General features: G+C 62.9%; 102 protein-coding genes (2 of these 102 only partly in view). 53 read left to right on the forward strand and 49 right to left on the reverse strand.

What is annotated here, in order from left to right; translation table 11 throughout:
* The 5 genes from DJFAAGMI_RS12695 to cysS all read right to left on the reverse strand — a co-directional run.
* Positions 1-88 carry the start of an aspartate kinase gene (locus DJFAAGMI_RS12695; protein WP_003057587.1) on the reverse strand. 1,178 nt of this gene lie to the left of the window's left edge, so 88 of the gene's 1,266 nt are visible here — the first part of the coding sequence; its start codon is at positions 86-88; its stop codon lies off the left edge, out of view.
* A 93-nt stretch (positions 89-181) separates the two neighbouring features.
* Complete coding sequence (gene tilS, locus DJFAAGMI_RS12700) at positions 182-1,192, reverse strand: tRNA lysidine(34) synthetase TilS (protein WP_211457937.1); 1,011 nt, start codon at positions 1,190-1,192, stop codon at positions 182-184.
* 139 nt (positions 1,193-1,331) lie between these two features.
* A complete protein-coding gene (locus tag DJFAAGMI_RS12705) occupies positions 1,332-2,309 on the reverse strand; it encodes an acetyl-CoA carboxylase carboxyltransferase subunit alpha (protein WP_003057594.1) in 978 nt (325 codons plus the stop codon).
* Between the two features lie 60 nt (positions 2,310-2,369).
* Entirely contained in the window at positions 2,370-3,212 is an 843-nt protein-coding gene (locus tag DJFAAGMI_RS12710; protein ID WP_211457433.1) for a DNA-3-methyladenine glycosylase family protein, read from the reverse strand.
* A gap of 50 nt (positions 3,213-3,262) precedes the next feature.
* Entirely contained in the window at positions 3,263-4,648 is a 1,386-nt protein-coding gene (cysS, locus tag DJFAAGMI_RS12715; protein ID WP_211457434.1) for a cysteine--tRNA ligase, read from the reverse strand.
* A 221-nt stretch (positions 4,649-4,869) separates the two neighbouring features.
* Between cysS and DJFAAGMI_RS12720 the strand changes: the two genes are divergently transcribed.
* From DJFAAGMI_RS12720 to DJFAAGMI_RS12735, 4 genes are all read left to right on the forward strand, one after another.
* The gene (locus tag DJFAAGMI_RS12720) at positions 4,870-5,421 is read left to right on the forward strand and encodes a tetratricopeptide repeat protein (protein WP_019043728.1); all 552 of its coding nucleotides are present in this window, start codon (positions 4,870-4,872) and stop codon (positions 5,419-5,421) included.
* A 131-nt stretch (positions 5,422-5,552) separates the two neighbouring features.
* The gene (locus DJFAAGMI_RS12725) at positions 5,553-6,137 is read left to right on the forward strand and encodes a peptidylprolyl isomerase (protein WP_211457435.1); all 585 of its coding nucleotides are present in this window, start codon (positions 5,553-5,555) and stop codon (positions 6,135-6,137) included.
* Between the two features lie 69 nt (positions 6,138-6,206).
* A complete protein-coding gene (locus DJFAAGMI_RS12730; protein WP_003057608.1) occupies positions 6,207-6,734 on the forward strand; it encodes a peptidylprolyl isomerase in 528 nt (175 codons plus the stop codon).
* 119 nt (positions 6,735-6,853) lie between these two features.
* Entirely contained in the window at positions 6,854-7,651 is a 798-nt protein-coding gene (locus DJFAAGMI_RS12735) for a UDP-2,3-diacylglucosamine diphosphatase (RefSeq protein WP_211457436.1), read from the forward strand.
* 190 nt (positions 7,652-7,841) lie between these two features.
* Here the strand turns inward: DJFAAGMI_RS12735 and DJFAAGMI_RS12740 are convergent, their stop codons facing one another.
* Complete coding sequence (locus DJFAAGMI_RS12740; protein WP_211457437.1) at positions 7,842-9,488, reverse strand: acyl-CoA synthetase; 1,647 nt, start codon at positions 9,486-9,488, stop codon at positions 7,842-7,844.
* Between the two features lie 562 nt (positions 9,489-10,050).
* On the opposite strand from DJFAAGMI_RS12740, the gene dnaG reads away from it, so the two are divergent.
* From dnaG to DJFAAGMI_RS12770, 6 genes are all read left to right on the forward strand, one after another.
* Positions 10,051-12,042 (forward strand): DNA primase, encoded by a 1,992-nt coding sequence (dnaG, locus tag DJFAAGMI_RS12745; RefSeq protein ID WP_211457438.1) that lies wholly within the window; start codon positions 10,051-10,053, stop codon positions 12,040-12,042.
* Positions 12,043-12,317: 275 nt separating this feature from the next.
* Positions 12,318-14,765 carry an RNA polymerase sigma factor RpoD gene (gene rpoD / locus DJFAAGMI_RS12750; RefSeq protein ID WP_211457439.1) on the forward strand — a complete coding sequence of 816 codons (2,448 nt, stop codon included), beginning with the start codon at positions 12,318-12,320 and terminating at the stop codon, positions 14,763-14,765.
* Positions 14,766-14,912: 147 nt separating this feature from the next.
* On the forward strand, positions 14,913-15,905 hold the full coding sequence (locus DJFAAGMI_RS12755; RefSeq protein WP_211457440.1) for a tripartite tricarboxylate transporter substrate binding protein: 993 nt from the start codon (positions 14,913-14,915) through the stop codon (positions 15,903-15,905).
* Positions 15,906-15,926: 21 nt separating this feature from the next.
* Complete coding sequence (locus tag DJFAAGMI_RS12760; protein ID WP_211457441.1) at positions 15,927-16,871, forward strand: ketopantoate reductase family protein; 945 nt, start codon at positions 15,927-15,929, stop codon at positions 16,869-16,871.
* 356 nt (positions 16,872-17,227) lie between these two features.
* A complete protein-coding gene (locus DJFAAGMI_RS12765; protein ID WP_003057624.1) occupies positions 17,228-17,533 on the forward strand; it encodes a winged helix-turn-helix transcriptional regulator in 306 nt (101 codons plus the stop codon).
* Between the two features lie 129 nt (positions 17,534-17,662).
* Positions 17,663-18,016, forward strand: a complete 354-nt coding sequence (locus tag DJFAAGMI_RS12770) for an FKBP-type peptidyl-prolyl cis-trans isomerase (protein ID WP_003057626.1) — start codon at positions 17,663-17,665, stop codon at positions 18,014-18,016.
* Between the two features lie 75 nt (positions 18,017-18,091).
* On the opposite strand, the gene DJFAAGMI_RS12775 is transcribed toward DJFAAGMI_RS12770, so the two are convergent.
* The 4 genes from DJFAAGMI_RS12775 to ppsA all read right to left on the reverse strand — a co-directional run bounded on the left by DJFAAGMI_RS12775 (position 18,092) and on the right by ppsA (position 23,631).
* Positions 18,092-18,568, reverse strand: a complete 477-nt coding sequence (locus DJFAAGMI_RS12775; RefSeq protein WP_211457442.1) for a hypothetical protein — start codon at positions 18,566-18,568, stop codon at positions 18,092-18,094.
* Positions 18,569-18,747: 179 nt separating this feature from the next.
* A complete protein-coding gene (locus DJFAAGMI_RS12780) occupies positions 18,748-20,844 on the reverse strand; it encodes a VC_2705 family sodium/solute symporter (protein WP_211457443.1) in 2,097 nt (698 codons plus the stop codon).
* On the reverse strand, positions 20,837-21,205 hold the full coding sequence (locus DJFAAGMI_RS12785; RefSeq protein ID WP_211457444.1) for a DUF4212 domain-containing protein: 369 nt from the start codon (positions 21,203-21,205) through the stop codon (positions 20,837-20,839). The genes DJFAAGMI_RS12780 and DJFAAGMI_RS12785 overlap by 8 nt, the downstream gene beginning before the upstream one ends.
* 35 nt (positions 21,206-21,240) lie before the next feature.
* On the reverse strand, positions 21,241-23,631 hold the full coding sequence (gene ppsA / locus DJFAAGMI_RS12790; protein ID WP_211457445.1) for a phosphoenolpyruvate synthase: 2,391 nt from the start codon (positions 23,629-23,631) through the stop codon (positions 21,241-21,243).
* 250 nt (positions 23,632-23,881) lie between these two features.
* On the opposite strand from ppsA, the gene ppsR reads away from it, so the two are divergent.
* Positions 23,882-24,703: a posphoenolpyruvate synthetase regulatory kinase/phosphorylase PpsR gene (gene ppsR, locus DJFAAGMI_RS12795; RefSeq protein WP_043004345.1), complete on the forward strand. Its 822-nt coding sequence runs from the start codon at positions 23,882-23,884 to the stop codon at positions 24,701-24,703.
* Between the two features lie 139 nt (positions 24,704-24,842).
* Here the strand turns inward: ppsR and DJFAAGMI_RS12800 are convergent, their stop codons facing one another.
* Positions 24,843-25,772, reverse strand: a complete 930-nt coding sequence (locus tag DJFAAGMI_RS12800; protein ID WP_211457446.1) for a LysR family transcriptional regulator — start codon at positions 25,770-25,772, stop codon at positions 24,843-24,845.
* 189 nt (positions 25,773-25,961) lie between these two features.
* Here DJFAAGMI_RS12800 and DJFAAGMI_RS12805 point away from each other — a divergent pair, with 189 nt between their 5' ends.
* Positions 25,962-26,234: a DUF2798 domain-containing protein gene (locus tag DJFAAGMI_RS12805; RefSeq protein ID WP_053282249.1), complete on the forward strand. Its 273-nt coding sequence runs from the start codon at positions 25,962-25,964 to the stop codon at positions 26,232-26,234.
* A gap of 88 nt (positions 26,235-26,322) precedes the next feature.
* Here the strand turns inward: DJFAAGMI_RS12805 and DJFAAGMI_RS12810 are convergent, their stop codons facing one another.
* The 8 genes from DJFAAGMI_RS12810 to ahpC all read right to left on the reverse strand — a co-directional run bounded on the left by DJFAAGMI_RS12810 (position 26,323) and on the right by ahpC (position 35,685).
* Positions 26,323-27,147: a heme ABC transporter ATP-binding protein gene (locus tag DJFAAGMI_RS12810; protein WP_211457447.1), complete on the reverse strand. Its 825-nt coding sequence runs from the start codon at positions 27,145-27,147 to the stop codon at positions 26,323-26,325.
* Positions 27,144-28,247: a FecCD family ABC transporter permease gene (locus DJFAAGMI_RS12815; RefSeq protein ID WP_249334290.1), complete on the reverse strand. Its 1,104-nt coding sequence runs from the start codon at positions 28,245-28,247 to the stop codon at positions 27,144-27,146. Before DJFAAGMI_RS12815 ends, DJFAAGMI_RS12810 begins: the two co-directional genes overlap by 4 nt.
* Before the next feature lie 20 nt (positions 28,248-28,267).
* On the reverse strand, positions 28,268-29,158 hold the full coding sequence (locus DJFAAGMI_RS12820; RefSeq protein WP_211457449.1) for a heme/hemin ABC transporter substrate-binding protein: 891 nt from the start codon (positions 29,156-29,158) through the stop codon (positions 28,268-28,270).
* Positions 29,155-30,267, reverse strand: coding sequence for a hemin-degrading factor (locus tag DJFAAGMI_RS12825; protein ID WP_211457450.1), 1,113 nt, complete (start codon positions 30,265-30,267; stop codon positions 29,155-29,157). Before DJFAAGMI_RS12825 ends, DJFAAGMI_RS12820 begins: the two co-directional genes overlap by 4 nt.
* Positions 30,264-30,659 carry a hypothetical protein gene (locus tag DJFAAGMI_RS12830; protein WP_211457451.1) on the reverse strand — a complete coding sequence of 132 codons (396 nt, stop codon included), beginning with the start codon at positions 30,657-30,659 and terminating at the stop codon, positions 30,264-30,266. Before DJFAAGMI_RS12830 ends, DJFAAGMI_RS12825 begins: the two co-directional genes overlap by 4 nt.
* Positions 30,660-30,730: 71 nt before the next feature.
* On the reverse strand, positions 30,731-32,983 hold the full coding sequence (locus DJFAAGMI_RS12835; protein ID WP_211457452.1) for a TonB-dependent hemoglobin/transferrin/lactoferrin family receptor: 2,253 nt from the start codon (positions 32,981-32,983) through the stop codon (positions 30,731-30,733).
* Between the two features lie 394 nt (positions 32,984-33,377).
* Positions 33,378-34,934, reverse strand: a complete 1,557-nt coding sequence (ahpF, locus tag DJFAAGMI_RS12840; protein WP_211457453.1) for an alkyl hydroperoxide reductase subunit F — start codon at positions 34,932-34,934, stop codon at positions 33,378-33,380.
* A 175-nt stretch (positions 34,935-35,109) separates the two neighbouring features.
* On the reverse strand, positions 35,110-35,685 hold the full coding sequence (gene ahpC, locus DJFAAGMI_RS12845; RefSeq protein WP_003057651.1) for an alkyl hydroperoxide reductase subunit C: 576 nt from the start codon (positions 35,683-35,685) through the stop codon (positions 35,110-35,112).
* Positions 35,686-36,066: 381 nt separating this feature from the next.
* On the opposite strand from ahpC, the gene bfr reads away from it, so the two are divergent.
* On the forward strand, positions 36,067-36,543 hold the full coding sequence (gene bfr / locus DJFAAGMI_RS12850; RefSeq protein WP_167005391.1) for a bacterioferritin: 477 nt from the start codon (positions 36,067-36,069) through the stop codon (positions 36,541-36,543).
* A 65-nt stretch (positions 36,544-36,608) separates the two neighbouring features.
* Here bfr and DJFAAGMI_RS12855 read toward each other — a convergent pair whose 3' ends face one another.
* The 4 genes from DJFAAGMI_RS12855 to DJFAAGMI_RS12870 all read right to left on the reverse strand — a co-directional run bounded on the left by DJFAAGMI_RS12855 (position 36,609) and on the right by DJFAAGMI_RS12870 (position 41,832).
* Positions 36,609-37,565: an alpha-E domain-containing protein gene (locus DJFAAGMI_RS12855; RefSeq protein ID WP_003057653.1), complete on the reverse strand. Its 957-nt coding sequence runs from the start codon at positions 37,563-37,565 to the stop codon at positions 36,609-36,611.
* Positions 37,559-37,705: an alpha-E domain-containing protein gene (locus DJFAAGMI_RS25185; protein WP_211457454.1), complete on the reverse strand. Its 147-nt coding sequence runs from the start codon at positions 37,703-37,705 to the stop codon at positions 37,559-37,561. The genes DJFAAGMI_RS12855 and DJFAAGMI_RS25185 overlap by 7 nt, the downstream gene beginning before the upstream one ends.
* Positions 37,705-39,165: a circularly permuted type 2 ATP-grasp protein gene (locus tag DJFAAGMI_RS12865; protein WP_211457455.1), complete on the reverse strand. Its 1,461-nt coding sequence runs from the start codon at positions 39,163-39,165 to the stop codon at positions 37,705-37,707. Before DJFAAGMI_RS12865 ends, DJFAAGMI_RS25185 begins: the two co-directional genes overlap by 1 nt.
* Positions 39,166-39,327: 162 nt before the next feature.
* Complete coding sequence (locus DJFAAGMI_RS12870; RefSeq protein ID WP_211457456.1) at positions 39,328-41,832, reverse strand: DNA internalization-related competence protein ComEC/Rec2; 2,505 nt, start codon at positions 41,830-41,832, stop codon at positions 39,328-39,330.
* 209 nt (positions 41,833-42,041) lie between these two features.
* Between DJFAAGMI_RS12870 and DJFAAGMI_RS12875 the strand changes: the two genes are divergently transcribed.
* Together DJFAAGMI_RS12875 and pdxY are read left to right on the forward strand one after the other, a co-directional pair.
* Entirely contained in the window at positions 42,042-42,500 is a 459-nt protein-coding gene (locus tag DJFAAGMI_RS12875) for a RidA family protein (RefSeq protein WP_003064600.1), read from the forward strand.
* Positions 42,501-42,663: 163 nt separating this feature from the next.
* Positions 42,664-43,557 carry a pyridoxal kinase PdxY gene (gene pdxY, locus DJFAAGMI_RS12880; RefSeq protein ID WP_211457457.1) on the forward strand — a complete coding sequence of 298 codons (894 nt, stop codon included), beginning with the start codon at positions 42,664-42,666 and terminating at the stop codon, positions 43,555-43,557.
* Between the two features lie 139 nt (positions 43,558-43,696).
* Here the strand turns inward: pdxY and parC are convergent, their stop codons facing one another.
* From parC to DJFAAGMI_RS12895, 3 genes are read right to left on the reverse strand one after another with little or no spacing between them, the layout of a single operon-like run.
* On the reverse strand, positions 43,697-46,087 hold the full coding sequence (parC, locus tag DJFAAGMI_RS12885; RefSeq protein ID WP_211457458.1) for a DNA topoisomerase IV subunit A: 2,391 nt from the start codon (positions 46,085-46,087) through the stop codon (positions 43,697-43,699).
* A gap of 40 nt (positions 46,088-46,127) precedes the next feature.
* Entirely contained in the window at positions 46,128-46,994 is an 867-nt protein-coding gene (locus DJFAAGMI_RS12890) for a lytic transglycosylase domain-containing protein (RefSeq protein WP_211457459.1), read from the reverse strand.
* Positions 46,995-47,047: 53 nt separating this feature from the next.
* Positions 47,048-49,018, reverse strand: a complete 1,971-nt coding sequence (locus DJFAAGMI_RS12895; RefSeq protein ID WP_003064589.1) for a DNA topoisomerase IV subunit B — start codon at positions 49,016-49,018, stop codon at positions 47,048-47,050.
* Positions 49,019-49,435: 417 nt separating this feature from the next.
* Here DJFAAGMI_RS12895 and DJFAAGMI_RS12900 point away from each other — a divergent pair, with 417 nt between their 5' ends.
* The 6 genes from DJFAAGMI_RS12900 to bamC all read left to right on the forward strand — a co-directional run bounded on the left by DJFAAGMI_RS12900 (position 49,436) and on the right by bamC (position 54,724).
* Positions 49,436-50,632, forward strand: coding sequence for an MFS transporter (locus DJFAAGMI_RS12900; protein ID WP_211457938.1), 1,197 nt, complete (start codon positions 49,436-49,438; stop codon positions 50,630-50,632).
* Between the two features lie 16 nt (positions 50,633-50,648).
* Positions 50,649-50,780 carry a hypothetical protein gene (locus tag DJFAAGMI_RS25155; RefSeq protein WP_003057673.1) on the forward strand — a complete coding sequence of 44 codons (132 nt, stop codon included), beginning with the start codon at positions 50,649-50,651 and terminating at the stop codon, positions 50,778-50,780.
* A gap of 42 nt (positions 50,781-50,822) precedes the next feature.
* Positions 50,823-51,635 (forward strand): SDR family oxidoreductase, encoded by an 813-nt coding sequence (locus DJFAAGMI_RS12905; protein ID WP_211457460.1) that lies wholly within the window; start codon positions 50,823-50,825, stop codon positions 51,633-51,635.
* Between the two features lie 33 nt (positions 51,636-51,668).
* Positions 51,669-52,307, forward strand: a complete 639-nt coding sequence (locus tag DJFAAGMI_RS12910) for a class I SAM-dependent methyltransferase (RefSeq protein ID WP_211457461.1) — start codon at positions 51,669-51,671, stop codon at positions 52,305-52,307.
* Between the two features lie 344 nt (positions 52,308-52,651).
* Positions 52,652-53,548 (forward strand): 4-hydroxy-tetrahydrodipicolinate synthase, encoded by an 897-nt coding sequence (gene dapA, locus DJFAAGMI_RS12915; RefSeq protein ID WP_211457462.1) that lies wholly within the window; start codon positions 52,652-52,654, stop codon positions 53,546-53,548.
* A gap of 63 nt (positions 53,549-53,611) precedes the next feature.
* On the forward strand, positions 53,612-54,724 hold the full coding sequence (bamC, locus tag DJFAAGMI_RS12920; protein ID WP_211457463.1) for an outer membrane protein assembly factor BamC: 1,113 nt from the start codon (positions 53,612-53,614) through the stop codon (positions 54,722-54,724).
* A 250-nt stretch (positions 54,725-54,974) separates the two neighbouring features.
* Here the strand turns inward: bamC and DJFAAGMI_RS12925 are convergent, their stop codons facing one another.
* The 3 genes from DJFAAGMI_RS12925 to DJFAAGMI_RS12935 form a co-directional block, all read right to left on the reverse strand.
* Complete coding sequence (locus tag DJFAAGMI_RS12925) at positions 54,975-55,244, reverse strand: hypothetical protein (protein ID WP_211457464.1); 270 nt, start codon at positions 55,242-55,244, stop codon at positions 54,975-54,977.
* Positions 55,245-55,621: 377 nt separating this feature from the next.
* Positions 55,622-56,746, reverse strand: coding sequence for a JmjC domain-containing protein (locus tag DJFAAGMI_RS12930; RefSeq protein ID WP_003057679.1), 1,125 nt, complete (start codon positions 56,744-56,746; stop codon positions 55,622-55,624).
* A 71-nt stretch (positions 56,747-56,817) separates the two neighbouring features.
* Positions 56,818-57,768 (reverse strand): AraC-like ligand-binding domain-containing protein, encoded by a 951-nt coding sequence (locus DJFAAGMI_RS12935; RefSeq protein ID WP_211457465.1) that lies wholly within the window; start codon positions 57,766-57,768, stop codon positions 56,818-56,820.
* Between the two features lie 346 nt (positions 57,769-58,114).
* Between DJFAAGMI_RS12935 and DJFAAGMI_RS12940 the strand changes: the two genes are divergently transcribed.
* The gene (locus DJFAAGMI_RS12940; protein ID WP_211457466.1) at positions 58,115-59,566 is read left to right on the forward strand and encodes an aldehyde dehydrogenase; all 1,452 of its coding nucleotides are present in this window, start codon (positions 58,115-58,117) and stop codon (positions 59,564-59,566) included.
* 194 nt (positions 59,567-59,760) lie between these two features.
* On the opposite strand, the gene DJFAAGMI_RS12945 is transcribed toward DJFAAGMI_RS12940, so the two are convergent.
* Complete coding sequence (locus DJFAAGMI_RS12945; protein ID WP_211457467.1) at positions 59,761-60,741, reverse strand: AraC family transcriptional regulator; 981 nt, start codon at positions 60,739-60,741, stop codon at positions 59,761-59,763.
* 216 nt (positions 60,742-60,957) lie between these two features.
* Between DJFAAGMI_RS12945 and DJFAAGMI_RS12950 the strand changes: the two genes are divergently transcribed.
* The 6 genes from DJFAAGMI_RS12950 (at position 60,958) to DJFAAGMI_RS12975 (ending at position 67,171) form a co-directional block, all read left to right on the forward strand.
* Complete coding sequence (locus DJFAAGMI_RS12950) at positions 60,958-62,181, forward strand: amino acid ABC transporter substrate-binding protein (protein WP_211457468.1); 1,224 nt, start codon at positions 60,958-60,960, stop codon at positions 62,179-62,181.
* Positions 62,182-62,402: 221 nt separating this feature from the next.
* Entirely contained in the window at positions 62,403-63,278 is an 876-nt protein-coding gene (locus DJFAAGMI_RS12955) for a branched-chain amino acid ABC transporter permease (protein WP_043004316.1), read from the forward strand.
* Entirely contained in the window at positions 63,275-64,225 is a 951-nt protein-coding gene (locus DJFAAGMI_RS12960; protein WP_211457469.1) for a branched-chain amino acid ABC transporter permease, read from the forward strand. The genes DJFAAGMI_RS12955 and DJFAAGMI_RS12960 overlap by 4 nt, the downstream gene beginning before the upstream one ends.
* Positions 64,222-64,992 (forward strand): ABC transporter ATP-binding protein, encoded by a 771-nt coding sequence (locus DJFAAGMI_RS12965; RefSeq protein WP_211457470.1) that lies wholly within the window; start codon positions 64,222-64,224, stop codon positions 64,990-64,992. The genes DJFAAGMI_RS12960 and DJFAAGMI_RS12965 overlap by 4 nt, the downstream gene beginning before the upstream one ends.
* Positions 64,985-65,698: an ABC transporter ATP-binding protein gene (locus tag DJFAAGMI_RS12970; protein WP_043004312.1), complete on the forward strand. Its 714-nt coding sequence runs from the start codon at positions 64,985-64,987 to the stop codon at positions 65,696-65,698. Before DJFAAGMI_RS12965 ends, DJFAAGMI_RS12970 begins: the two co-directional genes overlap by 8 nt.
* A gap of 21 nt (positions 65,699-65,719) precedes the next feature.
* A complete protein-coding gene (locus DJFAAGMI_RS12975; protein ID WP_211457471.1) occupies positions 65,720-67,171 on the forward strand; it encodes an aldehyde dehydrogenase in 1,452 nt (483 codons plus the stop codon).
* A 277-nt stretch (positions 67,172-67,448) separates the two neighbouring features.
* On the opposite strand, the gene DJFAAGMI_RS12980 is transcribed toward DJFAAGMI_RS12975, so the two are convergent.
* Positions 67,449-68,225: a DUF2076 domain-containing protein gene (locus DJFAAGMI_RS12980; protein ID WP_211457472.1), complete on the reverse strand. Its 777-nt coding sequence runs from the start codon at positions 68,223-68,225 to the stop codon at positions 67,449-67,451.
* A 235-nt stretch (positions 68,226-68,460) separates the two neighbouring features.
* Between DJFAAGMI_RS12980 and DJFAAGMI_RS12985 the strand changes: the two genes are divergently transcribed.
* Positions 68,461-68,982, forward strand: coding sequence for an FKBP-type peptidyl-prolyl cis-trans isomerase (locus DJFAAGMI_RS12985; protein WP_003076357.1), 522 nt, complete (start codon positions 68,461-68,463; stop codon positions 68,980-68,982).
* A 206-nt stretch (positions 68,983-69,188) separates the two neighbouring features.
* On the opposite strand, the gene DJFAAGMI_RS12990 is transcribed toward DJFAAGMI_RS12985, so the two are convergent.
* Both DJFAAGMI_RS12990 and DJFAAGMI_RS12995 read right to left on the reverse strand, forming a co-directional pair.
* Positions 69,189-69,794 (reverse strand): outer membrane lipoprotein, encoded by a 606-nt coding sequence (locus DJFAAGMI_RS12990; protein ID WP_043004358.1) that lies wholly within the window; start codon positions 69,792-69,794, stop codon positions 69,189-69,191.
* A 276-nt stretch (positions 69,795-70,070) separates the two neighbouring features.
* Entirely contained in the window at positions 70,071-70,451 is a 381-nt protein-coding gene (locus DJFAAGMI_RS12995) for a PepSY domain-containing protein (RefSeq protein WP_043004308.1), read from the reverse strand.
* Between the two features lie 281 nt (positions 70,452-70,732).
* On the opposite strand from DJFAAGMI_RS12995, the gene DJFAAGMI_RS13000 reads away from it, so the two are divergent.
* Genes DJFAAGMI_RS13000 through DJFAAGMI_RS13010 form a run of 3 tightly spaced genes read left to right on the forward strand, consistent with a single transcriptional unit; the run spans position 70,733 to position 73,234 of the window.
* Positions 70,733-71,041, forward strand: a complete 309-nt coding sequence (locus DJFAAGMI_RS13000) for a PepSY domain-containing protein (RefSeq protein ID WP_003057703.1) — start codon at positions 70,733-70,735, stop codon at positions 71,039-71,041.
* A gap of 28 nt (positions 71,042-71,069) precedes the next feature.
* Positions 71,070-71,741 carry a response regulator transcription factor gene (locus DJFAAGMI_RS13005; protein ID WP_211457473.1) on the forward strand — a complete coding sequence of 224 codons (672 nt, stop codon included), beginning with the start codon at positions 71,070-71,072 and terminating at the stop codon, positions 71,739-71,741.
* A 5-nt stretch (positions 71,742-71,746) separates the two neighbouring features.
* On the forward strand, positions 71,747-73,234 hold the full coding sequence (locus DJFAAGMI_RS13010; RefSeq protein WP_211457474.1) for a sensor histidine kinase: 1,488 nt from the start codon (positions 71,747-71,749) through the stop codon (positions 73,232-73,234).
* A 6-nt stretch (positions 73,235-73,240) separates the two neighbouring features.
* Here the strand turns inward: DJFAAGMI_RS13010 and DJFAAGMI_RS13015 are convergent, their stop codons facing one another.
* The 4 genes from DJFAAGMI_RS13015 to coaBC form a co-directional block, all read right to left on the reverse strand.
* A complete protein-coding gene (locus tag DJFAAGMI_RS13015) occupies positions 73,241-74,050 on the reverse strand; it encodes a hypothetical protein (RefSeq protein WP_211457475.1) in 810 nt (269 codons plus the stop codon).
* A 30-nt stretch (positions 74,051-74,080) separates the two neighbouring features.
* Positions 74,081-74,530, reverse strand: a complete 450-nt coding sequence (dut, locus tag DJFAAGMI_RS13020) for a dUTP diphosphatase (protein WP_211457476.1) — start codon at positions 74,528-74,530, stop codon at positions 74,081-74,083.
* 148 nt (positions 74,531-74,678) lie between these two features.
* Positions 74,679-75,197: a hypothetical protein gene (locus DJFAAGMI_RS13025; protein ID WP_211457477.1), complete on the reverse strand. Its 519-nt coding sequence runs from the start codon at positions 75,195-75,197 to the stop codon at positions 74,679-74,681.
* A gap of 23 nt (positions 75,198-75,220) precedes the next feature.
* Entirely contained in the window at positions 75,221-76,447 is a 1,227-nt protein-coding gene (gene coaBC / locus DJFAAGMI_RS13030; RefSeq protein ID WP_211457478.1) for a bifunctional phosphopantothenoylcysteine decarboxylase/phosphopantothenate--cysteine ligase CoaBC, read from the reverse strand.
* Between the two features lie 113 nt (positions 76,448-76,560).
* On the opposite strand from coaBC, the gene DJFAAGMI_RS13035 reads away from it, so the two are divergent.
* The 5 genes from DJFAAGMI_RS13035 to DJFAAGMI_RS13055 all read left to right on the forward strand — a co-directional run bounded on the left by DJFAAGMI_RS13035 (position 76,561) and on the right by DJFAAGMI_RS13055 (position 81,816).
* Entirely contained in the window at positions 76,561-78,222 is a 1,662-nt protein-coding gene (locus DJFAAGMI_RS13035) for a CTP synthase (RefSeq protein ID WP_034378814.1), read from the forward strand.
* A 149-nt stretch (positions 78,223-78,371) separates the two neighbouring features.
* Positions 78,372-79,229: a 3-deoxy-8-phosphooctulonate synthase gene (kdsA, locus tag DJFAAGMI_RS13040; protein ID WP_003057718.1), complete on the forward strand. Its 858-nt coding sequence runs from the start codon at positions 78,372-78,374 to the stop codon at positions 79,227-79,229.
* A gap of 435 nt (positions 79,230-79,664) precedes the next feature.
* Positions 79,665-80,951: a phosphopyruvate hydratase gene (gene eno, locus DJFAAGMI_RS13045; protein ID WP_003057720.1), complete on the forward strand. Its 1,287-nt coding sequence runs from the start codon at positions 79,665-79,667 to the stop codon at positions 80,949-80,951.
* A gap of 75 nt (positions 80,952-81,026) precedes the next feature.
* A complete protein-coding gene (locus tag DJFAAGMI_RS13050) occupies positions 81,027-81,305 on the forward strand; it encodes a septum formation initiator family protein (RefSeq protein WP_034378810.1) in 279 nt (92 codons plus the stop codon).
* Positions 81,274-81,816, forward strand: coding sequence for a hypothetical protein (locus tag DJFAAGMI_RS13055; RefSeq protein ID WP_249334293.1), 543 nt, complete (start codon positions 81,274-81,276; stop codon positions 81,814-81,816). The genes DJFAAGMI_RS13050 and DJFAAGMI_RS13055 overlap by 32 nt, the downstream gene beginning before the upstream one ends.
* Before the next feature lie 102 nt (positions 81,817-81,918).
* Here the strand turns inward: DJFAAGMI_RS13055 and hslO are convergent, their stop codons facing one another.
* On the reverse strand, positions 81,919-82,926 hold the full coding sequence (gene hslO / locus DJFAAGMI_RS13060; RefSeq protein WP_167005475.1) for an Hsp33 family molecular chaperone HslO: 1,008 nt from the start codon (positions 82,924-82,926) through the stop codon (positions 81,919-81,921).
* Positions 82,927-82,956: 30 nt separating this feature from the next.
* Positions 82,957-83,481: a gamma carbonic anhydrase family protein gene (locus DJFAAGMI_RS13065; protein WP_211457479.1), complete on the reverse strand. Its 525-nt coding sequence runs from the start codon at positions 83,479-83,481 to the stop codon at positions 82,957-82,959.
* Between the two features lie 50 nt (positions 83,482-83,531).
* Here DJFAAGMI_RS13065 and DJFAAGMI_RS13070 point away from each other — a divergent pair, with 50 nt between their 5' ends.
* The 3 genes from DJFAAGMI_RS13070 to DJFAAGMI_RS13080 all read left to right on the forward strand — a co-directional run bounded on the left by DJFAAGMI_RS13070 (position 83,532) and on the right by DJFAAGMI_RS13080 (position 87,083).
* Positions 83,532-84,338, forward strand: a complete 807-nt coding sequence (locus DJFAAGMI_RS13070; RefSeq protein ID WP_211457480.1) for a ferritin-like domain-containing protein — start codon at positions 83,532-83,534, stop codon at positions 84,336-84,338.
* Between the two features lie 161 nt (positions 84,339-84,499).
* On the forward strand, positions 84,500-85,759 hold the full coding sequence (locus tag DJFAAGMI_RS13075) for an EAL and HDOD domain-containing protein (RefSeq protein ID WP_043006328.1): 1,260 nt from the start codon (positions 84,500-84,502) through the stop codon (positions 85,757-85,759).
* Between the two features lie 37 nt (positions 85,760-85,796).
* Positions 85,797-87,083, forward strand: coding sequence for an EAL and HDOD domain-containing protein (locus DJFAAGMI_RS13080; RefSeq protein WP_211457481.1), 1,287 nt, complete (start codon positions 85,797-85,799; stop codon positions 87,081-87,083).
* Positions 87,084-87,185: 102 nt separating this feature from the next.
* On the opposite strand, the gene DJFAAGMI_RS13085 is transcribed toward DJFAAGMI_RS13080, so the two are convergent.
* Entirely contained in the window at positions 87,186-88,190 is a 1,005-nt protein-coding gene (locus DJFAAGMI_RS13085; RefSeq protein ID WP_211457482.1) for a Bug family tripartite tricarboxylate transporter substrate binding protein, read from the reverse strand.
* A gap of 220 nt (positions 88,191-88,410) precedes the next feature.
* On the opposite strand from DJFAAGMI_RS13085, the gene DJFAAGMI_RS13090 reads away from it, so the two are divergent.
* Positions 88,411-89,067, forward strand: a complete 657-nt coding sequence (locus tag DJFAAGMI_RS13090; protein ID WP_211457483.1) for a molybdopterin-dependent oxidoreductase — start codon at positions 88,411-88,413, stop codon at positions 89,065-89,067.
* A gap of 6 nt (positions 89,068-89,073) precedes the next feature.
* Here DJFAAGMI_RS13090 and xerD read toward each other — a convergent pair whose 3' ends face one another.
* Both xerD and DJFAAGMI_RS13100 read right to left on the reverse strand, forming a co-directional pair.
* Positions 89,074-90,030, reverse strand: coding sequence for a site-specific tyrosine recombinase XerD (xerD, locus tag DJFAAGMI_RS13095; protein WP_211457484.1), 957 nt, complete (start codon positions 90,028-90,030; stop codon positions 89,074-89,076).
* Between the two features lie 42 nt (positions 90,031-90,072).
* A complete protein-coding gene (locus DJFAAGMI_RS13100; RefSeq protein WP_211457485.1) occupies positions 90,073-90,957 on the reverse strand; it encodes a LysR family transcriptional regulator in 885 nt (294 codons plus the stop codon).
* A 111-nt stretch (positions 90,958-91,068) separates the two neighbouring features.
* Here DJFAAGMI_RS13100 and DJFAAGMI_RS13105 point away from each other — a divergent pair, with 111 nt between their 5' ends.
* A complete protein-coding gene (locus DJFAAGMI_RS13105; RefSeq protein ID WP_211457486.1) occupies positions 91,069-92,109 on the forward strand; it encodes an NAD(P)H-quinone oxidoreductase in 1,041 nt (346 codons plus the stop codon).
* Positions 92,110-92,190: 81 nt separating this feature from the next.
* On the opposite strand, the gene DJFAAGMI_RS13110 is transcribed toward DJFAAGMI_RS13105, so the two are convergent.
* Positions 92,191-93,171: a tripartite tricarboxylate transporter substrate binding protein BugE gene (locus tag DJFAAGMI_RS13110; protein WP_043006323.1), complete on the reverse strand. Its 981-nt coding sequence runs from the start codon at positions 93,169-93,171 to the stop codon at positions 92,191-92,193.
* A gap of 236 nt (positions 93,172-93,407) precedes the next feature.
* Between DJFAAGMI_RS13110 and DJFAAGMI_RS13115 the strand changes: the two genes are divergently transcribed.
* Positions 93,408-94,316: an AEC family transporter gene (locus tag DJFAAGMI_RS13115; RefSeq protein ID WP_211457487.1), complete on the forward strand. Its 909-nt coding sequence runs from the start codon at positions 93,408-93,410 to the stop codon at positions 94,314-94,316.
* A 56-nt stretch (positions 94,317-94,372) separates the two neighbouring features.
* Here DJFAAGMI_RS13115 and queG read toward each other — a convergent pair whose 3' ends face one another.
* On the reverse strand, positions 94,373-95,413 hold the full coding sequence (gene queG / locus DJFAAGMI_RS13120; RefSeq protein WP_211457488.1) for a tRNA epoxyqueuosine(34) reductase QueG: 1,041 nt from the start codon (positions 95,411-95,413) through the stop codon (positions 94,373-94,375).
* A 12-nt stretch (positions 95,414-95,425) separates the two neighbouring features.
* Between queG and tsaE the strand changes: the two genes are divergently transcribed.
* The 5 genes from tsaE to DJFAAGMI_RS13145 all read left to right on the forward strand — a co-directional run bounded on the left by tsaE (position 95,426) and on the right by DJFAAGMI_RS13145 (position 100,613).
* Positions 95,426-95,947, forward strand: coding sequence for a tRNA (adenosine(37)-N6)-threonylcarbamoyltransferase complex ATPase subunit type 1 TsaE (gene tsaE / locus DJFAAGMI_RS13125; RefSeq protein WP_211457489.1), 522 nt, complete (start codon positions 95,426-95,428; stop codon positions 95,945-95,947).
* On the forward strand, positions 95,944-97,434 hold the full coding sequence (locus DJFAAGMI_RS13130; protein WP_211457490.1) for an N-acetylmuramoyl-L-alanine amidase: 1,491 nt from the start codon (positions 95,944-95,946) through the stop codon (positions 97,432-97,434). Before tsaE ends, DJFAAGMI_RS13130 begins: the two co-directional genes overlap by 4 nt.
* A gap of 184 nt (positions 97,435-97,618) precedes the next feature.
* Positions 97,619-97,834 carry a glycine zipper 2TM domain-containing protein gene (locus tag DJFAAGMI_RS13135; protein ID WP_003064466.1) on the forward strand — a complete coding sequence of 72 codons (216 nt, stop codon included), beginning with the start codon at positions 97,619-97,621 and terminating at the stop codon, positions 97,832-97,834.
* Positions 97,835-98,519: 685 nt separating this feature from the next.
* Entirely contained in the window at positions 98,520-100,352 is a 1,833-nt protein-coding gene (locus tag DJFAAGMI_RS13140) for a DAHL domain-containing protein (protein ID WP_211457491.1), read from the forward strand.
* Positions 100,353-100,454: 102 nt separating this feature from the next.
* Positions 100,455-100,613 (forward strand): response regulator, encoded by a 159-nt coding sequence (locus tag DJFAAGMI_RS13145; RefSeq protein ID WP_211457492.1) that lies wholly within the window; start codon positions 100,455-100,457, stop codon positions 100,611-100,613.
* A gap of 113 nt (positions 100,614-100,726) precedes the next feature.
* Here the strand turns inward: DJFAAGMI_RS13145 and DJFAAGMI_RS13150 are convergent, their stop codons facing one another.
* Positions 100,727-101,383 (reverse strand): DedA family protein, encoded by a 657-nt coding sequence (locus tag DJFAAGMI_RS13150; protein ID WP_211457493.1) that lies wholly within the window; start codon positions 101,381-101,383, stop codon positions 100,727-100,729.
* A gap of 368 nt (positions 101,384-101,751) precedes the next feature.
* On the opposite strand from DJFAAGMI_RS13150, the gene DJFAAGMI_RS13155 reads away from it, so the two are divergent.
* The 3 genes from DJFAAGMI_RS13155 (at position 101,752) to DJFAAGMI_RS13165 (ending at position 105,303) form a co-directional block, all read left to right on the forward strand.
* On the forward strand, positions 101,752-101,997 hold the full coding sequence (locus DJFAAGMI_RS13155; RefSeq protein ID WP_211457494.1) for a hypothetical protein: 246 nt from the start codon (positions 101,752-101,754) through the stop codon (positions 101,995-101,997).
* Positions 101,998-102,111: 114 nt separating this feature from the next.
* Positions 102,112-104,340 carry a DNA mismatch repair endonuclease MutL gene (gene mutL, locus DJFAAGMI_RS13160; RefSeq protein WP_211457495.1) on the forward strand — a complete coding sequence of 743 codons (2,229 nt, stop codon included), beginning with the start codon at positions 102,112-102,114 and terminating at the stop codon, positions 104,338-104,340.
* A 99-nt stretch (positions 104,341-104,439) separates the two neighbouring features.
* A complete protein-coding gene (locus tag DJFAAGMI_RS13165) occupies positions 104,440-105,303 on the forward strand; it encodes a MurR/RpiR family transcriptional regulator (protein WP_003057758.1) in 864 nt (287 codons plus the stop codon).
* A 119-nt stretch (positions 105,304-105,422) separates the two neighbouring features.
* Here the strand turns inward: DJFAAGMI_RS13165 and DJFAAGMI_RS13170 are convergent, their stop codons facing one another.
* On the reverse strand, positions 105,423-106,127 hold the full coding sequence (locus DJFAAGMI_RS13170; protein ID WP_211457496.1) for an aspartate/glutamate racemase family protein: 705 nt from the start codon (positions 106,125-106,127) through the stop codon (positions 105,423-105,425).
* Complete coding sequence (locus DJFAAGMI_RS13175) at positions 106,124-107,620, reverse strand: MFS transporter (protein ID WP_211457497.1); 1,497 nt, start codon at positions 107,618-107,620, stop codon at positions 106,124-106,126. Before DJFAAGMI_RS13175 ends, DJFAAGMI_RS13170 begins: the two co-directional genes overlap by 4 nt.
* A 523-nt stretch (positions 107,621-108,143) precedes the next feature.
* Between DJFAAGMI_RS13175 and gdhA the strand changes: the two genes are divergently transcribed.
* Entirely contained in the window at positions 108,144-109,490 is a 1,347-nt protein-coding gene (gene gdhA / locus DJFAAGMI_RS13180; RefSeq protein ID WP_211457498.1) for an NADP-specific glutamate dehydrogenase, read from the forward strand.
* Positions 109,491-109,594: 104 nt separating this feature from the next.
* On the opposite strand, the gene DJFAAGMI_RS13185 is transcribed toward gdhA, so the two are convergent.
* Both DJFAAGMI_RS13185 and DJFAAGMI_RS13190 read right to left on the reverse strand, forming a co-directional pair.
* Positions 109,595-112,300 (reverse strand): HAD-IC family P-type ATPase, encoded by a 2,706-nt coding sequence (locus DJFAAGMI_RS13185; RefSeq protein ID WP_211457499.1) that lies wholly within the window; start codon positions 112,298-112,300, stop codon positions 109,595-109,597.
* Positions 112,301-112,318: 18 nt separating this feature from the next.
* Complete coding sequence (locus tag DJFAAGMI_RS13190) at positions 112,319-112,630, reverse strand: hypothetical protein (protein ID WP_211457500.1); 312 nt, start codon at positions 112,628-112,630, stop codon at positions 112,319-112,321.
* A 102-nt stretch (positions 112,631-112,732) separates the two neighbouring features.
* Here DJFAAGMI_RS13190 and DJFAAGMI_RS13195 point away from each other — a divergent pair, with 102 nt between their 5' ends.
* Positions 112,733-113,039, forward strand: the 5' end (the start) of a protein-coding gene (locus DJFAAGMI_RS13195) for a Bug family tripartite tricarboxylate transporter substrate binding protein (RefSeq protein ID WP_249334297.1). It continues 686 nt past the right edge of the window; the window shows 307 of its 993 coding nt (coding positions 1-307); the start codon lies at positions 112,733-112,735; its stop codon lies off the right edge, out of view.

Below are 113,039 nucleotides of genomic sequence, written 5' to 3' on the forward strand. Positions count from 1 at the left end.
CCCATTTGGCCACACGCTTGGCGACGTTGCGGATGCGCTCTGTCGAGCCCATCGAGGTGCCGCCGTATTTATGAACGATCAGTGCCATTGGATACTAAAGGGTGACGAAACAGCAGCCACGGCGCAGATCACAAAGGTTTTGGCGCGCCGGCGGTTTTCGTACAGGTAAAAAAACCAAAACCTAGGAATTGTACCAACCGAGACTTGTCCCCTGGCGCTCCACAAAACCCCGCCCCACCTTGATGTGGATGCGGTGCCCTCGCGTAGTGCAAACGCCGACCTGCGCCATGAGTTGCGCAAGCTGCGCCGCCGTCGGCGTGGTGTCATGCGCGACACGCAGCCAATAGCGCAGAACATTGCCCAGGCGTGCCTCACTCAAACGCTGCAGCGCCTTGATAGCTGGCGGCAGTCCCACCATCTGCAGGTCTGCCGCAGCCTGCTCGTCCAGCAGTTCGGACGCCTGGGCGCAATGGGCGCTGCTGCGTGCGAACGTGCTGCGGAACTGCGGAAAGACCTGCTCCAGCACCGGCAGCAGCTGAGCCCGGATGCGGTTGCGCGTGTAACCCTGATCGGTATTCGTCGGATCCTCGACCCAGCTCAAACCCCTGAGCCGCAACCAGTCTCGCAGCGCCTGCCCGGGCACTGCCAGCAAGGGTCTGAACCACTCCAGCCCCGCTCTTTGCCAATGCCCGGGCATGGCCGCCAGACCGGCCACACCTGCACCACGGGAGAGCGCCAGCAGCAAGGTCTCGACCTGGTCGTCGGCATGCTGGGCCAGCGCCATGGAGCGCACCGCATCCAGCGCATGACCGTTTGCAGCCAGCCAAGGCTGGCCGGCCGCCTGAATCAAGGCTGCATAGCGCCCCTGACGCGCCGCGTCTTCGGGGCTTTGCCCCTGCATATTGCGCGCATCGATGGCGCAGACCTTGAGGGCAATGCCGTGCCGGGCGCACAGTTGCTCGCAGTGCTGCTGAAAACCATCGGCTGCAGACTGCAAACCATGGTGCACATGGATCGCCCTCACCTGCCCCGGCCAGCGCGCATGGCAGGCCAGCAGCAGAGCCGACGAATCGGCTCCGCCACTGAAGGCCACAACCAGCGGCAGCGCTGGATTGAATGCAGCCACCGCGGCATCCACCCGACCGGCCGAAGCCGCCAACAAGTCAGCATCTGACTGGGCTTGCATGAACAACAAACTCCCTCTTTCCAATTCAATAGCAGCTAACGCTTACTCAGCAAGGGTTTAAGGCGCATTTCGCGCATAAGCTCTCGACAAAAACAAATGGCTCCCGAAGGAGCCATTGTGCGCAAGCGGCATCAAGCCAGCCTGATCAGCGGTTGTCGGCCTTGGTGTCGGCAAACTTGCCGTAGCTCTGAATGCGATCGTAGCGACGATCCTGCAGCTCCTTGGGCTTGAGATCGGTCAGCTGGCGATAGGCATCGCCCAGTGCACGCTTGAGGAAGGCACCCATTTGCTTGTGATCGCGGTGAGCACCACCCACAGGCTCATTGACGATCTTGTCCACCAGACCCAGCGCCTTGAGGCGGTGGGCGGTAATGCCCATGGCATCCGCTGCTTCCTGGGCCTTTTCACCCGTCTTCCACAGAATGGAAGCGCAGCCTTCGGGGCTGATCACCGAGTACACGGAATATTGCAGCATCAGCACCTGGTCGGCCACGGCAATCGCCAGCGCACCGCCCGAGCCACCTTCACCGATGATGGTGGTGATGATGGGGGTCTGCAGCTGCGCCATTTCGTAGATGTTGCGACCGATGGCCTCGGACTGACCACGCTCCTCGGCATCGATACCGGGGAAGGCGCCGGGCGTGTCCACGAAAGTGAACACGGGCAGCTTGAACTTCTCGGCCGTCTTCATCAGACGCAAGGCCTTGCGATAACCCTCGGGACGCGTCATGCCAAAGTTACGCAGCGTGCGCTCCTTGGTATCGCGGCCCTTTTGATGACCGATCACCATGCAGGGCTGGCCATTGAAGCGTGCCAGGCCGCCGATGATGGACTGGTCATCCGCAAAGTGGCGGTCGCCATGCATTTCGACAAAGTCGGTAAAGCACTCGCGCACATAGTCGAGCGTATAGGGGCGCTCGGTATGGCGGGCAATCTTGGTGATCTGCCAGGGGGTCAGGTCGCTGTAGATGTCCTTGGTCAGCTGCAGGCTTTTCTTGCTGAGCTGATCGATCTCTTCCGAGATATCTACTGCGCTTTCAGTCTGCACATAGCGCAGTTCTTCGATTTTGGATTCGAGTTCTGCAATGGGCTGCTCAAAATCCAGAAAGTTCTTTTTCGCCAACGTATTTCTCCTTGTGCCAGCCTGTTGCAATCCTTGCAATCGGCCAGTGGACAGATGTCATCAAGCCACAGGCTGCGCCTCGAGCGAGCGCCAAATATACCAAGTTGCAACCGTACACCACGGTTTCCAAGCCTCGGCAACTTCACGGGCATCGCTGCGACTGACAGGATCGCCCGAAAAATGATTGAGAGAGATGCCCTGTATCAAACCGGCATCGTCCAGAGGCAGCACATTGGGCCGCCCCAGGCAGTAAATCAGAAAATTCTCGGCCGTCCAGCGACTGAGACCGCGTATGGACATCAGCTCGGCGATGATGACCTCATCGCTCATCTGAGCCCATTCATCCATGTGCAGGCGATGTTCGGTGAAGTGCAGAGCCAGATCGACCAGATAGTCGACCTTGCGGGCCGACAGTCCAGCGCCACGCATATCGTCCACCTTGAGCCTGAGCACCTGCTCGGGCTGCATGGCAGCAGGCAGCTTGGCGAACTTGTTCCACAAGGTCTTGGCCGACTTTGCCGAGATCTGCTGCCCGATGATGGAGCGGGCCAAAGTGGCAAAGGCCTGCTCCTGCCCGCAGGGCAGCAGCGCCTGGCTGCCGAGCTGCGGAATCAATCGCTTGAGCACGCGATCGCGGCGCATGAGCTGGCGGCAAGCCTCGGCCCAGTAGGCAGGCACGCCATCAGGCAGATCCAGATGGATCTTGGGTGCAGCCACCTTGGGCGCTGCAGCCAGCTTGGCTGGCGCCAGGTCCTTGCCGGCCGGCCCCGCAGGCTGAACCATGGCCGCAGCCCCCAAAGGAGCGACAGGCAAAGGCGCAGCCGGCCCCATGGGCACGGGCAGATCGGCAACCAGCGGCAGCTGCTCGAACTCCATGGTGTCCAGATGCTTGACCGCGCTCATGCACGCCCCTTCGCACTGTTCACACAGTTGATGGAATATTGCATGCAGTCTCAGCCCTTGGCGGCCGATTCCCAGGTCGTACCTGCGGCAGAGTCCTTGAGGACGATGCCCTGCTCAAGCAGTTCCTTGCGGATGCGGTCGGCCTCGGCCCAGTTCCTGGCGGCCTTGGCTTCTGCGCGCGCGGCAATCAGGGCCTCGATCGCGGCAGCATCCACACCTTCGGCACCGGCCTGCAAGAACTTCTGTGGCTCGGCCTGCAGCAGACCCAGGCATGCGCCCAATGCCTTGAGCAAGCCCGCCACCTCGGGCGACTTGCTGCGATTGACTTCAGCGGCCAGCTCGAACAGCACAGCCACTGCCTCGGGCGTGCCGAAGTCTTCATCCATCGCCGCTTTGAAGCGGGCGGCATAGGGATTGCTCCAGTCGACCTGCATCTCTGCGGGCGCCACCAGATCCAGAGCGGTATAGAGGCGCTTGAGCGCTCCACGCGCATCATCGAGATGCACGTTGGAATAGTTCAGCGGGCTGCGGTAGTGGCTGCGCACGACGAAGAACCGGATGGTCTCGGCGTCGTATTCCTTGAGCACGTCGCGGATGGTGAAGAAGTTGCCCAGCGACTTGGACATCTTCTCGTTGTCGACGTTGATGAAACCGTTGTGCATCCAGGTCCGCGCAAACGGCTTGCCGGTCGCACCTTCGCTCTGGGCAATCTCGTTCTCATGGTGAGGGAACTGCAGGTCTGCTCCGCCGCCATGGATGTCAAAGCTCTCGCCCAGCAGCTCGCAACCCATGGCCGAGCATTCGATATGCCAGCCGGGGCGGCCTTCGCCAAACGGACTCTGCCATTTCACATCGGCCGGCTCGTCCGCCTTGGCCGACTTCCACAGCACAAAGTCCAGCGGGTCAAGCTTGCCGTCGGCCACGGCCACGCGCTCGCCGGCGTTGAGCTCGTCCAGCGACTTGCCCGAGAGCTTGCCGTAGCCCGCAAACTTGCGCACGGCATAGTTCATATCGCCATTGCCGGCCTGATAGGCCAGGCCCTTGTCCTGCAGCTTGGCGATCATGCCCAGCATCTGCGGCACGTATTCGGTGGCGCGCGGCTCCAGCGTGGGGCGCTCGATGCCCAGCGCATCCGCGTCCTGGTGCAGAGCATCGATCATGCGATCGGTCAGACTGCGTATGGTCTCGCCGTTTTCCACCGCACGTCGGATGATCTTGTCATCGATGTCGGTGATGTTGCGCACATAGGTCACCTTGTAGCCGCTGGCGCGCAGCCAGCGCTGCACCACGTCGAAAGCCACCATGGAGCGTGCATGGCCCAGGTGGCAGAGGTCATAGACCGTCATGCCACAGACGTACATACGCACATGGCCCGGCTCAAGCGGCGAAAACGATTCCAGTGCACGCGACAGCGTGTTGTAGATACGCAAACTCATGAATCTTGAAATAGGGAGAGAGGGTGGCGAGCAGCAGCACTGGTCATGCCTGCGATGCATAAACCGTGCCTGCCATTCCCTGAGGCTGAAAAATGCGCACTAGCATCCAGACACATCCCGGTCCGGCCACACGCCTAAGCGCCGCACACCCCTCAGCTACAATTCCCCGCAGTATAAGCTCCCGCCGCAGCGCAGTTTTGCGGCGCAATGAAAGCACCTACATGCCTGTACGCAACTTGTTCAGTACCGCAGCGCGTGCGGCAGCCCTGGCTGCCTTGCTCGCTGCAGGTAGCGCCCACGCCGACGATTACACGGATGTTGCCCAGTTGCTCAAAAGCGGCAAAACCCAGCAGGCACTGCAAAAAGCGGACACCTATCTGGCCAAGAATTCACGCGACCCGCAAATGCGTTTTCTGCGCGGTATCGCGCTGAGCAATGACGGCAAGACCGAAGACGCGATCACGGCTTTTCGCCAGCTGACCGAGGACTATCCCGAGCTGCCCGAGCCCTATAACAATCTGGCCGTGATCTATGCACGCCAGGGCGATCTGGATCGCGCCCGCTCCGCACTCGAAGCCGCCGTGCGCAACAATCCGAACTATGCCGTGGCGCACGAGAACCTGGGCGATATCTATGCCCGCCTGGCCTATCAGTCCTATGCGCAGTCCCTGGCCAAGGGCGGCCGCCCCGCAGCCCTGAACCCCAAGCTCAAGCAGCTCAAGGACTTGCTGCAACCCGCAGCCTCTCTTGCAACACCTGCCCCGGCCCGCTGAATCCGCTTTTTGTCATCCCGCCCTCCTCCCTCTTGTGAAGCCGGCCGGCGCCCTCAGCTGCCTCAAACCGGTTTTTTTGCAGCCGCTGTCCAGCGACCCTGCCCAAGACTCACTTACCCAGGAATATGACCATGCTGAATTTCCGTCGAAACAGCCTCAAGGCCCTGTCCGCGATTGCGCTGACAGCCACTGTTTTCGCAATCCCCGGCCTGGCCCAGGCGCAGTCCAAGGTGCAGCTCAAGACCAGCATGGGCGATATCGTGGTCGAGCTCAACGATGCCAAGGCCCCCAAGAGCGCGGCCAATTTCCTGCAATATGTGCGCGACAAGCACTATGACGGCACGGTGTTCCACCGCGTCATCGACGGCTTCATGATCCAGGGCGGCGGCATGGACGCCAATCTGAGCGAGAAGCCCACACGCGCGCCGATTCCGCTGGAAGCCAGCAACGGCCTCAAGAACGACCGCGGCACGATTGCCATGGCGCGCACCGGCAATCCCAACTCCGCCACCTCGCAGTTCTTCATCAATGTGGTGAACAACGACATGCTCAACGCACCCAAGCCTGATGGCTATGGCTATACCGTCTTCGGCAAGGTCATCAAGGGCATGGATGTGGTGGACAAAATCCGCGCCGTGGCTACGGGCAACCGTGGCATGCACCAGAATGTGCCCACCACGCCGGTAACAATCCTCTCCGCCACCGAAATCAAGTAAACAACCGGGCAGCGCTGCCCAAGCCGGGCCGCGCCAGCCTCCTTACTCCATCCTCTAGAAAGCACAGACATGAGCAATCCCCAAGTCGAACTGCACGTGACCATCAACGTGGCCGATACCGCCACCCAGGGCGTGATCACCCTGGAACTGGACGCCGTGAACGCGCCCAAGTCCACCGAGAACTTCCTGAACTACGTGAACCAGGGCTTCTACAACGGCACCATCTTCCACCGCGTGATCAAGAACTTCATGATCCAGGGCGGCGGTTTCGCGGCCGACATGAAGCAAAAGGACACCGCGGCTCCCATCGAGAACGAAGCCAAGAACGGCCTGAAGAACGACAAGTACACGATTGCCATGGCTCGCACCAGCGATCCCCACAGCGCAACTGCACAGTTCTTCATCAACACCGTGGACAACGGCTTCCTGAACCATACCGCCCCCACCGGCCAGGGCTGGGGCTACGCCGTGTTCGGCAAGGTGGTCAAGGGTGAAGAAGTCGTGGACGCCATCAAGAAGGTGCGCACCACTCGCAAGGGCTTCCACGACGACGTGCCTTTCGACGCCGTGGTGATCGACAAGGCGATCGCGATCTAACCCCCTGAGGCGCTGCGCGCCTTCCCCCAAGGGGGACGACGGCCTCGCTGCGAGGCGGCTCTTGCTTGCCGCCTCTCGCTCGGGGCCGTTATTGTTTTCAGGCTGCCCACCATCATCACATGACTGAATCTTCAGATCCCCGCACGACGGCTCCTCAGGTGGCGCAGCTGCAAGGCGCACCCGGCTGGCGAGCCATCGACTTTATTTCCGATCTGCATCTGCAGCCTTCGGAGCCGCAGACGGTCGAAGCCTGGCGCAGCTATCTGACGCGCAGCACGGCCGATGCCATCTTTATCCTCGGCGATCTGTTTGAAGTCTGGGTCGGTGACGATGCACTCGATGAACCCGGCAGCTTCGAGGCCGAATGCGCCGCCGTGCTGCGCGAGGCGGCGCAGCAGCGCCCGCTGTTCTTCATGGTCGGCAACCGCGACTTTCTGGCCGGCGACGAGTTTCTGCGCCGCAGCGGCATGAGCGGGCTTTCCGACCCCACGGTATTGCTGTGGGCAGGCCCCAGCATCCTGATCAGCCATGGCGATGCGCTATGCCTGGACGATGTGGAGTACCAGCAATTCCGCGCTGTTTCGCGCTCCGCCGCCTGGCAACAGCAGTTGCTGGCCCAGCCGCTGGCCGTGCGCCGCGCGATCGGCAGATCGGCACGCAGCGAAAGCGAGCAGCGCAAGCAAAGCGGCGCACCCTACGCGGATGCCGACGCGCAGATGAGCAGCACCTGGATGCAGACCGCGCAAGCGCCCTGGATGATTCACGGCCATACCCATCAGCCCGCCGACCACGCGCTGGGCAATGACCAATGGCGCATCGTGCTCAGCGACTGGCATATCGATGCCGATACACAGCGCAGCGAGGTGCTGCGCGTGACGCCCGAAGGCTGGCAGCGCATACCTCCCGAACTGGCGTGACGCACCATCCAGCTGCCGCTATCTCATTCAGAGCTTATTGCGCAGGCTATTCATAGATTTCAGATTGAAAACTATCCAAGTTCTATGAATAACAAGCGCTAGCAGCTATCAAATTTGCTGATCTGACAGACATAAAGAGCCCGCTGCCCACCTAGCTGAGGCATCGGACCTTGGGGTCGGCGGCGGGATCTCAGACCGAGATGGCGGAAGCCGAGCCTGCCTGCTTGCGCAGCTCGAACTTCTGGATCTTGCCCGTGCTGGTCTTGGGCAGCTCGCCGAACACCACCGCGCGCGGCACCTTGTAGCCGGCCAGGTGCTTTTTGCAGTGGGCAATGATGTCTTCGGCCGTAGTCTCGGCTCCGGCTTTGAGCTCGATGAAGGCACAGGGCGTCTCGCCCCATTTGGGGTCGGGCTTGGCCACCACGGCCGCCGCCAGCACGGCGGGGTGGCGGTAGAGCACATCCTCCACTTCGATGGACGAGATGTTCTCGCCTCCCGAGATGATGATGTCCTTGCTGCGATCCTTGATCTGGATATAGCCGTCGGGATGCTGCACGGCAAGGTCGCCGCTGTGGAACCAGCCGCCGCGGAAGGCTTCCTGCGTCGCTTGCGGATTCTTGAGATAGCCCTTCATGGCGATATTGCCCTGGAACATGATCTCGCCCATGGTCTGGCCGTCACGCGGCACGGGCTGCATGGTTTCAGGGTCCAGCACGGCCGCAGAGCGCTGCAGGTGGTAGCGCACGCCCTGGCGCGAGTTCAGGCGGGCGCGCTCGCCGATATCGAGCACATTCCAGCTCTCATGCTTGGCGCAAACCGTGGCCGGGCCATAGGTTTCGGTCAGGCCGTAGACATGGGTGATGTCAAAGCCCATGGCCTCCATGCCCTCGATCATCGATGCGGGCGGCGCTGCCCCTGCCACCATGGCCTTGACGCCGGCGGGCACGCCCTGCTTCATGGCAGCCGGCGCATTCACCAGCAGGCTGTGCACAATGGGCGCGCCGCAGTAATGGCTCACGCCGTGGTTGCGGATGGCATCAAAAATCGCCTGCGCATCCACTCGTCGCAGACAGACATTGACCGCCGCGCGTGCGGCCACCGTCCAGGGGAAGCACCAGCCGTTGCAGTGGAACATGGGCAGCGTCCACAGATAGACAGCGTGCTTGGGCATGTCCCACTCCAGCACATTGCTGATGGCATTGTTGTGCGCGCCGCGATGGTGATAGACCACGCCCTTGGGATTGCCCGTGGTTCCGCTGGTGTAGTTCAGCGCAATCGCATCCCATTCGTCGCCGGGCCATTGCCAGTCGAAACCGGCATCGCCCTGGGCCAAAAAGCTCTCGTAGTCGGTGGCACCGATCTGCTCGGCCGCCTCGCCGTAAACCGGGTCTTCGACCTGGATCACATAGATGGGCGCGGTGCTCTGGCGCAGCTTGAGCGCCCTGGCCATCAGAGGCGCGAACTCGGGGTCCACGATCAGGGCCCTGGCTTCGCCATGGTCGAGCATGAAGGCCAGAGTCTCGGCATCCAGCCGGGTGTTGAGCGTGTTGAGTACGGCACCGGCCATGGGCACGCCAAAGTGGGCCTCCACCATGGGCGGTGTATTGGGCAGCATCACGGCCACGGTGTCGTTCTTGCCGATGCCGATTTTCTGCAGGCTGCTGGCCAGCTGGCGGCAACGTGCATAGGTCTGCGCCCAGTTCTGGCGCAGGTCGCCATGAACGATGGCCAGGCGCTCGGGGTAGACCTCGGCCGTGCGGGCAATAAATCCCAGCGGCGTCAGCGCGGCATGGTTGGCGGTATTCGGGGTGAGGTTCAGATCGAAAGAACTTGTCATGTTTGTCTCCTGAGCGTTTTGTACTCCAGCATCCGTCACGCCAGGCTTACAACCGAGCGCCATGCAAGTCTGTTGTGATCCAGGTCAAGCCGGATTCCGCCTGGCTCTCGCACACAGAAACCAGAGCAGCGCAAAAGGTCATTGATCAAACCAATACTTTCAACAGCTTCTGAAATTCAATAAATTAATTGAAAATCAAATACTTATGAAAACAATCAGAAACCCCATCATTCCTCAAGCAGTGGCATCTCATGCAAGTCATCTATAAGACATCATTTATCTGACAGAGCAACCACCCAGACCTTGAATCGCTTTTAGAATGCGCACATGTTTTTGAGGATCTGACTGCCCACGCTGGCAGGCCAGGCCGGCATCTCTCCCGCACGGAGCCGGTCGCATGCCTCAAAACTGTGTGGCGGAGGAGACGTTTTAGAGGAGAGCCTGGCAATGATCCAGGCATCAGGAGACCTGAGCCTGCACCCATCGGTGCAGGCTTTTTTTTGCCCGCCCTCCTCATTCCTGCCGCGCCATCGGCCATTGCCGAAAAAGGCAAAATACGCGGGTGGCCATTCCCCAATCATTCATCCAAGAGTTGCTCTCCCGCGTCGACGTGGTCGACATCGTGGGCCGCTATGTGCAGCTCAAAAAGGGCGGCGCCAACTTCATGGGCCTATGCCCATTCCATGGCGAAAAATCGCCCTCTTTCACGGTCAGCCCCAGCAAGCAGTTTTTTCACTGCTTTGGCTGCGGCAAGAACGGCAATGCCATCGGCTTTCTGATGGAGCATGCCGGCATGGGCTTTGTCGAGGCCGTGCAGGAGCTTGCCAATCAATGCGGCCTGCAAGTGCCGCAGGACGACATCAGTCCGGCCGAGCGCCAGCGCCAGGCCCAGCAAAAGCAGAAAGCCGAGACCCTGAGCGACCTGCTTGAAAAAGCCGGCGAGTCCTATCGCAAACAGCTCAAGGCCGCACCCAAGGCCATCGAGTATCTGAAAAAGCGCGGCGTCTCGGGCGAGGTCTCCAAGCGCTTCGGCCTGGGCTATGCGCCTGCAGGCTGGCATGGCCTGGCCAGCGTATTCGCCGAGTACGACAACCCGCAGCTTGAAGAATGCGGGCTGGTCATCGTGGGCGAGGACGACAGCCGCCGCTACGACCGTTTCCGCGACCGGCTGATGTTCCCGATTCGCAATGTCAAAGGCGAATGCATAGGCTTTGGCGGCCGGGTGTTTGGCGATGAGAAACCCAAATACCTGAATTCCCCCGAAACTCCGGTCTTCCACAAGGGCCGAGAACTCTACGGCCTTTACGAGGCCCGCCAGGCCCTGCGCGACATGGGCTACGCCCTGGTCACCGAAGGCTATATGGACGTGGTGGCGCTGGCCCAGCTCGGCTTTGCCAATGCCGTGGCCACGCTTGGAACGGCCTGCACGCCGGAGCATGTTCAAAAGCTGTTTCGCTTCACCGATGCCGTGGTCTTCAGCTTCGACGGCGATAACGCGGGCCGGCGCGCCGCGCGCAAGGCGCTGGATGCGGCCCTGCCGCTGGCGACCGACACGCGCTCCATCAAATTCCTGTTCCTGCCTTCGGAGCACGACCCCGACAGCTTCATCCGCGAATTCGGCCCCGAGGCCTTCTCGCGCTATGTGGGCGATGCCACGCCGCTGAGCCGCTTTCTCATCGAATCGGCCAGCGAGGGCTGCGATCTGGGCCAGACCGAAGGCCGTGCCCATATGGCCAGCAACGCACGGCCGCTGTGGTCGCTGTTGCCCGACGGAGCCCTCAAGCGCCAGCTGCTCTCCGAAATCGCAGCCCTGGCCCAGCTGGACTCGCGCGACCTCACCGATATCTGGGCGCAGGAAACCGCACGCACAGCCCCCATTGCCCGCCGCGCACCTGCCCCAGCACCCTCCGGCCCTCAGGCACCGGAATGGGATGCGCCACCGGCCAGCTGGGAAAGCGCCCCCGACTGGGCCGATGCTGCGGCACCAGCCCCCTCCTACCCGAGCCAGGGCGGCGGCGGCAACTGGTCGGGCCGCAAGGAATTCGGCCGCCAGCGCAAGCCCTGGGGCAAGAAGGGCGAGGACTGGAACCCGCCGCAGCTGGGCCCGCGCCCCACGCCGGTCAGCCGCGAAGACCAGGCCGCTCGCCTGCTGATGTGTCACATGGAGTTCATGGAAGAGATGACCCATGAGGATTTCGATGCCCTGGCGCGCTGCAACCAAAGCCATGCCCCCTTGTTCCGCTGGCTTGAAGCCCAGTTCACCGAGTCCGGACCCCGTTCTTGGGCGGTGCTGCGCGAGCAATTGCAAGGCTCGCCCTGCGAACCGCTGGCCAGCAAGCTGATGAGCGGCGCCCATGCCAACCCCGAGGGAGAAGTCGACGAGTTGCGCAAGGAATTGCGCGGCACGCTGAATCTGATCCTGGTGGATCACCTCAAGCGCGAGGAAGCCCAGGCACTCAAGGAGATCGCCACCGACCCCACGGCGGCAAGGCGTTACATAGAGTTTCAACAGCGGCGAAAAAATTTATCTGTAATTATTAGCTCCACCTCTTGACATCTTTAAAAAAGGTATAATTTAGAGGTTACAGGCAAGAGCGACAGCAACACCTCCGACCCGGGCCCCGTGAAGAAATCACGTGATGGCAGCAACTGCATGGCCCATTTCTCGCAAGGATTGCATACCAAATGATCGCCCCAACATCTTGCCATGGAGTCTTTGTGCTCCACCGGACAGGCTAGGCCTGTTCTTGCGCCAGCTTTGATGGCGTTTGTTTGCATTTTCCGTTTTCCTTTGTGTGTTTGTGTGTGTTCGTACCGTGAGAGGTGTTCATGCCCGTTTCAAAGTCCGTGAAGTCCAAGCAGGCCCCAGAAGCTTCAGCAAAGCCCAAGACCTCTAAAACTTCCACTTCCGCAGCAGAGTCCGCGAAAAAGGCCAGTGCCAGCAAGCCTGCTGTGAAGAAGAGTGCTGCATCTGCAGCCGAAGCCAAGAAAGACACCACCGTGGTTACCAAGTCACAAGCCGAACTCAAAGCCATGGCCGATGCGCTGCTGGCGCAGGCAACTCCCAAGCGCGGCCGCAAGAAGGCCGAAGAAGACGACGACACAGCTGCCGCTCCTGCCGCCAAGAAGACCGTCGCCAAAAAGGCTGCTCCCGCCAAGAAGGCTGCCGCCGTCAAAGCCCCCGCTGCCAGCGCCGATGCCGACAAGACTCCTGCCAAGCGCGGTCGCAAGCCCAAGGCCAAGGAAGCCGACGAGGACATGGATGACGCCGACCTGTCGGATATCGACAGCGATCTGGAAGGCGAAATCGAAGAGGAGACAGTCACCGAAGCGTCTGCTGCTCCTGCCGAAAAGGCCAAGCCTCTGCGCATGAAGATCAGCAAGGCGAAGGAACGCGCCTTGATGAAGGAATTCGGCCTGGACGAGACCGTTCTGACCGAAGAGGAAATGAACACCCGCCGTCAGCGTCTGAAGATGCTGATCAAGCTGGGCAAGACCCGCGGCTACCTGACCCACGCCGAAATCAACGACCACCTGCCCGACAAGCTGGTCGATGCCGAAACGCTGGAAGTCGTGATCTCCATGTTGAACGACATGGGCGTAGCCGTGTACGAGCAGACTCCCGATGCGGAAACCCTGCTGCTGAACAACACCGGCCAGTCAGCCACCACCGAAGAGGAAGCGGAAGAGGAAGCCGAAGCGGCTCTGTCCACCGTGGACTCCGAATTCGGCCGCACCACCGACCCCGTGCGCATGTACATGCGTGAAATGGGTACCGTCGAACTGCTGACACGCGAAGGCGAAATCGAGATCGCCAAGCGCATCGAAGGCGGCCTGATGGACATGATGGAAGCCATCTCGGCTTCCCCCGCGACCATCGCCGAGATCCTCAACATGGCCGAGGAGATCCGCGAAGGCAAGGTTGTCATCTCCACCGTGGTGGACGGCTTCGTCAATGCCAACGAGAACGATGACTATGTGGCCGAAGAAGACTTCGACGAATACGACGAAGAAGACGACGATGACGGCAAGGGCGGCTCCAAAGCCCTGACCAAGAAGCTCGAAGAGCTGAAGAACGAAGCCCTGGGTCGCTTTGACTCCATGCGCGAGCTTTTCGACAAAATGCACAAGGTGTATGACAAGGAAGGCTACGGCACCGAGGCATACATGAAGGTGCAGAAGGCCATCACCGAAGAGCTGATGACCATTCGCTTCACGGCCAAGACGATTGAAAAGCTCTGCGATCTGGTGCGCGCCCAGGTGGATGACGTGCGCAAGAAGGAACGCGAGCTGCGCAAGATCATCGTGGACAAGTGCGGCATGCCGCAGGAGCAGTTCATCAAGGACTTCCCGCCCAACCTGCTGAACCTGGACTGGGTCCTCAAGCAAGTGGCGGCAGGCAAGAACTACAGCGCCGTGCTGGAACGCAACATTCCGCCCGTGCAGGAGCTGCAGCAGAACCTGATCGACCTGCAGGCCCGTGTGGTCGTGCCTCTGGAAGAGCTCAAGCACATCAACAAGCGCATGAACAGCGGCGAGCGCGCCAGCCGTGACGCCAAGAAGGAAATGATCGAGGCCAACCTGCGTCTCGTGATCTCCATCGCCAAGAAGTACACCAACCGCGGTCTGCAATTCCTGGATCTGATCCAGGAAGGCAATATCGGCCTGATGAAGGCCGTGGACAAGTTCGAATACCGTCGCGGCTACAAGTTCTCGACCTATGCGACCTGGTGGATTCGTCAGGCCATCACGCGCTCCATCGCCGACCAGGCCCGTACGATCCGCATCCCCGTGCACATGATCGAGACCATCAACAAAATGAACCGCATCTCGCGCCAGCACTTGCAAGAGTTTGGTTTCGAGCCCGATGCGTCCATCCTGGCAGCCAAGATGGAGATCCCCGAGGACAAGATCCGCAAGATCATGAAGATCGCCAAGGAGCCGATCTCGATGGAAACCCCCATCGGCGACGACGACGACTCCCACCTGGGCGATTTCATCGAGGACGGCAACAACACGGCGCCCATCGATGCCGCCATGCAGGCCGGTCTGCGCGATGTGGTCAAGGACATCCTCGACGGCCTGACGCCTCGCGAAGCCAAGGTGCTGCGCATGCGCTTCGGTATCGAAATGTCCACCGACCACACGCTGGAAGAAGTCGGCAAGCAGTTTGACGTGACGCGCGAGCGTATCCGTCAGATCGAAGCCAAGGCGCTGCGCAAGCTCAAGCACCCTTCGCGCTCCGACAAGCTGCGCAGCTTCATCGACTCGCTGTAAAGCCAGCCCGAGGAACCGGCACGCCGGCTCCCTGCGACTCCAAGCCCCGATCTGTTTCAGGTCGGGGCTTTTTCGCATGTACCCCAGGTCAGCAAGCCTTTGCTTGCGGCCAAACACGCCAAAAGACACATAACAACGGAGACAGACATGAACACCATCCAAGCACACAGCCTTCCGACACGGCGCCAGTGGCTGGGCTATTCCGCAGCCTTGCTGGCCACGCCTTTGGCAGCCATGGCCAACCCGCCCCAGCGCCTGGGGACGCAGTTGCGCATCGTGATCCCCGCCAATCCCGGCGGCGGCTGGGACCAGACCGGTCGCGCCCTGGGTGCAGCGCTGATCGGCAGCGGCATGGTGGACAAGGTCATTTATGAAAACATCGGCGGCAAGGGCGGCACCATAGGCTTGGCCGAATACACCAAGCGCTACGGCAACGACCCCAACAGCCTGCTGATCGGCGGCATGGTCATGGTCGGCGCTCTGGCGCTGAACAAGAAGTCGGCCGAGTTGCATCAGGTGCAAGCCCTGGCGCGCCTGACCAGTGACTACCTGGTGGTGGCCGTGCCTTTCGACTCACCGATCGCCAACCCCAAGGCACTGACCAAGGCCATGCGCGAAAACCTGCCCGCACTGGCGATTGCCGGAGGCTCCGCCGGCGGCGTGGACCATATGTATGCGGGCATGCTGGCCCGCCTGTCCAAGGCCAATGCGGAGCAACTGCAGTACAAGGCCTTCCCCGGCGGCAACGAGGTGCTGCAGGCCCTGCTGCAAAAACAGGTACAGGTGGGAATCTCGGGCTACAGCGAGCTCAGGGATGCCTTGCAGGCTGGCAAGCTGCGTGCTCTCGGTGTTTCCTCGCGGCGCGCCATGTTCGGCATCGCCTCCATGCGCGACCAGGGCATGGACGCCGAAATGTCCAACTGGCGCGCCGTCTTTACAGGCAGAAACCTGCCTGCAGAGCGCATCCAGCAACTGCTGGCTGCTATCGACCATGCGAGCAATCAGGAGCAATGGAAACAAGCCCTGGTCAGCAATAATTGGAGCTCCTCTTGGCAAACCGGCAAGGCGCTGCAGGAATTTCTGGAGGTCGAGACCTCCACCGCCCAGCTGATGACCTATCTGCTCAAGCTCAAGAGCTAAGCCACTTTGCAGGATAGCCCCATGAACCTGGCCGACCACACCACTGCCCCCTCCCGCCTTTCCGTTGCCGTCATGGGCGCGGGCTCGGTGGGCTGTTACTTTGGAGCTCTGCTGGCACGCGCCGGCCACCCGGTCACGCTGATCGGTAGAGCATCGCATATGCAGGCGGTCAGCCAACATGGGCTGCGACTGCAGACGGCAACAGAAGATCTGCACCTCCCCGTCGCCACCAGCACCGAGCCCGGTGCCGTGGCGGGCGCCGATGTCGTGCTGTTCTGCGTGAAATCCACCGACACCGAAGCAGCGGCCGCACAGATCAAACCCCATCTGGCTGCCCATACCCAGATACTGAGCTTGCAGAATGGCGTGGACAACGACCAGCGCCTGCGCCAGGTGCTGGGTCGACAGCCGGTGGCAGCTGCCGTGGTCTATGTGGCCACCGCCATGGCCGGCCCGGGCCATGTGCGTCACTTTGGCCGGGGCGAGCTGGTCATCGCTCCCTGCCCCCAGGGCGATGCGATCGCGGGCCAGTTCAGCACCGCCGGCATTCCCACACAAGTCTCGGATGGCGTGCTGGCTGCACTCTGGCAAAAGCTCATCATCAACTGCGTCTACAACGCACTCTCCGCCCTCACTCAGCAGCCCTATGGCTGGCTGGTCGCGCAGCAGGGCATACCCGCCGTGATGCAGGACATTGCCGCCGAATGCAAGACTGTGGCCATGGCCGACGGCGTGATCCTTCCCTCTACCGTGGACGAGGCGGTCGCGGCCATCGCACGCACCATGCCCGGCCAGCTCTCTTCCACGGCCCAGGATCTGGCGCGCGGCAAGCCCACGGAAATCGACCATCTCAACGGCTATGTGGTGCGACGCGCCCAGGCCCTGGGCATTGCCGCGCCGGCCAATCGCCTGTTGCAAGTGCTGGTGCAACTCAAGCAAATACAGGCGTCAAAACAGGAACTATGATTTTCATAGCTGCCTGCGCCGACAGGTCAATGGCTTGACTCTATTTTTACACCTGGAAACACCTAAGCCAGCACTAACACAGCCGGCAAACCACGCCAGCCTGTCGCGCAGGCTGCTCCAGCACTCTCATCACTGCTACAAACCCTGAAGCACGCGCGTCTTCGCCCGGATTCGTGGCTGACCCGCAACACTTGCGTGCTGTTTGTCGCGTTTATCACCTCAAGGCGTTGCAGTTGAAGATTTGAAGCTACTAAACTTGTAGCAAAATAAATTAACCGCTATAGTCCATCGGACATGGCACTGAAAGCGCCCAGTGCGCCCAGCTCGACAACATCATTGCGCAAGGAGAAGCGTCCATGAGCTCCAAGGAAAACGCCGCCATCAACCAGCTGTTCGAGAAGCTCGAATGCCGCTATGCGCTGCGCGTGCTGTGGGCTTTGCGGGATGGTCATCCCCAGACCTTCCGACTGCTGCAAGACAGCGTGGGCGGCATCACTCCCAACACGCTGAACACGCGCATCAAGGAACTGCGTGAATGTGGCCTGCTCGAACATGGCAGCGACGGCTACACCGTGACCTTGACCGGACAAGACCTGCTCAAGCGCCTGTCCGACGTGCAGGCCTTTGCCAACCGCTGGGTTGCGGCGCGCGCCAAGAAGTAAACCTTGCCGCTGTTGCGGCCGGGGGACTGGCGGCAAGCGGACACCACTATCATCCAAGGGCCCCAAGCGAGCTTGGCCGGCCCTTTTTTCCATCGCCTTTTTCTGCTTTGTGCTGAAAGGAAATCCATCATGGCATTCAACACTACTGCCTCCGGCCTGCAATATGAAGACACCGTCGTTGGCGAAGGCACCGAAGCCAAGGCCGGTCAGAACGTGACCGTGCACTACACCGGCTGGCTCTACAACAATGGCGTGCAAGGCGCCAAGTTCGACTCCAGCAAGGACCGCAACGATCCTTTCGTCTTCCCCCTGGGCGCCGGCATGGTCATCAAGGGCTGGGACGAAGGCGTGCAAGGCATGAAGGTCGGCGGTCAGCGCACGCTGCTGATCCCGGCAGCCCTGGGCTATGGCGCGCGCGGCGCCGGCGGCGTGATCCCCCCCAACGCCACGCTGAAGTTCGATGTGGAATTGCTGGCGGTCTGAGCCCCAGGCTCCGTCCACTAAAAAAGCGGCCCTGCGAGGCCGCTTTTTCTTTGGGAAATGCCCTGCATCGGCAGCCTACGCATCGGCCTCGAACAGCGCTCTGTGCAGCGGCATATAGGCTTTGTCACCCGCCGCATCGCGTATGCGCGGCGCCAGCTCCACCAGTTGCTCATAGCCCATGGCGGCCTCCACGGCCAGATTCAGTCTGAAGCCCTTGAGCCCCAATGCACCCGTGATGGACACGGCCATGGGGTAGGCCTTCTGGTAGCGCTTCTGACCGACGCCTGACCCGAGCTCGGCCGGGGCCAGGGAGGGGGAGCCGCTCTCCGAAGCTGACGCTGCGGCGGAAGACTCCCTCGTGGCCAGCCAGCCTCTGTCGACCAGGGCCAGAATATCGTCCTTGACCACTCCCAGCGCCGAGGTCGCCTCCAGCACCTGCATCAGACTGCGTTGACCGTCAAACAGCAAAAAGGCCGAGCGCAGCCGCTGGCTCAGATCGGCATGGCGCTCCTTGAAGGCCTGCTGGCCCTCGGGTGTTTTGACTAAATACATCGCCCCCGCCCCTCTATGCATTGAATTGCTTTTAGACATGCAGAGTGGCAGCTGTGACGGTGCCTGAAAAGCGGGTTTTCCTGCAAGCTAGCTCCGGACTGAGCCAGATCAGACTCTGCGAAAAAACCACATGAAAGCCATCTCAATCCCTTTATTGAAGAGCGCTGGCAGCTATCGAATCAAGAGTTCTGCCGAACGCTTGCCCGCCGCTGCTCCCACCAGCTGACCAGCAATATGGTGAGCAAGCCTGCCGGCACGCCAAACACACCGGCCGAGATGGGCTGAATGCCCCACCAGAGTGCCTCGCCGCGCAGTGCCGGAGGCAGCACCCCCTGCAGACCCGGCACATGAGAGACCATGTAGTACACCGTCACGGCCAGGCCCAGCAACATGCCGGCCACCGCACCACGGCGCGTGGTGCCGCGCCAGAAGATGCCCAGCACCATGGCCGGCACAAAAGCCGAGCCGGCCAGCGAGAACGAGGCCGAGACCATTGGAAGAATGTCCGAAGAGCGCCGCGCAGCCACAAATGCCGCCGACAGCGCCACCAGCAGCAATGCGAACTTGGAGAGAATCACACGCTGCTCGGGCGAGACACGCCGCTTGCGCGTATCCAGGCGCTGACGCTCCTGGAAGTAGAGGTCCCGCACCAGGGCATTGCTGATCGTCAGCAGCAGACCGTCGGCCGTCGATAATGCCGCTGCCAACCCACCCGCCGCCACCAAACCGGAGAGCACATAAGGCATGCCGCCCAGCTCCGGCGTAGCCAGCATGATGAGGTCAGCCCCCATGCGAATCTCGCCGAACTGCAAGATGCCGTCGCCATTGATGTCCTCGACGGCCAGCAACGAGCTGTCGACCCTGGACCACTGTGCTATCCAGTTGGGCAAGGCATCGAAATGCGTGCCCACAAGATTGCTCATGACCTCGAACTTGACCAGCACGGCCAAGGCCGGTGCGCCGAGATACAGCAAACCGATAAAGAACAGCGACCAGGCCACCGAGGTACGCGCCGCCGACACCGAGGGAACCGTGAAGTAGCGTGTCAGCAGATGCGGCAGCCCGGCCGTGCCGACCATCAGGCAGAACATCAGCGCCAGAAAATTGCGTCGACTTTCCTCGTAGGCCTTGCGCTCGGCCGGCGAACCATCCGGATCCCCGGCAAAAGGCTGACTTTGCAGCGGCATGCCGCCCAGCGGCTTGGCCCGCTCATAGGCCTCGTGCAGCTCGCGGCTCCAGAGTTCGCGTGCCGCCACCTCATCCTTGGGCATGGCGGCCAGCTCCCGGCTGGCGGTCATGATGGCGCCGATATTGCCGCTGCTGGTGCGCAGCTCGCGGATATGCTCGCTCAGGGCCTGGCGCTCGGCGGCCAGCACATTGGGCACATCGCGCAGCTTGGCCTGCAGCACCTGGGCGCGGGTGCGGTAGGCCTCCAGCACCGACTGCTCGGCCTCTGAGGACAGCAGCTGCTGCTCCATGGCGCCAATCTTGCCCAGTTGCTGGCTGTAGGCCAGCTGCGCCCAGGGGTTGCCCAGCTGCTTGTAGGCCAGCCAGGAAACCGGCAGCATGAAGGCCAGCAAGATGACCACGTATTGCGCCACCTGGGTCCAGGTGATCGCCCGCATGCCGCCCAGGAACGAGCACAGCAGCACGCCGCCCAGACCCAGCATGATGCCGATCTCGAACTGCACGCCGGTCAGGCGTGCGGCAATCAGCCCCACGCCATAGATCTGCGCCACCACATAGGTGAACGAACAGGTAATGGCGGCCAGTGCGGCAATGATGCGCGGCCAGCGCCCGCCATAGCGCGCCTGGAAGAAATCCGGCACGGTATAGAGATTCATGGCCCGCAGATAGGGGGCAATCAGCATGCCGACCAGGCAGAACCCGCCCGTCCATCCCAGCACATAGGCCAGCCCACCAGGCTGTGTGCCGGTCCCCGAAAAACCTTGCAGATAAAGCGCGCCGGAGAGACTGATGAACGAGGCTGCGCTCATCCAGTCGGCAGCAGCAGCCATGCCGTTGTAGAAAGGCGGAATGCGCCGGCCGGCGACGAAATACTCCTCGGCATCACTGGTGCGCGAGTACACACCGATGGCCGCGTAAACCATCACCGTGGAAAACAGAAAGATAGGCCCGATCCAGTGCCGCGACAGCCCACGCTCCTCGGCCCAGAGCATGGTCAGCAAAAAGGCCGCCGTTCCCAGCACATAGAGAAACAGAATGCGATGCAGCCGCCAGTGGTAGGCGCGGCTCAGAACGGGCCGCTCAGGCATGAGGGTCGGTTGCGGGGAGAGAGGCTTGGTGAGCCGCAGGCCGCTTGCGCGCTTCGTCACGCGCCTGTTGGCGTTCGAAATAATCCATGGCCACACAATAGACCACGATGATCAACAGGAACATCAGGACCGCCCCTTGGGCCGCCATCCAGTAGGCCACGGGCCAGTCCGGCATCAGCGCCTGGATATCGCGCGCAAAGTAGCAGGTGCCAAATGAAGACACCACCCAGACGCTCAGCAGCAAGGCCTTGAGTCTCAGGTGGTGCGTATCGTGCAGATCCGGCGGGAAGGTCACCTCCACCGGATTGCCGAAAGCATCGAATGCCTGTCGCGGGGCATCCGACGCGGCATCGTCATGCATAGGCGCGTGATGCGTCCGCACGGCGATGCGAAGGCTTATTCAGCCAGCTTCTGCCAGGTGGAGACCACGCTGTCAGGATTCAGGGAGATGGAGGAGATGCCCTCATCGGCCAGCCACTTGGCGAAGTCGGGGTGGTCCGAAGGGCCCTGGCCGCAGATGCCCACATACTTGTTCTGATCGCGGCAGGCCTTGATGGCGCGAGCCAGCAGCTTCTTGACGGCGGGGTCGCGCTCGTCGAAGTCGGCAGCCAGCAGCTCCAGGCCGGAGTCGCGATCCAGGCCCAGGGTCAGCTGGGTCAGGTCATTGGAGCCCACGGAGAAGCCGTCGAAGTATTCGAGGAACTCCTCGGCCAGCACGGCGTTGGAAGGCACTTCGCACATCATGATCAGCTGCAGGCCGTTTTTGCCACGCTGGAGGCCGTTTTCGGCCAGCAGCTCGGTCACGCGCTTGGCCTGGCCCAGGGTGCGCACGAAGGGGATCATGATCTTGACGTTGGTCAGACCCATGTCCTCACGCACGCGAAGCAGGGCTTCGCATTCCATCTTGAATGCTTCACCGAACTCGGCCGAGATGTAACGCGCTGCACCGCGGAAGCCCAGCATGGGGTTCTCTTCCTCGGGCTCGTAACGGCTGCCGCCGATCAGTTTGCGGTATTCGTTGGACTTGAAGTCGGACATGCGCACGATCACGGGCTTGGGCCAGAAAGCGGCAGCAATCGTTGCCACGCCTTCGGTCACCTTGTCCACGTAGAACGCACGGGGAGATGCATGGCCGCGGGCCACGGACTCGACGGCCTTCTTCAGGTCGGCGTCAACAGCTGGATAGTCCAGGATGGCCTTGGGGTGGACACCGATATTGTTGTTGATGATGAATTCCAGGCGGGCCAGACCCACGCCTTCATTGGGCAGCTGGGCAAAGTCGAAAGCCAGCTGGGGATTGCCCACGTTCATCATGATCTTGGTGGGGATGCTGGGCATCTCGCCACGCTTGACCTCGGTCACTTCGGTTTCCAGCAGACCGTCATAGATCTTGCCGGTATCGCCTTCCGCGCAGGACACGGTAACCAGTGTTTCGGCCTTGAGCAGATCGGTTGCATTGCCGCAGCCCACAACGGCAGGGATGCCCAGCTCGCGTGCAATGATGGCGGCGTGGCAGGTACGGCCACCGCGGTTGGTGACGATGGCCGAAGCCTTCTTCATGACGGGCTCCCAGTTGGGGTCGGTCATGTCGGTCACCAGCACGTCGCCGGCCTGCACCTGATCCATCTGCGAGATGTCGGACACCAGGCGCACGGGGCCGGTACCGATCTTCTGACCGATGGCGCGGCCTTCGGCCAGCACGGTGCCCGTGCCCTTGAGCTTGTAGCGCAGCTCGGCCTGGCCCTTGGACTGGCTCTTCACGGTTTCAGGGCGCGCCTGCAGGATGTAAAGCTGGCCGTCGGTGCCGTCCTTGCCCCATTCGATATCCATGGGACGGCCGTAGTGCTGCTCGATCACCAGCGCGTAATGCGCCAGTTGCTGCACTTCCTCGTCGGTCAGCGAATAGCGGTTGCGCAGCTCGTGGGCCACATCGGTGGTCTTGACCAGCTTGCCGTCGGCAGCCTTTTCCTCGGGTGTGGCAAAGATCATCTGGATCAGCTTGGAGCCCAGATTGCGGCGGATCAGCGCCTTGTTGCCAGCCTTGAGCATGGGCTTGTGCACATAGAACTCGTCGGGGTTCACGGCGCCCTGCACCACGGTCTCGCCCAGGCCGTAGCTGGAGGTGATGAAGACCACTTCCTCGAAACCGGATTCGGTGTCGATGGTGAACATCACGCCGGCAGCGCCCTTGTCGGAACGCACCATGCGCTGCACGCCGGCGGACAGGGCCACCACATCATGCTCGAAGCCCTTGTGCACGCGGTAGGAGATGGCGCGGTCGTTGTAAAGCGACGCGAACACTTCCTTCATCTTGTGCAGCACGTCTTCGATGCCCACCACGTTCAGGAAGGTTTCCTGCTGGCCGGCAAACGATGCATCGGGCAGGTCTTCTGCAGTGGCGGAAGAGCGCACGGCAAACGATGCCTCGGCATTGCCGCCTTGCAGACGGACAAATTCTTCACGGATGGCCTGTTCCAGATCGGCGGGGAAAGGCTGGCTTTCCACCATCGCGCGGATTTCAGCGCCCACAGCGGCCAGAGCGCGGACATCGTCCACGTCCAGTGCGGCCAGCTTGGCAGAGATCTTGCCAGCCAGGCCTTCAAAGGCCAGGAACTCGCGGAAGGCATGGGCCGTGGTGGCAAAGCCGGTAGGCACGCGCACGCCCTGAGGCAGTTGCGAGATCATTTCGCCGAGCGAGGCGTTCTTGCCGCCTACGGACTCGACATCAGACATTCTCAGTTTTTCAAACGGAACGACCAGCGCGGTCGCTTCGAACAGTTGAGACATGGGGAGCTCCAAAGTTAAAAACCGGTACGCAGGCGGCGCTGGGCTGAATGGCCAGGGCACGCGAACCCATGCTGCTTGAATGCAGTGCTTTGCTGTTCTGGATATCGACCGTCAACGAGCATGGGCTTGAATTTGGGAATAATGGGCGCCATTGTAGGCTGAGCCAGCAAGCCTCGCGTGGCTCAAACCAGATTCAGAGTCCGGGACATGGCATTGCCTGCACAGGTCCCACCTAATAACAGCGCGCACCATGCATACCCATACAATTTTTGTCATTTCTGACGGCACAGGCATCACGGCAGAGACTTTCGGCACGGCCATCATGGCCCAGTTCGAGAGCAAGCCACGCATCATTCGCGTGCCCTTTGTGGACTCCATGGACAAGGTGCACCAGGCCGTGCGCCAGATCAACCATGTGGCCGAGGTGGAGAAGCGCAAGCCCATCATCTTCACCACGCTGGTGAGCCAGGAAATGCTGGAATTCCTTGAAGCCAACTGCAAGGGCAAGCTGTTCGACATGTTCGGCACCTTTGTCCGGCCGCTGGAAGTGGAGCTGGGCCAGAAGTCGCTGCACCGCGTGGGCCGCTTTGCCGATATCAGCGAGAGCAAGGAATATCTGGAGCGCATGGAGGCCATCAACTACACGCTGGCCCATGATGACGGTCAGACCAATACCGATCTGACGGGTGCCGACGTGATCCTGGTGGGCGTGAGCCGCTCGGGCAAGACGCCCACCAGCCTGTATCTGGCCATGCAGTTCGGTCTCAAGGTCGCCAACTATCCGCTGATCCCCGAAGACTTCGACCGCAAGCAACTGCCGCCCGCCCTGGTTCCGTTCCGCGCCAAGCTGTTCGGTCTGACGATCGATCCGAACCGCCTCTCAGCCATCCGCAGCGAGCGCCGCCCGGACTCCAAATACGCCAGCCTGCAGAACTGCCGCTACGAGGTGGCCGAGGCCGAGGCCATGATGCGCAGAAGCGGCATCGAGTGGCTGTCCAGCACCACCAAGTCGATCGAAGAGATTGCCACCACCATCTTGCAGGAGGTGCTGCCGCAGCACCTGGGACATTAAGCCTCCCCCTGAGCGGCTTCGCCGCTTCCCCAAGGGGACGCAGCCCTCGCTGCGAGGCGGCTCTTGCTCGGCCGCCCTTACTTAGCCCGCGCCTGCGTCAAGAACTACGGGTAATGCAAGCGCCACGCAGTGTCCTCGCTCAACGCAGGACGGGCTGCTGCGGCAGTACCTGCAGCAGATAGTCCACCAGCGCGCGGACCTTGGTGGGCACATATTGGCGATCCTTGAAGCAGGCGAAGAAGTCCAGCGGAACATCCTCGAACTGCAGCTGGCCCTTGCGCGCCGGCTTGAGTGCCAGCGGTACCAGCCGCCCTCTGCGCAGCTCCTCATGGACGATGAAGCTGCCGGCCCAGGCGATGCCGCCACCGGCAGCGGCGAACTCCACCAGGGCATCGATATCGCTGCCGATGGCCGCAATCTTCTGCTGCGGATCGGTGCGCTGGCCATCGCGCAGAAAGGGCCAGCGCATGATCCTGCCATCGCGCTCGCGCCGGTACAGCAAGCAGGCGTGCTCGAGCAGATCCTGCGCCGTCTGCGGTCTGCCGTGCTGCTGCAGATACCGGGGCGAGGCACACAGAATGCGCGGCGCCGAGGCCAGCAGCCGCACCGACATGCCGGGCTCCAGCACATCGCGGTAGCGCACGCTGATGTCCACGTCTTCCTTGAGCACGTCCACATGCCGGTCCGTGATCAGGAGCTCCAGTTCCAGCCGCGGATGCAACGCGGTAAACGCCGGCAGCAGCGGCGCCAGCATATGGCGACCGAAGGCGGACATGCAGGCAATACGCAAGCGGCCTTGCAGCTCCCCATGAATCAGCGAGAGATCGGACTGGGCTTTTTCGAGCTCGTCGAGCACCGGCGCGACGCGCGCCAGATAGCGCTCGCCGGCCTCGGTCAAGGCCATGGACCGGGTGGTGCGGGTGATCAGGCGCGTGCCCAGTTCGCGCTCCAGCCGCGCGATGTTCTGGCTGGCTGCGGCGGGCGAAATACCCAGCTGGCGCGCGGCCGAGGCGATGGAGCCACCCTCCAGCGCTTTGACAAAGGTTTCTATGGCTCGCAGATTCGGCATGACTGCGAATGTATCCCCAATTGGATTCGAAAGATCTGCTTATGAGTGCAACAAGTCCCGGGCCTCTACCGCAGACCGCCTGTGGTACTTACAGTTCAGCCCTGTTTTCCATCCATGCATTCGGCCCTAACCGCTGACAGCCCCTGCTCCCGCCGCGACAACGCGGAATGCATTTCCGACATCATTTTCATGAATTCCTCTACCAGCTCTTCCCCATCCAGACTTTCGACGCTCAAGCTGCACCGACGCTACACGCCGTTTGTCTTTGCATTTTTCATGGCCGGCATCATGGCCTTCCTGATGTGCTGCACCATCGTGGCGGCCAATACCGGCTTTGACAGCGGCTATGTGCGGCGCGTGTTCAGCGCCTACGCGCTGGCCATGCCGGTGGCGTTCTTCTGCGTGATGATGGTGCGGCCGCTGGTGCTCAAACTGGTTGCGCTGACGGTGCATACGCATTGACAGACAGTGACAGCGAGGTCGTTAGCTATTGAATCTGAAGCAGCCTGCGCATGACTGGCTTCAAAATTCAATGCAATCTTCTGAAATTTCAAGCAGGTAAAGCGGTATCAGCTACAAAAATATATTGCAGCGCGCCGTCGCTGCTGCGCACCGGATCGCACTGCATGCCCCAGACCTGGCGCACCAGCGCAGGCTGGAGCACATCCAGCACCGCACCGTGATGCACTCCGGCATCACCGCCCATTACCAGCACATCGTCGGCATAGCGCAAGGCCAGGTTCAGATCGTGAATCACCGCCACCACGCCTGCGCCCTGCTGCCCCGCCCACTGGCGCAGCAGGCGCATGGCATGGTGCTGATGGGCAAGGTCGAGAGCAGCGGTGGGCTCGTCCAGCAGCAGCCAGCGCGCCGCGCCGTCGGCGGGCGGCTGCCAGATCTGTGCCAGCGCCCTGGCCAGATGGGTGCGCGCCCTCTCACCGCCCGATAGCGTGTTGATGCTGCGCTGCGCCAGATGATCGACCCCGGTCAACTCCATGGCCTGCGCCGGAATCTGCGCCTCCCCGGTGCCGGGCTGATGACGATGCGGATAACGTCCCAGCTCCACCACCTCCTGGGCCGTGAAGTCAAAGGCCACGCTGCAATCCTGGGGCATGACGGAGCGACGACGTGCCAGTCCCTCCATCGCATGCGCGGACAGCGCCTGCCCGTCGAGCAGGACCTGCCCCGACTGCGGCGCGCGCTCGCCCACCAGCATGGACATCAGCGTGGACTTGCCGGCGCCGTTGGGGCCGAGGATGGCGGTAAAGCGCCCGGCCGGAATCCGCACATCCACCGTCGCCAGGCGCGGCCCCTTGGCTACGCCGACGCCCAGATTGCGGCATTCGAGGCTGGACAACCCTTGGTGCGCACTCATACCTTGCTCCTGAACTGGCGCAGCATGGCCAGAAACAGCGGCACACCGATAAACGCGGTGAGCACGCCCAGCGGCAGCTCGGCCGGCTTGACGATGGTGCGCGCCACAGCATCGGCGCTGACCACCAGCGCAGCCCCCAGCAGGGCCGATCCCGGCAGCACCACGCGATGATCGGGACCGGCAATCAGCCGCACCCAGTGCGGCGCGACCAGACCGATGAAGCCGATGATGCCGGTGGTCGCGGTCACGGCGCCCACGGCCAGCGCAGCAACCATCACGGCGCGGCGCTTGGTTTTCTCGACGGCCACGCCCAGCAGATTGGCCTGGGCTTCACCCAGGGCAATCGCATTCAGCGGCCTGGCCAGCGCCAGCGCCGCCGCCGCGCTGACCGCCACAGCCGCCGACACCAGGGCTACCGCACTCCAGCGCGAGGCGCCCAGGCTACCCAGCAGCCACATCTGCAGATTGCGCAGTTGCTCGTCCGTGGACACAAAACTCAGAAAGCCCAGTCCGGCACCGGCCAGCGCATTGATGGCAATGCCGGCCAGCAGCATCAGGCCGATGCGGGTCGTGCCCTGGACCTGACCCAGCACATAGACCACGGCGGTCACGGCCAGACCACCGCCAAAAGCCATGGCCACCAGGGCCCAGCTGCCCAGATGACGCGGCAGCCAGGGCAGATACATGCCGCCCAGCACGATGGTGATGCCGGCGGCCAGGGCCGCGCCGCTGCTCACGCCGATCAGCCCGGGGTCGGCCAGCGGATTGCGAAACAACCCCTGCATCAACGCGCCGGCCAGCCCCAGTCCGGCGCCGGCCGCCACGCCCATGAGCAGGCGCGGCAGGCGGATATTGAGAAAGACCAGATGTTCGGGCCCGGTTTGCACATCGCCACCCCAAAGGCTGCGAATTCCGTCCCAGGCAATGCCGGGCAACTGCGCAGGCGCAATCGCATAGGCACCGCTGGCCGCGCCCCAGACCATGGCCAGCAGCACCAGCGCCAGGCCCAGCAGCAGCGTGGCACCGCGGCTGAGCCGCCCGGCCGGCGTGCGCCAGCGCGATGGAGTCGCGGACGCACCCGGTACCGGCTTGGCACCCATGACACCAGTCAGCCCGCCCATCAGGCCACCCACTGCAGTGCGCGCATATGCAAAGCCTGCACGGCACTGGGCAGGCGCGGGCCAAAGCCCAGCAGGTGGCTAGCCTCCAGCGTCACCAACGCCTTCTTGGCAAAGGCTGGCGTCAGGGCCAGCTCGGGCCGCTTCCAGAAGGCGGCCTCGCCGCCCAGAGCCTCGATACCCTGCGTGGTGTTGATGATGACTTCGGGCGCGGCGCTGGCCATGGCTTCGGCAGTCAGGGGCTTGTAGCCGTCGAACTGGTCGATGGCATTGACGCAGCCCGCGTACTGGATCAGCGCATTGGCTGCCGTGCCCTTGCCCGCCACTTGCGGACTGCCGCTATGCGAGAGCACAAACAGCACGCGCGGCTTGCGCTGGGCCTTGGCCACCTGGGCCTGCACGCTGCTCCACTGCGCTTCGAGCTGGGCCAGCAGTTGGTCGGCCTCGGCCATGCGGCCGGTTTCGCGGCCCACGACCTTGACCTTTTCCTGCACTTCGGCCCAGTTGTGCTTGGCCGCAACCAGCGATACACGCACGCCCGCCTGGCGGATCTGATCGAGCACCACGGGCGGACCGGCCTCGCTGGTTGCGATCACCGCATCGGGCTTGAGCGAGAGCAGACCTTCGGCCGAGAGCTGGCGCACATAGCCGACCTTGGCGGTTTTTTGCGCCGCTTCGGGAAACAGGCTGGTGGTGTCGGTGCCCACCAGCAGGTTCTGGGCATTGAGCAGATAGACCACCTCGGTCAGTGCTCCGCTGAGCGACACCAGTCGCTTGGCTCCGGGTGCGGCAGCTGCAGAGGCGGCCTGCGCCAGCCCCGGCAAGGCCGTGCCCGCAACGCTCGCACCCAGCCACTGCAGACCCTGGCGCCGGGAAATGCGGGCCGTGCTCATGCAGCCTCCGCCACTGCCGCCTTGCGCGGCAGACCGGCCACCAGATCGCGCCAGCCTTGCAGCTCGGGCTGACCGGGCTTGCGCTCGCCGAAGAACATGGCCATGTTGTTGCCTTCGGCATCAAAGGCCTCGACCGAGGTCACCACGCCATCGCTGGTGGGTTTCTGCACCACCCAGACATTGGCGATCAGGTCGGTGCGCAGATGCAGGTTGAAGCCCTTGTCCAGCACATTGATCCAGCGCACACCATCCTTGCCGTCCATGGGCTGGATATTGCTCACGGGGCCGGTGTGGATCTGGATGCAGCCGCTGCTGCCCACAAACACCATGATGGAGACGCCATCCACCGCCGCATCGCCCAGCAGCTGTGCCACCGCGTCGGTGCTCAGGCGCTCGCAGTACTGGGGCACCAGACGGAAGGCCTGCTGGCGCTCGGCACCGAACCTGCGCAGCATCTCGAAGAACTCATGCGTGTCCTTCATATCGGTCCAGGCCTGGGTCAGCGCGGGCACGTCGATCTCGGCGTCGGCCTTGATCGCGGGCTTGGCCGCAGGCTCGCGGAACACATAGCCTGCGGAGGGCTCGGCAAAGCGCTCGACCAGTGCATTCCAGGCCGCCATGTCCGTGGCCTCGCGTGCAAACACCTTGTGCACGGCACGACCGGCCGCGTCATAGAACTGCAGGCTGCGCATGGCAGGGCGGCCGCCATTGGCGGACTCCTCGGTCACGGCAAAGCCGGCATGCCAGTGCATGAAGAACAGGCGCAGATCGATTTCCCGGCTCAGCGCCAGACCGACCGGCCCCTGGGCCGAGAGGTTCTGGTAGATGCCGTCTTTTTCATGCACGGTGGATTCGTTGCGCGTCAGCGCCATCACCGGGCCGCAGGCCTCCAGGGCCTTGAGGATGTCCAGCCATTCGGCGCGCAGCGGCAGCGCCTGCAGCGCGCGTTCATGCTCACCACCATGTGCGGCAATCACCGCGCCTTCACTCAGCTGCAGGGCTTCGGCGGCATCCTTGGCGCGCAGGCCTTGCAGGCGTTTCTGGGCAAATTGCTCACGAATCTGCACTGCGGTCATGGTCTGGATTTCGGGGAATGTGATGGCGTTCATTGCAGGGTCTCCGGGCTGTGATGCCAGTGTGGTTGTGGGTTGGAAAACTCGTCGTCGGAACGGGGAGCCGAAGCCTGGGCTTCGACTTCGGAATCAGGCTCGGACTGGGCCAGCACCTGGGCCACGGTGGCCCAGCGCTGCCCCAGCCGCTGCAGAAAGTGACGCATGTCGTCAGAGCGCTCGCTGCCGTCCAGGCCTTCGGTCATGCGCACCAACTGGTCCGCCACGCGCTGGGCCATGGGTGCACGGTGCACCGCACAGCAGCCCTGGCTGAAACCGGTCATCAACGCCAGCACCGTGGCCAGCTGGGCTTCGCCCTCGGTCAGCAGATATTCCTCATCGCGACTGCCAGAGGCACTCTGGGCATTGGCGGTGTTCTCATAAACAGACATGGCACACTCCCGCAGTTTTTGAGTCAAACAGATCTCAAGCGCTTACCAAACAAGCGCTTTCAGCTACAAAATCAGAAGTCCTGAACCAGGGACACACGCACATAGCGGCCGGCCTGGCTATAGGCGTCGGCAATCTGCGTGGTGTTGGTCAGGCTGCGCACATCGGACCAGCGCCAGTACTTCTTGTCGGTCAGGTTGTAGACGCCCACGTTCAGGCGGGTGCCGGGACGGATGCGCCATTGAGCGCTCAGATCCAGCACCGTGGCGCTGGGGCTGAGCCAGGCATTGGCTGCGGCATCCCCGGCCTTTTTGCCGGCCCAGTGCGAGGCGCTGAACTGCACGCCCACATTCGAGCGGTCGTAGCGCACGCCCAGCACCAGTTGCTGCGGCGAGATGGTGTCCACGGGCAGGTCGGTGCTCTTGTCCGTGCCCTTGGTGTAGCCATAGGCGGCATTGGTGCGCCAGTCGCCACCGGCAAACTTGCCCCAGTCGTAGTCGGCCTTGAGCTCGAAGCCGCTGATATGCACGCGATTCAGATTGACGGACTGGAAGGTGGCCGGATTGTTGCGGTCACCATAGTTGCCGGAAACCAGCACCTGATCCTGGATGAAGTCCTTGTAGCGGCCCGTGAAGACTGCGGCATCAAGTCGCAGCGCATTCATGCGGCCACGCAGGCCCAGCTCAAAGGTATTGCTTTTTTCCGCCTTGAGATCGGGGTTGGGAATGCTGCGATAGAAGGCCAGCGGGTTCTCGAAGAAGGCATTCACCTGGCCTGCATTGGGCGCGCGGAAACCGGCGGCATAGTTGCCGTAGACCGACCAGGCATCGTTCATCTGGAACATGGCGCCCAGCTTGGGGGAGACGGCAGAGTCCGAATTGCTGACCACCGTGCCGCCAAAGCCCTGCTGCTTGGGCTTGATGCTGTAGTGCTCGGCCCGCAATCCGGGCGTCAGGCTGAAAGCACCGTAGTGCAGCTCGGCCTGGGCGAACAGCGCGCTCGAAGTTTCCGTGGTGTCGGGAAAGCGCTTGAGCGGAAAGCTCTCGCCTGCCGGTGGCGTGATGCCGTTCTGCTCGTTGACCACCTTGCCACGCAGATAGTCGACGCCATAGCTGAACTTGCCGCTGAGGCCATTGCTCCAGCGCAGCGTCTTGCCAGCCTGGGCGTGCAGTTGCAGCGCGTCCTCGTCATAGGTCACATCACGCTCGCGATAGGCCAAAGGCGGGGTGCGGGTTTCGGTCACGAACTCACGCGAACTCGTGCTTTGATAGCTGGCCATCAGCTTGAGCTCGTCGGCCAGTGCCGTATCCAACTGCTGCCACTGCCCCTGCCAGGTAGCGCGCCAGCGCTTCATCGAGGTATTCGACTTGGAATCCGTCACCGTGGCGCTGCGTGCCGACAGCAGGTCGTAGTCGGCTCGCTTGTCCACGCCCTCCAGGACGAACACATGTTTTTGCACGGCCGATGGTGTGTAGACCAGCTTGCCCAGCAAAGAATGGCTCTTGTCCGTTTCGGGGTTGGGCGTGGTGCGCAGAGCACCCTCGCTGTTGTTACTGCCCATGTTTTCCAGCGCGCTGGAGCGGCCTATGCCGGCCGACAGCAGCCAGCTCCATTCCTGGCTGGCACGGCCCGCCAGCGTCGCCCCCACGCGCTTGCCGTTGTCAGAGCCGTCATAGCTGGCCGAGACGCGACCGCCAATGGTCTTGCCGTCCTTGAGCAGATCGTCGGGCTGCACGGTGATGAAATTGACCAGGCCGCCCATGCCGTCCGAGCCATAGAGCGCAGGCACGGCACCGCGCAGGATTTCCACACGCTGTATCAGACCCAGATCCATGTAGTCACGGCCAAAGGCATTGGCGCTGAAGGTGTAGCTGCGCGGCAGACGCACACCATCGACCAGCATCAGCACGCGGTTGCCTTCGAGGCCACGGATATTGAAGCCGCTGTTCTGGTCGCGCCCGGTCGGGGCGCCGGCCAACGTGAAACGCGCCGGACTGCGCGGCACGGTCACATTGGGCAGCTTGCTCGCCAGCTCGCGGATATCGTTGATCTGCTCCTCTTCCATCTGCTTGGCATCGATGACGTCCACCGTCATGGGCAGGCTGTCGGCGTCCTGTTCGTCGCGCGATGCACTGATGACCACATCGCGCAGCACGGGCGTGCTGCGGTCGGCGCGGGCCGCCGCGACCTGGACGGATTCGGCAGACTGCTGCTGCGCCTGGGCCGTAATGGCGGCGCAGGCCAGTGCGCAGGCCAGCGCCAGTGGACGGAGATTGGAGCTAGGCGCCAGCGAGGCGCGGGCGTGCAAAGCGGTGGCGGAAGCCATACCAGAAACCCTCTTTATTCATAGAAATTGAAAAGAGCTGGCTTCTGATAGGTACGTCAATGGCCACAGGTCGAAACGTCAGAGGCTTCGCGGCCTGTAGCTGGCACGGCATTGGCTGGCTGAATGGCGCTCAGTATATGCGAATAATTCTCAACTACAAATAACTTCGTTACAAAACGGGAATTGCGTCTGGGCGCATGGCTGCTGCTTGCACCTCTGTCTGTTGTCACGAGCCGCCGGTGTCGGCAAACCCGATGTCATGAGCGCCAGAGCCCCTGACGATTCCGGCGGCAATGTCATTCTCTCAGCACCCGTTCAAAAGCAAAAAAGGACTGCCTAGGCAGTCCTTTTTTTGATAGCCATCATCGCTTTCCCTGCAAGCGATGAAGACCGTTTAGTTGCGAATCAGATGATCAAAGGCCGAAAGGGCTGCGGTGGCACCGGCACCAGCGGCAATGACGATCTGCTTGTAAGGCACCGTGGTGCAATCGCCGGCGGCAAACACCCCGGGCAGATTGGTCTGCCCCTTGGCATCCACAATGATTTCGCCGAACTTGCTCAGCTCCACCGAGCCCTTGAGCCATTCGGTGTTCGGCACCAGGCCGATCTGCACAAACACGCCTTCCAGCTCCACATGGTGCTCGGTGCCCGTTGCCCTGTCCTTGTAGCTCAGGCCGTTGACCTTGCCGTTGGCACCGGTGATCTCGGTGGTCTGGGCATTGGTGATCACCGTCACATTGGGCAGGCTGTGCAGCTTCTTGACCAGCACGGCATCGGCCTTGAGCTGATCGGCGAACTCCACCACCGTCACATGAGCCACCAGACCCGCCAGGTCAATCGCAGCTTCGATGCCGGAGTTGCCGCCGCCGATCACCGACACGCGCTTGCCCTTGAACAGTGGACCGTCGCAGTGCGGGCAGTAGGCCACGCCCTTGTTCTTGTACTCGGCTTCTCCGGGCACATTCACATTGCGCCAGCGCGCACCGGTGGACAGGATCACGGTCTTGGCCTTGAGCGAGCCGCCATTGGCCAGTTGCACTTCCACCAGACCGCCGGGCTGCGCAGCGGGAATCAGCTTCTCGGCGCGCTGCAGGTTCATGATGTCCACGTCATAGGCCCGGGTGTGGGCTTCCAGGGCCGCAGCGAACTTGGGGCCGTCGGTCTCCAGCACGGAGATGTAGTTCTCGATCGCCAGCGTGTCGTTGACCTGACCGCCGAAGCGCTCGGCCGCCACGCCGGTACGAATGCCCTTGCGAGCGGCGTACACGGCGGCTGCCGCGCCAGCAGGGCCGCCGCCGATGATCAGCACGTCGAAGGCTTCCTTGGCCGACAGCTTGGCGGCGTCACGCGAGGCGGCACCGGTGTCCAGCTTGGCCACGATTTCCTCGATGCTCATGCGGCCGGAGCCGAACACGCTGCCGTTCATGAACACCATGGGCACGGCCATGATTTCGCGCTCGGTCACTTCCTTCTGGAAGACACCGCCCTCGATCACCGTGGTCTTGACCTTGGGGTTGAGAATCGCCATCAGCGACAGTGCCTGAACCACATCGGGGCAGTTGTGGCAGCTCAGGCTCATGTAGACCTCGAAGTTGAAGTCGCCATCGAGCGCCTTGATCTGGTCGATCACGTCCTGCTCCACCTTGGGAGGATGGCCGCCCGTCCACAGCAGGGCCAGCACCAGCGAGGTGAATTCATGGCCCAGAGGCAGACCAGCAAAGCGCAGCTGGGTGGCCGTGCCCTGACGCTGCAGCGTGAACGAAGGCTTGCGGGCGTCGCTGCCGTCAGTGCGCAGGGAAATCTTGTCGCTACGCAGCGACTGGATGGTTTTCAGCAGATCGTGCATCTGTGCACTGGTCTCGCTGTCATCCAGAGAAGCCACCAGCTCAAACGGCTGCTGCACGCGTTCCAGGTAGGCGGCGAGTTGGGCTTTGAGTTGATCGTCGAGCATGGTGGATTCCTTTGAATTTAGAGTTGTTGATGCAATGCAGCAAAGTGCTTTTGAGGCCTTTGCCCGCCCATGAAAGCAAAAACTGGGCGAAAAAAAGCCGGACGGACGGGCAGCACGCGCCTGAACGTCGTCCGGCTTTCAGAGCGCTTGCACGCTCAGCCGATAGGTATCAGGCTTAGATCTTGCCGACCAGATCCAGCGAAGGAGTGATCGTGCTGGCGCCTTCCTTCCACTTGGCGGGGCACACCTGGCCGGGGTTGGCGGCGGTGAACTGGGCAGCCTTCAGCTTGCGCAGGGTTTCGGACACGTCACGAGCGATTTCGTTGGAATGCACTTCCATGGTCTTGATCACGCCTTCGGGGTTGATCACGAAGGTACCGCGCAGAGCCAGGCCTTCTTCGGGGATGTGCACGCCGAAAGCGTTGGTCAGCTGGTGTGTGGGGTCGCCAACCAGGGGGAACTTGGCCTTGCCCACAGCGTCGGAAGTTTCGTGCCACACCTTGTGCGAGAAGTGGGTGTCGGTGGTCACGATGTAGACCTCGGCACCGGCCTTCTGGAACTCGGCGTAGTTGTTGGCGGCGTCTTCGATTTCGGTGGGGCAGTTGAAGGTGAAGGCGGCGGGCATGAAGATCACCACAGACCACTTGCCCTTCAGGCTCTCTTCAGTCACGGTGATGAATTCACCCTTGCCGTTGCGGTTCACATAGGCTTCGGTCTTGAAAGGTTGAACTTGAGTGTTGATCAGAGACATTTGCTGTTTCCTTGTGGTTAGTGTTTGAAGACAGGATGAAGTTTAGAGCGACCCACTTAATAAAACCAATCGATTGATTTCATTAAATCGATTTTCAAAAGCTATTAAACAAGATTCCCGGCTTCTGAAGTCAAGCTGCACCGCTGTGCAGCCCAGCTTTCTATTGTGGGCTGAAACCAGGTGGTTCAAGCCAATAGTCCTTCAATCACGCTCATAGCTTTTGTTGTCATCACTGCGTCAAAGCCGGGCAGCACCTCCCCAAAACTAAACGAGAACGCGCATCAGATGCAGCCAATTCGCGCGGACATGGGCTTTGTTTGATTTGCCTCATAAAGCATGGACAATCGACGCGAACAACAACTGCCCGAGAAGGAGTCCCCCATGAAAGGTGATGCACAAGTCATTTCCTGGCTGCAAGCCCAGCTCAAGAACGAACTGACCGCCATCAACCAGTACTTTCTGCATTACCGCATGTACAAGCACTGGGGCTTCGACAAGCTGGCCAAGAAGGAATACGAGGAATCCATCGGCGAGATGAAGCATGCCGACTGGCTGATGGACCGTATCTTCATGCTCGACGGCCTGCCCAATCTGCAGGATCTGGGCAAGCTGCAGATCGGCGAGGACGTGCCGGAAGCCCTGGCCTGCGACCTGCGCCTGGAGCAAGCCGCGCAGCAAACCATCAAGGACGGCATCGCGCACTGCGAATCCGTGCGTGACTATGTTTCGCGCGATCTGCTGCAGAAGATCCTGGACGACACCGAAGAGCACATCGACTTCCTCGAAACCCAGCTCGACCTGATCGACAAGGTCGGCACGCAGAACTATCTGCAGTCGCTGATGGGCGAGATCGAGTAAGTTCGGCTTCGCGTTGAAAGATAAAAGCGGCCTCTGGGCCGCTTTTGTTTTGAGCGCCGTCTGTCTCAGGTCGGCATCAGGAAGTCCCTGCTGATGCCCGAGCCCAGATCGTTGACGCGGTCGAGGAACTGCGTCAGATAGGCGTGCAAGCCGGTGGTCAGTATCTCGTCGATGCGGCCGTACTGCAGATCGGCCAGCAGGCGCCCGGCCTTGCGCGTGGTTTCCTGCGAATGGTCGTTGGCCACCCGCTCCAGGTTCTTGACCACCTCATGCATGCTGGCCAGCAGCGAGCGCGGCATGTCGGCGCGCAGCATCAGCAGTTCGGCCACGCGTTCGGGCGTGATCACATCGCGGTAGACCTTGCGGTAGACCTCGAAGGCCGAGACGCTGCGCAACAGCGCGCTCCAGTGATAGAAGTCGAAGTTCATCAGGGCGCGACCGCGCGGCATGCCATGGTAGTCGCGCTCTATGGAGTGGAACTTCACATCCAGCAAGCGCGCCGTGTTGTCGGCCCGCTCGACAAAAGTGCCCAGGCGCACAAAGTGAAGCGCCTCGTCCTTCAGCATGGTGCCCAGCGACACACCGCGCCACAGGTGCGAGCGGTATTTGACCCATTCGAAGAACTGTGCCGGATCTTTCTTCCAGGCATCCTTGCCGAAGTGGCGCTGCAGTGCCAGCCAGGTCTGATTCTGCGTTTCCCAGGACTCCGTGGTCAGCGCCCCGCGCACGGCTCGCGCGTTCTCGCGCGCAGCCTTCAGACAGGCAAAGATGGAGGAAGGATTGGCTTCGTCCGAAACCATGAACTGCAGTACCGACTCGCGGTCCACCACCGGAAACTGCGCCTTGAAGGCTGGGATCAGCTCGCTGATGGACAGCACGCTCTGCCAGCCACGATGCGCATCATGGATGGCCTGCGGCAGCATGGCGGTTTCATAGGCCACGCTGAGCATGCGCGCGGTGTTCTCTGCCCGCTCGGTGTAGCGGGACATCCAGTAAAGATGATCGGCGGTACGGCTCAGCATAGGCCCTCCTTGGGCAGAGAACCCCGCACGCGCTGAACGCGCGCGCCATACTCTGTTGAAAAAATGCTTGCAGCCTTTTTTTCTGCCCGCTCGGTGCAGCGGGACGTCCAGTAAAGGTGATCGACGGTACGTGACAACATCAATGGCCTCCCTCTTGATCTTCCAGCACCCAGGTGTCCTTGGTTCCACCGCCCTGGGATGAATTCACCACCAGCGAGCCCTGCTTGAGCGCCACGCGCGTCAGTCCACCGGACACCATATTGACTTCGGTGCCCGTGAGCACAAAGGGCCGCAGGTCGATGTGACGCGGAGCTATGCCTTTTTCCACCATGGTCGGGCAGGTCGACAGGGAGAGCGTGGGCTGCGCGATATAGCCGGACGGGTTGCCGACCAGCATCCGGCGGAAGGCTTCGATCTCGGCCTTGGTGGCTGCCGGGCCGATCAGCATGCCGTAGCCGCCGGCGCCATGCACCTCCTTGACCACCAGCTCATGCAGATGGTCGAGCACGTATTTGAGGTCGTCCTCCTTGCGGCACAGCCAGGTCGGGACGTTCTGCAAAATGGGCTCCTCTCCCAGATAGAAGCGGATCATCTCCGGCACATAGGGATACACCGATTTGTCATCGGCCAGGCCCGTGCCCACGGCATTGCAGATATTGACGTTGCCTGCGCGGTAGGCGCGCATCAAGCCCTTGCAACCGAGCGTCGATGTGGGCCTGAAGACTTCCGGGTCGAGAAAATCGTCGTCCACGCGACGATAGATCACGTCCACACGCTGCAGACCCTGGGTGGTGCGCATATAGACCACGTCTTTCTCGACCACCAGATCCTGGCCTTCGACCAGCTCCACCCCCATCTGCTGGGCCAGGAAGGCATGCTCGAAATAGGCGCTGTTGTACATCCCAGGCGTCAGCACCACCACCGTCGGCTCCAGCACGCCAGAGGGCGCACTGGCGCGCAGGGTGTCGAGCAGCATGTCGGGATAGTGGGCCACGGGCGCCACGGCGTGCTTGCCGAACAGCTCGGGGAACAGGCGCATGGTCATGCGGCGGTTCTCCAGCATGTAGGAAACGCCAGATGGCACGCGCAGATTGTCTTCGAGCACGTAGTAGATGCCTTTGCCCTGCTCATCGGGGGCGCGCACGATGTCGATGCCGGCAATATTGGCATAGACATCGTTGGGCACCTGTATGCCTTCCATCTCGGGCCGGTACTGGCTGTTGCCGCGCACCAGTTCCGTCGGAATCAAGCCGGCGCGCACCATGTCCTGGCCGTGGTAGGCATCGCGGATGAAGCAGTTGAGCGCCTTCACGCGCTGGGCCAGACCGGCCTGCATGCTGGTCCACTCATGGGCCGGAATGATGCGCGGGATCAGATCGAACGGAATCAGGCGCTCCGTACCGGCACCGCTCTCGTCCTTGTCGCCATAGACGGCAAAGGTGATGCCCACGCGGCGAAACACGATTTCCGCCTCGGCACTGCGGGCACGCAGATAGTCCTGCGATTGCTTGCCCAGCCACTGCGCATAGTCCCGATAGTGGTCTCGCACCGCTGCACCTTCGGCGGGCGAGTTCAGATACATCTCATCGAATGTGCGCATCCTGTCCTCCCTATTTCTGCCGCGACTCACGCATGCAAGCCGCGGGTTTCAGTTTAGCGACGCGGCGCCAGGCAAGCAGCCTGACAACGCGCGAGCAACCCTGCATGTCTGCCTTCCGCCTGAAAGGCGGTACAGCATCAATGCAAGCCCCATGCCAGTTTCTCAGGGCGAGCCCTTGGAGACGGCATGAACATCCCAATAATGCGCCCGAATCAGTCGCTCGCATTCCAATTTTTCCGGCAGGGCTGAGCTCCAATAGGCAGCGCCGCAGCGATCCTGTGCCACCAGTTGGCTGCCCACCGCCCGATAGCGCTGCACCACGACTGCCACCGGGTGTCCGAAGCGATTCAGATAGCCCGCCTGCGCCACTGCCCAGCGCGGGCGCAGCGTGCCGACCCAGGGCTCGGTCGATGAAGTCTTGCTGCCATGGTGCGGCACCAGCAGCCAGTCGACGGGCTCGTCCAGGCTGGTTTGCAGCAGTTGCCGCTCCTGCGCAGCCTCGATATCGCCGGCCAGCAGGGCCACCCGGCCACTGGCCGAGCGCAGGCGCAGCACGCAACTGCCGAAATTGGGCTTGGCCTTGCGGCCATCGAGCCAGGCATCTCCTGCAGGCGGGTGCAGCACTTCGAACGTCACGCCATCCCATTGCCAGTGCTGCCCCTGGGTACAGCGCTGCACCGGAGCCAGGCCTGCCAGCTGCGGGTCCTGAATCACCGAGTCCGAGCCCCAGACTCTGGCTGCTGGCTGAGCCGCCTTCACGGCCAGGGCGCCGCCGGTGTGATCCTTATCGCTGTGGCTGAGCATCATGGCATCCAGCTGCATGCCCTGCGCGGCCAGCAGGGGCAAGAGCACACGCTCGCCGGCATCGCTGTGGCGGCCGTACTGCGGCCCTGCGTCATAAAGCAGACGATGGCTGGCGGTACTGACGATGACGGCATTGCCCTGGCCGATATCTACCGCCAGCAGCTCGAACTCGCCGACACGCGGCCGTGCCTGAGGCCAGAACAAGGCAGGCAGCGCGAACAGCGCGGCCACCAGCCGCAACCGCCCCGGCAAAGGCGCGATCACCAACAGTCCGGCAGCTATCGCCAGCACACTGGCCCACCAGGCAGGCTGCGGCAGAACCCACACCGCCCCGGGCAGCTGGGCCAGCCACTGCAACAGCTGCATCAAGGGCAGCATGGCGACAGCGGCAGCGCTTGCCGCCATCGGCAGCACGGCAGCCAGCAAGGCCAGCGGGGTGACCACCAGGGTCACCCAGGGAATGGCCAGCAGATTGGCCAGCAGGCCCACGACGGACACCTGACCGAACAGCAGCAGCCCCAGCGGTGCCAGGGCCAGGGAGATCAGCCATTGCTCACGCCACAGGGCATGCAGCTTTGCCACCCATCGGCCCGCAGCGCTTTTGCCCTTCGCGCCGACAGCGCCCGAGCCCGAAGCCAGCAATACGCCGACCGCGACAAAACTGAGCCAGAACCCGGCCTGCCACAGTGCCCACGGGTCGGCCACGACAATCACTGCCAGCGCCAGCAGCCAGACACAGGCCCAGGGCCAGCGCACGCCCTGCCACTGCAGCAGCGCCACCACGGCCAGCATGCAGATCGTGCGCTGAGCGGGCAGGCCCCAGCCGCTGAACAAGGCATAGGCGGCCGCCAGCACCACGCCCACGGCCAGGGCCGCGCGCGGGGCCGGTACCCAGCGGCATGCGCTGGCACTGAGCCTCCACAAGCGGCCCACCAGCAAGGCGGCCAGCCAGGCAAACATGGTGATGTGCAGGCCCGAAATGCTCATAAGATGCGCCACGCCCGTCTGGCGAAACAGCGTCCAGTCCTTGCGCTCGATCGCCTGCTGATCGCCCACGGCCAGCGCTGCCACCACGCCCAATGCGGCCTGGGCACGCGCCGCATCGCCGCCGGGCAGCTCGCCGCCTGGCAGCCAGCGCTGCAGTCGCCCCATCTCGTCCTGGATGCGATCGCGCAGCCACTGCCGCCAGCGCTGCAAGGGATGCCGGGTCGTCACGGCCAGCAGCTCGGGCGCGGGCCGTTCGCGCACATAGCCCGTGGCCTGCACGCCCTGCTCCCAGGCCAGCAGCTCATAGTCAAAGCCATGCGGATTGCGCGCGCCGTGCGGGCGCTTGATGCGCACCGTCAGGCGCCAGCGCTGACCGGGGCTCAGCGCCACGCCCTGGGCCCAGACAGGAACCAGAGGCTGGCCGGCATCCGCCAGTTGCCCGAACGGGCCGTACCAGGACAGCTCCAGCACCTGCGGAACGCCGGCATCCGCGCGCTCCACCACAAAGCGCCAGCGCTGGCCGTTGGCCTGGTTCTGCAGCATCGAGGCAATACGGCCCTCTACCTGCAAATCCACGGCCTCCAGCGCCGGGGGCAGGGTCTGCTGCAGATAGGCATGGGCGCGCCAGCCCGTCAGCCCCGCCACACAGCAAGCCGCGCCCGCCAGCAGCAGCCACCAACCCAGCCTCGGTCGGCCGCGCCATCTGCAAGCCAGCAGCAGCATCAGCAACCCCAAGGCCAGCAGGAGCTGGTAGAGCGCCAGATGCCAGAGTCCGGCCTGAGTCACCTGCCAGGCAGCGCCCAGCACGCAGCCCCACAGCGGCGCCAGCCAGGACAGGCGGCGACGCAAAGAGGCGGAAGTCTGCTGGTGCGGCATGCTGCCATGCTAGGAGCGAGGGCCTGCCACCAGCATTGCGACTATCCCTGCCCTGCTTGCGGGCCCAAAACCGCAGCGGATGCCGACTCTCGTTGCGCGAGCAGCTATCAATTCAAACGCCATGGCAACCGTGCCAGGACAATGACTGCCCGGTCGCGCTGCTGTGTCAAACTTGTCCCCCTTTAGCCCTCGCACTTTTGGAGCCCGTCATGAGCGTCTATGAAAAACTCAAAGCCCTGAACATCACCCTGCCCGAAGTGGCCATGCCTGCGGCCGCCTACCTGCCCTATATGCAGACCGGCAATCTGGTGTTCCTCAGCGGCCATATCGCCAAGCAGAACGGCCAGCCCTGGGTTGGCAAGTTGGGCGAGAACATGACGACCGAAGAAGGCAAGCAGGCGGCCCGCGCCGTGGCCGTGGATCTGATGGGCACGCTGCAGCATGCCTGCGGCGGCGATCTGAATCGCGTCAAGCGCATCGTCAAGGTCATGAGCCTGGTCAACTCCAGCACCAGCTACACCGAGCAGCATCTGGTCACCAATGGCTGCAGCGAACTGCTGGGCGAAGTCTTCGGCGAAGCCGGCAAGCACGCCCGCAGCGCCTTCGGCGTGGCCCAGATCCCCCTGGGTTGCTGCGTGGAAATCGAGCTGATGGCCGAGCTGGGCTAAGACTCCTGCTCACTCACATAAAGTGAGCTAATACCGCTTGTCATTCATAGATTTCAGATACAAAACAGTCTGAATTGATTGACTGGCAAGCGCAAGCAGCTCACTTTATCTTTGCAACGCGATGCTTGCCGCAAGCATCTCGATCACTCACGAAAGAGCCCCCATGCCCAGCACGCAGGCACCCCCACTGGTTCTCAGCATTCAATCCCATGTCGCCTACGGCCATGTGGGCAACGACGCCGCCATGCTGCCGCTGCAGCTGCTGGGCATAGAACCCGTGGCCGTGCATACGGTGCAGTTCTCCAACCACACCGGCTATGGCGAGTTCAAGGGCCAGGTCTTCACGCCCGCCCATGTACAGGATGTGCTGGACGGCCTGCGCGCCCGCGGCGTGCTGGCGCGATGCACGGCCGTGCTCTCGGGCTATCTGGGCGATGCCGGCGTGGGAGAAGCCATTCTGGCCGCCGTGCAGGAAGTGCGCGCCGCCCAGCCCGGGGCCCACTACCTGTGCGACCCGGTCATGGGCGATGTGGGGCGCGGCGTGTTCGTGCGCCCCGGCATCCCGGACTTTCTGCGCAAGCGTGCGCTGTCCCAGGCCAGCGTCATCACGCCCAACCACTACGAGTTCGAGCTGCTGTGCGGCGGCCAGCCCCTGAGCAGCGTGGAGGCGGCCACCCAGGCGGCCCGCTCCATGCTCACGCAGCTGCATCACAGCCCGTCGGCCCTGATCGTCATCACCAGCCTGCGCACCGACGATCTGCCATCCGACCAGCTGGCCACACTGGCCGTGACGGCCGACAAGTCCTGGCTGGTACAGACGCCCTATATCGACCTGCACCCCCTGCCCAACGGCATGGGCGATGTGTTCTCGGCCGTGCTGCTGGGCCATCTGATTCAAGGGCGCGCCGTGCCCGATGCCGTGTCCAGGGCCGTGAGCACCCTGTATGCCCTGGTCGCTCGCACCGAATCGGGGCAGCGCGACCTGCCCCTGGTCGCCAGCCGCGAGCAGATCAATCAGCCCTCTCAGATGTTCGAAGCCAGGCTGATGACTGCATAAACAGCATCAGGCCACGCACCAGATTGATCCTTTGCCATCGAACTGGCACTGACGAGGTGCATACGAGGTGCATGGCAGCATCCGTTACCTCAAAGAAAAAGCCGTGCAGTGCACGGCTTTTGGACTGGCGCTCTGAATCTTATTCCACGCGCGTCACCGCCTGGGGCTTGAAGCCCAGGTCTGCGGCCTTGCCCTTGCGACCGCGGTTGCCGCGGGCATTGTTGAGGCTGCGGATCTCCAGCGTCTCGGTACGTGCCTTGCCGCCGCGCCCCACGCCATCCAGGCGGATGCTGCGCGTATAGGCGGCAGCGCCGGCCAGCTGGTCCTTGTCTTCCAGGCTGATCAGCATCAGGCCGCGCCCGCCCTTGGGCATGGCCTTGAGCTCGGCGATCTCGAAGGTCAGAATGCGGCCGCCCACCGAGGCGCAGATCACATGGCTGGCGGGGTTGAGCAAACCGGCCCCCTGCTCGCCGCCTTCCACATATTCGGCACGCGCATTCATGGGCACGCCATGCACCACCGACGGTGCGCAAAGGGTCTCGCCCTCGCCGAGCGTGACAAAGGCCTTGCCGGCCTTCTGGCGCGAGACCATATCGCCCACATTCGCCGTGAAGCCATAGGCGCCCGAGCCCGACAGCAGCAGCTGTGTGCTTTCGCTGCCGGCAAAGTAGTACAGCAGCTGGGTACCGGCTTCGAGTTCGATCATCGTCGTCACGGGCTGGCCGTCGCCGCGTCCGCCCGGCAGGGCCGACACCGGCACCGAGTAGACCCGGCCGTTGCTGCCAAAGGCCAGCAACTGATCGACCGTGCGGCACTCGAACGTGCCGTAGAGGCTGTCGCCGGCCTTGAAGCTCAGCGTGGCAGCGTCGACACCATGACCTTGACGCGTGCGCACCCAGCCCTTTTCGGAAATGATCACGGTCGTGGGTTCATCCACCACCTTGACCTCGGCCACCACCTTTTTCTCCTCGTGGATCAGCGTGCGACGGGCATCGCCGAAGGTCTTGGCATCGGCCTCGATTTCCTTGCAGATCAGGCGGCGCATGGTCGCTTCGCTGCCCAGGATGTCCTCAAGCTTGCCCTGCTCGCTGCGCAGCTCCTTGAGCTCCTGCTCGATCTTGATGGCCTCCAGGCGCGCCAATTGGCGCAGACGAATTTCAAGAATGTCCTCGGCCTGACGCTCGGAGAGATTGAAGGCGTCGATCAGGGCCTGCTTGGGTTCATCGCTGGCGCGGATGATGGCAATGACCTTGTCGATATTGAGCAGCACGGCCTGGCGGCCTTCGAGGATGTGGATGCGATCGAGCACCTTCTCCAGCCGATGCCGGCTGCGTCGCGTCACGGTCTGGAAGCGGAAGGCAATCCACTCCTCCAGCATCTGGCGCAGCGACTTCTGCACCGGGCGGCCATCGAGGCCGATGCTGGTGAGGTTGATCGAGCTCGAAGACTCCAGGCTGGTGTGGGCCAGCAGCGCCGTGATCAGCTCCGACTGGGGAATCTTGCCGGTCTTGGGTTCGAACACGATGCGCACCGGCGCATCCTTGCTCGACTCGTCGCGCACGCAGTCCAGCACGGCCAGCATGCTGGCCTTGAGCTGGGTCTGCTCCTGGCTCAGCGCCTTCTTGCCGGTCTTGACCTTGGGATTGGTGATGTCCTCGATCTCTTCGAGCACCTTCTGGGCCGACACGCCTGGCGGCAGCTCGGTCACCACCAGCTGCCACTGGCCGCGTGCCAGCTCTTCGATCTTCCAGCGCGCGCGCACCTTGAGACTGCCGCGGCCCGTACGGTAGGCATCGGCGATATCGCTGCTGGACGAAATGATCTGGCCGCCACCCGGATAGTCGGGGCCAGGAATCAGCGCCAGCAGTTCCTCCTCGGGCAGCTGCGGCTTCTTGATCAGGGCCACGCAGGCCGCTGCCACTTCGGGCAGATTGTGGCTGGGGATTTCCGTTGCCAAGCCCACGGCAATGCCGCTGGCGCCATTGAGCAGCGAGAACGGCAGACGGGCCGGAAGCTGCTTGGGCTCCTGGGTGCTGCCGTCGTAGTTGGGCACGAAGTCCACCGTGCCCATATCGATTTCGTCGAGCAGCAGGCCGGTGATCTTGGACAGGCGCGCCTCGGTATAGCGCATGGCCGCAGCGCCGTCGCCGTCGCGGCTGCCGAAGTTACCCTGGCCGTCGACCAGCGGGTAGCGCTGATTGAAGTCCTGCGCCATGCGCACCAGTGCGTCATAGGCCGACTGGTCGCCGTGCGGGTGAAAGCGGCCCAGCACGTCGCCTACGACACGGGCGCTCTTGACCGGCTTGGCCGCCGTATTGCCGTTCGGGCCGCTGTAGCTCAGGCCCATGCGCTCCATGGCATAGAGAATGCGGCGCTGCACGGGCTTGAGGCCATCGCTGACATCCGGCAGGGCACGGCCCTTGACCACCGATAAAGCGTATTCGAGATAGGCGCGCTGTGCGTATTGACCCAGGTCCAGTGCATCGCCAGCGGCTTGTTGAGACAAATCCAGTGTGGTTTGATCGCTCATGAATTCTTTGTGATTTTCCAAATTGCGCCGATCCGGCGACTCAAGGTATTTGCGCGTCCGCGGCCGCAGGGGCCGCGCCCGGCAGAGTCATGCGTATGCGGGAGCCGCCGCGGCCAGCCGAGCCGGCCGCAGCCAGCCGGCCGCTCAGGGGCCTGGCTGCCTGCAGTTGCTCGTAGATGCCCGTGACGGCCTTGACGTAATTCATTGTTTCTTTATAGGGCGGAATCGCCTTGCCAAACTTCTGCACCGCACCTTCGCCCGCGTTATAGGCGGCGAGCACCAGATCGAGCCGGCCCGGGAACAAGTCCATCAGATAGCTCAGATAGCGCGCGCCGGCAGGCACGTTCACGGCCGGGTCGACCAGTTGCTGCTGCATGCTGCGCTTTTTGCTGGCCGCCACGCCAAAGCGCTCGGCCGTAGCCGGCATCAGCTGCATCAGACCGACAGCGCCCTTGGGAGAGACGGCCTGGGCGTCAAAGCCGGACTCCACGGCGATCACGGCCTTGATCAGGTCATAGTCCACGCCGGTTCTCTCGGCCGCCTTCTGCAGATGCGGCCTCACGCTCTTGTAGCGCGGCGAGACCTCGAAAAAGCTCTGCATGCGCGTGCGGGCGTTGAGCCCCTCGGCCGCCGAATCCGGCTTGAGCTGCAGACCCGGCTGGCTGCTGTCGTAGAGCTCGCCCTTGAAGAACAGCTTGTAGCGTTCGTCCAGCGCCTCGGCTGCAAAGTGCGTGACGCCGAATTCGTCGACATAGGCCCAGAGATCGGCATGCGCCGCCGGCGCCAGGGCCAGCCAGCCCGAGCCCGCCAGCAGGGCAGCAGCCACCGCACGTCGCAAACGCACAGACGCGAGCCCGCCGCGCGCAGGCGGATGGCTGGGTGAGGCATCGAACATGGGCTTGTGCATGGCTGGCTCCATCGACCGCTAGTGAGCGCTAGTGCAGGCGTTGCAACGCCCGCCTAGATATCGACCTCCACGGCATCGCCATGCAGCTCCATCAGCTCGCGGCGGGCGGCGGCTTCGCCCTTGCCCATGAGCTTGGTGACCACGGCCTCCGACTGTGCAAAGTCCAGATTCATGAACTGCACCGGCAGCAGACGACGCGTATCGGGGTTCAGCGTGGTTTCCCACAGCTGTTCGGCATTCATCTCGCCCAGGCCCTTGAAACGGCTGACCTGGCATTTCTCGCGCGGCACGCCGTCCTTGGCGCATTTTTCGATGATGGCATCGAGCTCGCCCGCATCGAGCGCATAGACCTTGATGGCGGGCTTCTTGCCGCGCGCAGGCACGTCCACACGGAACAGCGGCGGCAGCGCCACATGGATGTGACCAGCCTCGATGAGCTTGGGGAAATGCTTGAAGAACAGCGTCAGCAGCAGCACCTGGATGTGCGATCCGTCCACGTCCGCATCCGAGAGAATGCAGATCTTGCCGTAGCGCAGGCCGGACAGGTCGGGCTCGTCATTGGGGCCATGCGGGTCCACGCCGATCGCCACCGAGATATCGTGGATTTCGTTGTTGGCGAACAGCCGGTCGCGGTCCACCTCCCAGGTGTTGAGCACCTTGCCGCGCAGCGGCAGGATCGCCTGGGTTTCCTTGTCGCGGCCCATCTTGGCGCTGCCGCCGGCAGAGTCGCCCTCGACCAGGAACACCTCGTTGACGGCTATGTCCTTGCTCTCGCAATCGGTCAGCTTGCCGGGCAACACGGCCACGCCGCTGCCCTTGCGCTTTTCCACCTTCTGGCCGGCCTTCTGGCGGGTCTGGGCGGCCTTGATGGCGATCTCGGCCAGCTTCTTGCCCCAGTCCACATGCTCGTTGAGCCACAGCTCCAGAGCCGGGCGCACAAAGCCCGAGACCAGACGCACGGCGTCGCGCGAGTTCAGGCGCTCCTTGATCTGGCCCTGAAACTGCGGGTCCAGCACCTTGGCATTGAGCACATAGCTGGCGCGCGCAAACACGTCGTCGGGCATGAGCTTGACGCCCTTGGGCAGCAGCGAGTGCATGTCGATGAAGGCCTTGACGGCCTGGAACAGGCCGTCGCGCAGGCCGCTGTCATGCGTGCCGCCCGCCGTGGTGGGAATCAGGTTGACATAGCTTTCGCGCAGCGGCGCGCCGTCTTCGGTGAAGGCCACGCACCAGGCCGCGCCCTCGCCTTCGGCAAAGCTGTCGTTGTTCTTGTCGGCAAAGCCCTCGCCCTCGAACAGGGGGATGACAGGCTCGCCATGCAGGCTCTGCGCCAGATAGTCGCGCAGACCGCCCTTGAACTGCCAGCTCTGGGTGTCACGCGACTTTTCGTTGATCAGCGAGACGGCCACGCCGGGCATGAGCACTGCCTTGCTGCGCAGCAGATGCACCAGCTCGCCCATGGGCAGGGCCGAGGATTCGAAGTATTTGGCATCGGGCCAGGCACGTACCGTCGTGCCCTGCTTGCGCTCGCCGGCCTGCAGAGGGCGCACCTTGAGCGGCTCGATCACATCGCCGCCCGAGAACACCAGCGTGGCCACCTGGCCGTCGCGGTGCACCTGCACCTCCAGACGCGTGGCCAGCGCATTCGTCACCGAAACGCCCACGCCGTGCAGACCGCCCGAGAAGCTGTAGGCGCCGCCATTGCCCTTGTCGAACTTGCCGCCCGCGTGCAAGCGCGTGAAGACCAGTTCCACCACGGGCGCCTTCTCCTCGGGGTGCAGACCGAAGGGAATGCCGCGCCCGTCGTCCTCCACGCTGTAGGAGCCGTCGGCGTGCATGGTGAACTTGATTTTCTTGCCGTAGCCGGCAAGCGCCTCGTCGGCCGCGTTGTCGATCACCTCCTGCAGGATGTGCAGGGGGTTGTCGGTGCGCGTATACATGCCGGGACGCTGTTTGACAGGCTCCAGACCCTTGAGAACGCGGATCGAGCCTTCGGAATATTCGTTGGACGGTTTGACTGCCATGGGGGCGGATTGTAGTGGCCTCTCCGGATGAGAGCTGGATAAATTCACAGTTGTTTACTCCCAATACTCTTGCACAAAGCCCGAACATCTGTCTTGGCAACGTGTTTTCAGCACATCTTGCCCGCTGCAACGACTCTTAAAAAGATAGCTTTTACCGCATACTATTCAACAGTTTCAGATAGATTTACATCATTTTTTATTGCAGTCCGTGCGCAAGGCGCTCACTTTTTATGGATCGCGACTTGCTGCAGGCGAGCAGGGCCCGGCGCCGCTCCCGCATTCTGGCAGCACAGGCTGGCGCACATGTGACGAGCTGTGCCGGCGCGAAGCAGCGGCTTTGGTTACAGTGGTGTGCTGACCGCACCCCAGGCCTTTTTTCGCACGCACGGCATGACAACAAAGACAACTCCAGCCCCCATGTCCATGGCGCAGATTCTTCTGTGCGGTGGCGCCATCGTCACGCTCTCCATGGGCATACGCCACGGCTTCGGGCTCTGGCTGCAGCCCATCACCCAGGACATGGGCTGGACACGCGAGAACTTCTCCCTGGCCATTGCCGTGCAGAACCTGTCCTGGGGCATCCTGGGCATCTTCGTCGGCATGCTGGCCGACCGCATCGGTGCCTTCAAGGTGCTGATCGGCGGCTCCGTCCTCTATGCCCTGGGTCTGGTCGGCATGGCGCTGTCCCCCAGTTCCACGGTGTTCCTGCTGACCGCCGGCGTGCTGATCGGCGCGGCCCAGGCCGGCACCACCTATGCCGTGATCTACGGCGTGCTGGGCCGGCAGATTCCCGTGGCGCGGCGCAGCTGGGCCATGGGCGTGGCCGCGGCGGCAGGCTCGTTCGGCCAGTTCTTCATGGTGCCCGTGGAAGGCAAGCTGATCGCCCAGTTCGGCTGGTCCAATGCCTTGCTGATACTGGCGCTGTTCGCACTGCTGATCGCCGCCCTGGCCTTCGGCCTGCGCGAGCCGGGCTTTGGCGGCAGCACGCCCATCAAGCGCGAGCAGACCGTTGGTCAGGCGCTCAGGGAAGCCTGGACCTACCCCAGCTTTCTGCTGCTGATGGCGGGCTACTTCGTCTGCGGCTTCCAGGTCATGTTCATCGGCGTGCACATGCCCAGCTATCTGAAGGACTTCGGCATGGAGCCCCATGTGGCCAGCTATTCGCTGGCCCTGGTCGGTCTGTTCAATATCTTCGGCACCTATCTGGCCGGCAATCTGGGCCAGAAGCTGCCCAAGCGCTATCTGCTGTCGGGCATCTACGGTCTGCGTTCGGTGGCCACCGTGGCCTTTTTGCTGGCCCCGCTCTCGCCCTGGTCGGTCTATGCCTTCTGCGCCGCCATGGGCTTTCTGTGGCTGTCCACCGTGCCGCTGACCAATGCCACCATCGCCCAGATCTTCGGCGTGCAGCATCTGTCCATGCTAGGCGGCTTTGTCTTTTTCAGCCACCAGATCGGCAGCTTCCTGGGTGTATGGCTGGGCGGCTATCTCTACGATATCAACGGCAACTACGACATGGTCTGGTACATCTCGATTGCCCTGGGCATTTTTGCCGCCGTCGTCAATCTGCCCGTGCGCGAGGCAGCCATCGTGCGCCGCACGCCCAGCGCCGCCTGATACCGGAGACACCACCATGCAGCTCAAACTCTGGCAACGCATCTCCATCTGGTGTGCCGTGCTCGTGCTGCTGCTGGCGGTGTTTGCCCTGTATCTGCAACCGGAATTCATGCTCACACTGGCAGACCAGGTCTGGGCCTGCTTCTGAGCTCTTGGGCAAGCCGCCCGGGCGGCATGGCCGGGAGAGAGCATGGCCCGCATCATCATCACCGGAGCCTCGGACGGCATAGGCGCCGAAATGGCCCGCCAGTTGGCGCAAACCCATCAGAGCCGGCTGCAGCTGACGCTGGCCGCGCGCAATGTCGGCAACCTGCAAGCCGTGGCAGAACAATGCCGGACCCTGGGGGCGCAGGTGCTGGAAGTTCCCACCGATGTGAGCGAAGAGGCCCAGTGCCGCGCGCTGATCGACGCCGCCGTGCAGCAGTTCGGCGGGCTGGACGCCCTGATCAACAACGCCGGGGTCTCGGCCCATGCGCTGTTCGAACAGGTCAGCGCACAAGACCTGGGCTGGTATGAAAGGCTGATGCGCATCAACCTCTGGGGCAGCGTCTGGTGCACCCACGCGGCGCTGCCGCACCTCAAGACCAGCCAGGGCTCCATCGTCGCCGTGTCTTCGCTGGCAGGACTGATAGGCGTGCCGGGCCGCACGGCCTATAGCGCCAGCAAGTTCGCCATGGCCGGCTTCTTTGAAGCCCTGCGCATCGAGCTCAAACCCGCCGGCGTGAGCGTGACCACCGCCTACCCCGGCGTGGTGGATACGCGCATCCGCTACCACGGCTACAACGCCAGAGGCGAAGCCGCAGGCGTCAGCGGCCTCAAGGAAGACGGCGCGATGACGGTGGCCGAATGCGCGCGCCTCATCCTCGACGGCCTGAAGCGCCGTCAGCGCGAGGTGGTGATGACAGGCAAGGGCAAGCTGGGCCGCTTCATCAAGCTGATCGCCCCGGGCATGGTGGAAGACATGGCCCTGGCCGCGCTCAAGGACGATGTGAAGCCGCACTGAGCCGGCGCGAGGCTGTTGAGGTGGAGGCAGGCCATGCAGAAACAGGCATGCGGGCACTGCTATAGTTTTCGCAAGATGACCAGCCACACCCTGCCTCCCACAGCCGCCGCCATTCCTGCGATTGCCCCCAGCCACTGCGCGCCGGCGCCCTCCGCCTGGATTGCCCGCTTTGCCCATCTGGTACGCCCGCAGGGCTCGGTGCTGGATCTGGCCTGCGGCATGGGCCGCCATACCCGTTTCTTCTCGGCCCTGGATCACAAGCTGACCAGCGTGGACAAGGCGCCGGAGGCGACCCGGTCCGTGGCGGATATCGCCGAGACGATTACCGCCGACATCGAGAACAACGCCTGGCCGCTGACGGGCCGCAGCTTTGATGGCTTGGTCGTCACCAACTATCTGTGGCGTCCGCTGTGGCCGCTGATTCTGGACAGCGTCAAGCCCGGCGGCGTGCTGCTCTACGAAACCTTTGCCCAGGGCAACGAGGCCTATGGCAAGCCCTCGCGCCCGGACTTTCTGCTCGCTCCCGGCGAGCTGCTGCAGGTCTGCGCCGGCTGGAATATCGTTGCCTACGAGCATGGCCTGCTCGAGCAGCCCGCGCGCGTGGTGCAGCGCATCGCCGCCATCCGGCCCGATGGCGCAGCGCTCACGCCTGCCCCATTGCTGCCAGCCTGATGCCCTTTTGCACCGCAATCTGACCGGCGCTCCAGGCCCGGGCATTTGCGAAGCGGCTGGCGCAGGCCGCTGTCCACAGCCACTGCAGCAAGCGCCCAAGAGATGCCGGCGCGGCCGCATCGGTCAGGACTTGCAACACGACCGGATTGCCGTCATGGCGTCTGAAACAGACCGGCAATCAACAAACAATATGACGCACAAAAATTAAATATTTCGTCATTTCGTCATTTATCAACAACACTTCGACAAAAACAGAGTTTTGCTAGACACTGTTGACAGCAAACCACTGCTTGCACCCTGTCCCTGTTTGTAGAATTCATTTTTACCGTTTTCTGATTGCGGATATGACATCACCCTCCGTTGCTCTCACTGGCAGCATTGTTGCCCTCATTACGCCCATGCTCGAAGACGGTAGCGTCGACTACCCGTCGCTGCGCAAACTCATCGACTGGCATGTGGCCGAAGGCACCAACTGCATCGGTGTGGTCGGCACCACCGGTGAGTCGCCCACCGTGAATGTCGAAGAGCATTGCGAAATCATTCGCGTCGCCGTGGAGCAGGCCGCCGGCCGTGTCTCCATCATGGCCGGCTGCGGTGCCAACAGCACGCACGAAGCCATCGAGCTGGCCAGGTACGCAAAGAAGGTGGGAGCAGACAGCCAGCTGCAGGTCGTTCCCTACTACAACAAGCCCACGCAGGAAGGCCAGTACCAGCACTTCAAGGCCATCGCCGAAGCCACTGGCGACCTGCCCGTGGTTCTGTACAACGTGCCCGGTCGCTCGGTCGCCGACATGCAGCATGACACCGTGCTGCGTCTGGCCCAGATCCCCAGCATCATCGGCATCAAGGAAGCCACCGGCAACATCGAGCGTGCCCAATGGCTGATTCGCGATGTGCCCGCCGGCTTCGGCGTCTACTCCGGTGACGACCCCACCGCCGTGGCACTGATGCTGTGCGGCGGCCACGGCAATATCAGCGTGACGGCCAACGTCGCCCCCCGTCTGATGAGCGAGCTGTGCAAGGCCGCCATGGCCGGCGATACCAAGCGCGCCATGGAAATCCAGTTCAAGCTCATGCCCCTGCACAAGAGCCTGTTTGTGGAAGCCAATCCCATTCCCGTGAAATGGGCAGCAGCCCGCATGGGTTTGTGCGGCCCCGCCATGCGCCTGCCCATGACGCAGCTGAGCGAGCAATGCGAAGCAGTTGTTGAGGATGCTCTGCGTAAAGTTGGCGTACTCTGATCGAGTTGCGCTAAGCTAGCGGTTTTTCGCACATAGCTTGAACGCTACCCAAGGACAATCCGCGTGAAACAACAAACAGCACGTTTGAGCCTGCTCAGCATCGCGCTGGGCCTGTCTGCCTGCACGACCACGTTCCAAGAGACCAAGATCGACTACAAGAGCGCGGGCAAGAATCAAGCTCCCTCTCTCGAAGTTCCTCCGGATCTGACGCAGCTGTCGCAAGACTCGCGCTATACCGTCCCTGGTGGCGTGGTATCCGCTGCTGCCATGCAGGCCAACGCCCAGGCAGCCAAGCCGACCGACAACAACACCGCGGCCAACAAGATTGGCGACGTCCGCATCGAGCGTGACGGCGCCGAGCACTGGCTGGTGGTGGATCGCGGAGCCGACAAGCTCTGGGAGCCGACTCGTGATTTCTGGCTGGAAAACGGCTTCATCTACGCGATGGAAGACCGCCAGTTGGGCATTCTCGAAACCGACTGGGCCGAAAACCGCGCCAAGCTGCCTCAGGACATCATCCGCAGAAGCCTGGGCAAGGTGTTCGACTCGCTCTACTCCACCAGCGAGCGCGACAAGTTCCGCACCCGCCTGGAGCGCGAACCCGATGGCAAGACCCGCATCTATGTCACCCACCGTGGCATGCAGGAGGTCTATACCAGCGAGCGCAAGGACAACACCATCTGGCAACCGCGTCCTCGCGACCCCGAGCTGGAGACCGAATTCCTGCGCCGCATCATGGTCAAGCTGGGTGTGAGCGAAGAGCAGGCCTCTGCCGTTGCCAAGGCCGACAGGTCTGCGGCCACCACCTCGACCAGCGCACGCATGGACACCGTCAACGGCGTACCCACACTGCAGCTGGAAGAAGGCTTTGAGCGCGCATGGCGCCGCGTTGGCGTGGCACTGGACCGCACCGGCTTCACCGTGGAAGACCGCGACCGCAGCCGTGGCCTTTACTATGTGCGCTACGTGGACCCCAATGCCAAGCCGGAGTCCAAGGGCTTCTTCAGCAAGATCTTCAGCCAGGGCAAGGAAGCCGCTGCGCCTCAGAAGTACCAGATCCAGGTCAAGGGCGATGGCAACAAGTCCCAGGTCAGCGTGCTCAATGAGCAGGGCCAGCCCGACAGCAGCGCCAACGGCCAGCGCATCGTGCGCATCATCACCGATGATCTGAAATAAAGAGCACTGCTCCCCTACAAAAGCCACCAGGCTCGGCCCTGGTGGCTTTTTTCATGTCCGAACGAATCGAACTCCGTGCTCATGGCACGCTCCTGCCCGCCAGAATCGGCTCAGGCAGGTGCAGACCTTGTATGGCGACATGTATCCGCAACTCAAGAACCCGCTGCAAACTCCAGACGTAAAAAAACCGCACCTGGGTGCGGTTTTTTTACGCTCGAGGCCTGGACCTCAAGCTGGCTGATGCAGCGAATTACTTGGCAGCAGGAGCTTCAGCGGCGGGAGCAGCAGGAGCGTCAGCGGCAGGAGCAGCAGGAGCGTCAGCGGCGGGGGCAGCAGGAGCGTCAGCAGCAGGAGCAGCAGCGTCAGCGGCAGGAGCAGCAGGAGCTTCAGCAGCAGGAGCGGGAGCAGCAGGAGCTTCCACAGCAGGAGCGGGAGCAGCAGGAGCTTCTTCCTTCTTGCCGCAAGCAGCCAGAGCAGCAGCAGCAGCGATCACGGTAGCCAGAATCAGAGAGTTCTTCATGACGATTTCCTAAATGGTAGGTTCAGCAGACGGTATGCAGATTGCCATTACGGTCAGCCTTTTGCAGCTATTGATCGCTATGGCAGATCAGGTCAAACGATAAATTCGACTCAGACCGCATTATAGGTAGTTTTGCCCATTGCTGACTGATACTGACAGCAACTAAACAATTCTGCACAAATCGGTGCGTTCTCATTTACCGGGCAAGCCCACGCTTGCCTTGAGTCACACTGTGGAGCATAAATTTCTTCCTGTCAAATCCCTGACAGAGCTTTGACGAAGATTTACATAATCTACACAAAGCCCGCCAAATCGACAGAAGCCACAGAGGACAAACCCGTAAGTTAGCACGATCGCTGTTACAAGTCCACCCTGTTTCAGTCGCCCGAGCGAACCCAGCCCGCATCGAACCACGATGACAGCAACTCCAGCGCATCATCGCTGGCGGTTGCCAGATCCTTGCGCGACAGCGCCCGGGTGTCAGCCAGCTTGCGCATCAGCGTGGCATCACGGCCGCCCGCCAGATAGCTTTCGCCATTGATGAAGATGTGCTTGGCGTCATACATCATGCGCGTTCGGCGATCCAGCACCACGCTTTCGAACATGCCGTTTTCATCGCCATGCTCGAACCAGACATTGGGCTTGGGGTCGCTCAGATACTCGCCCAGCGCGCGCTCCAGCGCCAGCGGCTCGGCCATGGCCTTCTTCAGTGCCTCGCGGGCAAAGTCATACATGGCTTCAGGAATCAGCGCCGGGTTGCTCACGGCCTCCTGCTTGGGGTCGCGATAGATGACCGGCGTTTCGGGCTCGTCGGGCTCATCCGACATGCGCAGCAGCAGCTCGCGGCCCAGCTCGCTGCGATCGGGCGAGCGAAAACCGATCGAATAGGTCATGCACTCGCCTTCGGCCACACCGTCATGCGCCCATTTGGGCGGCAGATACAGCATGTCGCCCGGCTCCAGCACGAACTCCTCTTCGGGCTCGAAATGGGAGAGAACTTTCAATGGCTTGCCCGGTTGCAGGGACAGGTCTTTCTGACGACCGATGCGCCAGCGGCGCTTGCCATGGGCCTGCAGCAGGAAGACGTCATAGCTGTCGAAGTGGGGCCCCACGCCGCCTTGATCGGTGGCAAAGCTGATCATCAGATCATCGAGACGTGCCTCGGGCACAAAGCGAAATTGCTGCAGCAGCTCGTGCGCCTTGGCGTCATGCATGTCCACGCCCTGCACCAGCACCGTCCAGCCCGGCTTGGTCAATGCGGGCAGGCTGCGCCGGGACAGCGGGCCGTGACTGAGCTTCCAGTTATCGCCTTCCAGCTGCTGGATCAGGCGCGACTCCACGCCCTCTTCGCCCGCCATGGCCAGCAGGCGAGCACGCGGAATCGGGGCCTTGAAGCCGGGAATGGCCTGGCGCACCAGCAAAGGCTTTTTATGCCAGTGCTTGCGCATGAATTGAGAAGCGGTAAGTCCACCCAGCAGGGTGAGCGGCGTATTGATGTCCATGAATCCAGTCCTGCTTTCTAAGCAACGGACTGCATTGTCCTACAGGCCTCGATATCGCTGGTCGGCACAGATCAATGACCGAGCGCTCTGAACTCGGACGGCGACATGCCGGTGTAGGCCTTGAAGGCCCGACTGAAGTGAGCGCTGTTGCCAAAACCGCAGCCCATGGCGATCTCGGTGATGGTGCGATGCGCAAGCGCCGCGGAATGCAGCTCCCGCATGCAAAGCTCCAGCCGGCTTTGCTGGATGAAAGCGCCCAGCGACTGTTCACGCCCCGCAAAGGCATTGTGCAGATGACGGCGGCTGCAGTTGAGCGCCTGGGCCACCTGGTCGACCGACAGCCCAGGGTCGCGCACATGGCTGGCCACATGGTCGCAGATGCGCTCGTACAAGGCCTGCTTCTGCGTCACCGCCGTGGCCTGCCCGCCAAGTGCCTGCAAGGACAGGTGCACCATGTCCACCAGCAGCTCCCCGGCGCGGCGCGCCAGCGGCGCCGTCATATTATCGAGCTCCTGATAGGTGCTGCGCATGGTCTGCAGCGCAATGCGGGCCATGCCGGTGCTGCCTCCTACGGATATCCCCATGAGGTTTTCCAGGCGCAGGCCTCGCTCGGCAATGCTCTGCTTGGGCACCATCATGATCAGATGCTCCGTGTGCAGAGGGTTGTCCACCACATAAGGCTGCGAGGTGTCATAGATGGCCCAGCTGCCGTTGCTCACCAGGGTCCGGCTGCCACCTTGCTCCACCTCGGCGTGACCGCTCCAGGGCGCGACAATCTTGAGGTAGGCGGCTTCGCTGTCGCGCTGGCGGTGGCTGCCGCGTATGACGCGATGACGTCCGGCCTCAAGCTTGGTGAGCATGACATCGCCTGCGTACGCCACGCTCAGATGCCCGTCAAAACAGGTGTCGCCATAGAGATCCGTGTCCAGCCCCGAAAACAGCTGCGCCATCCAGCCCTGCCAGGCAGCTGCAGTTTCCTTCTCGGGAAGACCATCGGTACTCAGTACCACGGGCGCGGTCATGGGCCTTGACTCCTCGTTGTATCGATCCCTGCCTGTGCCGGCAAAGTATGGCAATTATCGGCAAGTGCGCGCCCTGGTGCTCTCGGCACGGGGAATCTCCCGCCAGCACCTCGATCTAGTGCAAACCCTAGGTCAGGTGCACGATTCGTCAAACGGTTTGTGCACATTGCGCACAGCATCCCGCCCGGGCTTTTTCTACGATCACTTCCACGCCATTGACCGGCGGCATATCAGGACAGAGGGGGACCAGCCCGGTGACGCAAGCCTTGCGCGACGCCCCCGCTTTTCAAACAGCATCCACCAGCAGTGACTGTGCTCACACGCCCTGGTGGTGAAGGAAGCGAAGATGATTGAACAAAGCATGCTCATCGGCGGCCAGACCGCCCAGGCCAGCAACGGCGCCACTTTCGAGCGCAAGAACCCTCTGGACGGCTCGGTCGCCACGCGCGCTCCGGCCGCCACCACGGCCGATGCCGTGCGTGCCGTGCAAGCCGCCGAGGCAGCCTTTCCCGCCTGGGCAGCCCTGGGCCCCACCGAGCGCCGACTGATGCTGATGAAGGCCTCCCAGGCCCTGGAAGCCAAGGCCGAGGCCTTTGCCGCTGCCATGGCGGCCGAAACCGGTGCCTCCGGCATCTGGGCCGGCTTCAACGTGCATCTGGCCGCCAATATGTTTCTCGAAGCCGCATCGCTGACCACCCAGATCAACGGCCAGCTGATTCCTTCAGACATTCCCGGCAGCCTGGCCATGGCCGTGCGCCAGCCCGCCGGCGTGGTGCTGGGCATCGCCCCCTGGAATGCCCCCATCATCCTGGCCGTGCGTGCCATCGCCACGCCCCTGGCCTGCGGCAATACCGTGGTTCTCAAGGGCTCGGAACTGTGCCCCGCCACCCATGGCCTGATCATCGAAGCCCTGCAGGAAGGCGGCCTGCCGCCTGGTGTGGTGAATTTCGTGACCAATGCGCCCGAAGACGCCGGTGCCGTGGTCGAAGCCATGGTGGCCCACCCCGCCGTGCGCCGTGTGAATTTCACCGGCTCCACGCGCGTGGGCCGCATCATCGGCCAGACCTGCGCCAAATACCTCAAGCCCGTCATTCTGGAACTGGGCGGCAAGGCCCCGTTCCTGGTGCTGGACGATGCCGACATCGATGCCGCCGTGGCCGGCTGCACTTTCGGCGCCTTTGCCAACTCGGGCCAGATCTGCATGTCCACCGAACGCATCATCGTGGACGAGGCCGTGGCCGAGGAATTCATCGCCAAGCTGGTGGGCCGCGCCCAGACCCTGCCTCTGGGCGACCCTCGCCAGGGCCCCGTGGTGCTGGGCTCGGTCGTGGACATGAACACCGTGCACCGCGTCAACGAACTCATCGACGATGCCGTGAGCAAGGGCGCCAGGATTCTGTGCGGCGGCAAGGCAAGCGACACCCTGATGGCCGCCACGCTGATCGATGGCGTGACCCCCGAGATGCGCATCTTCCGCGAAGAGACCTTTGCCCCGGTGAAGGCCATCGTGCGCGTGCATGGCGAAGAGCAGGCCATCGCCATGGCCAACGACAACGAGTTCGGTCTGTCCTCCGCCGTCTACACCAGGGACACGGCCCGCGGCTGGCGCGTGGCCGCTCGCATCGAGGCGGGCATCTGCCATGTCAACGGCCCCACGGTGCACGACGAAGCACAAATGCCTTTCGGCGGCGTGAAGAACTCGGGCTATGGCCACTTCGGCGGCCAGGCCGGCATCGATGCCTTCACCGATACCCGCTGGATCACCATGCAGACCAGCCCACGTCACTACCCCTTCTGAAGCGCGATGAGGCGGCAGGCACAGCCCGGCAGCCGTGCCTGTGTCTCTGTGCCCGAAACCTCGATAGCCGAGCTTGCACCTTGCGTCAGCCATGAAAACCGCCTGGCAGGAAAGCGCCGGGCGGCTTTGCGGCTTGCTGTTTCATCAATAGCAGTCAGCGCCGTGGCTGATTGAGCCCGAGGCCAGTTCGGTGCTCAATTCAGCAGGCTCGAAGACTGCACGCCGGCCCTGAACTGCGCAGGCGTCTGCCCCGTGTGCTGCTTGAACAGGCGGCTCAGATGCGCGCCGCTGGCAAAGCCGCTGGCCAGCGCCAGCTCCGTCAAGGTGCAGTGGCGATTGGCAGGACTGAGCAGTTCGCGCTGGAACAGGGCCACGCGCTCGGCCCAGATATGCTGGCTGATGGACAGCCGCTCATCGACAAAGGCGTTGTAGAGATGTCGCTTGCTGCAGTTGAGCGCTGCGGCCACGGCATCGACGCTCAGGGCCGGATCGCGCAGGTGCTGGCGCACATAGGCCTTGATGCGGCCCAGCAGCAGCTCGCTGGCGCTCAGCGAGGCCGCACGGCCGCAGGCGTCAAGCAGGGACAGCTGGATCAGCTGCAGCAGCGAATCCGTCACATGCTGGGCCAGGCCCTGGCCCATGGCCCGGCATTCGGCAAAAGTGCCGCGCATCATGTCCAGCGCAATGCGGGACACGCCTTCGCTACCGCCCACATAGCGCCCCATGAGGGCATCGATGGCGCGGCCATGGTCTTCAAAGCGGCTTTTGGGCAGGGTGATGATCAGATGCTCGCACCACTCGGGGTTGAGCACCTCGTACTCCTGCGTGGTGTCATAGATCAGCCACTGGCCGCTGCGCGCCACGGCTTCGCGCCCGTTCTGGCAGACGCGGGCCTCGCCATGCCAGGGGGCCACGATCTTGAGAAAGTCGGTGCTGTGGCGTGCCATGCTGGCCGATGTGCGTCGAACGCGATGGCGGCTGGCCTCGATCCGGGTCATGCCCACCGGCCCCAGCTCGAAGGTGCCCAGTCGCGCCGAGAAATGCTGGTCGCCATAGACATCGCTCTCCAGTCCATAGAGCGTGGACATCCAGTGCTGCCAGGCGCCCACGGCTTGAGCACCTTGCATCTCGGTCATCTTCTCGATCACTTGGTTGGCAGGAATGTCTGGCCGCATCTGGGCTCCTGAAGAAGTAACAGGATGCTTCATTATCCATAGCGACCCGGACCCGGGTCCGGGCAAAACCGGCGCCTCGCAAGGAAATCAGTGTTTACCCACAGACACTTGCATGCTCAGACAAGACGCAATGCACGCCCAGACAAACACCTGTCGCCGCACTTTCCTACGATGGCCGAAGAACCCGGACACCCGTCCATCAAAAAGGAGACAAGCATGACATTCGCCGACAAGCGTTTTGTTCTCAAGAGCCTGGTCGCGGCCACCGCACTGGCGGGCCTGTGCGGCACGGCACTGGCCCAGGAAGCGCCCAAGTCCATCCGCATCGGCTGGGCAATTGCCAAGACGGGCGTCAACGCGGGCGGAACCTCCGTGACCACGGCGCCCAACTACAAGCTCTGGGTCAAGGAGATCAACGACGCCGGCGGCATCATGCTCAAGGCCTACAACAAGCGCGTGCCCATCGAGGTCATCGAATACGACGACCGCTCCAGCACAGAGGAGGCCGTGCGCGCCACCGAGCGCCTGATCACCCAGGACAAAGTCGACTTCGTGCTGCCGCCCTGGGGCACGGGCTCCAATCTGGCTGTGGGGCCGACCTACGAAAAGCACAAATACCCGCTGCTGGCCGCCACCTCGGTGACCGACAAGGCCCCCGATCTGGCCAAGCGCTGGAAGCATGCCTTCTTCTTCCTGGGCACGGGCGGCGAATATGCCGAGGGCCTGGTCGCCATGCTGGAAAAGGCCAAGAAGGACGGCAAGATCAACAACAAGATCGCCATGATCAACATCGCCGACGGCTTTGGCGTCGAGCTGGCCAATGCCACGCGCAAGGCCGCCAAGCAGCATGGCTTCGAGCTGGTCTACGACAAGAGCTATCCGATCGGCACGCAGGACATGACGCCCATCATCAACGAGGCCAAGGGCAAAGGTGCCGACACCTTCGTGGCCTACTCCTACCCGCCCGACACCATGCTGATCAACGAGCAGGCCAGAACGCTGGGCCTGGCTCCCAAGGTGCTGTTCACCGGCGTGGGCACGCAATTCCCCATGTTCAAGGGCAAGTTCGGCACAGCGGCCGAAGGCGTGATGGCGCCGGGCGGCATCGATGCCGGCAACCCGCAGATGCAGGCCTATCTGAAGCGTTTCAAGGAGGTGACCGGCCAGGAATCGGACCGCTTTGCCAGCCCCATCGTCTACACCTCGCTGCAGATGCTGCAGCAGGCCATCGAGCGCGTGGGCAAGATCGATCGCGCTGCCGTGACGCAGGAGCTCAAGAGCGGCAGCTTCGAGACCGTGCTCGGCCCCGTCAAGCTTGAAGGCCAGATGCTGACCAAGCTCTGGCATGTGGGCCAGTGGCAGAACGGCGAGTTCAATGCGATTGCGCCGACCAACCGGGCGGGGGTCAAGCCCGCGGTGATTCCTAGAAGCACCCCCTGAGGCGCTGCGCGCCTTCCCCCTCTCTCTACGCGCTTCGCGCTATGGGAGGGGGACGATGCCATCGCCGCGAGGCGGCTCTTGCTCGGCATCTCTGATACCCCATGGTCACTAGTGTGCCCAGCTCCGCAAAAACTATCAAAACAAGAGCTGGTTGCGCATGTCTTGCCTTCACTTTGCATTGATTTCATAACAAGAACAATGAATCACCAGCGGTATACGCTATGAATTTAATAGACATCCTTCTCGCTGGCGCCATGCTGGGCGGGCTCTACGGCCTGGTGGCCATGGGGCTGACGCTGCAGTACGGCGTGGCGCGCATCATGAATCTCTCGTATGGGGAGTTTCTGATTGCGCCGGCCTTTCTGGCCTTTTTTGCGGTGAGCAGCTGGGGTATTTCACCGCTGCTTCTGGTGCTGCTGGTGGTGCCGCTGGGCTTTGCCATCCAGTGGCTGATCTATCAGCTGCTGCTGACCCCGCTGGTGCGCCGCGCCAAGGGCGGGCCGGCGCTGGAGGTGGATTCAATTTTGGCCACCTTCGGCATGCTGTTCGTCGTGCAGGGCGTCATGCTGGTGATGTTCGGCGGCGACTATCACAGCTACAGCTATCTGTCCGAACCCGTGGAGATCCTGGGCAGCAAGGTCGCGGCCAACCGTCTGCTGGTGCTGGGCTTTGCGATCGTGCTGGGCGGCGGCCTGTACCTGCTGCTGACGCGCACCCGCGCCGGCGCCGTGGTGCGCGCGGTGTCCGTGGCACCGCAGTTCGCACATCTGGTCGGCATCAATGTGCGCAGCACGGCGGCACTGGCCTACGGTCTGGGCGGTGCGCTGGTGGCGGTCTGCGGCGTGCTGGTCAGCATGTTTCTGCCCTTCTCGGCCGGCATGGGCACCATGTTTGCCATGAAGGCGCTGATCGTCGTCATCATGGGCGGAGTGGGTAATCTCATGGGTTGCCTGGTCGCCGGCATGCTGCTGGGCTTTGCCGAGACGCTGGTGGCCTCCTTTGTCGACCCCGGCCTGACGCTGGCCGTCAATTACGCGGTGTTCCTGCTGGTGCTGCTGTTCAAGCCAACAGGTTTGTTCGGGAGGGCCGCACGATGAATCCGAACCATCGCAAGGAAATCCTGATCTGGGCCGTCAGCGCCGCCGCCCTGCTGGGCCTGGCACTGCTGCCGCGCTGGCTGACGGACGAGTACTACCTCTCGCTCATGATCAGCATCCTGATGTACTGCGTGCTGGCCACCGCCTGGGCGCTGTTCTCGGGACCGACGCGCTATATCTCGCTGGCCACCGTCGCCTTCTTCGGCATGGGCGCCTATGTCACCGCCGTGTTCGGCGAGTCCCTGCCCTGGGCCGCCGTGCTCGGCATTGCGGCCGGCGTCGGCCTGATCATGGCCTTGATCGTGGGGCTGTCCACGCTGCGGCTGTCGGGCGTGTACTTTGTGATCTTCAGCTTCGGCCTGGCCGAGCTGGTCAAGCAGCTCGTCACCTGGTGGGAAGTCAACATCACCAAGGACCTGGGCCGCTATGTATTCGTGGAGATCACCCAGCTCGATATCTACTGGCAGCTGCTGGCCATGCTGGCCCTGGTGCTGGCGCTGCGCGCCCTCATCAACCGCTCGCGCCTGGGTCTGGCGCTGCGCGTGATCGGCGAGGACGAGACCGTGGCCACCCATGTGGGCATCAACACCACCACGGCCAAGCTGCTGCTGTTCGCCGTCAGCGCCGTGTTCATCACCGTCACGGGCGCCATCATGGCTCCGCGCTGGACCTATATCGACCCCAGCATTGCCTTTGCTCCCGCCGTCTCGTTCCAGACGCTGATCATGGCCTTGCTCGGCGGTGCCGGCGCGCTGTTCGGCCCGATTCTGGGGGCCGTGCCGCTGGTGCTGCTGTTCGAGTACCTGGGTGCCAACTTCCCCAACCATTTCTCGATTCTGCTGGGCCTGGTGTTCATCGTGATCGTCTACTTCATTCCCCAGGGCCTGTCTGGCGTGCTGGCCAGGCTGCTGGGCAGGAATGCGGCCAGCAAGGGAGACCAGCCATGAAGACCGCCACCCTGCTTTCCGTGCGCGGCGCCACCAAGCGCTTTGGCGGCCTGGTGGCCGTCAACGAACTGAGCTTTGACGTCTACCCGGGCGAGGTCGTGGGCCTGCTCGGCCCCAATGGATCGGGCAAGACCACGGCCATGAATCTGATCTCGGGCGCCCTGCCCGTCAACGGCGGCGAGATCGTATTCAACGGCAGGCCCATCCACCAGCTCAAAAGCCACCAGATCGCCCGCCTGGGCGTGGCGCGCACCTTCCAGCTGGTCAAGGTGCTGGGCTCCATGAGCTGCACCGACAACGTCATTGCCGGCATGGCCTTCAAGCCCCGACCACTATTTGGCAAACCTGCTGCCGCGCGTGCCCTGCAACTGCTCAATCAGGTGGGTCTGGCCGAATTTGCGAATACTCCTGCAGGCGACCTCACCTATATCAACCAGAAGCGCCTGGAGCTGGCCCGCGCGCTGGCGCTGGAGCCGCAGATCCTGCTGCTCGATGAATGGCTGGCCGGACTCAACCCCACGGAGCTGCAGCAGGGCATTGCACTGATCCGGCAGCTGCAGGCCACGGGGCTGACGATTCTCATGGTCGAACATGTGATGGACGCCGTACACGCGCTGTGCAGCCGCTGCGTGGTGATGAACGCGGGCACAAAAATAGCCGACGGCCCCACGGCCCAGGTGCTCAAGGAGCCCGAGGTGGTGCGTGCCTACCTGGGGGAAGAAGTGAGTGCAGATGAAGACCGGTCAACGGAGGCCAGCCATGCTTGAAGTGCGCAATATCTCGGTGAGCTACGGCAAGCATGAGGCGCTGCACCAGGTCAGCCTCCAGGTCAGGCCCGGCGAGCTGGTCGTCATGCTGGGCGCCAACGGAGCGGGCAAGTCCAGCCTGCTCAAGGCGCTGGGCGGCATGGTCACGCCGCAGGCCGGGGCCAGCGCGCAACTGGCCGGTCAGGAGCTGATGCAGCTGCCGCCACATGCCATCGTGCAGTCGGGCCTGGCCCTGGTGCCCGAGGGGCGCGGCGTGTTCGGCGATCTCAGCGTCAAGGAAAACCTGCTGCTGGGAGCCCAGCCCCGGCGCGCACGCGCCAATGAGGCCCGGAATCTGGAGCAGGTCTTCGCCCTCTTTCCCAAGCTGCGTGATCGTCTGGCCCAGGCCGTGCGCACCATGAGCGGCGGCGAGCAGCAGATGGTGGCCGTGGGCCGCGCGTTGATGAGCCAGCCCGATATCCTGCTGCTGGACGAGCCTTCGCTGGGCCTGTCGCCGCTGATGTGCAAGGAGCTGTTCGCAGCCCTGGCGCGCATCAAGACACTGGGCATGGGCGTACTGCTGGTGGAACAGAACGCGCGCCAGAGCCTGGCTATTGCCGACCGTGGTTACTTGCTGGAAACCGGGCGCATCGTGGGCGAAGGCTCGGCCGCAGAACTCAGCAGCAGCCCCGCCGTGCGCCGCGCTTATTTAGGCGGTGAACACTGAACACTGAAAGGAGACCCAAAAATGATCGAACAAAAAATGCTGATAGCCGGCCAGGAATGCGCAGCCGGCAATGGCGCGACTTTTGAACGCAGGAACCCGCTGGATGGCAGCGTGGCCACACGCGCTCCGGCAGCCACGACCGAGGATGCGATCCGCGCCTGCGATGCAGCGGCAGCAGCCTTCCCCGCTTGGTCGCAACTGGGGCCGAACGCCCGCCGCGCCATGCTGATGAAGGCCTCGCAGGCGCTGGAAGCCAAGGGCGAAGCGATTGCCGCGGCCATGGCTGCCGAGACCGGCGCCTCGGGCATCTGGGCCGGCTTCAACGTGCATCTGGCCGCCAGCATGCTGCTGGAAGCGGCTTCGCTGACCACGCAGATCAATGGCGAGATCATTCCCTCCGACGTGCCCGGCAGCGTGGCCATGGCCGTGCGCCAGCCCGCCGGCGTGGTGCTCGGTATCGCGCCCTGGAATGCCCCCGTGATTCTGGCCGTGCGCAGCATCTCCACGGCCCTGGCCTGCGGCAATACCGTGATTCTCAAGGGCTCGGAACTCTGCCCCGCCACCCACGGCCTGATCATTGAGGCGCTGCAGGACGCAGGCCTGCCTGCCGGCGTGGTGAACTTTGTGACCAATGCGCCCGCCGATGCGGGCAGTGTGGTCGAAGCCATCGTTGCCCATCCCGCCGTGCGCCGCGTGAGCTTTACCGGCTCCACACGTGTGGGCCGCATCATCGGCCAGACCTGCGCCAGACATCTCAAGCCCGCGCTGCTGGAGCTCGGCGGCAAGGCCCCCTTCCTGGTGCTGGACGATGCCGATATCGATGCGGCCGTGAACGCCGCCACCTTTGGCGCGTTTGCCAACTCGGGCCAGATCTGCATGTCCACCGAGCGCTTCGTGGTGGATAACAAGGTGGCCGACGAGTTCATCGCCAAGTTTGCCGCCAAGGCCAGCAGCCTGCCGCTGGGTGACCCGCGCAAGGGCCCCGTGGTGCTGGGCTCGGTGGTCGATCTGGCCACGGTGGAGCGCTGCAATGCCATGATCGATGACGCGCTGGCCAAGGGCGCAAAAATCGTCTGTGGCGGCAAGGCCGAGAACACGCTGATGCCCGCCACGCTGATCGACCATGTGACGCCCGCGATGCGCATCTTCCACGAGGAGACCTTCGGCCCGGTCAAGGGCATCGTGCGCGTGAACGGCGAGGAAGAAGCGATTGCCACGGCCAATGACAACGAGTTCGGTCTGTCCTCCGCAGTCTTCACCCGGGACACGGCCCGCGGCTGGCGTGTGGCTGCGCGCATCGAGGCCGGCATCTGCCATATCAACGGCCCCACGGTGCATGACGAAGCCCAGATGCCGTTTGGCGGCGTCAAGGCATCGGGCTATGGCCATTTCGGCGGCCAGCAGGGCATCAATGCCTTTACCGAAACCCGCTGGGTGACCATGCAGACCGCAGAACGCCACTATCCGTTCTAAAGACCCCCCTGAGCGGCTTTGCCTGGGCGGCCCCGCCGCTTCCCCCTCTCTGCTTCGCGGAGGGGGACGACAGCTTTGCTGCGCGGCGGCGCTTGCTTGCTGTCCCACACTTAGGTCGCGCCCTAGTTAAAGCTGGCGCCCATCGCTACTGAAATAAAAAAAGCCACCTGATTTGAGAACGCCAGGTGGCTTTCTTTTTTCCTTCTCACTATCTAATCCATAGCTGCTAGCGTTTGATGGGAAAGGGCTTGATCCTCAAAAATCTCAAAGCCTGTAATCAGGCAAAGTCATCGTCAAAGAAGCCGCCGCCATCGTCCCAACTGCCGCTGTCAAAGCTGGCTGAATTGTCTATGCTGCCCAGGCCCGCATCGTTGGCCAGGCTCGAGGTATTGCCGCTGTCGCCATGCAGCCCCTGGCTGCTGTCCTGCGCCAGCGACTTGCTTTCGCTGCCGCCGCTCTGGCTGCCCGAGCCGGCGTGATGGCCGCCCATCAGATTCTCCAGTCCGTTGAACAGAAACATGCCGCCCGCCACACCGGCTGCGGCCGCTGCGGCATTGCCCAGGAAGCTGCTGCCGGCAGAGGTTGCTGGCTGGCCGTAGGCCTGCGGCGCTGCAGCACGGGGCGCAGAGCCGCCGCCAAAGAAACGGTCGCGCCAGCTGGAAGGCTGAGGCGCCGCTTGCTGCTGGTTCTGTGGCTGATACTGGGGTTGATAGGGAGGCTGGGCATTGGCAGCGTAGCCACCATCCTCGGCATGGCGCTCGGGAGCGCGGCCGAAGTGCGTGCCCAGGCCACCCGAGAGAAAGCTGCCTGCGCCCTGGCTCTGGCTTTGCTGAGCCTGTTTCACCTGCTGCTCCAGTTCGCCGATCTGCTGCTGGGCCTGCTGAATGGCTTGCTCCAGCATCAAGGTGCGCTGGGCCAGCCAGTAGACCGCATCGGGCGCGGTGCTCAATCCACGGCGCAGCTCGGCATCGGCCTGCGCGTCCTTGGGCTGGCCCTGGGTCAGCGTCAGCCTGGCGCACAGGTCTTGCAGCAGTTGTTGTTCCTGAGGGGTCATGGTGCCTTCCTTTAAGCCCGCAAATTACTTGCAGCAGAGATGGGGTCAGTATGCAGGCCTGCAAGAGCGCCAATGTGAAGGCCGTGCAAGTGCTTTTTGCAGGGTGTAACAAAAGGCCTGTGCTGCAGTTGCGGGCAGCGCATGGGACAATGCCTGCCATTGCGCCACGGCCGTGGCGGCGTTTCAATTTCGGCTGCGGGACTGGCCCGCGGCCCACCAACTGCATACACACACCATGGAAGTTACCCAACAATGCGTGGTCGCTCTGACCTGGACACTGAAAGACACCCTGGGCGAGGAGCTGGACGTGCTGGACGAGCCCGTGGAATTTCTCGTCGGCGGCGATGACCTGTTCAAGCGCATCGAAGAGGCTCTGCAAGGCCACGGCGTAGGCACCACACTGGACCTGCACCTGGAGCCCGAAGAGGCATTCGGCGACTATGACGAGAGCCTGATCTTCCTGGAAAAGCGCGAGCTGTTCCCCGAAGAGATCGAGGAAGGCATGAGCTTCGAGAGCAGCGCCATGCCCAAGGGCACCAACCCCGTGCCGGCCGATCTGCTCTACACGGTCACCGAGATCTATCCCGAGCATGTGGTGCTGGACGGCAACCACCCGCTGGCCGGAATCGCCATCCGCCTGCACCTCAAGATCGAAGCCGTGCGCGAGGCCACCGAGGAAGAAATCGGCCGCGGCACGGCCGGTACGGGCTTTTTCCGTATCGAGCCCATGGCCCCGGGCAATGAAACCCTTCACTGACACCCCCTGAGGCGCTTTGCGCCTTCTCCCTCAGGGGGACGACAGCTTCACTGCGAGGCGGCGGGGCCGCCTGGGCTCTTGCTTGCTGTCACCGAGTTGCGCTGCGCCACCGGTTCAAGCATCACTCGTCGCTTCAGGCAAAGAAATCAGGCAAAGAAATAAAAAAGGGACTCTTCGGAGTCCCTTTGTCATGCGCGCCTGAGTGCTCAGCGGCGGAAGATCTGGTTGCCTTCCACGCGCACGTATTCGCCGATGCTCAGTTGCGGAGGCTGCTGGTAGTCCAGAGCGCGCACGCTGCCGTCCTGCAGCTGCACGGTGACGCGGTAGATATCGCGCACGCTGCCGCCGCCCACACTGTTCTGCACGGCGTTGCCGGCCAATGCGCCGCCCACCACACCGGCAATCGTGGCCAGCGTGCGGCCCGAGCCCTTGCCCACCTGATTGCCCAGCACGCCGCCGATCACGCCGCCGGCAATCGCGCCGCCCGCACCCACACCGCTGCCGTCCTGCACACGCACGGTCTCGATATTCATCACACGGCCCTGCTGGGCGTATTGCTGAGGCTGCTGCGAATAGCAGTTGGGATTGTTGTAGCCGCAGTTATTGGCGGGATAGGTCTGGGCCTGGTTGTTGCCCACGGGATAGGCCTGGGTGCTGCCGGGGTAGCCCGAGCCAGAATAGGCACCTTGGGAGTAGCCGCCCTGGTAGCCGCTGTTCTGATAGCCGCCTTGAGGATAGGCCGCGCAGGCCGACAGAGCCGCAACGATTGCGCTCACCATGGCCAACCGGCCCCAGCGTTGATTGATTTGCATGGAAATCTCCTGATTGGCGCATGCACATTCCATGCGCCGCAGTCCCTGTTATGAGTTGCTCTGCAAACCTTGCACGGTCTGCCTTTCCATTGCAACGCAGCACCGGCTCGCCAGGACGACAGGTTTCACATTTGCTCACAATACTTTGAGTAAAGCGCAGCCGTTTACAACTCTTCAAACCATAGCGCCTTGCCCTTTGCAGCACTCATTTTCGATGCAAATATCATTTGAAACCGCTATTGCAAAGCGCTAAAAGCTGTCAAACAGATAGCAAGATCAGCCTTTGCTGCGTACGCGCAGCACTTCACCGCTGCGCCCATCCACATAGAGCTTCACAAAGCGCCCGTCGCTGGCCGTGGCCTTGACCTTGTAGAGGCCGTCGTCCCACTCCACCTCCTGGAATTCGCGATAGCCGGCCTTCTCCAGCCGGTCGCAGACATCGCGGATGGACAGGGTCGGCCCGAGCGCCATGCCGCGCACGGCGGCCACCGACGCCGAGGCACGATCCGCCAGGGAGTTTTCTGCGGCCAGGCAGGTGCCTGCGGACAGCAGCGCAGCGCCCCCCAGCAAGGCGATGCCGCTGCGGCGCTGCATGGACCGGTATAGCGACAAGACGCGAGCGGACATGGCAAAGACGGGGGCTTGAAGACGAGACATGAAAACTCCTGCAGTAATTTGGTGAACGATGGGGACAAAAAGACGACCCGCCGGGCCAGAGCTGCGCTGTTGCGGGTTGTGGCCGATTGTTCGCATTCCCTCCTGAACCGTTTCTGAAGCCGCCATTCAGCTTTCGTTCATCGATGCAGGCCTATAACCTTGGCTGCAGAACGCAACCAGACCTCATCACCACCCACTCCAGCCCGCTCGCCATGTCTTTTTCCAATGCCTCCAATGACCCGCAATCTGCGCACCGCCCACGTCGTCGCGCCCTTCATGCCATGCTGGCCATGCTGCTGGCAACGGCAGGCTTTGCCGCGCTGAGCCTTTGGCCCGCCACCTCGGATGCCGGTGACAACGACCACGAGCTTGCCCGTCAGGCCCTGCGCCAGGGTCAGGTGCTGCCGCTGCGCACCGTTCTGGATCAGGTCGAGCAGCAATACCAGGGCCAGGTCATCAAGGTGGAGTTCGACCGTGAGGACGGCCGCTTTGTCTACGAGATCCGGCTGCTGCAAAGCGATGGCAAGGTGGTCAAGCTGGAGATCGATGCCAGCAACGGCAGCCTCATCAGCATGAAGCGCAAGAAGTGAACCCCGGCACTCAGGAAGGCTGCAGAGCATGCGAATTTTGCTGATTGAAGACGAACCCACGCTGCGCGAGCAGCTGCATCAGGCCCTGCTGCAGGCCGGCCACACCGTGGAGACGGCCGCCGATGGCGAGACGGCGCAATACCTGGGCGAGGTGGAGAGCTTCGACGCTGCGGTGCTGGACCTGGGCCTGCCGGTGCGCGACGGGCTGAGCGTGCTGCGCGCCTGGCGCGCTCAGGGCCGCTCCATGCCGGTGCTGATCCTCACCGCCAGATCCGCCTGGCATGAAAAAGTCGCAGGCATGGATGCCGGAGCCGATGACTATCTGGCCAAACCCTTCCACATGGAAGAGCTGCTGGCGCGTCTGCGGGCGTTGCTGCGGCGCCTGAGCCCGCATGCCAGCGCGCTGTGGCAATGCGGGTCCATCACCCTGGATTCGCGCCAGGCCCGTGTCACCGTCGAAGGTCAGGCACTGACGCTGACCAGCCATGAATTCAAGGTGCTGGCCCTGCTGATGCAGCGCATGGGCGCCGTGGTCTCGCGCACCGAGCTGTCCGAGCATATCTACCCGCAGGACAGCGACCGCGACTCCAACACCATCGAGGTCTTTGTCGGGCGCCTGAGAAAAAAGCTGCCCGCTGGCTCGATCGAAACCGTGCGCGGCCTGGGCTATCGCCTGGTCGCGCCATCCAACCAAGAATAAAGCCTATGTCCGAGCACACCCTGAACTCCCCCATGACCCAACAGCCGCCACCGCTGAGCGCGGGCTCCTGGAAGAACTCGCTGCGCCTGCGACTGCTGGCGGGTGCCCTGATCTGGGTGCTGGCGGCACTGCTGCTCACGGGCTGGGGTCTGCGCACGCTGTTTGCCGAGCATCTGACCCAGCAACTGCGCAGCCAGCTGGTGGCCAAGCTCGACCGGCTCAGCGGCGCCGTCAACTACCAACCCGACCAGGCCGTCCCGGTCACGGTCTCGCCCTTCTCCGGCGACCCCTTGCTGCAGCAGCCACTGTCGGGCATGTACTGGCAGGTGGACCTGCTCGATGCGACCGGCAAACAGACGGTTCAGGCCGGCATCCAGCGTTCGCGCTCGCTCTGGGACCAGACCCTGGACTGGCCCTTCTTCCAGGCCGACAAGGTCTGGGAGCCCACCCTGCCCCTGCATGCACCGGCAAGCTATGGCCATATGTCGGACGGCAATGGCAACACCCTGGTGATCGTGACGCGTACCGTACAGCTGCCCGAGGCCGATGCCCCGCCGCTGCGCCTGATGATTGCCGCCGACTCGGCCATGCTGGCCACGCCGCTGCAGCGCTTCACCAAGATGCTGGTGGCCGCGCTGTGCATGCTGGCAGCGGGACTGATCGCCGCCGTGGTCGTGCAGCTGCAGCTGGCGCTGGCTCCGCTGGCCGCTTTGCGCCGTCAGCTGGCCGCCGTGAGCCAGGGGGAAGCCCCGGAAATCAGGGGCGAGCACCCTGCCGAGATCATGCCCCTGGTTCAGGAGTTCAACCATGTGCTGCGCATGAATGCCGAGATGGTGGAGCGAGCGCGCACCCAGGCGGGCAATCTGGCCCATGCGGTCAACACCCCGCTGAGCATCATGGGCAACGCGGCGGCGCAGCAGGACAGCCCGCTGGCGACCCTGGTGCGTGAGCAGGTCGCCAGTGCCAGCCGCCAGGTCGAATATCACCTGGCCCGTGCCCGCGCCGCCGCCGCTGCGGCGCAGCAGGGCCATGGCCTGCGCACCGCGCTGGCCGGCCCGCTGCACTCCCTGGTGCACACCATGGACAAGCTGCATGCGGCGCGCGGCATACGCTTCGAGCTGCAGGGGAATGCCACCCAATGGGACTTCAAGGGCGACTCTCAGGACCTGATGGAGATGCTGGGCAATCTGCTGGACAACGCCGGCAAATGGGCGCGCTGGCAGGTGGTGTTGAAGATTGAGCCGGCCAGCGAGGACAGCCAGCAACTGACACTGTGCATAGACGACGACGGCCCGGGCATTGCTCCCGAGTTGCGCGAGCGCATCTTTGCCCGCGGAGAACGGCTTGACGAACAGCGCCCCGGCGCCGGTCTGGGCCTGGACATCGTGCGCGATCTGGTTCAGACCTATGGCGGCAGCATCCAGGCGCTGCCATCGCCGCTGGGCGGGCTGCGCATGAAGCTGCAACTGCCTGGCGCCAGGCACCAGGACTGAGGCCGATCAAAGACTGCGCAGCACCTGTGCCAGGGTATCGGCCTGTGGAAACAGCCAGTCGGCGAGCAGCCCCAGCGCCACGGCCGCGACCAGGGCGCCCAGCACGGGCTTCCAGCTGATGCGCAGCGCGGCCAGCAGCCAGCCTTCGCGCTCCACCACATAGAGGGTTCGGGTCATCAGCAGCGCAAACGCCACCTCTACCGCCACGCTCAGGAACAGATCAGCACCGAACACCAGCCACACCAGCGAGCCCATGCCCGTGACCGCCACCAGCAGGGCGGCAAAAACCAGCAGCACCGGCACGAGCACCACGGCGCCTTCATCGAGCGCGTCCAGCCCCGGCACATCGACATCGGGCAGCTCCAGGCCCGGGGACGCAGGCGCGATCTCAGGCACGGCCGCGCCATCGCCCCAGTGGCCGCCGGCACCGCCGCCGCCGTAGGAGCCTCCCTGCCCGCTTTCAAAGCCCGCAGCGTCGGCACTGCCTGATTTACCGCCGGAGCCGGAAACATCGGCTCCTGCATCACCTGCATCCCAGTCGCGGCGCAGCATGCAGCCCGCCCACAGGCGCACCAGCAGCAGATAAAGCAGATAGCCACAGGCCAGCGCCAGCCCATAGCGCAGCCCCATGCTGTGCACACCGGCATGCAGCAGGCACAGACTGATCAGGGACATGGCAGCCAGACTCAGGCCGCCGGTCAGAGCGGCATGCAGACGCAGCCAGTGGCGTTTTTGCAGGCGCCGCCGCATATGCAGGTCGCGGCCCAGCTGCACCTTGGTCCAGGAGGCAGTACGACGGCGGGTCTGGCGGCTCATGTCACGCGAGGTGCGGGCCTTTTGGCAGGCTTACTGCTTGCCGGTGGAGCCGTAGCCGCCTTCGCCGCGCTCGCTGGCGTCGGCAAAGTCATCCACCAGGTTGAACTGTGCCTGCACCACGGGCACGATGACCAGCTGGGCCAGACGGTCCATGGGCTGCAGCGTGAAGGCGGTCTGCGAACGGTTCCAGGCGCTGACCATGAGCTGGCCCTGGTAGTCGGAGTCGATCAGACCAACCAGATTGCCCAGCACGATTCCGTGCTTGTGACCCATGCCCGAGCGCGGCAGGATCAGCGCCGCGTAATGGGGATCCTTGAGATGCATGGCCATGCCGGTGGGGATCAGCTGCCCCTGGCCGGGCTCCAGCGTCACCGGCGCATCGATGCAGGCACGCAGGTCCAAGCCGGCGCTGCCGGGAGTCGCGTAGGCGGGCAGGTTGTCGCGCAGGCGCGCATCGAGAATCTTTACATCAACATTCATAAGGATCTGGCTAGTCTTGTCTGTCTTGAAACAAGGCCCGTGAGCCGGGCCTTGCATCCATTGCGGCAGCTGCCATGCAGCCGCCAGCGGTTTTCCTGGAGGGCGCCATTGTGCCCTCTGCCGGGCAGGCGCCAGCGCCTGGCGCCTGTCAGCGGCCTTGCAGGCGCCTGAGCACGCCGCCCACCGCCGACATCAGGCCCATGAGGGCGAGCAGCACGCCAAAGCCCTGAATGAACTGGGAGAGGATCACCCCGCCCACGATCAACGCCAGCGAGCCCGGAGACACCCAGGGCTTGCGGCCGGTCTGGGCCTTCTGTCCCTCGATCTGGCGCTCCATGGCCTTGAAGCGCTGCTGCGCCTCCTGCTTGGTCACGGCCGTATTGGGCCGCCGTGCACCTGCGGTGCGCTGGACCGGTTGACCGGCCGCCGTGGTTCGCGCTCCCGGCACCTGCTGCGCCTGCTCCGCCATGTCGCGCGCCTTCTGCAAGGTGCTGCGCAGCTGGGACATGGGCGAGGCGGCCTGGGAGCCGGGCGTGACGACCGCGGTCTGAATCGCTCCGTCGATGCTGCGCAGCGTGCGGCGGTACTCGGGACTGGCTCGCATCAGCTGATCCACATAAGCCACATAGTCGCCATTGCGCGGGCCTTCATAGCTGGAGAGATTCATGTTCGGACTCCTGGGGTCACGGGTCAGGGACGCTTGGCGCTCAGGCGCTGCGCAATTTCATCGACCAGCTGGCGTGCCAGCACGTCCTTGCTGGCATGGGGCAGCTCCTTGGAGCCCTGATCGTCGATCAGCAGCAGGGCATTGTCGTCCTTGCCAAAGGTGGCGGGGCCGATATTGCCCACCAGCAGCGGCACGCTCTTGCGCAGGCGCTTGGCGCTGGCGTGCCTGAGCAGATCATGGCTTTCGGCCGCAAAGCCCACGCAGTACAGCCTGCCCGAGCGGGCCTGGTCGGACTGGGCCACGCCGGCAAGAATGTCGGGATTCTCGACAAAGTCCATGGCCGGCACATCGCCCGAGCCATCCTTCTTGATCTTCTGGTCGGAAAACTCGGCCGGGCGCCAGTCGGCAACGGCGGCCGTGGCAATGAAGATCGAGGCCCCTGCCACCAGGGACTGCACGGCGGTCTGCATCTGGCGCGCCGACTGCACGTCGATGCGCGTCACTCCGCGCGGCGTGGGCAGATGCACCGGGCCGGCCACCAGCGTGACCTGGGCACCGGCCTCGCGTGCTGCTCGGGCAATCGCAAAGCCCATCTTGCCGCTCGAAAGATTGGTGATGCCGCGCACCGGATCGATCGCCTCGAAGGTCGGGCCTGCCGTCACCAGCAGATGCTGGCCCTGCAGGCTCTTGGCCGTGAAGTGCGCCGCCAGCTCTTCCATGATTTCCTCAGGCTCCAGCATGCGGCCGTCGCCGGTCTCGCCGCAGGCCTGGCTGCCGTTGCCCACGCCCAGCACCTGGGCACCGTCGGCTTGCACCTGAGCCAGATTGCGCTGGGTCGCGGGGTGAGCCCACATCTCGCGGTTCATGGCCGGGGCCAGCAACAGGGGCACGCTCTCCATGGGGCGGGCCAGGCACATCAGGCTGAGCAGCTCGTCCGAGCGGCCCTGCACCAGGCGCGCAATGAAGTCCGCGCTGCAGGGCGCGATGAGAATGGCATCGGCTTCCCGGCTCAGATTGATGTGGGGCATGTTGTTGGGCTCGCGCACATCCCACTGGGAGGTGTAGACTGCGCGCCCAGAAAGCGCCTGCATGGTGACGGCCGTCATGAACTGCTCGGCCGCCTCCGTCATGACCACTTGTACCGTGGCACCGGCCTGGACCAGCAAGCGGCACAGCATGGCCGATTTGTAACAAGCCACGCCTCCGGAGAGACCCAGCACCAGATGTTTGCCTGCGAACACGTCATTCATGCTGCGCAATTTATCAGACCTGAGCGGCTTTGCCGCCGCACAAGCATCCCTGTACGCCACGCCGAAATTCGTGGCGAACCTATAATCCTGTTTTACCACCACCAAAAAAAGACATGACCAAGTTCGTCTTCGTCACCGGCGGTGTGGTGTCTTCCCTCGGTAAGGGAATCGCCTCAGCCTCCCTTGCAGCGATCCTCGAGTCGCGCGGTCTCAAAGTCACCCTCATCAAGCTCGATCCCTACATCAACGTGGACCCGGGCACCATGTCGCCCTTCCAGCACGGCGAAGTGTTTGTGACCGATGACGGAGCCGAGACCGATCTGGACCTGGGCCACTATGAGCGTTTCATCGAAACGCGCATGCGTCAGAGCAACAACTTCACCACGGGCCGCATCTATCAGTCCGTGCTGGAAAAAGAACGCCGTGGCGACTATCTGGGCAAGACCGTGCAGGTCATCCCCCATGTCACCAACGAGATTCAGGAATACATCAAGCGCGGCGCGGGCCTGGGCACCGACCACGAAGTGGATGTGGCCATCTGCGAAGTCGGCGGCACCGTGGGCGACATCGAGTCCCTGCCCTTCCTGGAAGCTGCGCGCCAGCTGGCCCTGAAGCTCGGTCCCAACAACTCCGCCTTTGTGCACCTGACCTACCTGCCGTTCATCGAGACGGCCGGCGAGCTCAAGACCAAGCCCACCCAGCACACCGTGCAGAAGCTGCGCGAAATCGGCATCCAGCCCGATGCGCTGCTGTGCCGCGCCAAGCACCAGGTGCCCGAAGAGGAAAAGAGCAAGATCTCCCTCTTCACCAATGTGCCCGAGTGGGGCGTGATCTCCATGTGGGACGTGGACACCATCTACAAGGTGCCGCGCATGCTGCACGAGCAGGGTCTGGACGGCCTGATCTGCGACAAGCTGCGCCTGAACACGCCTCCCACCAATCTCAAGCGCTGGGACGATCTGGTCTATGAGACCGAGCATCCCCAGGGCGAAGTCAAGATTGCCATGGTGGGCAAGTACGTGGAGCTGTCCGACGCCTACAAGTCGGTCAACGAAGCGCTCAAGCACGCCGGCATGCGCAACCATGTGCGCGTGAAGATCACGCATGTGGACTCGGAGACCATCCACGACGCGGATGCCACCAAGCTACTCAAGGATTACGACGGCATTCTGGTGCCCGGCGGCTTCGGCTCGCGCGGCGTGGAAGGCAAGATCTCGACGGCCAAGTTCGCCCGCGAAAACAAGGTGCCCTACCTGGGCATCTGCCTGGGCATGCAGGTCGCCACCATCGAGTACGCCCGCCATGTGGCCGGCCTCGCTGGCGCCAACTCCACCGAGTTCGACTCTGCCACCCCCAACCCCGTGATCGCACTGATCACCGAGTGGAAGGACGCGGACGGCACGATCAAGACCCGTGACGAGAACTCCGACCTGGGCGGCACCATGCGTCTGGGCGCACAGTCTTCCGACGTGCAAAAGGGCACGCTGGCGCACAGCATCTACGGCGACGTGGTGACCGAGCGTCACCGCCACCGCTATGAAGCCAACACCCAGTATCTGGACCAGCTGCGCGACGCCGGTCTGGTGATCTCGGCCCTGACCCAGCGCGAACAGCTGACCGAAATCGTCGAGCTGCCCGCCAAGGTTCACCCCTGGTACATCGGCGTGCAGTTCCACCCCGAGTTCAAGTCCACTCCCTGGGATGGTCACCCGCTGTTCAACGCCTTCATCAAGGCGGCCATGGACAACAAGGCCCAGTCGGGCAAGAAGGCCTGATTCCCTTCCTCCGGAATCAATCCTGAAATAGGAGCTGCCAGCGCTTGAAAATCAATGAATTCAGCATCAAATGATGTTGAAGTCATTCAACATAGAGCGCTGGCAGCTTCAGTTTTTGAAGCATGCACGGCGTGCAAAAAGGAACCCCCATGAAACTCTGCGGCTTTGATATTGGTCTGGACAAGCGCTTCTTTCTGATCGCCGGCCCTTGCGTGGTCGAATCCGAACAGCTGCAGATGGATGTGGCCGGGCAACTCAAGGAAATCACGTCCTCGCTGGGCATCCACTTCATCTTCAAGAGCAGCTTCGACAAGGCCAACCGTTCCTCGGGTACCAGCTTTCGCGGCCCCGGCATGGAAAAAGGCCTGGAAATCCTCGCCAAGGTGAAGAAGGAATTGAACGTGCCCATCCTCACCGATGTGCACACCGAAGCCGAAGTGCCTTATGTGGCGTCTGTGGTCGACATGCTGCAGACCCCCGCCTTCCTGTGCCGCCAGACGGACTTCATCCGCGCCGTGGCCCAGTCGGGCAAGCCCGTGAACATCAAGAAGGGTCAGTTCCTGGCCCCGCATGACATGAAGAATGTCATCGACAAGGCCCGTGCTGCAGCGGTGGAAGCGGGCCTGCCCGCAGACAGCTTCACGGCCTGCGAACGCGGCGCCAGCTTTGGCTACAACAATCTGGTCAGCGACATGCGCTCGCTGGCCATCATGCGCGAGACAGGCGCCCCTGTCGTGTTCGACGCCACCCACAGCGTGCAGCTGCCCGGCGGCAACGGCACATCCAGCGGCGGCATGCGCGAGATGGTGCCCGTGCTCTCGCGTGCGGCCGTGGCCGTGGGCGTGGCAGGCCTGTTCATGGAAACCCATCCCGATCCCTGCAATGCCCTGTCGGACGGCCCCAATGCCGTGCCGCTCAAGCACATGAAGGCCCTGCTCGAAACCCTGGTGGCGCTGGACGATGTGACCAAGCGCAACGGCTTCCTGGAAGACCACTTCCAGGCCTGAGCATGCATACACAAGGCATCAGCACCGGCATGAAGGCCTCGCTGCAGGCACTCAGACCCCTACGCCCGGGCCGCCCCAAGGCGGCCCCCGGAGTCTGAACAGATGATGCACCCCGGCATGACCGACACGATGAAGCGTGGCGTCATGCCTTTTTTGTATCCGCTTTTGTGTCCGAATGCTTGCACAGAAACGTCTTGCGCAAGAAATTCGACGGCTGCAACACGTCAAGGCAAAAGCGGCCCACCAAATTTGTGCACAATAGCCGCCGCAGCCTCTTCCATACTCGTCGCGTGCATGGCGCGCGCGCAGCATGTGGAGAAGAGTCGGCTTCACAATTTTGATAGCAGCTTGCGCTTCATGCACAAGCGCTTGGGCGTGATTTCATGAAAGAAGTCAGCCTGCACGTACCGATTTCAGAAACCCAAAGGAAATGCAATGAGTGCCATTGTTGACATCGTAGGCCGCGAAGTGCTGGACAGCCGCGGCAACCCCACCGTTGAGTGCGACGTGCTGCTGGAATCCGGCGTGATGGGCCGTGCCGCCGTGCCCTCGGGCGCATCCACCGGCTCGCGCGAAGCCATTGAACTGCGTGATGGCGACAAGAGCCGTTACCTGGGCAAGGGTGTCCTGAAGGCTGTTGAGCACATCAACACCGAAATCTCCGAAGCCGTGCTGGGCCTGGACGCTTCCGAGCAGGCTTTCCTGGACAAGACCCTGATCGACCTGGATGGCACCGACAACAAGAGCCGCCTGGGCGCCAACGCCATGCTGGCAGTCTCCATGGCCGTGGCCCGCGCCGCAGCCGAAGAAGCCGGCCTGCCCCTGTACCGCTACTTCGGCGGCATGGGCGGTGTGCAGTTGCCCGTGCCCATGATGAACGTGATCAACGGCGGCGCCCACGCGAACAATTCGCTGGACCTGCAAGAGTTCATGATCATCCCCGTGGGTGCCCCCACCTTCCGTGAAGCCGTGCGCTGGGGCGCCGAAGTCTTCCACGCGCTGAAGGCCATCATCCACCACAATGGCATGTCCACCGCCGTGGGCGACGAAGGCGGTTTCGCACCTTCCGTGGAAAACCACGAAGCCGCGATCCAGCTGATCATCGAAGCCATCGAAAAGGCCGGCTACAAGCCCGGCGAGCAGATCGCCCTGGGCCTGGACTGCGCTGCATCCGAGTTCTACAAGGACGGCATGTACGTGCTGGCCGGCGAAGGCAATATGACACTGACTTCGACCCAGTGGACCGACATGCTGGCCGGCTGGTGCGACAAGTACCCCATCATCTCCATCGAAGACGGCATGCACGAAGGCGACTGGGATGGCTGGAAGATCCTGACCGAGCGCCTGGGCGCCAAGGTTCAGCTGGTGGGTGACGACCTGTTCGTGACCAACACCAAGATCCTCAAGGAAGGCATCGAAAAGCGCATCGCCAACTCGATCCTGATCAAGATCAACCAGATCGGCACCCTGACCGAGACCTTCGCCGCCATCGAAATGGCCAAGCGCGCCGGCTACACCGCCGTGATCTCGCACCGTTCGGGCGAAACCGAAGACAGCACCATTGCCGACATCGCCGTGGGCCTGAATGCTGGTCAAATCAAGACTGGCTCCATGAGCCGCTCCGACCGTATCGCCAAGTACAACCAGCTGCTGCGCATCGAGGAAGACCTGGGCGATGTCGCCGAGTACCCCGGCCGCGCTGCCTTCTACAACCTGCGCTAAAGTGCGCAGCTGAAGTAAGTGCCCGGCAACCGCTTTGCGGCCAGGGCACTTACCCTTGATTCCACAGGTTTTAGTATGGTCAACCGCGTCGTCTGTGTCACTTTGCTGGTCTTGCTGACCGCCATTCATGCCCAGCTCTGGCTGGGCAATGGCAGCATGGCCTATGTGCACGAGCTGCAGCAGCAGATCAACGATCAGTACGCGGCCAACGCCCTCGAAAAATCGGAAAACGACAGATTGCAGTCCGAGGTCAACGACCTCAAGGACGGCCTGTCCACCGTGGAAGAAAAGGCCCGCTACGAGCTGGGCATGGTCAAACCCAATGAAATCTATATTCAGGTTTCCAGGCGCTGATCCGGCGCCCGCTCCTTCCCGAAGCCAGCCCCGCGCTGGCTTTGCTGTTCCTGCACCCACGGTGGTGCTGCTGGGCGCTCCCCATGCCCTGGCGCGCAGCATGGCGCATGGCTTGCTGCAGGCCCGTCTGGATGCGGGCCTGGTCGGCCCCTGGCAATGCACGGCCCCTGCGGCCGGTGATGAATGGCCGGCCGATGCCCTGGTCTATGTGCTGGGACAGGATTGGCGCGATACCGACCCGGAGCCGGCCATCGCGCAGCAGATCAGCCGGTGGCGTGAACTGCTGCACGCACGTGCACAGAGCTATGTGATGCTCTACGGCAGGCCGTCTGCCCAATGGCAGCAACTGTCCGCATCTCTCAAGTTCACGGCCCCGACCGCAGACTGGGACTGGATCTCAAGCCAGAACCCCTGGAACTCCAGCCAGAAAATACGCCGCAAGGCCTGTGAGCAATGCGGCGATCCCGAGTGCGAACTGGCGCTGTTCGAAGCCCTGAAGAACGCCTCCTGAGGCGCATCCCGGCGCCGAGACTGGCGGGTCTTGCGCCATGCCCGCATGCTGCCCCCCCCGGTTCCAAGGCCTGCTGCGACAGCAGGCACCAGGCAGCGGGCCTTACTGCACTGCGCTGGAGCTGGGAGGCTGTTTTTGCACGTCGGTGAACAGGCGCGCCGCATCGATGGCATCGAACTGGTATTGCTGGCCGCAGAAGTCGCAACCCACTTCGATCTTGCCGCGCTCGGCCACGATGGAATCCACCTCTTCCTCGCCCAGCGAGGTCAGCATGGCAGCCACCCGGTCACGACTGCAGGTGCAGGCGAAGCGCGGAGCCTGCTCGTCGGCCTGAGGAGCGAAGCGCAGCAGCTTCTCCTCCCAGAACAGGCGCCGCAAAATGGTTTCCACGTCCAGCGTCAACAGCTCCTGCTGCGTCAGGCTGGAGGCCAGCGTGGCAATGCGGTTGTATTCCTCGTTCAGGCCCTGGGCATCGTGCTCGGCATCACCGCTTTCGGTAGCTGCGGCCAGATTCGCCTCGCCCTTCACAGGCATGCGCTGCAGCATCAGGCCGGCAGCGATCTGGTCATTGGCGGCCAGCACCATCACGGTGTCGAGCTGCTCGGACTGCATCATGTAGAACTGCAGCGCATCCGACAGGCGCTCGAAACGGCCACCGGCAGCATCGTTGAGCGGCACCACGCCCTGATAAGGGTTCTGACCGGGCTGACGGTCCTTGGGGTCCAGCGTGACGGCACAGCGGCCCGCGCCATGGGCATTGACCAGCTCTGCCAGCGGAGCCAACTGGCCGCGCAGGGGCAGATTGGCCTCACCCACCAGCGATGCCGTGGCGCGCATGCTCAGATCCGACTGCACTTCGGCCACGGCCAGCTTGACCGGACCGTCACCCATGACCTGAAACACCAGCGCGCCATTGAACTTGATGTTGGACTGCATGAGCACACCGGCTGCCGTCATCTCGCCAAGCAAGGTGCTGACGGCCTCGGGGTAGGCACCGGTGTCCTTGTTGCCGGCACGGCGCCGCAAGATCTCCTGCCAGGAGTCAGTCAGGCGGACGATGGCACCACGCACGGGCAGGCCGTCAAAAATGAATTTATGCAGTTCAGACACGCTAATCGATTCCGGTAAAAAGCCGGGCCCTCAGCCCAGCTTGCGCAAGCCGCGCTTGAAGCGGCGAGCATTTTCAACATAGTTTCTGGCGCTCTGGCCCAGACCTTCGATCTGCTCGGGCGAGAGCTCGCGCACGACCTTGGCAGGACTGCCGAGGATCATGGAGCCGTCGGGGAACTCCTTGCCCTCGGTCACCAGCGAGCCAGCGCCCACCAGGCAGTTCCTGCCGATCCTGGCGCCGTTGAGCACCACTGCACCGATACCGATGAGCGAGCCATCGCCAATCGTGCAGCCATGCAGCATTACTTGGTGGCCAACCGTCACATTGCAACCCACCGTCAGCGGTTTGCCGAAATCGGCATGCAGCACGCTGGCATCCTGGATGTTGGAGCCCGCACCGATGCTGATGTTTTCGGTATCCCCACGAATGACGGTTCCGAACCAGACGCTGGCGTCCCGGTCCAGCTTGACGCGGCCCATGACCTCGGCGCTGTCGGCCACCCAGGCGGTCTCGTCGACCTGCGGCGCAACGCCGTCGAGTTCGTAAATTGCCATGTGCTTGTCTCCCAGTGGGTTGCTTCTTTATAGAACCTAGAATTGTAGGGATGGAGTTACGTCATCGCGCGCTAGAGGTCTTGTGTCTTGCAGACCCAGAGCAGAAAGCGGCTGCAGCCATTGAGCTGCATGCGCAAAAAGCTCTCTATTCAATAGCAGAAACAGCCCCGGTACCGGTTGTTGCCGAATCCGAGCTGCCCGGCCGTCCGGCCCGACCCGAGCTCAGGCACCACACGGCCGTGGCGCGCCGCTCGCCGGCCACCCTCGAAGGCCGGGCCGTGCTCATTCACGCCATAGCGCACATCGAGTTCAATGCCATCAACCTCGCACTGGATGCCGTCTGGCGCTTCGACGGCATGCCCGAGCAGTACTACCACGACTGGCTGCAGGTGGCCGCTGAGGAAGCAAAGCATTTCCGCCTGCTGCGCGACCACCTGCGCCAGCACCACGGACAGGACTATGGCGACCACCCGGCCCACCAGGGCATGTGGACCATGTGCGAGAAAACCGCGGGCGACATTGTGGCCCGCATGGCCCTGGTTCCCAGAACCCTGGAAGCGCGCGGCCTGGACGCCACGCCGCAGATCCAGAACAAGCTGCGCAACACCCATGCGCCCGATGCGCTGGCGGCCTGCGACATCCTGGACATCATCCTGCGCGAGGAAGTCGGCCATGTCGCCATAGGCAACCACTGGTATCGCTGGCTGTGCGAGAAAAACGGCCTCGACCCCGAGTCCTGGTATCTGGAGCTGACGGCCCGCTATGAAGCGCCGCGCCTGCGACCGCCCTTCAACGAGAAGGCGCGCCGCGCCGCAGGCTTCACCGCGACCGAAATCGCCTGGCTGCAACAGATCTAGGCTGTTTTCTTGACTCGAATCAAAAATCGACAGTGAGTTCAGGGCCACTTGCCGAAGTTGTTTGCGCAAACTGCCTGAACGGATGAAGCTGACACTATGATCGGCTCATTCTTACAATAACCGGCACCGCCAACCATTTCTCACACAGATGTCATGCAGCAATGAGTGAACAAACCATAGAGGACCAGGCATTCGCCTCGCCGCGCAACCTGTCCAAAGGCATGATTGCACGTCAGCCCATCGTCAACGGGCTGCAGCAAATCATTGGCTACGAGCTGTTCAACCGCTCGCGCTCGCCCTATGGTCACACCATGGCCTCAGACGCGACGCTGATCTTTGCGGCCCTCACGCATGCGGGCGAGGAAGATCTGGTCGGCACCAAGCTCATGTTCGTGAACTGCACTCACGAAGGTCTGACCGGCGAGCACCTGGAGCTGCTGCCGGCCGACAAGGTGGTGCTGGAGATCCCTCCTCTGGGCCATGCCGCCGTGCATGAGGTCGCGGCCCGCCTGCCCACGCTGCTGGCACTCAAGGACCAGGGCTTTCATCTGGCCTTCAACCACACGGTGCTGGAGTCGGTGTATGCGGCCTGGCTGCCGCTGGCCGACTACATCAAGCTCGATCTTTCCACGCTGGCGCCGGACCAGCTCACGGTGCTGGTCAAGTTTGCCAACCGCCACACCCGCGCCGAACTGATTGCCGAAAAAGTCGAAAGCGCCCACCAGCATGAGCTGGGCCAGCGCCTGGGCATCGAGCTTTTCCAGGGTTTCTGGTTTGCCCGCCCAACGGTGATGCAGACCCGCCTGTTGACCCCCACGCAGCAAAGCATCATCCAGTTGCTGACACTGGTGCGCGAGCAGGCCAGCACCGATGCGATCGAGGAAGTTCTCAAGAAGGACGCAGCCCTGGCCTTCAACCTGCTGCGCCTCATCAACTCGGCCAGCTTTGGGGCCCATCGCCAGATCACCTCATTCAAGCAGGCCGTGATGATGCTCGGCCTGAACAAGCTGTTCCGCTGGGCCGCCATGCTGCTGACAGCCGCCCGCGATGGCGGCCCGCCACCGGCCGTGGGCCAGACCGCCGTGATTCGCGGCCGCCTGATGGAGCTGCTGGCCAAGCACTCGCTGACCGAAACCGACGCCGATCTGGCCTTCATCTGCGGCATGTTCTCCATGCTGGACCGCATGCTGGGCATGCCCTTGCCTGCGGCACTGGCACTGATTCCGGTATCCGAATCGGTATCTGCCGCCCTGCTGCATCACGAAGGCATTCTGGGCGAGCTGCTGATGCTCACCAAGGCTTGCGAGAGTCATGACCAGGAGCAGTTCGACCGCAGCGCCTGCAGCCTGGAGCTGGAGCACCGGGACATCAATCACGCACATCTGCAGGCGCTGAGCTGGACGGAGTGTCTGTCCGAGTGACAGCGCTCCCCCACCCCACACCCAAGCGATAACCGACATGGATACCTCTGACACAAACGCCTCTTCACCGGCTGCCAGCCCTGTTACAGACAGGGACGAGGCCAATATGGCCAGCATTGCGCGCCAGGCCATCGTCGATGAAAAACGGGATGTCTATGGCTACGAGCTGTTTGACCGTTCGGTGGCACATAACGCGCACACCGCGGCATCCGATGCGGCACTGCTGTTCAACGCCCTGTCCTATGCCGGCGCCGAAGCCCTGGTGGGCAAGAAGACGGTTTTCATCAACTGCACCCATGACAGTCTGAGCGGCGGCCACCTGGAGCTGATTCACCCCGACCGCGTGGTACTGGAGGTGCCGGCCCTGCCCGCCGAGGCCACGCAGGAAAACATCGAAGCCTGCCTGCCCACGTTCGCGGCCCTGCGCCAGCGCGGCTTTCGCCTGGCCTTTGACCAGAACCTGCTGCGCCGCAACTATGCGTCCTGGCTGCCCATGGCCTCCTTCGTCAAGCTGGACATGCAGAGCTTCGCGATCGAGCATGCCGAAAAGCTGGTGAAGTTTGCCCAGACCTATACGCGTGCCCAGATCGTGGCCGAGAAGGTCGAGACGTCCGAGCAGTTCGAGCATATGCTGGGCCTGGGCGTGAAGCTGTTCCAGGGCTACTGGTTCGCCCAGCCCCAGCTCGTGCAGGCGCGCACCATCCGCCCCACGCAGACCACCATCATCCAGCTCATCAACCTGGTGCGCCAGCAGGCCAGCACGGAAGAAATCGAAGAGCTTCTCAAGAAGGACCCCACGCTGTCCTTCAACCTGCTGCGCTTCATCAACAGCTCGGGCTTCGGCCTGTCCTGCGAGATCACCTCCTTCCGCCACGCGGTGATGATTCTGGGACTCAAGAAGCTGTTCCGCTGGGCAGCCCTGCTGCTGACCACCTCACGCGCCGGCGGCACACCGCCAGCCGTGGGCCAGACCGCCGTGGTGCGCGGCCGGCTCATGGAACTGCTGACCGCCGAGCTGCTGCCACCCGAGGAATGCGACCACGCGTTCGTCGTGGGCGTTTTCTCGCTGCTCGATGTGATGCTGAGCCAGCCCATGGCCAAGGCCCTTGAATCCGTGGCCCTGCCCCAGTCCGTGGTCGATGCACTGGTACACAACCAGGGTGTTTTTGCGCCCTTCCTGGATCTGACGCGCGCCTGCGAGTCGGGCGACGAAGCGGCTTTTGCCCGCGCGGCCAATGCACTGCAGCTGTCCAACCATCAGGTCAACTGGGCCCATCTGCAGGCACTGAGCTGGGCCGACAACCTGGCCAGCGAAGTGATCTGAGCCAGTCCGCCTGGCGACACTTCAGTGCGCTTGATGCGCACAATGACAAAGGGCTTGCGGCCGATGTGACCGCAAGCCCTTTGTCATTGCAGAGTGTCCCGATCAGTTGGTCTGGATGCCTGCAGCCTTGATGATCTGGGCGTTGGACCTGGACTCGGCCTCGATCTGCTTGGCAAAGTCCGCAGCCTTGCCGCCGGTAGGCACATTGTCCGTGGCCTCCAGACGCTGACGAATCTCGGGCAGCGCCAGCGCCTTGTTCACCTCGGCATTCAGTCGAGCCAGCACGGCAGCGGGCACACCCGCAGGAGCGAAGATGCCGAAGACCGATGTGGTGTTGGCGTTCTTGTAGCCCAGCTCGGCCAGCGTGGGCACCTGGGGCAGCGAGTCCAGACGCGCCGGAGCGCCCACGGCCAGGGCCTTGAACTTGCCGGCCTTGATATGCTGCATCACGGCCGGGCCGGCATTCGTGGACAACACCTCGAACTGTGCGCTCAGCCCGTCATTGAGCTGCTGGCCGCCGCCCTTGTAAGGCACATGGGTGATCTGCACCTTGCCCTGATCGGCAATCTGCTCGAGCATGATGTGACCCAGCGACGCCAGACCGGCCGTGGCCCAGCGCACATCGCCGGGATGGGCCTTGGCCTGGGTCATCAGCTCGGGAAAGCTCTTGGCAGTCAGGCGGGTCGTGCCCAGTAGCAGCACGGGCGAGTACATCACGCTGACCACCGGAACGATATCCTTGTGCGGATCGAACAGCGGCTTGCCCAGATGGGGACTCAGCGTCAGCGGGCTGATGGACGAAAAGCCCAGCGTATAGCCATCGGGGTTGGACTTGGCGACCTGATCCAGGCCAATCGCGCCACCCGCACCGGCCTTGTTGTCGATCACCACCGACTGGCCCAGCGACTGCGACAGCTTTTCACCCAGAGCACGGGCCACCACATCGCTCACCCCCCCGGCAGGGTAGGACACCACCAGACGAATGGGACGGCTGGGCCAGCCAGCCGCGTCGGCTTTGTCGGCCGCCTGGACATTCAGGGACAAGGTGGCAGGCAGCACGGCTGCCAGGGCACAGGTCAGCATGCTGCGACGCAGAAAGTTAGTCATCACTCGAATCCAAAAATCAAGACCTGCATTTTTGACCAAAGTGAATTCCCAGGTTGATTTGAACGACGATTCGTCAATTCATTGGACAGAAAACATCAAAATAAAACTTCAAACATTCAAATAGACCAACACTGCAGCTGGCCAGCGTCTTGTCGCTTGCCGCAATGACGGCCGCAAGCCTTGCCGCTAGACTGCAGCCATCACCACAGAGAAAGCACCCATGGCAGAACAAAACCCTCTATCACGTCGCTCCCTGCTGCTGCAAGGCGGTGCTGCGGGCGCTGCACTGGGCGCCATGGCCCTGCCCGCATCGGCAACGACCACGCGCAAGGCCTCGCGCCCCTGCGTGCTCGATGGTTTGCAACCCGCAGTGCTTACCATCAGCGGCCCCGGCGTGCAAGCCAATCGTGGCAAGCCTCAGCCCGTGGCGGACCGCATGCTGATCATGCATGGCTATCTGTTCGATGCAGCCTGGTCCTGCGGCATGGATGCGCTCAACAGCCTGGAGCAGCAGACGCTCAGGACCACGCTTGAATACGACGAAGCCGAGCACAGCCTGCAAGGCCCGCTGCTGGAGCAGGTGCTGCAGGCCGCCGGCGTGGACGTGGGCCAGGCCATGGCTCAAGGCCGGCAGCTGACCTTGCAGGGCATAGACGGCTATCGCAGCCAGATACCGCTGGCCCAGGCCGTGCGCTGGCACATGCTGATCGCCACCCAGCTGGACGGCGTGCCGTTGGCCATGGGCGGCGTGGGCCCGCTCTGGGCCATTTTTGCTGCCCATCAGATTCCGGAGCTCGGCCAGTTGCCCGTCAAGCAACGCTTTCCTGCCGCCGTCTGGGGGCTCTACCACCTGCAGCTGGCCAGCCCGGCTGTCTAGGCCTGATCAGCCTCGCGGGTGATGCTCGGCGTGCAGGGCCTTGAGCCGCTCGCGCGCCACATGGGTGTAGATGGTGGTGGTGGAGATATCGGCATGTCCCAGCAGCATCTGCACCACGCGCAGATCGGCGCCATGGTTGAGCAAATGCGTGGCAAATGCATGGCGCAGCGTATGCGGTGAGAGGGGCGAGTTGATCCCCGCGATCTGCGCACATTTCTTGACGATGACCCAGAACATCACGCGGCTCATGCCCGCGCCGCGCTGGGTCACAAACACCTCCTCGGTCTGCTGCCCTCCCAGAATCGCCGCTCGCGCCTGCAGCAGGTAGCGCTCCAGCCAGTGCTGCGCCTCCTGACCGAACGGCACCAGCCGCTCCTTGCGCCCCTTGCCCGTCACGCGCAACACGCCTGAGCGCAAGTCCAGCTCATGCATGCGCACACCCACCAGCTCGCTGACGCGCAGACCGCTGGCATACATCAGCTCCAGCATGGCGCGATCGCGCAGACCCAGCGCAGTCTCCACATCAGGTGCATCAAGCAGGGCCTCGACCTGCTCCTGGGTCAGGGTCTTGGGCGTGCGCGGCGGTTGCTTGGCAGCCAGCATGCGCACCGTGGGGTCGGCAGCGATGCGCTTTTCGCGCAGCGCCCAATGAAAGTAGCGGCGCAGGACCGTCAGCCGCCGGTTCGAGGAAGTGGCCTTGGTGCCCTCCACTCGGGCCGTGAAGTAGCTCTGCAAATCCGCTTCCAGCGCTGCATCCAGCGCCTTGGGTGGCTGCAACTGCGCCAGCCAGCGCGCAGCCGCCGTCAGATCACGCCGGTAGGCGGACAAGGTATTGCGCGAAAGCCCGTCCTCCAACAGCAGGGCATCGATGAACTCATCAAGCGCATCCTGACTCTGCGGCAAGGGCTGCGGCCAGTCCTCGGGAATCTGGGACTCGCGTGCTTTTTTAGGGGCTTCTGACATGGGGCTAGCGTACACGCTGGCGAGGGGTGCGCTGAGCCTGCTTCAGCTGATGCCTGCTGATGGGCCATCGAAAGCCTCGGCCAGGAACTGCGCAACCGCTCTCACCCTGGCCGTGCGCTGGAGATCGGGATGCATGACCTGCCAGACTTCGTAGTCGTTCGGGCGTCGGCGTTGCGGCCAGATACGCACCAGCCCTTCTCGCTCCCCCATCCACAACGGCATTTCCCCAATCCCGATGCCTGCAGCAACCGCCTTGCGCACGAGGAGACTGGAGCGGACCGACATGGCAATCTTGGCCTGACGCGCCGGCACCCCAGCCATGCTCAGAAACGGACTCTGCTCCAGATAAGGCCCGTATGCGACCAGATGGTGACCGCGCAACTCGTCTTCAGGGGCGGGCTCGCCAAAGCGAGCCAGATAGCTCGTGCTTGCGAACAGCCCCACAGGCCACGAAGCCACACGGCGAACCACCAGCTCCGGGGTATCAGGCCTGACGTTGCGAAAAGCAATATCCGCCTGCCGGCGACCGAGGCTGAGCAACTGGGTCGAGACTTCCAGATCCACGCGGATATTCGGCCAGTGCTGCTGCAAACGCTCGACAGCGGGCAGCAACAGGTCAATCGCGATGGAATCGGTGCTTGTCACGCGCACCAGCCCGCCGGGATTTTCATCCTGACCCTCGATCTTGGTGCGCAAGTCCAGAGCTGCACTCTCCATACGCTTTGCCGCAGCCAGTGCCACCTCGCCAGCGGCAGTGAGAAGGTATCCATCCTTGGCGCGCAGAAACAGCTTGGCTCCGAGCTCGGACTCCAGCGCATTCAGGCGTCGCCCTACCGTTGCCTGATCAATGCCCAGGCTGCGCGCTGCGGCGCGCAATGAGTGCGTGCGGCTCAGGGCGAGAAAGATGCGGGTATCGTCCCAGTTCATGGCTCATCAGTTGATGCAGATTTGCATCAATGTAGAGCGAAATCGCTGCATTGCAAACAACGCTTTGCGTCGTAATCTTCAGCGCTCAGAGATATTTCGAGAACGACGCATATGCCCACCTTTTTGACAGACTCCATCCCCGCCGCAAAGCCCGCCACCATGCAGGCCATTGTTTTTGACGACTTTGGCGGGCCCGAGGTGCTGGTGACCCGCGAGCTGCCGGCTCCTGAGCTTCGTCCCCATGACTTGCTGGTACGCAACGCCTCCATCGGCGTCAATCGTGCCGACCTCTATCACCGCAAGGGCGCCTACGGCCGAGCTTCCTTTGGTGACGCAGACACCATGGGCCTGGAGATCGCCGGAACCGTGATTGAGGCCGGTCCCTTGGTGCAGGGCTTCTCCGTGGGTGACCGGGTCATGGGGATCGTGGGCGGCGGCGCTTATGCCGAGATTTCGCGCATAGACCACCGCATGGCGATACATGTCCCCGGGAATTTAGACCTGGTGGATGCCGGTGCGATACCCGAGGTGTTCGTGACCGCGCACGAGGCCCTGTTTCATCTGGCTGGCTTGTGCGCCGGTGAGTCGGTGCTGATCCATGCGGCGGCGGGTGGTGTCGGATCGGCTGCCGTTCAGCTTGCACATGCTGCGGGCGCCCGGGTTTTTGCGACGGCCAGCGGCGACAAGCGCGAAGCGGTCCTGGGTTTTGGAGCCGATGTCTTCATCGACTATCGCAGCGAGGACTTCCAGACCGTGGTCGCCCAGGCCACCGATGGCAAAGGCGTGGACGTCGTGATCGATTTCGTCGGTGCCCCCTACCTGGAGCCCAATGTGCGATCGCTGGCCGTCGGCGGGCGCATGGTGATGGTGGGGCTGCTGGGCGGCTCCCAGGGCGCTGCATTGCCCATGGACCTGGTGCTGTACCGCCATCTGCGGATCTTCGGAACCGTGATGAAGTCACGCTCGCCCGAAGTCAAGCAGGCGATGGTCCAGCGCTTTGCCCAGCGATGGCTTGGCGGATTGGAGAGCGGGGCGCTACGGCCCGTGATCGATAGCTCCTTCGCTTTGGCAGACGCTGCCCAGGCGCACAGGCATATGGAGTCCGGGGTCAGCATCGGCAAGATTCTGCTGCTGCCCGGGAACGGCAAATAATATAAAAAACAAAGCCCGAATGGCCTCGACGGCAATTCGGGCTTGCGGCGTCCGCTACTGCACCAGCAGCGGATCAGCAGCTTAGTCCAGTGTCAGCTTCTGCTTGGCCACGACCTGCTTGTAGGTTTCGTACTCTTCCTTCAGTTCCTTGGCGAATTCCTGAGGCGAGTTGCCCACCACCAGCGAACCGGTGTCTTCGATGCGCTTCTTGACTGCGGGGTCCTGCAGCACCTTCTTCACGGCGGCGTTGATCTTTTCGACCATGGCCTTGTCCATGCCCTTGGGGCCCAGGATGCCGTAGGAAGCCATGCGATTGACCTGGGGCAGACCCACTTCCTTAAAGGTGGGCACGTCAGGCAGCACAGCCAGACGCTGGGGAGCGGCCACGGCGATGGCCTTGAGGCGGTTGTCCTTGATGAAAGGCAGTGCCGAAGGCAGGTTGTCCAGAATCATGGGGATCTGGCCGGCAACCGCGTCGTTCAGGGCTGGGCCCGCGCCGCGGTAGGGCACGTGGGTCATCTGGATGCCGGTCAGCGATTTGTACAGCTCCATCAGCATGTGCTGGATGCCGCCCGTGCCGGACGAGCCATAGGAGTACTTGCCGGGATTGGCCTTGAGTTCAGCCTCGAAAGCCTTGTAGCTGGCCGCACCGGGGAACTTGGGATTCACGGCGATCACATTGGGCGTGGCCGCAATGTTGATGATGGGCGTGAAGTCGGTCAGCGGGTTGTAGGGAGTCTTGGGGTTGATGGCCGGATTGGTGGCCATGGTCGACAGGGTGGAAATGCCCAGGTTGTAGCCATCGGGCTTCTGACGCGCGGTTTCCTGTGCACCGATGACGCCGCCGCCACCGCCCTTGTTGTCCACCACCACGGACTGGCCCAGCTCCCGGCTCAGAGGTTCGGCAATCACACGCGCAATGATGTCGGTCGTGCCGCCTGCGGCGAAGGGCACCAGCAGCTTGATGGGCTTGGTGGGGTAATTGGCCTCGGCCATCACGCCGGTGGAAAAACCTACAGTTGCCAGAGCCATTGTCAGGCCCATGCACATACGACGATTCATGAAGGGGTCTCCCTATGAGTTCTGAAATTAACGGTTGATAGTACGTGCCGCAAAAAACCCGACATATTCTTGTTAGCCCTGATTTATCAGTAATTACCCTAGATTCATGCCGTTTCCTTGAACTGCATCAAGCCTGGATACAAAGCGGCCAAGTGGCGACAGCAAGTACTGCCAGATAGAAACTTGGTGACAGGTTTCTCCCAGCAAATTCGCAACCGGCTCTATGCTTGCGGGCCGTGAACTATCTAGAACTGCTTTTCCCCGATTTCGCGCTCATCGTGCTGGGCTATGTGCTGTGCCGCTTCACGCCCATCAATCGCAGCGTCTGGCAACCCGTGGAGCAGCTCGTCTACTACCTGCTGTTTCCGGTGCTGCTGTTTCATTCCATCACGCGCAACCCCATCCAATGGGGCGAGGCCAGCCAGTTGCTGGCCGCTGGCGTGTTGGGAGGCCTGCTGGGTATTGCGCTGACCTACAGCCTGCCGCACCTGCCGTTTCTGGGCCGACGCATCGATGCCCGCAGCTATGCGGGTGCAGCGCAGGTGGCGTTTCGCTTCAACTCGTTCATCGCACTGGCGCTGGTTTCACGCCTGGCAGGGCCCGATGGGCTGCTCTATGTCTCGGTGCTGATCGGCGTGTCCGTGCCGCTGTTCAATGTGGCTGCGGTCTGGCCCATGGTGCGCGGCAGCGGCCAGCATTTTGTCGGGCATCTGCTGCGCAACCCGCTGATCATCGCCACCGTCAGCGCACTGCTGTTCAATGCCGCCGGACTGAAGATTCCAGCCCTGCTGGAAGCCCCCGTGGCCCGTATCGGCGCAGCCTCGATTGCCCTGGGCCTGATGGCCGCCGGCGCCGGCCTCAAGCTCAGCGCCCTGACCAGCAACAAGCTGCTGGCAGGCGAGTTGCTGCTGATACGCCATGCCATCCAGCCGCTGATCGCCTTTGCCATGGTGCGGCTGTTCCAGCTGAACCAGCCGCAGGCGATTGCGCTGATGGCGTTCTCCAGCCTGCCCACGGCCTCGTCCTGCTATGTGCTGGCCGTGCGCATGGGCTATGAGGGCTCGTTTGTGGCCAGCCTGATTTCACTGTCCACCATGCTGGGCGTGCTCAGCCTGCCCCTCGGGCTCTGGCTGATAGGAATCTGAATTTGATAGCTGCCTGCGCTTATGAGGTAAGCGTTTCCGGCTAATTTCATTGAAATTCAGGCACGCTGGGCCAGCGCCCAGGCCACATGTTCGGCCACCACGGAGTCGGAATCAGCGGCCCGGCTCTGCAGCGCGGCACGGAGTGCAGGGTTGCCGGTTTCGCGCCAGGCATTGCCCAGAGCAACGGCCACATTGCGCAGCCAGCGCGCATGTCCGATGCGGCGAATCGGGCTGCCCTCGGTCACCCGCAAAAACGTGGCCTCATCCCAGGCAAAGAAATGCACCAGCTGCGTGCCCGCCAGTCCGGCGCGGGCATCAAAGTCGGGCAAGACGCTGGGATGGGCAAACTTGTTCCAGGGGCATGCCAGCTGACAGTCATCGCAGCCATAGATGCGGTTGGCCATCAAGGGACGCAGCTCCTCGGGAATGCTGCCCGCATGCTCGATGGTCAGATAGGAGATGCAGCGCCGCGCATCGACCTTGTACGGCGCGATGATGGCGCCCGTGGGGCAGGCATCCATGCATGAGGAGCAACTGCCGCAGTGCGCCGTGACCGGGGCCGTGGGTTCAAGCGCAAAGTCCACATAGATTTCGCCCAGAAAGAACATCGATCCGGCTTCGCGGCTCAGCACCAGCGTGTGCTTGCCGCGCCAGCCCTGCCCGCTGCGGCTGGCCAGTTCGGCCTCCAGCACTGGCGCGGAGTCGGTAAAGGCGCGGTGGCCGAACGGACCCATTTCCTGCGCGATGCGCTCGGCCAGTTTCTGCAGGCGATTGCGCAGCACCTTGTGATAGTCGCGGCCCCTGGCGTAGAGGGAGACAATGCCTTCCTCGGGACGTTGGAGCCTGTCCCATTCCACGGTCTGCCAGCCGTCCCCGGTCTCGCGCGGCAGATAATCCATGCGCGCAGTGATCACGCTCACCGTGCCGGGAACTAATTCCGCAGGCCGGGCTCGTTTCAAACCATGGGCCTGCATGTAATGCATCTCGCCATGGAAGCCCTGCGCCAACCATTGCAGCAAACCGGGCTCTGCCGAGGACAAATCCACGCCAGCCACGCCGATTTGGGAGAATCCCAACTCGCGAGCCCAGGCTTGCATCAAAGGAACCAATTGACTGCTGCTCAACATACACCCCGAATTGTAGGAAGCGAGCCCACACCGGCGCTGGCGCAGCGCCAGATACTCTGGCAGAGCGAACAGGATACCGAGCGCTTCGCCCAGCAACTGGCCACCCTGCCCGAGCTGCGCAACGCCTATGTGACCCTGCATGGCGACCTGGGTGCGGGCAAGACCACGCTGGTGCGCCACTGGTTGCGCGCCCTGGGCGTGCAGGGCCGCATCAAGAGCCCTACCTATGCGGTGGTGGAGCCGCACGAGGCCGGCGACCTCTCGATCTGGCACTTCGACTTCTACCGCTTCGACGATCCGCGTGAATGGGAAGATGCAGGTTTTCGTGACATTTTTGCCAGTGCCGGGCTCAAGCTGGCAGAATGGCCCGAAAAGGCTGCAGCGGTTACACCTGTTGCGGATATAGCTATCCATATCGAAGCAATTGACGATGTGCAACGGCAGGTGACGCTCAAGGCTGGCACCCCCGCAGGCTGCACCGTGCTTGAAGCATTGACGGCATGAGCAAAACAACTTCCTCCACGGATTTTCCGGACCTGTCCCGGCCGGGTCTTTCCCGCCGCAATCTGCTGCAGGCAGGCGGCGTGGTTCTGCTGCTGGGCCGCCAGCATATTGCGCAGGGCGCGAGCATCGTGGCCGTGCGCGTCTGGCCCGCACCCGACTACTCGCGCGTCACGCTGGAATCCGATATTCCGTTGACGGCCAAGCCGGTCTTCGTGCCCAGCCCGCCACGGCTGGCCGTCGACATCGAGGGCCTGGATCTGAACCCGGCACTCAAGGAGCTCGTGGCCAAGGTCCGCTCCGACGATCCCAATATCGCCAGCATCCGTGTCGGCCAGTTTGCGCCCGGCGTGGTGCGCCTGGTGATCGACCTCAAGCAGGAAGCCAGGCCCCAGGTCTTCACGCTGGCCCCGATTGCGCCCTACAAGCACCGGCTGGTTCTGGATCTCTATCCCGCCAAGGCCGTGGATCCGCTGGAAGCCCTGATCAGCGAGCGCCTGCGCGACGCCGGCAGCTCGGCCGCCGCGCCAGCTGCGAACAATCCCGCCATCACGACACCGCCCCCGGTGGCAATTGCAACAGCCCCCCAGGCCGACCCTCTCGGTGACCTGATTGCCCAGCGCAACCAGCGCCCCAGCGCTCCTGCACCGGCTCCTGCGGTGATTGCTCAGGCACCAGCGCCCGTGCAGCCGCCACCGGCTCCCGCGCCACGCCCGGCACCGGCCCCAAGGCCCGCCCCCAATATCGCCACCTCGCAAAGCACGGACCGCATCATCATCGTGGCGCTGGACCCCGGCCATGGCGGCGAAGACCCTGGTGCCACCGGGCCCAGCGGGCTGCGCGAGAAGGATGTGGTGCTCAAGGTCGCCCATCTGCTGCGCGAGCGCATCAACAACTCGCGCATCGGCGGCAGCCCCATGCGGGCCTTCATGACGCGCGATGCCGACTTCTTCGTGCCCCTGGCCACGCGTGTGGAAAAAGCCCGTCGAGTCCAGGCCGATCTGTTCATCAGCATCCATGCCGATGCCTTCACCACCCCTGCTGCGCGCGGTGCCAGCGTGTTTGCGCTCAGCGAACGCGGCGCCTCGAGCACGGCCGCACGCTGGCTGGCCAACAAGGAAAATCAGGCCGACCTGGTGGGCGGCCTGAACGTGGGCGGACTGCAGGATCAGCACGTGCAGCGCATGCTGCTGGACATGAGCACCACCGCCCAGATCAAGGACAGCCTCAAGCTGGGCACTTCGCTGCTGGGAGAGATTGGCAGCATGGCCAAGCTGCACAAGGCCCGTGTGGAGCAGGCCGGCTTTGCCGTGCTGAAGGCGCCCGATATTCCCAGCGTGTTGGTGGAAACCGCTTTCATCAGCAACCCCGAAGAGGAAGCCAAGCTGGCCTCTGCCGCCTACCGCGAGCAACTGGCCGATGCGCTGATGACGGGCATCCGCAAGTACTTCGCCCACAACCCGCCCCTGGCGCGTAGCCGATCGGTTTAAGTACGCACTTACACAAAACCGCCGCACCGGCTGTCAGCCGGCAAGCCGGCTTGATGACAGTCGCCAAGCCTGAATGACACGGGCTTGGCCCTCTCTCCTACCTGAAAGCCGGGGCAAAAGGTTCAAGATCAAGGCGTGTTCTTATGAAAGCTGGCCTGTTTGGCAGCTGTACAGGAGAGACCTCATGAAACTGCGAACTCTTGCCATCACCGTATCTGCAGCCTTCACGCTTGCCATGGCTGGCTGCTCCACCTCGCCCACCAATGCCCAGATCGGCACCGGTGTCGGCGCCGTTGCCGGCGGCGTGGTCGGTGATGCACTGTTTGGTTCCACTTTGGGCACCGTAGGCGGCGCTGCAGCAGGCGCGCTGATCGGTAACGAGGTAGGTAAGCGCAAATAAGCGCCTCGATCCGATCTGAATGTCCAACGAAAAAGCCCCGGCATGCCGGGGCTTTTTCATGGAGCAGCGCTTTGGCGATCGTTGCCAGATGCCGTCAAGCGCACAAATCAGGCAGCATCAGGCAGCCCTGGCCTTTTCGGCCTTGCCGGCGCGCCAGGCGCCGAAGTCTTCGTGCTCCCGGCATCTCGCTGCAAAACCCGATCGGCTACACAGCACAGCCTTGTGCGCCAGCCTCAGCTATCTAAGTAATCGCAGCAAATGGCTACTCATTTGATGCAACGCAAACGAACATCCAAGTCATTGCTTACGCTCAGCTTGCCTTTATTGAAGGTCTGTATTCCTTTGCCACGCGCATTGGCATAGCTCAAAAAGGCGCTGCCCACTACCCAGCAGCGCAAGAAAAATAATCGCAAGGGGAGCCTTCAACCCTGATTCGTCAACGATACACAGCTGTCAGCCGACAACACCATCTCCTGCGCCAGGCAACGCCAAAAGTCATTGGTAGCCCCGTGGCATACAGGGGCGGCTGAGCAAGCTCAACATGCCCGGCGTACTCAACAGCATCAGCTCGGCTGCACGGCCCCAGAGCTGGACAAGAAATACATCATCCACTTCCTGTACACCTTGATTGGCGAACTCGATAGCCGGCCACTGGAGGCTTGGACTCACGAACCCTGAACACGCTATGAAAACAGAATCAATACCCAGGCGTGGCTTGCTGCACTGGGGCTATGCGCTGGCTCCACTGCTGCTGATCGCCTTACTGGTGTTTCTGATGCTGCAGACCCGCGCCATCCATCTCAGCGACAGCAATGAAATCATTGGCACGCTGCGCAAGCTCAAACAGGTCGACGCGGAGTGGAACGTGAACGTGCTGCGCGCCAAGGCCGGCCTGAGCGCCAACCACGACCAAGTGGCCAGCCCTTTGCCGCTGATCGCCCAGCTCAACAAGCAGTTGAGCGAAACCCCCGTCGAATACTGGCTGGGCAAGCACGGGAACTTCTCCCGCACGCGCCGGCTGCTCGACCACTTCAGCGAACTGATGGAGCAGAAAATTGCGGCGATCGAGCACTTCAAATCGCAAAACGCGATCTTTCAGAACTCATCACGCTCACTACCCCTGGCTGCCATCGAGCTGGCGCAGGCAATGCGCAATAGCCCGCTGACCCCGACCCAGCGACAGCACGCCGAAGAGATACTCAACCAGATACTGGCCGCCTCCATGAGCTACGCCCAGATGCCCGATCAGGCTCTGGGCGGATTGATCAGTGAAAACGCCGCCGCCCTGCAAGCCCTGGCCCAGAACCATGATCTGCAGACGCTGGCAAACACCTTTGTCGCCCTTGTCCACACCATGCTGCGCCAGCAAGACCGAAGCGTCCAATTGCTTCAGGCGCTGGCTAGCCTGCCGACAGCGAAGGCTATCGACGATCTGTCCGACGCCCAGACGCAGGAAAACGGCCAGTTGCTCGCAGGCCTGCAGGGCCTGACCATTTACTCGACCCTGTTGTTGCTGCTGCTGGCTTTTGCAGGTTGGAAACTGCTGCGCAACGATCAGTTGTTCAATCAGACCAGTGACACGCTGGCCCAGGCCAATACCGCACTGGCACGCAGCCACCAGGAGCTCAGAGAATCGCAGATCCAGCTGGTGCAATCCGAAAAAAATTCCGCCCTGGGCCAGATGGTGACCGGTATCGCCCATGAGATCACCGCGCCGCTGGCCTATGTCAAAAGCATTTTCAATGTTGTCAGCGACCGGTTGGGGCTCTTCGACGAACTGAGCCAGCACAGCAAGGCCTTTACCCAGGCCATGCGAGCGCCACAGTGCGACCAACGGCTGCGGAACCAATATTTCCGGCGCATTGAGCAGTTGGTTACCGACATCAATGAACAGCAGGTGACATCCGAGATGAACAGGCTGCTCGACGATGGCGTGCACGGCATCGAACAGATTTCCGAGATCGTGCTGAATCTCAGAAATTTCAGCCGCCTCGACCGCGAACGCGTCACCAACTTCTCGGTCGAGGCTGGTCTGGAAAGCACCTTGCAGCTGGCACGCCACCTGCTCAAGGACCGTATAGCAGTCCACAAAGACTACGGCCAAGTGCCAGAGATCTCAGCCTCCCCATCCCAGATCAATCAGGTGTTCCTGAATCTGATCACTAATGCTGCCCAAGCCATGCTCGGGCGCGAGCCGCCCTACATCATCACACTGTACACCGCCGTTACGCCCGAGGGCGACATGGTTCAAATCGAGATTCAGGACAACGGCAGCGGCATTCCCGATGAGGTGCTGCCCCATATCTTCGACATGTTCTACACCACCAAGCCCACAGGCCGGGGCTCGGGCATGGGCCTGTCCATCTCCTGCAAGATCATCGAGGAGCACGGAGGTCGCATCCTGGTCGACACGGTCCAGGACGCAGGCACCGTCTTTACCATCTTGCTGCCCCTAAGCAAGGCAGCCGCTGCCACCGATAAGACTGCAAACAGAGCAGATGCATTGCTTGCAGACTGAGCGCAGTCCCGAGGAAGCAAGCCAGATAAGATCCCCACCATAAGCACGCGTCCCGGCATTCTTTTCGCAGACCGCGAGAAGCGCGTAGTCATCCAGCTACGCATGATCTTCCATCAAAGCTATGAGGTTCATACCGCCGCCTCCGGTGCTGCAGATCTCCAGATTCTGCAGAGCACGCCGATCAATATGCTCATCGGTGACCAGCACATGCTCGACATGATGGACATCAAATCAACGAGCACCAGCCGCACCTGCCCGTAAAATGCAAAACGCCCGATGCAGTACATCGGGCGTTTCTTGCCTGCCAGCTTGGGCTGGAGATCAGTGCCGGATAGGTGTCAATCTATGGCAGGACGGGACAGCCCATCGTTGCCTCAGGCAGGCTCGCCAGTTTTTGCCTTACGACCGGCGCGCCAGGCTCCGAAGATGGCGATCAGGCCCGGCACCAGGATCAGGCCCCAGATGATTTTTTCAAGATTGTTCTTCACCCACTCCATATTGCCGAAGAAGTAGCCTGCGGCGCTGATGCCTACCACCCACAGCACGGCACCCACGACATTGAACAGGCTGAACTTGGCACGGCTCATATGGGCGACTCCGGCCACAAAGGGTGCAAAGGTGCGGATAAAGGGCATGAAGCGCGCCAGAATGATGGTCACGCCGCCATAGCGCTCATAGAAGTTGTGGGCCTGATCGAAGGCCTTGCGGTTGAACCAGCGCGAATCCTCCCACTGGAACACCTTGGGCCCCAGGTAGCGGCCTATCGTGTAATTGCTCTGGTCGCCCAGGATGGCCGCTGCCAGCAACACCACCACCGCCAGCGGATAACTCATATAGCCGGCACCGCACAGCGCACCGACGATGAACATCAGCGAGTCCCCGGGCAGAAAAGGCATGACCACCACACCGGTTTCGACAAACACGATGATGAACAGCAGGGCATACACCCAGGGCCCGTAGGCCACGACAAAGGCTTCCAGATGCTTGTCGATATGCAGTATGAAGTCGATCAGAAACTGAATGATTTCCAAAACACGGTCCTCGAAAATGGATTGGCATACCGGCGTATGCCGGCCAGTAATGTACTGCGCCCCCAAAGCCCGCAGACGCTCCCCCCCTTGCTGGAGTGCCATGTTTTTGAGAGCAAACTCACAGCTGCTTGCAGACTGCAACAAGAGCAGCCGGTTCAAGGTGGTTTGTTACAAGTTTTGATAAAACTAAACGTCAACAATACGTCAGCTTGCCAATTCTGCTGGCACAGTAGAGCTGTGTCGCCGCAAGCCGTGCATTGCAAATCACGACATCGGCCCCCTGGCCAACAAAGTCCGCCGTCTCCAGCCTCCCTCGGCGCAGAGACCAGACCGCTTTCCATAACTAGCACGACGAGAGGAATACGAACATGAAGACATTCACCATGCGCTATGGCAAGGCCCTGACTCTGGCTGCCGCACTGACCGGCGCCCTGGCTATGGGCGGCTGCGCTCACGGCCCCAGCCGTCAGCAAGTCGGTATCGGTGCTGGCGCCGTGGCCGGCGGTGCAGTGGGCAATGTGCTGTTTGGCGGCCCTGTCGGCACCATCGGCGGTGCAGCCGCCGGTGCTCTGATCGGTAACGAACTGACCAAGGGCGGCTACCGCCGCCGCTAAGCCCGGCGCCCGCCGCGGACTGAACAAGGAGCTGCCTGAGCGATGCCGGCAGCTCTTTGTGTTTTCAGCGTTCAAAAAAACTCACTTCCTGGCCGGTTTGTGCACCGCCCTAGAATGGTCGTCGTGAACGCATCCAGCCCCGAACTCTCCCCCTCCCCTACCGAAACCACCGACCAGGCTGCTCCCGTGCGCCGGCCGATTCGCGATCTGCCCGACGAGCTGATCAGCCAGATCGCTGCCGGCGAAGTGGTCGAGCGCCCCGCCTCCGTGGTGCGCGAACTGGTGGACAACGCTCTGGACTCGGGCGCCGGCCAGATCACCGTGCGCCTGTTGGCCGGCGGTGTGCGCCTGATCGCGGTGGAAGACGACGGCTGCGGCATCCCGCGCGACGAGCTGCCCGTGGCCCTGCGCCGCCATGCCACCAGCAAGATCAGCGATCTGCACGATCTGGAGACCGTGGCCACCATGGGCTTTCGCGGCGAGGCACTGGCCGCCATTGCCTCGGTATCGGAAACCTCCATCTTCTCGCGTCCCGCAGGTCAGGACTCGGCCTATCTGCTGGACGCGCGCAGCGGCGAGCTGCGCCCCGCCGCACGCAACCAGGGCACGACCGTGGAGGTCAAGGAGCTGTTCTTCTCCACGCCTGCGCGCCGCAAATTCCTCAAGACCGATGCCACCGAACTCGCGCATTGCATAGAGTCCGTGCGCCGCCATGCGCTGGCCCGCCCTGATGTGGGCTTTGCCATCTGGCATGAAGGCAAGCTGGTCGAGCAATGGCGCGCCGCCGGCAGCACGCCCGACGAAGCCTTGTCGCGCCGCCTGGCCGATGTGCTGAACGACAAGTTTGTCGACAACTCGGTGGCCGTCGATCACTGGGCCGGCCCCGTCCATGTCACGGGCCGCGCCGGCATTCCCGACGCGGCGCGCTCGCGCCCCGACCAGCAGTTCTGCTATGTCAACGGCCGCTTTGTGCGCGACAAGGTATTGACGCATGCGGCCCGCTCTGCTTACGAGGACGTGCTGCATGGCAACAAGCAGCCGGTCTACGCGCTCTACATCGAAATCGACCCCGCGCGTGTGGACGTGAACGTGCACCCCACCAAGATCGAAGTGCGCTTTCGCGACAGCCGCGAAGTCCACCAGGCGGTGCGCCACGCGATCGAGAACGCGCTGGCCACGCCGCGCGCCGCAGCCGTGGTCGAGGCGGCAGCTCAGGAAGCCGCACGCCAGCCCGGCCTGATCGACGAGAGCACTGCCACGCCTGTCACGGCCAAGGCCGCAACCAAGGCCGCCACAGCCCCGGCCTGGCCGCAAACCCGCATGAGCTTTGGCGAACCCGCCATCGGAAATCCCGTGCGCGACCTGGCCAAGCTCTGGGAGCCCATGCGCGAGGCCACCGCGGAAACCTCACCCGCGCCCCAGATGGCGACTGCGGCCCCAGCCCCTGCGGGCGCTGCAGCTGAGGTGCCTGAATCGGCCACCGGCGCGACCACGATCACCAACACCACGGCCATGCCAAGCCCCGTGCCTCAACCCGAGGACGAAGGCATCAGACTGCGCCCTTCGGGCCAGTCCAGCTACTTTCAGCGCAAAGCGCCTGCCCCCCAGATGCAGGAAGCGCCAGCCGCCACAGTGATCGTCGCCGCTGCGCAACCATCAGCGACAGCCAGGCCGACGGCAGAAGCCGCCGTGCCCGCCGCTGTTGCAACACAGCAGCCCGCAACCGCCGCAGCTGACTCGGCCCCGGTCTGGCCGCTGGGCCGTGCCGTGGCCCAGTTGCACGGCGTCTATATCCTGGCCGAAAACAGCCAGGGCATGGTCATCGTGGACATGCATGCCGCCCATGAGCGCATCGTCTACGAGCAGCTCAAGAATGCCGTGAATACGGAAAATGGCGACGAACAGATTCCGAGCCAGCCGCTGCTGATTCCCGCCACCTTTGCCGCAACGCCCGAGGAAGTCGCCACGGCTGAGGCCCATGCCGAAACCTTGGTGACCCTGGGCATGGAGGTTTCGCCCTTCTCGCCCAAGACCCTGGCCGTGCGCGCCGTGCCGGCCACGCTGGCCCAGGGCGATGCCGTGGAGCTGGCGCGCAGCGTGCTGGCCGAACTGGCCCAGCATGACGCCAGCACCGTGGTGCAGCGCGCGCGCAACGAGATTCTGGCCACCATGGCCTGCCATGGCGCGGTGCGCGCCAACCGCAAGCTCACGCTGGACGAGATGAATGCGCTGCTGCGCCAGATGGAGGTGACCGAGCGCTCCGACCAGTGCAATCACGGCCGCCCCACCTGGCGCCAGCTCAGCATGAAGGAGCTGGATGCGCTGTTTCTGCGCGGGCGCTGACGGCAGCTCGGCAATGGCCGCCAAATAGCCGCTACATTGCCGATATCGACAAAAAACAGCGGGCCGGCAGATCAGCGGGCCCGCCTGCCATCCGCCGTCATGAACCCCAGCTCCTCCACCCCGGACCATTCCTTCATCGCCCGCGTGCGTGCGGCCCTGCCGCAGCTGCCGCCCTCGGAGCGACGGCTGGCGGAATTCCTGCTGGACTTCCCCGGCAATCTGTCGAGCTACGCGGCCGCCGAGATGGCCAAGCTCACGGGGGTATCGAATGCCACGGTCACGCGCTTCATACAGCGGCTGGGCTACGAAGGCTACGAGGATGCGCGCCGACATGCCCGTGCTCAGGGCGACAATGGCTCGCCGCTGTTTCTGGCCGCCGCATCGGCCCAGGGCAAGCCCACGGCGGATGTGATTGCCACGCATCTGCGCCAGGCCTCGGAGAATCTGGCCGTCACCATCGGACAGATCTCGGCACAGCAGCTGGAGGACATCGCCACAGCCCTGATCGGCGCCCGACAGCTGTTCTTCGTGGGCTATCGCCAGAACCGCAACTTTGCGGCCTATCTGCGCTGGCAGCTGCTGCAGGCACTCGAGATGCCCAGCCAAGTCATCCCCGGCGCCGGCGAGACCCTGGGCGAATATGCGGCCCAGATCGGCGCCCAGGATGTGGTGGTGATCTTTGCCCTGCGCCGCAGCGTGCGCGTGGTCAGCGAGTTCGCGCGCCAGGCCAGGCTGCTGGGCGCACGCCTGATCTGCATCACCGACCATGCCAGCCCGGCCCCCGAGGCGGACTGGCTGCTGCGCGTGCAGACCTCCGCTCCTGGACCGCTGGACAATCACACGGCACTTTTCATGCTCTGCCACCTGATTGCCACGGCCACCTTGCAGCAAAGTGGGCAACCGGGGCGCAGACATATGGCGGCCATCGAGACCAGCCACGATGCGCTGGACGAGATGCTATGAAATTAAAAGCTTGTTGCGCTTGTTATTCATAGGTTTCAGATACTTTTCAACCTGAAATCAATGATTGACTGGCGATAGAAGCTCTTTAATCAATAGCACCCAACCGCATCCAACAGCATTCAGTGGGTGACGGCGAGCGCCAGGCCCGCCAGCGCCGCCTGCACTGCGGCCACCACCGGCGACAGCACCGGCACCTGAAAGCGCGGTGCCAACCACAGCGCGGCTTCGGACAGCGGGCCGCCGCCGATCACCACGGCCTGCGCGCCATCGCTTTGCACGCATTGGGCCACGGCATCGCCCAGGCGCTCGCACTGCAGAGCCGGGTCTGCAGCTAAGGCCAGCGGCTCGCCCAACGCAATGCGCGTGCCGCAGAACCAGGGCGTCAGGCCCAGCGCCGCGACCGAGGCGGCAATCGAAGCCTCCAGCCCCGGCGTGGTCGTCGCAATGCCGAAGCGACGCGGGCGGCCCTGCTCATCCCGTGCGGCCTGCAGCATGGCGGCTTCGCCGATGCCAAAGGCGGCAACCCGCTGCGGCAGGGCCACACGCAGCAACTCCAATCCGGGATTGCCGAAGGCGGCCACGATGATGGCCCGGCCGGCCTGGCTGTCATCGCCCCGGGCAAAGGCCAGGCCCAGACGCAGCACCTCCTGCTCGGCGATCTTCAGCCCCGCCTCGTCGGTAATCATGGCCGCCCCCCTCTCGGCCGTCGCGCCGTGCAGCAGCACGCCGGGCGGCAGACAGGCCCGCGCCTGTCTGAGCATCAGCGCCGTGGTCTGCTGCGAGGTATTGGGGTTGATCAGCAGAATATGCATGCCAGCCTTCATGCCGTGCGCTCCTGGCCAGCAGCGACCACGCCTGCAGCAGCGGCAGACTCCTGCTCGGCATGGGATTCGCCGCCCGCACCTTCCTCGATGGAACGACCAAAGGTCTCGGGGGCAAACTGCACGGCAATCGCAAAGATGAAATACATGGCGGCGATCATGCCGAACATTCCGGAGACGCCGTGCAGATCGAACATCTTGCCCGCCAGCACCTGGGACATGGCTCCGCCGATCGTGCCCAGGGCCAGCAGGAAGGAGGTGCCCAGCGCACGAATGCGCGTCGGGTAGAGCTCGGGCGCGAAGATCCAGATGGAGGTGTTGAGCGTCAGCACACAGAACTGGAACAGCGCACCGCAGACCAGGATCATGGCCACGCTATCGGTGAAGTTGCCGAACGCCAGGCCCGCCAGACAGGCAGCAATCGCCCCAACCGTCAGCACCCGTTTGCGCGGAAAGTAATAGCCCATGGTCGATGCCGCGATCGCGCCGGCCAGGCTGCCCATCTGCATGACGATGGTGAAGCTGAAGCTCTTGGTGATGGAGTAACCCTGTGCGACCAGAATCGTCGGCATCAGCGTGAGCACCGAGAGCTGCGCGCCAAACGTCATCCACGAAGCCACACCCACGGCAATCGTGCGCCGCGCATAGCCGCCCCTGAAGATGTCGGTGAAGGAGCTGCGCTGCACGGTCTGCGCGGCAGCCGTCTGCGCCTGCGCACTGCCTGGGCTGATGAACTCGCGCAGCTCGTACTGGGCATTGGCCAGCTTGCCGGCCGCCAGCATGCTCAGCACCTGATTGGCTTCCTCGACCCGCCCTTTGGAGAGCAGAAAGCGCGGCGTCTCCGGCACGAAGCGGCGGTAGAACACGATGAAGATGGCCGGCATGACCAGACAGCCGAACAGCCAGCGCCAGGAATCATCGCCCGGAAACAGCGTGAACACGCCCAAGGCAAATGCCGGCGCCAGCATATTGCCCAGACCGCCGCCACCGACGTTGATGAGACCGACTGCCGTGCCGCGAAAGCGGGCCGAGCAAAACTCGGCCAGCATGGTCACGGCCGTGGTGATTTCACCGCCCAGACCAAAGCCCACGATGGCACGCGCCACGGCAAGGAAAGCGTAGTCGGGTGCCAGTGCGCAGCCGACGGCACCCAGCGTGAACAGCGCGAGGTTCACATTGAGCATGAAGCGCCGTCCCATGCGGTCGGCCAGGTAGCCCGAAAGCAGGCGCCCCATGGCTGCAGCAAAGAAAGTGATGGTGTTGAGAAAGGCAATGTCCGTCGCGTCCAGCCCCCATTGCTGCCGCAGCAGAGGGCCGACCAGGCCGACCGCGTTCTGCTCGAACACATCGAAGAGCACGCCGCAGACCACCAGAAAGATGATGCTTTTGTGCGAGCGCGTCACGCCGATCTGGTTGAGCGCGTTTTCGAGCTGCTGCATCTGCGCCGCACTGGCCTTGCCTGACGCCGAGGGCGTCACGGGAATCTCAGCTGCCATATCCACCTCCTCTTGGGTGAGGGCTGGCCTGGCGCTGGGCCGGCAAGCCGATTGAAATTAAGTTTTCTTATTAAAAAATATGAAATTTAAATTTCAAATCCAGATTTACCCAGGCACTGAAGCTGGCTGCGCAGTCCGCCTGCTGAGTCGTGCGCCTGGATTCATGAAAATCAGTTTTCACGATTGCAGATTTCGTGCCTGAAATCACATGCACCACGATGGTGCTATCACAGATAAGACATTGCGGACGGATGAAGCCGGACGTCACGGAAGAAAAACACTTGTGTGACAAGCCGCAAAAATGTTTTTACGACACCGGAATGAAAAATCCTTTACTTCAAATGCACCATCCAAGTGCCTGAAAACTAAGAACAAATACAGAAGAGGCGCTCCAAATTCGGGCATGCGCGCACCACAATTGCGCTTTCATGCACCGAATCCATGCATGACGGCATAACTTTTTGGCATAATTTTGGTTTCGCGAGTTTCAGCGCATTCCCCTGTCCCTGTCAGAAAGTTCTCTATGAAGTACGAGTCCGTAGGCCAATTCCTGGAAGAAGTGGCACAACGCAACCCCGGTCAGCCCGAATTCTTGCAAGCCGTCACCGAAGTGATGGAAAGCCTGTGGCCCTTCATCGAGAAGAATCCCAAGTACGCCGAGCACGCCCTGCTGGAGCGCTTGGTCGAGCCCGAGCGCATCATCCAGTTCCGCGTGAGCTGGACTGACGACAAGGGCCAGGTGCAAGTGAACCGCGGCTTCCGCATCCAGCACAGCATGGCCATCGGCCCCTTCAAGGGCGGTCTGCGCTTCCACCCCTCGGTCAACCAGTCCGTGCTGAAGTTCCTGGCTTTCGAGCAGACCTTCAAGAACGCACTGACCACTCTGCCCATGGGCGGCGGCAAGGGCGGCTCCGACTTCGACCCCAAGGGCAAGAGCCCTGCCGAAGTCATGCGCTTCTGCCAGGCTTTCGTGTCCGAGCTGTTCCGCCACGTGGGTCCCGACACCGATGTGCCCGCAGGCGACATCGGCGTGGGCGGCCGTGAAGTGGGCTATATGGCCGGCATGTACAAGAAGCTGTCGAACACTGCGGCTTCCGTGTTCACGGGCAAGGGCCTGTCCTTCGGCGGCTCGCTGATTCGCCCCGAAGCCACTGGCTACGGCACCGTGTACTTCGCCCGTGAAATGCTGGCCACTCGCGGCCAGTCCTTTGAAGGCAAGACCGTGTCCGTGTCCGGTTCGGGCAATGTGGCTCAGTACGCCGTGGAAAAGGCCATGGAGCTGGGCGCCAAGGTCGTGACCGTGTCCGACTCCTCGGGCACCGTGTATGACGCCGCCGGTTTCACCACCGAAAAGCTGGCCATCCTGATGGATGTGAAGAACCACAAGTACGGCCGCGTCAGCGACTACGCCAAGCTGGTTTCCGGCGTGGAATTCCTGGCCGGCAAGAGCCCCTGGTCCATCAAGGTGGACGTGGCCCTGCCTTGCGCCACTCAGAACGAGCTGGACGAAGCCGATGCCAAGACCCTGATCGCCAATGGCGTGCTGTGCGTGGCTGAAGGCGCGAACATGCCCTCCACCAACGAAGCCGCCCGCGCCTTCGAAACTGCCGGCGTGCTGTACGCACCCGGCAAGGCATCCAACGCCGGTGGCGTGGCCACTTCGGGCCTGGAAATGTCGCAAAACTCGGCCCGCCTGTCCTGGCCGGCCGAAGAAGTGGACGCCCGTCTGCTGCAAATCATGCAAAGCATCCACGCTGCTTGCGTGAAGCACGGCAAGCGCGAAGACGGCACCATCAGCTACATCGACGGCGCCAACATCGCCGGCTTTGTGAAGGTGGCCGACGCCATGCTGGCACAAGGCGTGATCTAAGCGCCAAGCGCTCAGCAATCGCAAGAAAGGCCCTTCGGGGCCTTTTTTCATGCCCTCGGCCAGGCGGTGAAACGACGGCTTGAATGCCTTGCGTGCACAGTGCTCTAGGCCCTCGTGCCCAGTCTCATCCAGCGCACCAGGAGCTTCTCGACCTCCAGCAACAGCAGCAGGGCAACACCCAGCCCTATCGCCAGCAGTCCGGCCGCCAGGTCCACAGGACGGCTGTCGAACAGCGCCTGCATGGGCGCGGTATAGGTGAACAGCAGTTGCACCAGGGTGACGCCGGCCACGCCCAGCAGCACCGCCGGGGTGCCCACGACGCCGCGCAGGCTGAGCGAGGTGCCTTGCGTGTAGCGCACGCTGAACAGATAGAAGATCTCCATGATCACCAGCGCATTGACCACGATGGTGCGAGCCAGCTCGACCGAGTCGCCGCGGCGCAGCGACCACTCGAACATGCCGAAGCAGCCCAGGGCAAACAGCACCGAGACCAGGGCGACGCGCCACAGCAGATAGGGCTGCAGCAGTTGCTCGTCGGGCGAGCGCGGCTTGCGCTGCATCAGCGTGGCCTCGGGTGGTTCGAAGGCCAGCGTCAGTCCCAGAGCCACGGCAGTGACCAGATTGACCCAGAGAATCTGCACCGGAGTGACGGGCAGGGACAGGCCCAGAAGAATCGCCACGACGATGACGATCGCCTGTCCTCCATTGGTCGGCAAGGTCCAGGCAATGACCTTGCGCAGGTTTTCGTAGACAGTGCGCCCTTCCTTGACGGCGGCGACGATGGTGGCGAAGTTGTCGTCGGCCAGCACCATGCCTGCAGCCTCCTTGGCCGCGGCCGTGCCGGTAATGCCCATGGCCACGCCGATGTCGGCACGCTTGAGCGCCGGTGCGTCGTTGACGCCGTCACCGGTCATGGCGATGACGCTGCGATCGGCCTGCAGGGCCTGCACCAGACGCAGCTTGTGTTCGGGGCTGGTACGCGCGAATACCGTGGAGGCACGGGCCACATCGATCAGCTGGGCATCGTTGAGCCCGTCCAGCTCATGGCCCGAGGTGACGCGGATGGTGTCTGCCAGCGCGAGTTCCCGGGCAATGGCGGCGGCCGTGGCGGCGTGGTCGCCGGTGATCATCTTCACGGCAATGCCGGCGCTGCGGCATTCGCGAACGGCCGTCTTCGCCGAGTCGCGCGGCGGATCTATCATGCCCAGCACGCCAAGAAGGCTGAGGTCCTTGATGTCGGCCATGTCCACGCTGTCCTTGCCGTCTGCCGGGACACGGCTGGCCAGCCCCAGCACGCGATAGCCTTTGGCAGCCAGGGCATCGATCTGCTCCAGCCAGTAGGCAGTATCCAGCGCCTGCACGCCCTCGGCGCCCTGCTGGTCTCGGCACATGGCCAGCACCTGCTCTGGAGCCCCTTTGACAAACACCACGGGAGCAGTAGCCAGCGGCCGGTGCAGTGTGGCCATATAGCGGTGGACGGCATCAAACGGCACCTCGTCGAGCCGATGCCAGTCCTGGCGCAGCTGATCGACATCCAGACCGGCCCGTGCTGCCAGCGTCACCAAAGCGCCCTCCATGGGATCGCCCTCGACCGCCCAGACCTTGCCTTCGGCATGTCTGACATGGGCGTCGTTGCAAAGCGCCGCGCCTGTGGCGAAGTGCAGCAACTGCGGATGCCGCGCAGGCTCGGTCTCCTCGCCCTTGAGGCTGAAACGCCCCTGGGGCGCATAGCCCTCGCCATCTATGTCGAAGCTGGCCCCTGGCAACACCACGGCACGCACGCTCATTTCATTGCGCGTCAGAGTACCGGTCTTGTCGGAGCAGATGACGGAGACGGCGCCCAGTGTCTCCACCGCCGGCAGATTGCGCACGATGGCATAGCGTGCGGCCATGCGCTGCACGCCAATGGCCAGCGCAATCGTCATGACCACGGGCAGGCCTTCAGGGATGGCAGATACGGCAATACCCACCACGGCGATGAAGGCGTCGGCCGTGTCGTAGTCGCGCACCCATAGCGCGAAGCAGAACATCAGCGCGGACAGGCTCAGTATGGTGATGGTGAGCTGGCGCGCGAAGCGGTCCATGAGCCGCGTCAGCGGGGTGGCCAGTGTCTGCACCGAGCCCAGCATGGTGCTGATCAGGCCCAGCTCGGTGCGCGGGCCGGTGGCCACCACCACACCCAGGCCCTGCCCGGCAGCCACCAGGGTGCCGGAATAGGCCATGGAGAAGCGGTCACCGAGAGCGGCATCGGCAGCCACCGGATCGACCGACTTGTCGACGGCGACCGATTCACCGGTCAGCATGGCTTCGTCCAGCTTCAGGCTGCTGGCGCGCAGCAGCCGCACATCGGCCGGGACGCGGTCGCCGGCTTCGAGCAGCACGCAGTCGCCGGCGACCAGCTCCTCTGCAGGCACCGCCATGCGCAAACCGTCGCGCAGCACATTGGCGCGGCTGGAAACCATGGCTTTAACGGCATCCAGCGCCTTTTCGGCGCGGCCTTCCTGCACGAATCCGAAGACTGCATTGATCAGTACCACTGCGAGGATCACCCCCGTATCGACCCAATGCTGCAACAGTGCGGTAACGACGGTCGAGCCCAGCAGGACATAGATCAGCAGATTGTTGAATTGCGACAGAAAGCGGGCCAGCATGCCGCGTGAAGCGGCGGCGGGCAAGGCATTGGGGCCCTGCTGCTGCAAGCGCTCGCGGGCCTGGTCGGAGCTCAGTCCGGCGGCAGTCGATTGCAATTGAGTGAGTACGGCATCGGTCGGCAACGCGTGCCAGGCGGCAACGCGGGTCTGTTCCTGCATCTGAGACTCCCTGACGATTCAACTGAAACGCTTGTGAGCCGGATCTGCGCCCGGTTGGCTTGACGCTTGCATGGTATGCGCTTGAAACGCTTTGCAACCGACTATATGCAGGATTTTCGATAGCTCGATGGCTGTCTGGGACTGTCTCGTGCCGCCTGCCAGCACGGTTGCAAGGGCTGGTTTTCTGGCGGTTCTGAAGGGCGGCTCGACTGCTGACCAGAGCTTTACTGCCCAAGGCAGCGACAGCGAATTCTGAATTTGCAAGCCTCCCGGATCTGGCTTTGCGGCACCGGGCACGAGCTGGAAATCATGCGAACTGCTGGTTTTCATGGATTCTTTCTTTGCATCGATTTCATGACAATTCGTTTAATTTTGTTGAGCAATTCAACATCAATCACCGAATCAACCTTAGCCACCCCTCTGTGGACCCCCATGAATCCAGATCGCGCCTTTCTTTCCCGCCGCCTTTGCATCGCCTGTGCCATGACCAGCCTGGTCACCGTCGCGGCGCAGGCACAGGATGCCTATCCCAGCAAGCCCATCCGCATCGTGATTGGCTATGCTCCGGGCGGCTCGGTCGACATGGTCGGCCGCGTGGTCGGGGACATACTGGCCAGGCAGTTGAACGCCACCGTCGTGGTGGAGAACGTGCCGGGTGCCGCGGGCGTGGTGGGAGCGCAGCGCGTGGTCTCGGCCAAGCCCGACGGCTACACCTTGCTGGCCGGCTCCAGCAACGAAA

The organism is Comamonas brasiliensis (genome assembly GCF_018292285.1).
In the GTDB taxonomy this organism is placed as follows: Bacteria; Pseudomonadota; Gammaproteobacteria; order Burkholderiales; family Burkholderiaceae_C; genus Comamonas; species Comamonas brasiliensis.

Coding starts and splice junctions, on each gene's coding strand:
- DJFAAGMI_RS12955 (WP_043004316.1), top strand. CDS start 62,403: ATGAATTTAATAGACATCCTTCTCGCTGGCGCCATGCTGGGCGGGCTC.
- coaBC (WP_211457478.1), bottom strand. CDS start 76,447: ATGAATGACGTGTTCGCAGGCAAACATCTGGTGCTGGGTCTCTCCGGA.
- DJFAAGMI_RS13165 (WP_003057758.1), top strand. CDS start 104,440: ATGAACCCCAGCTCCTCCACCCCGGACCATTCCTTCATCGCCCGCGTG.
- ahpC (WP_003057651.1), bottom strand. CDS start 35,685: ATGTCTCTGATCAACACTCAAGTTCAACCTTTCAAGACCGAAGCCTAT.
- DJFAAGMI_RS13155 (WP_211457494.1), top strand. CDS start 101,752: ATGAAGACATTCACCATGCGCTATGGCAAGGCCCTGACTCTGGCTGCC.
- ppsA (WP_211457445.1), bottom strand. CDS start 23,631: ATGTCTCAACTGTTCGAAGCGACCGCGCTGGTCGTTCCGTTTGAAAAA.
- DJFAAGMI_RS12925 (WP_211457464.1), bottom strand. CDS start 55,244: ATGAAGAACTCTCTGATTCTGGCTACCGTGATCGCTGCTGCTGCTGCT.
- rpoD (WP_211457439.1), top strand. CDS start 12,318: ATGCCCGTTTCAAAGTCCGTGAAGTCCAAGCAGGCCCCAGAAGCTTCA.
- DJFAAGMI_RS13065 (WP_211457479.1), bottom strand. CDS start 83,481: ATGGCAATTTACGAACTCGACGGCGTTGCGCCGCAGGTCGACGAGACC.
- DJFAAGMI_RS13055 (WP_249334293.1), top strand. CDS start 81,274: ATGAAATCTATATTCAGGTTTCCAGGCGCTGATCCGGCGCCCGCTCCT.
- DJFAAGMI_RS12975 (WP_211457471.1), top strand. CDS start 65,720: ATGATCGAACAAAAAATGCTGATAGCCGGCCAGGAATGCGCAGCCGGC.
- kdsA (WP_003057718.1), top strand. CDS start 78,372: ATGAAACTCTGCGGCTTTGATATTGGTCTGGACAAGCGCTTCTTTCTG.
- mutL (WP_211457495.1), top strand. CDS start 102,112: ATGGTCGTCGTGAACGCATCCAGCCCCGAACTCTCCCCCTCCCCTACC.
- DJFAAGMI_RS12820 (WP_211457449.1), bottom strand. CDS start 29,158: ATGAGCACGGCCCGCATTTCCCGGCGCCAGGGTCTGCAGTGGCTGGGT.
- DJFAAGMI_RS12855 (WP_003057653.1), bottom strand. CDS start 37,565: ATGCTGAGCCGTACCGCCGATCATCTTTACTGGATGTCCCGCTACACC.
- DJFAAGMI_RS12890 (WP_211457459.1), bottom strand. CDS start 46,994: ATGCACAAGCCCATGTTCGATGCCTCACCCAGCCATCCGCCTGCGCGC.
- cysS (WP_211457434.1), bottom strand. CDS start 4,648: ATGAGTTTGCGTATCTACAACACGCTGTCGCGTGCACTGGAATCGTTT.
- DJFAAGMI_RS13005 (WP_211457473.1), top strand. CDS start 71,070: ATGCGAATTTTGCTGATTGAAGACGAACCCACGCTGCGCGAGCAGCTG.
- DJFAAGMI_RS12930 (WP_003057679.1), bottom strand. CDS start 56,746: ATGGACATCAATACGCCGCTCACCCTGCTGGGTGGACTTACCGCTTCT.
- DJFAAGMI_RS12830 (WP_211457451.1), bottom strand. CDS start 30,659: ATGTCTGTTTATGAGAACACCGCCAATGCCCAGAGTGCCTCTGGCAGT.
- DJFAAGMI_RS12810 (WP_211457447.1), bottom strand. CDS start 27,147: ATGAGTGCGCACCAAGGGTTGTCCAGCCTCGAATGCCGCAATCTGGGC.
- DJFAAGMI_RS12755 (WP_211457440.1), top strand. CDS start 14,913: ATGAACACCATCCAAGCACACAGCCTTCCGACACGGCGCCAGTGGCTG.
- eno (WP_003057720.1), top strand. CDS start 79,665: ATGAGTGCCATTGTTGACATCGTAGGCCGCGAAGTGCTGGACAGCCGC.
- bfr (WP_167005391.1), top strand. CDS start 36,067: ATGAAAGGTGATGCACAAGTCATTTCCTGGCTGCAAGCCCAGCTCAAG.
- DJFAAGMI_RS25185 (WP_211457454.1), bottom strand. CDS start 37,705: ATGTTGTCACGTACCGTCGATCACCTTTACTGGACGTCCCGCTGCACC.
- DJFAAGMI_RS13170 (WP_211457496.1), bottom strand. CDS start 106,127: ATGAAGGCTGGCATGCATATTCTGCTGATCAACCCCAATACCTCGCAG.
- queG (WP_211457488.1), bottom strand. CDS start 95,413: ATGCAAGCCTGGGCTCGCGAGTTGGGATTCTCCCAAATCGGCGTGGCT.
- dapA (WP_211457462.1), top strand. CDS start 52,652: ATGACATCACCCTCCGTTGCTCTCACTGGCAGCATTGTTGCCCTCATT.
- DJFAAGMI_RS13175 (WP_211457497.1), bottom strand. CDS start 107,620: ATGGCAGCTGAGATTCCCGTGACGCCCTCGGCGTCAGGCAAGGCCAGT.
- DJFAAGMI_RS12970 (WP_043004312.1), top strand. CDS start 64,985: ATGCTTGAAGTGCGCAATATCTCGGTGAGCTACGGCAAGCATGAGGCG.
- DJFAAGMI_RS12905 (WP_211457460.1), top strand. CDS start 50,823: ATGGCCCGCATCATCATCACCGGAGCCTCGGACGGCATAGGCGCCGAA.
- DJFAAGMI_RS13075 (WP_043006328.1), top strand. CDS start 84,500: ATGAGTGAACAAACCATAGAGGACCAGGCATTCGCCTCGCCGCGCAAC.
- DJFAAGMI_RS12730 (WP_003057608.1), top strand. CDS start 6,207: ATGAGCAATCCCCAAGTCGAACTGCACGTGACCATCAACGTGGCCGAT.
- DJFAAGMI_RS12960 (WP_211457469.1), top strand. CDS start 63,275: ATGAATCCGAACCATCGCAAGGAAATCCTGATCTGGGCCGTCAGCGCC.
- DJFAAGMI_RS13190 (WP_211457500.1), bottom strand. CDS start 112,630: ATGAAAACCAGCAGTTCGCATGATTTCCAGCTCGTGCCCGGTGCCGCA.
- DJFAAGMI_RS12765 (WP_003057624.1), top strand. CDS start 17,228: ATGAGCTCCAAGGAAAACGCCGCCATCAACCAGCTGTTCGAGAAGCTC.
- DJFAAGMI_RS13130 (WP_211457490.1), top strand. CDS start 95,944: ATGAGCAAAACAACTTCCTCCACGGATTTTCCGGACCTGTCCCGGCCG.
- DJFAAGMI_RS12875 (WP_003064600.1), top strand. CDS start 42,042: ATGAGCGTCTATGAAAAACTCAAAGCCCTGAACATCACCCTGCCCGAA.
- DJFAAGMI_RS12735 (WP_211457436.1), top strand. CDS start 6,854: ATGACTGAATCTTCAGATCCCCGCACGACGGCTCCTCAGGTGGCGCAG.
- DJFAAGMI_RS12725 (WP_211457435.1), top strand. CDS start 5,553: ATGCTGAATTTCCGTCGAAACAGCCTCAAGGCCCTGTCCGCGATTGCG.
- DJFAAGMI_RS12980 (WP_211457472.1), bottom strand. CDS start 68,225: ATGACCCCTCAGGAACAACAACTGCTGCAAGACCTGTGCGCCAGGCTG.
- DJFAAGMI_RS13090 (WP_211457483.1), top strand. CDS start 88,411: ATGGCAGAACAAAACCCTCTATCACGTCGCTCCCTGCTGCTGCAAGGC.
- DJFAAGMI_RS12720 (WP_019043728.1), top strand. CDS start 4,870: ATGCCTGTACGCAACTTGTTCAGTACCGCAGCGCGTGCGGCAGCCCTG.
- DJFAAGMI_RS13050 (WP_034378810.1), top strand. CDS start 81,027: ATGGTCAACCGCGTCGTCTGTGTCACTTTGCTGGTCTTGCTGACCGCC.
- DJFAAGMI_RS12805 (WP_053282249.1), top strand. CDS start 25,962: ATGAATTCCTCTACCAGCTCTTCCCCATCCAGACTTTCGACGCTCAAG.
- DJFAAGMI_RS12935 (WP_211457465.1), bottom strand. CDS start 57,768: ATGACCGCGCCCGTGGTACTGAGTACCGATGGTCTTCCCGAGAAGGAA.
- DJFAAGMI_RS12945 (WP_211457467.1), bottom strand. CDS start 60,741: ATGCGGCCAGACATTCCTGCCAACCAAGTGATCGAGAAGATGACCGAG.
- DJFAAGMI_RS13025 (WP_211457477.1), bottom strand. CDS start 75,197: ATGAATCTCTCCAGCTATGAAGGCCCGCGCAATGGCGACTATGTGGCT.
- DJFAAGMI_RS13080 (WP_211457481.1), top strand. CDS start 85,797: ATGGATACCTCTGACACAAACGCCTCTTCACCGGCTGCCAGCCCTGTT.
- DJFAAGMI_RS13000 (WP_003057703.1), top strand. CDS start 70,733: ATGCTGGCCATGCTGCTGGCAACGGCAGGCTTTGCCGCGCTGAGCCTT.
- DJFAAGMI_RS12785 (WP_211457444.1), bottom strand. CDS start 21,205: ATGCATGACGATGCCGCGTCGGATGCCCCGCGACAGGCATTCGATGCT.
- DJFAAGMI_RS12825 (WP_211457450.1), bottom strand. CDS start 30,267: ATGAACGCCATCACATTCCCCGAAATCCAGACCATGACCGCAGTGCAG.
- DJFAAGMI_RS13100 (WP_211457485.1), bottom strand. CDS start 90,957: ATGAACTGGGACGATACCCGCATCTTTCTCGCCCTGAGCCGCACGCAC.
- DJFAAGMI_RS12900 (WP_211457938.1), top strand. CDS start 49,436: ATGTCCATGGCGCAGATTCTTCTGTGCGGTGGCGCCATCGTCACGCTC.
- xerD (WP_211457484.1), bottom strand. CDS start 90,030: ATGTCAGAAGCCCCTAAAAAAGCACGCGAGTCCCAGATTCCCGAGGAC.
- pdxY (WP_211457457.1), top strand. CDS start 42,664: ATGCCCAGCACGCAGGCACCCCCACTGGTTCTCAGCATTCAATCCCAT.
- DJFAAGMI_RS12800 (WP_211457446.1), bottom strand. CDS start 25,772: ATGCCGAATCTGCGAGCCATAGAAACCTTTGTCAAAGCGCTGGAGGGT.
- gdhA (WP_211457498.1), top strand. CDS start 108,144: ATGAAGTACGAGTCCGTAGGCCAATTCCTGGAAGAAGTGGCACAACGC.
- parC (WP_211457458.1), bottom strand. CDS start 46,087: ATGAGCGATCAAACCACACTGGATTTGTCTCAACAAGCCGCTGGCGAT.
- ppsR (WP_043004345.1), top strand. CDS start 23,882: ATGCATACCCATACAATTTTTGTCATTTCTGACGGCACAGGCATCACG.
- ahpF (WP_211457453.1), bottom strand. CDS start 34,934: ATGCTCGACGATCAACTCAAAGCCCAACTCGCCGCCTACCTGGAACGC.
- DJFAAGMI_RS12770 (WP_003057626.1), top strand. CDS start 17,663: ATGGCATTCAACACTACTGCCTCCGGCCTGCAATATGAAGACACCGTC.
- DJFAAGMI_RS13145 (WP_211457492.1), top strand. CDS start 100,455: ATGATCTTCCATCAAAGCTATGAGGTTCATACCGCCGCCTCCGGTGCT.
- DJFAAGMI_RS13015 (WP_211457475.1), bottom strand. CDS start 74,050: ATGAGCCGCCAGACCCGCCGTCGTACTGCCTCCTGGACCAAGGTGCAG.
- DJFAAGMI_RS25155 (WP_003057673.1), top strand. CDS start 50,649: ATGCAGCTCAAACTCTGGCAACGCATCTCCATCTGGTGTGCCGTGCTC.
- DJFAAGMI_RS12950 (WP_211457468.1), top strand. CDS start 60,958: ATGACATTCGCCGACAAGCGTTTTGTTCTCAAGAGCCTGGTCGCGGCC.
- DJFAAGMI_RS12965 (WP_211457470.1), top strand. CDS start 64,222: ATGAAGACCGCCACCCTGCTTTCCGTGCGCGGCGCCACCAAGCGCTTT.
- DJFAAGMI_RS13140 (WP_211457491.1), top strand. CDS start 98,520: ATGAAAACAGAATCAATACCCAGGCGTGGCTTGCTGCACTGGGGCTAT.
- DJFAAGMI_RS13110 (WP_043006323.1), bottom strand. CDS start 93,171: ATGAATCGTCGTATGTGCATGGGCCTGACAATGGCTCTGGCAACTGTA.
- DJFAAGMI_RS12865 (WP_211457455.1), bottom strand. CDS start 39,165: ATGCGCACATTCGATGAGATGTATCTGAACTCGCCCGCCGAAGGTGCA.
- DJFAAGMI_RS12760 (WP_211457441.1), top strand. CDS start 15,927: ATGAACCTGGCCGACCACACCACTGCCCCCTCCCGCCTTTCCGTTGCC.
- DJFAAGMI_RS12710 (WP_211457433.1), bottom strand. CDS start 3,212: ATGAGCGCGGTCAAGCATCTGGACACCATGGAGTTCGAGCAGCTGCCG.
- DJFAAGMI_RS12775 (WP_211457442.1), bottom strand. CDS start 18,568: ATGTATTTAGTCAAAACACCCGAGGGCCAGCAGGCCTTCAAGGAGCGC.
- DJFAAGMI_RS13185 (WP_211457499.1), bottom strand. CDS start 112,300: ATGCAGGAACAGACCCGCGTTGCCGCCTGGCACGCGTTGCCGACCGAT.
- DJFAAGMI_RS12815 (WP_249334290.1), bottom strand. CDS start 28,247: ATGGGTGCCAAGCCGGTACCGGGTGCGTCCGCGACTCCATCGCGCTGG.
- DJFAAGMI_RS12995 (WP_043004308.1), bottom strand. CDS start 70,451: ATGTCTCGTCTTCAAGCCCCCGTCTTTGCCATGTCCGCTCGCGTCTTG.
- DJFAAGMI_RS13070 (WP_211457480.1), top strand. CDS start 83,532: ATGGAGTTACGTCATCGCGCGCTAGAGGTCTTGTGTCTTGCAGACCCA.
- DJFAAGMI_RS12895 (WP_003064589.1), bottom strand. CDS start 49,018: ATGGCAGTCAAACCGTCCAACGAATATTCCGAAGGCTCGATCCGCGTT.
- DJFAAGMI_RS13010 (WP_211457474.1), top strand. CDS start 71,747: ATGTCCGAGCACACCCTGAACTCCCCCATGACCCAACAGCCGCCACCG.
- DJFAAGMI_RS13135 (WP_003064466.1), top strand. CDS start 97,619: ATGAAACTGCGAACTCTTGCCATCACCGTATCTGCAGCCTTCACGCTT.
- dut (WP_211457476.1), bottom strand. CDS start 74,530: ATGAATGTTGATGTAAAGATTCTCGATGCGCGCCTGCGCGACAACCTG.
- DJFAAGMI_RS12990 (WP_043004358.1), bottom strand. CDS start 69,794: ATGCAAATCAATCAACGCTGGGGCCGGTTGGCCATGGTGAGCGCAATC.
- DJFAAGMI_RS12940 (WP_211457466.1), top strand. CDS start 58,115: ATGATTGAACAAAGCATGCTCATCGGCGGCCAGACCGCCCAGGCCAGC.
- DJFAAGMI_RS13085 (WP_211457482.1), bottom strand. CDS start 88,190: ATGACTAACTTTCTGCGTCGCAGCATGCTGACCTGTGCCCTGGCAGCC.
- DJFAAGMI_RS12985 (WP_003076357.1), top strand. CDS start 68,461: ATGGAAGTTACCCAACAATGCGTGGTCGCTCTGACCTGGACACTGAAA.
- DJFAAGMI_RS12835 (WP_211457452.1), bottom strand. CDS start 32,983: ATGGCTTCCGCCACCGCTTTGCACGCCCGCGCCTCGCTGGCGCCTAGC.
- DJFAAGMI_RS12780 (WP_211457443.1), bottom strand. CDS start 20,844: ATGCCTGAGCGGCCCGTTCTGAGCCGCGCCTACCACTGGCGGCTGCAT.
- DJFAAGMI_RS12740 (WP_211457437.1), bottom strand. CDS start 9,488: ATGACAAGTTCTTTCGATCTGAACCTCACCCCGAATACCGCCAACCAT.
- DJFAAGMI_RS12910 (WP_211457461.1), top strand. CDS start 51,669: ATGCAGAAACAGGCATGCGGGCACTGCTATAGTTTTCGCAAGATGACC.
- DJFAAGMI_RS13035 (WP_034378814.1), top strand. CDS start 76,561: ATGACCAAGTTCGTCTTCGTCACCGGCGGTGTGGTGTCTTCCCTCGGT.
- DJFAAGMI_RS13105 (WP_211457486.1), top strand. CDS start 91,069: ATGCCCACCTTTTTGACAGACTCCATCCCCGCCGCAAAGCCCGCCACC.
- DJFAAGMI_RS12870 (WP_211457456.1), bottom strand. CDS start 41,832: ATGCCGCACCAGCAGACTTCCGCCTCTTTGCGTCGCCGCCTGTCCTGG.